Raw genomic sequence first — 115,343 nt, 5'->3', positions numbered from 1 at the left:
GCTGAAGATGACGATAGGATCAGAGAGATGGAGAGAACAAGGGAAGTTATAAGAGATGTAGAAAACGGAGATGTTAATACTTCCGATGACGCACCGTCTCTTGATCAGAGGCTTCAGGCTATGCAAAACGCCGATGCGATGTAAATTATAATATAATAAATAAAGAGGACTAAAGAGCAGTGAACTCTTTAGTCCCTTATTTATGTGAAGGCATTGCAATTGCCATGCCGGTGTACTAACCGGATCTTCGGAATATATCGATCCGGGTGCCGAGTACCGTTTATTTCGATTTAGTGATCGCTTCTTCAGCTTCTTTACAGGTGTAATGGTATTCAATAACCTCATCATTATCAAAGGTGAAGAATAAAACGAATTTATCAAAATCATATTTATAACCGATTCCGTATTCACTTTTAAAAGTCTCATAATTATCGCCGTATGCATTAACTACATCTTCTTTTGGAGTTCCGACTCCGATATTCATAGATGTAACGACGCCTTTTTCTGAAACAGTGATAGATACCGGTGTTTCTTTCTTTTCTATATCAACAGTCTGCATTCCGATCTGATTTGAATCAAAAGAGTAGTAGTGATCTGCAAGATTTGGATCGCTTTGCGGATCGGGGGTTCCGAGTTTTTCAAGCACCTGGTCGGCACTGTCAAGAACCGAAACGGCCTTTTGATTGTAGTAAAATGTCGGATCGTCTTTTTCCATTGAAGTAGTTGTGGAAGTGATAAGCGGAGTTCCCATCGAGGAATAGCTTGATCCTGATTCGGAATTATCCTGAAGTGCTTCCTGAACTGCTTCGACTGTGGATTCATCTACCGTGAAGTCTTCGCTTGAAGCGATGACATCAGCTTCGGTCACGCCACAGCCGGTTAATATGAAAATAAATGCTGCGGTGATCGCAAATGTAGATAATCTTTTCATAATTACTCCTTTTTAGCCTATCTTAATCCCATTCATCAAATTTGGAGGCGGTAGATATGTTTTTGTAATTGATAGTGCATACCTTTCCGTTTTCAAATCCAAATATGATATCAAAACCGTCAAAACTGTAGCTAAGATCGCCGCTCTTGGTTTCTTCGGCTTCTCCATAGGCTGCTGTAACTTCTTCTTTTGTATTTCCTACTTTAATTCCTCTTGATGTGGAGATGCTGTCTGTCTCAACGTCAAGAATATATGGGTATTCGACTCCTTCTTCCTTTAATGCGTTGTAAGTGATCTCATTTTCACCATATATATACATTGATTGTAAGTCTGCGTTAACCGTAAGCTCAGGGTTAAATGCACCAAGGTTTTGCAAGATCCTGTCGTTATCGTTAAGAATGGATACTGTTTTTCCTTTGTAGACGAACTGATCTTCAGTGAGCTCTGAATTGACTTCTCCTGTATCTTCATCGGAGTTGTCATCTGATGTCGTATTTCCCTCATCGGCAGGAGAGGAGTCTGAGCTTTCTGCCTGTGAGGTAGTATCTCCTTCATCACTTGTTGAATCGGGACTGCTTATTGCTGTTGTGGATAGTTCAAGATTAGCAGGATCATGGGCTGTTTCCCCGCAGCCCATGAGCATAAGTATAACTGCCGATGCAATAGTAACGGTCGTTATCTTTTTCATATCTTTATCTCTTTCCTTTTTGTAAGCGTTAATATATAAGCGTTAATTTTGTCTTATGTCAGGTGGTCTTTGGCGCGTTTTTAATTCTGTCATAGTTCGGAGTATTGGTATATTGGATCGATAAGAGTTTTTTATCCTTCGGTGATACTTCGAAAGAAATGCTGTAGCCGTCAAACTCGTAAGTTAAATAATCAGAATTTTCGCTGATTTTTTCAGTGGGTTCTCCGTATGCCGCGATCACGTCATCCTCGGTGCTTTTGTTACTGATGCCCCTTGCGGTTTCAATGTCGCTTGAAGTATTAAGTATGTAAGCAACTAATTCTTCTCCGTCTATTTCAAAGGTATCCAATAATATATCGCCGCGTTTTTTACCATAGTCATATCTCTTGAATGCACCCCCCTTATCAAGATTTGAGCGCTCTTTATTATAATCGCCCAAATTTGCAAGTGATGTCTGGGTATCGTCAAGAATTGAGATGACATTATTGTTGTAGATGAACTGGTCATCGGTAAGCTCTGCTTTTACTTCACCTGCATCGGTAGAAGAGTTGGAGTCATCATAATTTAATGTTGAAGACGGTCCTTCAGCGTTTGTATCCGATCCGATTTCAACCTCTCCGCATCCCATAAGTGCAAGCACCATGGCAGATGAAATAATAATTGTCGATAGTTTTTTCATTTTTCTCTTTCCTAACTTTGTTTCGCTTTTAGTTGTTCTTATAAAAATCTTTTTGAACAGCGATATTGTAATAATAGATATGTACAACCTTACCTTCGTAAATTTGGAAGAATAACTGGAATCCGTCAAAATCGTAGGTTAAGTTTCCGGCTTCATCTTTTTTTGAAGGTTCTCCGTAAGCAGAGGTTACAGCATCAGGTGTGTCCCCGACTTTTATGCCTTTGGAAGTCTGAACCGAATCATTATGCAAAATGATCTCCAAAGGTGCTTCGGTTTCGCCGTTCGTGTAAGTGGTCATATCAACGGTAGCGGAATCATCATCGGCCTTACCAAATGAATAGTACGTAAGGTCTTTATCTTTGAAAATGTATCCGGGGATAGGCTCACCAAGTGCGTCATTTAAAGTTTTAATATCGCTTAGGATCGAAACTTCTTTTCCGTTAAAAGAAAAAGCGTCATCACTAAGATCCGATGCAGACATAACAGATATTTCCTTGGAGGAATCATCATCGGAACTTGAAGGATCGGTCGGTGTTTCAGCCTCCTCGGAAGCCGGTTCAACAGATGAAGTTCCTTTGTAGGATTCATCGATAGATCCGATTTCCTTCTCAGCACATCCCATAACCAGCATAACCATTACGTATGCAATACTTAGTGTCATAGCAATTCTTTTTTTCATTTTTTCTCTCTCCTCATATTGTTTTATTTATTGATTATCATATCTGGCGTTGTTGGCAGTATTGTTAAACCAATATTTCTCTACCTTTTTGTCATCGTCATACTTGAAATTGATTGAATAACCGTCAAGATCGTAGGTGGTAACATGTAGTTTTAATGGTTCTCCTTTGGTGTTCACGACGCCTTCACCATTGTCAACGTCTGTGGGTTCACCGTAAGCTGCTACGACTTCATCCTCTGTACTGCCGATTCCGATATCTTTTGAAGTCTTGATGTCACCTTTCCTAATATCAAGGGTCATCGGAAGCTCCTCGCCGTCAAGTTTTACTGTTGTGTACTCAATTGCTCCTGAAGCAAAAGAGTAGAAGATTGCATGACTTGCATCGGAGGAAGGATCACCGTCCGCGGGTCCCAAAGCATCAACAGCTGCCTGGTAATCATCAAGGATTGAAACCTTCTTGCCGTTAACTTCGATTGAAGCATCATCGGAAGCGGAAGAGTCTTCGGAAGAAACGCTTGATGCTGTGTCTGCATCGGTTGAAGTATCCGCATCGTCTGAGGTATCTGCAGTGTCGGTGGGGTTGCCGGGAGCAACTTCTTCAAAAGAAATCTCGCTTGTAGCGGGAGAGTTTTCAGAAGCTGCCTCTCCGCATCCCATAAGTGCGAGCATCATTGAGGATGCCATTATTATTGCCATAGATGTCTTTGTTTTCATCGGGTCTCCTTTTTATAAGCGTTTATTTTAATGGTTATAAGCGTTATTTCTTATGACCAAGAAACCATATCATGTGTTGCAGAGTTCTCATACATGATCGCATCTACAGTGTCCTTGTTTGAAAGGGGTAAAATTATCTTGTAATTGTCAAACTCGTATTCAATAATCTTGTGGTCACCGGATTCACTCTCCTTAGTCGGCTCACCGTATGCGGCGATAACATCATCTTTGCTGCTTCCGAACTTTATTCCCTTGGGTGTGGGAATTTCGGGATCTTTTATGGTGATCAAAAGAAGATTCTCTTTTCCGTCAATAACCAGGGTAGAAACTTCAATGCAAGCAAGGTGATAGTAATATCTTTTTTCGCCTAAATTCGGATTATCGTCAGCCGAATCTTCATAGGTATCATCGGGAGTACCGAGAGCGTCGATTACTGCCTGCGTATCATCCAGAATAGAGATAACTTTTCCTTTGTAGCTAAAAGAGCTATCGGATGTCGCTGCACTTGTCGTGCCTGATGCAGCCTCGGATGCGTCCGTAGATGCATCGGTGATACTGTCGGCTTCGGATTCGGGTGCCATGACATCTACAGAGATGCCGACATTTACTTCATTTAAATCAGCCCCGTCTGTAGCTTCACCTTCAGATGAACCACAGCCCATAAGTGCGAGCATCATTGCTGATGCCATTAAGATTGCCACTGTCTTTCTTGATTTCATATTTCCTCCTTTTATAAGTGTAAAAGCAAAACTGCCATTCCCTTTAAATAAGAGTTAAGAGCCAATCACTGTACAACTTTTGAGGATGTTTCGACGTTCTCGATTGTGATCCTGTCGACCTTTTCGTCATAGATATCGAATACGATATTGGTATCATCAAAGTTATATTCAATAGCGCTGAAAGTGTCATCGTGCACTTTGTTGGGCTCGCCGTAAGCTGCAATGACTTCTTCTTTGGAACATCCTACGCAGATGTTCTTTGGGGTCAGAATCCCGCATGCGATAACATAAATGCATTTGGGAAGTTCTTCGCCGTCAACTTTATATGTTTCAAGCTCGATCGCATGTGAATCGAAGCTGTATAATGCCTCGTTGGTATATAGGCTTGTCTGTTCGGAATCTTTTTTTCCGAGAGCCTTAAGTGTAGTATCAACATCGTTTAGTACCGAGATCACATTTCCCTTATATAGAAAAGAATCATCGGGAAGGGAAGCGTAAGCGGTAGAAGTATCAGGCTTGATCACGGATTCTGTTGAGGCCTCTGCATTTGCGGCAAGATCAGCTGATATTCCGACTGAAGGCATGTCTGCGAGCCCGGTTGATACACCGGCATCAATACCGGTAGTAGGGCCTGTTGTGTTTTCGGGAGAGGACTCTGATGAGGTTGTTCCGCATCCCATAGCTGTCAGCATAATTGCTGAAACGGTTAATAGTGCTGCAATCCTTGTTCTGTTCATATCTCCCTCCTTTTATAAGCGAAAGTCTTTCCTTTGGTAAACGTTACTTCTTCCCTTTGATAAGCGCTAAGCGCTTAACTAAATGCTGTTTTTGAATGATAATAGCTGTTTGTGTACAGAACCATATCGACTTTTGCTTTTGTATCATCAAATCTAAATGTGATGTTATACGTGTCGAATTGGTATTCTATTGTATATATCAACCCGTCATCTGTTTTGGTGTCGGGATCGCCGTAGGCGCCTGTTATCTCATCCTTGGTACTTCCTACGCCTACATCTCTGGAAGTTTTGATATCGGGTGAAAAGATTCCGATATCTACAGGTGCTTCCTTGCCGTCGATTACATTCGTTGCAAAATCAATCTTTCCGTTATCAAATAAATAGTTTTTGTAATCGCTGCCTGTACTTGATTTATCTGCATCGTAATCCCCGAGATAGCCAAGTGTGATAGCAGCATCATTCAATATTGAAATCTTGTTTCCGTTATATAGGAAAGCATCATCTGTAAGCTCGTGAGTATTATCCGGATCGCTGTCAGATGCTTCTTCAATTTCCGTGGTGTCCTCCTCTGTGGCTGAATTACTGCAGCCTACAATCGTGATCATCATGGCAGATGCTAACAAAAGTGTGGATATAGTTCTTTTTATCATGTCGTTCCTCCCGAAGTAAGCATCTTTCCTTTTACAAGCGTTAAGTGTATTAGTAATGCTAGTACACTTATATCACATTTCGACGTGAGTGTCAATGAATAATTACAAAATAATTAAAAATTAAGAATTTAAAAAATGGGAAAAAGAGGGCAGAGTTAGCCCTTTAAAGAGTAGATTTTATCTGATATTTTTACTTTGAGATATATCTCGGCATACTGGGATGCGGAGACCTCTTCGACGTAATTTTGGATGAAATTTCTGTTAATTCCATTTTTAATAAGAATGTCGGCCGCTTTGTTGTATGCTATGGCTGCCTCAGCCTCAGATGCATACTTGCCAACAACATAGTTGCTTCTTATATGTATAACGGTCTTGTATTTAACAAGTCCTTTTTCGGCAAACTGTCTTACACCGTGGTATCTGTTTAGGATAATGATGTTTTCATAGCGAAGATCGTAAGGATCGTCGTTGGCAAAAAGATAGTCGCGTCCCCTCACGGAGTAGCTCTTTATTCCGTATCTTCCCAGAACTGACAACTGGCTTCCGTAATCGGCAACAAAAAGATGAGAGCCTCGTTTCATTATTTTATGTGATGAATAATAAAAGAGATCCTCTATATCAAACTTATACGCAATGCCGGGAGAAATATAATAAAGAAAGAATTTCTTTTCAAGGTAGATCGGAGTGGATATGTACATGCCCTTGTCTCTGTAATTGATAAGCGTGACGAATTTATCGAAGGGCAGAGCATACTCTTTTTTGTAGGAAGAGATACCGATCTTATCCGATGAAAGTATTTTTAGAGCTTCTTTATAGACCTTGGCTGCCGTTCCTTTTACAGGGAAAGAACCAAGGGAAATGTGTTTGCCTTTATAGGTTATTGATGCTCTGTAGGAAGGGGTTCCGTCCTTAAGTGAGGTAGCGTAAACCCCGAGAGATTTATTTTTTTTCACACAAGAACCTCTTTTATGATATACTTTACGGGAATATTGTATCAATAAAAGAGGAGTAAAAGCAATGGCAAAGGAAGTATTGTATAGTAGCACCAGAGGCGCACAGGGCCGGATTAAGGCTTCTGAAGCGATTCTTAGAGGACTCGCACCGGACGGAGGATTGTATGTTCCGGATCATATACCGCATCTTGAAAAGAGCCTTAGAGAGATCTCAGAGCTCGATTACCAGGGAACAGCTTATGAAGTAATGAAGCTTCTTCTTACGGATTACACTGAGGAAGAGCTTAAGTATTGCATTTCTCATGCATATGATTCCAAGTTCGATACCAAAGAGATAGCACCTATTTCGGAAGCAGACGGCGCATACTACCTTGAGCTTTATCACGGAGCCACAATTGCTTTTAAGGATATGGCACTTTCAATCCTGCCTTATCTCATGACAACTGCAGCTAAGAAGAACAACGCCAAGAACGAGATCGTTATTCTCACGGCTACCAGCGGAGATACAGGAAAGGCTGCACTTGCGGGTTTTGCCGATGTTCCGGGAACAAGGATCATCGTATTTTACCCCAAGCACGGTGTAAGCCCCATTCAGGAACAGCAGATGGTTACTCAGAAGGGTGACAATACCTGCGTTATCGGAATTGAAGGAAACTTTGACGATGCTCAGACAGGAGTTAAGAAGCTCTTTACCGACCCCGAGCTTGCTAAGCAGATGGATGCCAAGGGATTCCAGTTCTCATCTGCAAACTCGATCAATATCGGTCGTCTTGTCCCTCAGATCGTATATTACGTATACTCATACGCTAAGCTCCTTAAAGAGGGCAGGATTGCGGATGATGACAAGATCAACGTTGTAGTTCCCACAGGTAACTTCGGTAACATCCTTGCAGCATACTATGCTAAGAATATGGGCGTGCCGATCGGAAAGCTTATCTGCGCATCCAACTCAAACAAGGTACTTTTCGACTTCTTCCAGACAGGAGAATACGACAGAAATCGTGATTTCGTGCTCACAGCTTCTCCTTCAATGGATATTCTTATCTCATCTAACCTTGAGAGACTTATCTATCACATCTCAGGCGACAGCGCATCCAAGGATGCTGAGTACATGAAGCAGCTCACTGAGACAGGTAAGTATGAAATAACAGATGATATGAGATCTAAACTTGTCGACTTCTTTGGCGGATTCGCTACGGAGGAAGAGACATTTGATACGATCAGAAAGGTATTCGACAAGACAGGATACCTTATGGACACACATACAGCAGTTGCCGCTTCTGTTTACGGCAAGTATGTGAATGAGACGGGAGATAAGACGGTTACTGTAATTGCGTCTACCGCAAGCCCCTTCAAGTTTACAAGAAGCGTCATGAACGCACTTGGAAAGGGCGATGACAGCAAGGATGATTTCGCGCTTGCTGATGAGCTTTCCGCAGTATCGGGCGTTGCCATACCCGATGCGGTTTCATCTATCAGAACAGCCGAGATCAGACACAAAACAGTTGTCGATAAGACGGAAATGGAGAAGGCAGTTAAGAATTTCCTGGGCATGTAAAAAGAAAAGTCGCGAGAATCCGCATATTTATTGCGCGATATTCTCGCGCATACAATAAAATACGGAGGTGCGAATGGAAAACGGAAAGAATATTTACTCAGAAAACACACCGCAGATTATTGAACTTGCTAAACTTTCAGAAGATGCAGATCAGATAGAAAATGAGCTTTTTTACAAATACGATGTCAAAAGAGGTTTAAGAGACCTTAACGGTAAGGGCGTTCTTACCGGTCTTACTCGTATTTCTGAGATAATTGCCAAGGAGGAAGTTGACGGCAAGAGCATTCCCAAGGACGGAGAACTTTACTTTAGAGGATATGACGTAAAAGATCTTATCAATTCAGCTACTGAAGATAAGAGATTTGCTTTTGAGGAGTGCGCGTATCTGCTTCTTTTTGACAAGCTTCCCGATAAAAAGGAGCTTGGTGATTTTAATAAGCTTCTGGGCTTTTACAGATCCCTTCCAACAAGCTTTGTGAGGGATATTATCATGAAGGCTCCCAGTAAGGATATGATGAACACGCTTGCAAGGAGTGTACTTACGCTTTACTCCTATGATGACCTTGCAGATGATACATCACTTCCGAATGTACTTAGGCAGAGCCTGCAGCTTATAAGTCTGTTCCCGCTTTTATCTATCTACGGATATCAGGCTTATAATCACTATCACGAAGGAAACACATTATTTATTCATCCGCCTATTGAGAGCCTTTCTACGGCGGAGACTATATTGCAGCTGCTTAGACCTGACAGCAAGTACACTGAGCTGGAGGCAAGGCTTCTTGATATCTGCCTTGTGCTTCACATGGAGCACGGTGGTGGTAACAATTCATCCTTTACAACTCACGTTGTAAGCTCCAGTATGACGGATACCTATTCCGTTATCGCTGCTGCTATCGGATCTCTCAAAGGTCCCAGACATGGTGGAGCCAATATCAAGGTTGTTCATATGTTTGATGATATTGAGGCCAATGTCAAGGATTGGGAAGATGAAGAGGAACTTTCAGCTTATCTTGACAAGATATTAAATAAACAGGCATTTGATAAGGCAGGTCTTATCTATGGTATAGGTCATGCTATTTATTCCAAGTCTGATCCGAGAGCTCTTATATTAAAGAGCTTTGTTGAGAAGCTTGCGGTAGAGAAGGGCAGGGAAAAAGAGCTTGCGCTGTACGAAGCGGTTGAGAGGCTTGCGCCCAAGATTATCAGCGGAGAGAGAACCATGTACAAGGATGTCAGTGCCAACGTGGATTTCTATTCCGGTTTTGTATACAGGATGCTTGATCTTCCTGAGGAGCTTTATCCCACTATCTTTGCTATGGCGAGAATCGTAGGATGGAGTGCGCACCGAATGGAGGAGCTTGCCAACAACGGCAAGATTATCCGTCCCGCCTACATGGCAATCGAGCCCCGAAAGGACTACGTGCACATGGAGGACAGGTAAGACCGGCAGACAGGCGAACCGCGCCCGATATGGTAGATATCGTTTCGACGGTAGGATAATGGCTTAAAGATACGTACGAAGGACCGGTTTCCTTGCACGTATCTCCAATAACTTAAAGACAGGGAAAATTCTCATTTCACGTTGTTTAAAGAAATCGGATTTTCCCTGTCTTTTCATTGATTAAATTAGAAATCTACTTCTGTATCATAGTAGCAGCACTTGAGGAGTTTTTCCATCTCTTCCTGGCTGGGCTGACGAGGATTGGAGCCTGTGCAGGCATCGAGGATAGCGTTAGCTGCGATGTCGTGGAGTCTCTCAAGGAATACGTTCTCGGGAACAAAGCCCTGCTCAGCGGGAAGTCCGTCTGCTCCGTAGTGAGCGATACAATGAGGAATGTTGAGATCGTCATTCATCTTGCGGAGGTACTCGATAAGAAGCTTAACCTTTTCGTCGTCATTGGAGCCGCCAAGGTGCATGTAATCTGCAATCACGCCGTAGCGCTTCTTAGCTGTGGGATCCTTGGCGTTGAATGCAACAACCTTTGGAAGGTACATAGCATTGGCTGCACCGTGGATGATGTGTGCTCCGAGGTCTGCGAATACAGCACCTGTCTTGTGTGCCATTGAATGAACGATACCAAGGAGTGCATTTGAGAATGCCATTCCGGCAAGACACTGCGCGTTGTGCATAGCATCTCTTGCGTTCATGTCTTCGTTGTAGGACTTAACAAGGTTGCCCATGATCATCTCGATAGCATGAATTGCAAGAGGATCTGTATAGTCACAGTTGGCTGTTGAAACATAAGCCTCAACGGCATGTGTCATAGCGTCCATACCTGTGTGTGCAACGAGCTTCTTAGGCATTGTGTGCGCAAGCTCGGGATCTACGATAGCAACATCGGGTGTGATCTCGAAATCTGCGATAGGGAATTTGATACCCTTCTGATAATCAGTGATGATTGAGAAAGCTGTAACCTCGGTAGCTGTTCCCGATGTAGAAGAAATAGCGCAGAATTTAGCCTTGGTACGGAGCTTGGGAAGTCCGAATACCTTGCACATATCTTCAAATGTTGTCTCGGGATACTCATATTTGATCCACATAGCCTTAGCTGCATCGATAGGTGAGCCACCACCAATAGCTACGATCCAGTCAGGCTGGAATTTCTGCATAGCTTCTGCACCCTTCATAACTGTCTCAACGGAAGGATCTGACTCGATACCCTCAAAGAGTTCTACTTCCATTCCGGCTTCCTTAAGGTAAGCCTCTACTTTCTGCAAGAATCCCCCTCTTTTCATTGAGCCGCCACCTGTGCAGATGATGGCGCGTTTGCCCTCAAAAGTCTTAAGTGCTTCAAGAGCACCTTTTCCGTGATAAACATCTCTGGGCAGTGTAAAACGTGACATAACAAATACCTCCTTCAAAATCTTGTTAAAAAAATAACATTACATACATTATATGTGCACATCCCACAAAACTCAAGCTATTTATTGCTTTTTATTGTGAAATTTCCACCAAAAAATCAACTGAATTTAAGTGCACTTTTCACAGTTATGGAATTATCATCATTGAAAAAAACAAGTTAAATATGATATTTTTAATGATATAAGACATACAACTGATGATGTTGCAAGTAAACGAAATAAGAAGATGCTTTAAAATAATAATAGTGGGAGAATAGACTTGAAAGCAGTTTTGACAAGGGTTTTATCGGCATCGGTAGACATTGACGGTAAGAGAGTGGCAGAGATAGGTAAGGGATTTTTGGTGCTTCTGGGAGTACATGTATCGGATACCGAGGAAAAGGCCAAGAAGATGGCTGATAAAATTTGCGGGTTAAGGATCTTTGAGGATGAGAACGGAAAGATGAACATTAATCCCAAGGACGCAGGGGCTAAGCTCCTTATCGTAAGCCAGTTTACTTTATATGCCGATTGTTCATCAAGAAGACCGGGATTTACGGAAGCTGCGCGTCCCGATCTTGCAATTCCCTTATATGAGCTTGTAATAAAAGAGTGTAGAGATAGGGGCTTTGAAGTAGGAACCGGGGAATTCGGCGCGGATATGAAAGTGACGTCCGAAAATGACGGTCCGGTGACGATTGTATTAGATATTTAGATATATAAAATCCGGCGGGACATAAGTCTCGCCGGATTGTTTATTTATTATAGATTCTTCGCAGCCTGTCGCTTAGAGTGAATACTTCTTTGCGATAAGAGGAGCGACCTTGGATGAACCGATACGGCTGCATCCTGCCTCAGCGTATGCGAGGGCATCCTCGATTGTGCGGATACCGCCGGCAGCCTTGATCTTAACGTCAGGGCCGATGTGCTTTTTAAAGAGCTCGATGTCCTCAAGAGTAGCACCTGCTGATCCAAAGCCTGTTGAAGTCTTGATGTAGTCAGCCTTTACCTCTGTTACGATCTCGCAGAGCTTGATCTTCTCATCCTCTGTAAGATAACATGTCTCGATGATAACCTTAAGAAGCTTGCCTGAGCATGCCTCGCGGATCATTTCAAGCTCTTTTTTAACTTCGTCATATCTGTGATTCTTTACATCGCTTACGTTTACAACGGTATCAATTTCTGATGCGCCGTCTCTGATGGCAACCTTAGCCTCTTCAACCTTGGACTCGGGGCAGCTGTAGCCCAGAGGGAATCCGATTACTGTGCAAAGGTTGAGCTTGTCGCCGTATTTGTCATGAACTCTCTTAAGATATGTGGGAGGGATGCATACGGAAGCTGTTCCGTACTTAACTGCCTCATCGCATAACTCTATAATTCCTTCCCATGTAGCATCTGCCTGTAGAAGTGTGTGATCGATAAGTTTTAAAATATCTTTTTCTTCCACGATAAATTCTCCTTTTTTCGAAAAAATTAAATCTATTCTTTATGTATTTTACCATATTTTTGCCTGCTGTTATATGTGGTAAAATGCTAATTGTATTAATGGTGTTGGGAGGACATTTTTATGTCGTTTATGGACTCGTTTTATGGGGAGAAGAACTTATATGAGATTTCTCATGGATATGTAGTGTTGATCATCATGTATTTTTGCATCCATATTCTTTTGGAGGCAGTATACATAGGCTGCGGATGTACTCCTATGGCCTATATCAACATAATCAGCATATTGATCTATATAGGGATGTTTTTTCTTAATAAGACTGAGCACAAGATAATCGTTGCATGGTGTATATTGTGGGATATATTCACGCATGCTGTTGTTGCGACAGTTTTTATGGGATATAACAGTGGTTATTTCTTTTGGATAATCTCTTTATTTTCAATGTTGTTTGTTTCATTCTATGTTCCTATTACCAATGCATTTGCCAAAGGTATGGCCGTAGTATACGGCACACTTACTATAGTCGCTTTTGTTGCGCTTAAATATTTAGCGGATTATGGTTATCTACCTGATAAGTATGTGCCTTCTCCCGGGGTGTCGGGTGTTTTGTTTGTGGCCAATGCGATAATTGCATCCAGTATAGTAGTTATCCAGCTTATTGTTTATTCACATCATATGAACAGATATAACGCTACTCTCAAGAGGATGAATGATACCGATTACCTGACGGGGCTCTATAACAGGAAATCCATGATAGCTCTTTTTATTAAAGAGGTAGATCGCATGGACAAGGGCGAGAGTGGAGATATCTCAATTGCGATTTTGGATATTGATTTCTTCAAAAAGATAAATGATACTTATGGTCACAACGCCGGAGACGAGATCCTTATTGATCTTGCAGATATATTCAGATCTGAGGGTGAAGGAAAGTACACCGTAGGCCGTTGGGGCGGTGAGGAGTTTGTAATCCTTGGTTCTTACGAGCTTAGCTATGATGATTTCTGCAAAGAGCTTGAAAATCTCAACAAGAAAATAGCCGGAACGGGCTTTATCGCTGACAACAACGAACTTACCGTGACGGTTTCTATAGGTGCGGCTCACTATGAGAGCGGCATGACTATCGTAGATATAGTAAAAAGAGCTGACGACAGGCTTTACGAAGCCAAAGAGACCGGAAGAAACAAAGTTATCACTTGCAAGGAGAATCTTCTGGATTAACCAAAGCATATTATTATTTCAAGGAGTTTTTTTATAAATGTCAGAAAATGAAGTTATTAAGGGAAGGCTTGCGGGCCTTCGCGCAGCAATGAAGGAGAATGGCATTGACTACTACATGATGCCTACATCCGATTTCCACAACTCGGAGTATTCCGCAGACTTCTTCAAGGTAAGAGAGTACTTTTGCGGATTTGACGGATCCAACGGAACGCTTGTCGTAAGCGAAGATGAGGCGGGACTTTGGACTGACGGAAGATATTTCATTCAGGCAGGCAACCAGCTTGCGGGCACAGGCGTTGAGCTCTACAAAATGGGCAACCCCGGAGTTCCCACCATCGAGGAGTATCTTGCAGCCAATATGAATGCTGGCGAGGTTCTCGGCTTTGACGGAAGAGTTGTTTCCGCAGCAATCGGTGAGAGACTCGAAAAGAAGTTAAAAGATAAAAAGATAAGCCTTAAGATCGACAAGGATCTTGCGGAGGATGTCTGGACTGACAGACCGGCGCTTCCCTGTCATGATATCTATGTTTTATCAGATGAGCTCTGCGGAAAGTCTTTTGCGGATAAGCTTGCGGATGTTAGAGCCAAGATGAAAGAGTATGGCGCTGCGTCGCATCTTTTGTCCAAGCTTGATGACATCATGTGGCTCACAAATTTACGTGGAAACGACGTGGAGTGCAATCCCGTTGCGCTCTCATACGCATACATAACAGGCGATATGTTTGCGCTTTTTGTTCAGCCAAAAGAGGTAACCGGCGAGGTTAAGGCATATTGCGACAAAGTCGGAATTGAGCTTAAGGACTATGATGAGGTAATGAAATATGTATCCGAAAGCTCTTTTGACGGAGATCTTTTATACGATAAGAGAAACACGAACTATTTCACTTACAAAACTCTTTGCGAGAAGGCCGCAGCTGCCAAGGTTTCTTTGATCAACAAAAAAGATCCCACGGAGCTTATGAAGGCTGTCAAGAACGAGACTGAGCTTAAGAATATCAGGGAAGTCTATATCAAGGACAGCGCCAAGCTCACAGAGTTTATTTACTGGGTAAAAAAGAATGTGGGTAAGATCCCGATGACCGAGTATTCGGCAGCGATGAAGCTCGACAGCATGAGAGCCGAGATCCCCGGCTTTATTGAACTTTCTTTTCCCACGATAAGTGCTTATAACGCCAACGCCGCAATGGCGCACTATGACGCCACAGAGGATAACTGCGCCGAGGTTAAGCCGCAGGGTATGCTGCTTGTTGATTCGGGCGGAACATACATGGGCGGAACGACCGACGTTACAAGAACCATCGTTGTCGGCGAGATTTCCGATGAGATCAAGAAGCACTACACTGCAACGGTTTCGGGAATGCTTGAGCTTGCAAATGCACGTTTTATGGACGGATGCACCGGAAGAAACGTCGATATCTATGCAAGAAGAGCGCTTTGGGATATCGGAATTGACTACAATCACGGAACAGGACACGGAATCGGTTATATCTTAAATGTTCACGAGGGTCCGCAGGGTATCAGATGGAAATATGTTGAGGGCGCGAGTGAAGCTCTTCTTAAGCCCGGAATGATCGTATCGGATGAGCCCGGAGTTTATATCGAGGGAAGCCACGGAATCCGTATCGAGAACATTGTTGAGGTCGTAAGCCGTCTTGAGAATGAGTTCGGTAAATTCTATGGCTTTGAACATCTTACATACGTTCCGATCGATCTTGAAGCAATCGATACAGAGTTTATGAAACCTGAGGCAAAAGATCTTTTGAACAGATATCATGCGGAAGTTTATAAGAAAATTGAGCCTTTAATTGAGGATCAGGATGTAAAAGCATGGCTTAAAGAGGCCACAAGGGCTATTTAAATGATATAGTCAAAGAAAAATATATCGGCCGGGCCACCGGTTAACTTTATTGCCAAAAACTCTTTTTTATAATTAAATAATTGGCACTTTATAAATGTGAGCGATGTCTAAAAAGTCTGTTAAATACTGGATTTTCGCTTGAAAAATGGATTTCTGTGACTATAATAATAATTAGGAACTACCTAGTAGTTCTCCTGGGGTGTCCGACAACTCCTGTGTAATTTGAACCTACATTTCTTTAAACGGGACTCCTACATTACCATAATAAATGTCACGCCTTCGGCCCTGCGCATGCGCAGACCAGCTATGGGAGAGGAAGACAGGCATCATGGTTGCGGTAACCCACCTGGCGATAGCTAGGAGTCAAATAACAGGAACCGGCATTTTGGGATTTAAAAAGGAAAACGAAAGCAGTCATTAAGTTGACTGCTTTTTCCTTAGCTGTGAGAACAGGTTGAGCGGGGGCTTGTATGAATATTTGGGGTACTCTTTTTTCTTTGATGAGAAATTTTTCTCGCAATATGCAAAAAAAGAATATAGTCTCTTATGCAAGCAGCACCGCCTTTTTTCTTATTGTTTCCCTTATTCCGCTTTTAATTATGATAACCTCGGTCCTTCCGTATACTCCGATCACGGAAGCGGACATGGTGCGCGCTTTTATCAAGATAACGCCCAGCTTTACGGATGAGACGATAATAAGTTTTATAAATGAAGCTTACGGAAGAAGCGACGCTGTTTTTTCCATATCGGCACTTGTTACTCTGTGGACCGGTTCACTTGGAATGCTTGCGCTTATGCGAGGTCTGAATTGTATTTATGATGTTGAGGAGCTTCGTAATGTAATTTATCTAAGAATACTTGCTGCTTTTTATACTGTTGCGATGATCGCAATCGTACTGATGATGCTGCTTTTAATGGTTTTCGGCAACAGAATAGAAGCTTTTATCATAGGATATTATCCGCCGATTGGCGTAATTGTCTCGTTTTTAATTAATTTTAGGTTTATACTGATAATTGGTATAGCTATTTTTCTTTTTGCACTTATGTACACCTACATACCAAGTGCAAGGCTCAGATATGTATATCAGCTTCCGGGCGCGGTTTTCTCCGCGATAGTGTGGTATGCGTTTTCATGGATCTTTTCCATGTATGTCAATTCGACTGACAGCTATTCACTCTACGGAAGTCTGGCAACGCCTGTAATTATGATGTTCTGGCTGTACTTTTGCATATACATATTCCTGATCGGAGCCTTTATCAACAAGTTTTTCCATCCTGCGGTCAAAGTCTTGTATGATGACCATCACAAAAAGGTAGTAAGGAGAAACGTAAAGAAGAAGACAGGTCAGCTAAACAGACACTAGATACTTACGGAGGAAAGAATGAAATTAAATAACAAGTGGTTTAAAAAGAAATGGGTGGCTTACACGATCGCGACATGCTCGGCTGTGATTCTTTATATGATCCTGTCGCATATCACGGGGCTTTTTTCCATTATAAAAAGTTTCTTTAGTTTCATAAGACCTATCATAATCGCCATAGTTATCGCGTATATTTTCGATCCCATGGCCAAGCTTTTGCAGAGTTCGGTCTTTAAGAAGATAAAAAGAGAGAGTACCAAATGGAAGCTGTCGGTTGCGGGAGCGATAATAATCATCCTCACTGCGGTATCGCTTTTGTTCGCGGCACTTATACCTCAGATCGGGGACAGTGTTTCCACTTTTGTATCCAATATCGGAGGATATATCGATTCATCGCAAAAACTTCTGCAAAGCCTAGAAAACGGCGGAGGAAGGCGTATGTTTGGCTTTGATGTCAGCGGACTAGCGGAGTTTGGAGAGAAGATACTTAAAAATATCGGGGATTATTTTTCCAATAACATGGACAGCTTTGTGAGCAGCTCAGTGAATGCCGGTAAGGGCGTGTTTGATACTGTTATTGCTTTCATCCTTGCAATCTATTTTATGATAGATAAAAAGAGGATCATTGACGGATTTGCCAAGATCATGCGACTTATCATGAAGGAAAAGACATTTAAGAATTCCGCGGATCTTGTTGAAAGATGCAACGCTATCCTTATCAGATACATAAGCTTTGATATTATCGACGGTATCATTGTCGGAATTGTAAACTTTATCTATATGCTGATTGCAGGACAGCCTTATTCGGTGCTTATCTCGGTCATTGTTGCGATAACAAATCTCGCGCCGACCTTTGGTCCGATAGTAGGTTGTGCCATAGGATCTTTTATCCTGGTACTTGTTAATCCGTGGTATGCGCTGTGGTTCATTCTCTTTACGATAGTGCTCCAGACGATAGACGGATATATCCTTAAGCCAAGGCTTTTCGGAGAGAGTCTCGGAGTATCGCCTCTCATGATCCTCATCGCGATCATTCTCGGCGGAAGACTCTTCGGAGTTCCCGGAATCCTGCTTGCGATTCCGTTTGCCGCGATCCTAGACTTTGTATTCAAAGATTATGTGTTAAAAAAGCTTGAGGAAAAGCACTCACAGCGGTACAATGGGTAGTATAAGGAGAGGGATAATACTATGGATTTTTTAGATAACGCTGTTACTTTTGCAAAAGATAAGATTGATTTCGTGATGGATAAATGGGATTCTCTCTCGGAAGAGAAGAAGAAACTTTTCATCGGATGCGCGGTTGTAGCGGTTTCCGTCATTGTCGTGTGCGCCATTGCGTACAGTATCGGCAAGTCCCACGGAAGAAGATCTGTTTTTGAAGAAGATTTCTAAGTTTATAGTGGTTTAATTGCGCTCGGAGTGCGTCCGGGCGCTTTTTTATTTATTTGTACCATTCCGAGCCCTTTATTTTAGTGGGTTTTGACGATGCAATTCCTGATGACACTAAACGTTTTTTCGCATATAATAAAGAGGTATTAATCTTTCGAAAGGGGACAGGAGTAATGGTGCAGAAAAAGAAAAGAAATGTTATTGTTGGACAGTCGGGCGGCCCTACGGCAGCAATCAATTCTTCACTTGCCGGTGTGTACAGAACCGCCATCGATCGTGGGTATAACAAGGTTTACGGTATGATCCACGGTGTTCAGGGGCTCATGGAAGGTCGATATGTAGACCTCTCCGATCACATTCAGTCAGGACTTGATATCGAGTTACTTAAGAGAACTCCCTCAGCTTATCTGGGTTCATGCAGATACAAGCTTCCGGAAATCTTTGAAAGCAAAGATATCTACGAAAAGATCTTCGACATTCTCGTAAAATTGGAAATTGACTGCTTTATCTATATCGGCGGTAATGATTCAATGGATACCATCAAGAAATTATCGGATTATGCGATAATCACCGGTTCGGACATCAGATTTGTAGGATGCCCCAAGACCATTGATAACGATCTGGCTTTGACAGACCATACTCCGGGTTATGGTTCCGCAGCCAAGTATATAGGAACTTCCGTAAAAGAGATTATTCGTGACAGCTGGTCACTTGAGACAAGCCACGGACAGGTTATCATCGTTGAAGTAATGGGTAGAAACGCAGGATGGCTCACAGGAGCAACAGCTCTTTCAAAGGGTGAGGATTGCGATGGACCCGATGCTATCTACCTTCCCGAGATTCCTTTTGATCTCGATGCTTTCATTAAAAAGATAAAGAACCTTCTTAAGACCAAGGCTTCTATTGTTGTAGCCGTATCCGAAGGTATCAGGACCAAGGACGGCAAGTATGTAAGCGATATGGACAACTCCGTTGAGTATGTAGATGCTTTCGGACACAAGCAGCTTACAGGTACTGCAAGATATCTTTGTAACGTAGTTTCCGCAGAGTGCGGATGTAAGACAAGAGCTATCGAGCTTTCAACACTTCAAAGAGCAGCAAGTCACTGCGCTTCCCGTGTTGATATTCTTGAAGCCTATGAGGTTGGCGGTGCCGCTATGAAGGCAGCTGACGAGGGCGACAGCGGAAAGATGGTAGTTATCGAGAGACTTTCCGATGATCCTTATCAGGCAGGAACAGAGGTTAAGGATGTTCACAAGATCGCCAACGATGAGCGTACCGTGCCGAGAAATTGGATCAGCAAGGACGGAACATATGTAACCAGCGAGTTTATTACATATGTAAGACCTCTCATCCAAGGTGATGTGGGACCTATCATGGTTGATGGTATTCCGAGACACCTCTACAGGCCGGGCTTCCAGGACATCCTTTGATGAAAGCCTTGTCATTAGGCACTTTTTTGTAAAATTTTTGTTAAAAATGGCGATTTTTCTGCATTTAAGTGTTGTTATGTGCATTTAATAGTGGTAAAATGGGCATTGTAGTAAATAAATTTCTTTTTGGAGGGAAAATTACATGAACAAGACAGAACTTATCGATGCAATTGCTAAGGAAGCAGGTCTTTCAAAGAAGGACGCTGGCGCAGCACTTAACGCATTCACAGACACAGTAACAAAGGAGCTTAAGAAGAAGGGTAAGGTTCAGCTTGTTGGATTCGGTACATTCGAGACAACAAAGAGAGCTGCCAGAACAGGTAAGAATCCTCAGACTGGCGCTGCTATCAAGATCCCTGCATCTGTAGCACCTAAGTTCAAGGCTGGTAAGGCTCTTAAGGATCTTGTAAACAAGAAGTAATTTAATATTATACGGAAAAGAGCGTGTCATGCGACGCGCTCTTTTTTTGTGCAACCGCAAAAGTATTGAAAAATCGTAAAATTTTTATTAAAATTATATTATATTCCTACAATTTTTATATGAGGGTGGATAAGATGAATTTCGAAAAGAGCTTCGAGAACTTTGTTCAGATTCTATCTGAGGAGGAAGTTACTTCTGAAATTACCCCCAGTGCGCTCGCAGACATTTCTAAGGAGTATGCGTTGCGTTCTATAGTGGCGGTTGTTTCGTTCGCTAAAGGGGCGGATGAAGAAGGCGAGCCGGACACGGTTATTTCACTGTTCGGTCCTGTTCCGGAAGGGGAAGCACCTGCTTATTATTTCAAGAATGAAATGGCAGGCAAGAGGATAGTTACATACAATATCTATCTATTGGGGGACAAGAGATGGACAGAAGAGGAGTATAAGAGCTTTTCTGTTATCATTGACATATTATCTTTTCATTTAGAGCGTTATCTTCTAAACGGTATCGTTAAGGAGAGCACGTTTATTCAGTATCTGACCAGGCTTCCGAATGCAGGAGGCTTCCTTGCGTTTGCCGGAAGACTCTTTGAGGAAGAACGCATTCAAGACTACAATTCCTTTTACTTTAATCTTAAGAGCTTTGGCCTTGTAAGCCGCCGTTTCGGTATTACCGAAGGCGACGAGATCATGAAGCGCTACGCCAAGAAACTTCGCGAGTTCTGTGAGCAGGACGAGATCGTGGCTCACCTCGGCGGAGATAACTTTACTGCGCTCATTAAAAAAGACAGAACCAATGATTTCCTGGAGCTTTTGTCCGGAATTGAAGTGTACGGAAATAAGAACGATAAAGAAGAACCTATAACAATATCTGCAGTCGCAGGCGTGTATTCTGTCGATGATTCGTTAAAAGAGCCGGGACAGCTCATTTCCAGAGCCGGAATGGCTTGCAGCTATGCAAAGAATGTTGCCAATAAGCCTTACGTATTTGTAAATAAGGCGATGAGCACCAAGATATACAGGCAGAAACAAATCGAAGAGCGATATGAGGAAGCGCTCCAGAACGACGAATTCAGGATCTATCTGCAACCCAAGGTCGATACCGTAACAGGTGAAATTGTTGGAGCAGAGGCTCTCGCGAGGTGGTTTTGCAACGGAATAGTTCTTTACCCCACTGAATTTGTACCTATTCTTGAGCAAGAGGGACTTGTTGCGACGCTTGATCTCTATGTTCTTAAGAAGGCCTGCGAGTACATCAGAAGCTGGCAGGACAAGGGTATTCCGATCGTTCCGGTTTCCGTTAACTTCTCAAGACGTGACCTTGGTTACAAGCACTTGGCAAAAGAAATCGCGCAAATAATCGACGATTACGGCATTGACAGAAAGTTTATCCAGATAGAGGTTACCGAGACTGCGAGCGAAGATGAGAGAGGCCTAATGACGACCTTCCTTAAAAAGCTCAAAGACATGGACATAAGCACAGCGATCGACGACTTCGGAACGGGCTTCTCTTCACTGTCAACGCTTAGAGATTTCCCAGTTAAGGTCATTAAGATTGACAGATCTTTTATCAGTAATGACAACCTTAATAAGAACGATGAGATCGTACTTAAGAATATCGTAGCCATGGCGAGAGAGCTTGGAATCGATGTTGTAACCGAAGGTGTCGAGAGAACGGAGCAGACTGATTTCCTTAAAGAGGTAGGATGCCACGTCGTTCAGGGCTTTTTATATGACAATCCCATGCCGATGGATGACTTCGAGAAACGACTTGAAAAGAAATATTATGATAACTGAATATATCAGAATCCTAGGGCCTTGTTTTACGCAGGGCCCTTTTTTATTGCAATATCTTACAAAATTGTAAGGTTATCTCTTTGTTCTGTAAGCTAAATTCAAGGTAAACCCAGATAATTCCTGATAATATTGGCATGTTTGTTGTGTGAGATAACACCTGATATAAAACATATTCAAAAAATATCAAAAAAATAAGTGTTGACAATCTAATTTTTATAGACTATTATTTACCTCGTCAGATGTACTACGCCACACATAGTAAAATAAACATAGTAAAATAAACGTAGCAAAAAAGAGCAGAAATAAAGGAAATTACTATGAAGAACTTGGGGAAAAGAATTAAAGACAATTCATTAAATAACTTAAAGAACATGCGCTTATGGGAATTTGGAGCGATGCTACTGTTTATAGTCAATATGGCAGGTATATTTTACTTTAACCTATCAGACCTTAGACTATCGCTCGATCCGGACTTTGCAACAGTCGTTTATCACTTAAAAGAGATCGTGCATAAAGGCACGCTTATACTTCCGAATTGGGTCGCTACAACCAGTATGGAATTTGATTCAACGCTACTGTTTGCAATTCCTTTGTACGCGATCACGAACAATGCCTTTTTGGCAGTTGGTCTCTCCGACCTTTTGATCGTGTTTATATATATAACCGTTATATGGAGCATCCTAAGGGTGCTCCGTGTACGGATAGGAATCAGGTTTTTGACACTTGCCGTTATCATAACGCCATATAACTATGACTGGCTTGATTATTTCAAAATGCTGTTTTTTGCACACGCCAATTACAGCATCAAGGCTCTTATTCCGATCATGCTGGTGCTTTGCCTTATGGCATTTGATGACAAATTTAAGAGTTCTTTTTCCAAATGGAAAAGATATGCTTTTTTGGGCACATACTTATTTTTATTGTTTGTGACAAGCGTTTCCACAGGTGCTTACACATTTGTCTGCGGAGTTGTTCCGATTCTTTTTGTAAGACATTTATCTTTTGTAAAAAAAGGATTCGGGTTAAAAAAGGGGCTGTGGCCGGTAACACCGCTTAGTGCAGTAGTATCATTTGTCGGATTGTATATTCATAAAAAGATATATACAGGAAATTCGCCTGTCACGACGCTTGTAAAGCCCGAAGATTTTTTTGAAAATTTAAGAGAAGTATTTGTAGGCGTATTCCAATCCTTTGGAGTACTTATAAACGGTAATGAGCCTGCATTTTCCAAGCTCGGACTCTTTTACGGCCTTAAGATATTGTTTGTCATAGCATTGTTTATCGCGACGATGGTTGTTACGGTCAAATGGTTCAAGAATAAGAAGAACTACGACTATTACATACTCTTTTTTACGGTAATACTTTTTAATATGGCAGTTCTTATTGTCAGCGATATGAGAGGAAGCAATGATTTCATTCCGTACAGATATCTTTTTATCGGGCTGCCGCTACTTCTTGCGGGAGTCGGGATCATGCTTGACAGGTGCGTTTCAAGGTTTGGTGATAAGAAATTCGTGCCGGTGATGTCGGTTCTTTTGATCGCATTTGCTTATATTCTTGCGGGTAATTTCAAGGAAACCAGCGATAATATGCCGGAGAAAGACTATATCGTAGAGATGACCGAGTATTTCGATACACTTGATGTTGATACAGTATTTATCGCCGATGACAGAGATACCGCGGTCATGTGTAAGGCAGCGGATGACACCAGGAAATACGCCTGCTACGAAAGCAAAGACGAGAGCATATATCTTGAAAGAAATTATTATACTCAGGAAAAAGACTTTGACTATTACGGTGAAAAAAACGTGATAGCAATACCAAATTTTAACAAGCTGACAGATTATGTATCCGAGAATATCGCAAGAGGTTACAGATATGTCGGTGAAACGAGATGGCTTGCATGCTACGTTTCAGATACCAATTATTTTAACTAAATGCTAGAAGGAGAGTAAAAGTGAAAAAGAAAACAATTTCTTTATTATTATCAACTTGTATTATGGCAATAGCTATAACCGGATGCAGTGCTAACGGTGAATTCGGACCGTCCGATGCAGATTCATCGGCTCAAGCAAGTGAGCAGAGCTCAGATACAGCTGCACAAGAAGCTTCAACTGCACAAGAAGGAACAGATGATGCCGGAAAGGGCACAGGAGGAACACCTTGGATAGATTCCGATATAAAAGAAAATGTGACAGCGGATACCAAGACAGATCCTAAGGATGATTTCTGCCTTTATGTAAACAAGGATTGGATCCTTGAAAATAACATTCCCGACGGCTATTCATCATGGAGCCACTACGCTGAGCGCAGCCTCGAAGTAAAGAAGCAGTGCATGGAGCTTTTAAAGGATGCGAGCTTAACGGGGCATGATGCAGAGCTGGTTCAGACATTCAATAAGCTTGTTCTTGACTGGGATAGCAGAAATAAGCTTGGCGTTTCTGAGCTTACAGATAAATACAACAAGATCGCAGAGGCTCAGAGTATCGATGATATCACAGGGCTTATTACAGACAAGGATAATGTCAATGAGTACTATGATTTTGTAAATTACTCGGCGTTTCCGGGGCTTAATGATTCAAAGAAATATATAGTATGGATTGAAAATCCCGGGGTGATCCTCAAAGATTCCGCTGAATACGCAAACAGGACCGAGCTTGGAGATATGTACTATGGCTATAATAAGGATCTTTTTACCTATATGGCACAGAAGTTCGGAATGACTGAAGATGCGGCGGGCAAGTGCTTTGATAAAGCAATAAACCTTGAGACCAAGCTTGCGACCAAGATATATACCTCAAACGATCAGTATTCCGCAGATTTTGTAGAAAAGATCAATAATGAAATGTCATTAAACGATGCTGTTTCCAAGATGAAGAATTTCCCGTTAAAAGATATTTTGACAAGCACGGGCTATGTATATGGCGGAGCATATCTTAATACCAATCCTGATTATCTGGCGCTTCTTGATGAAGTTTACACACAGGAAAATGTAGAGGATATCAAGGCTCTTTTGACAGTGAAATTTGTTTTGGAATATTCAAACATAACAGATAAGGATACCTATGATAAGGTAAACGAGCTTAAGAATACGTATTTTGGAACAACCGGAGCATTAAGCGATGAGGAGATGGCTTACAAATTTGTAAAGGAAGAGCTTCCGGATTCAATGCAGATGGTTTACATCGATAAATACGGCTCTGAAGAAGAAAGACAGAAGATGACTGAGCTTTGTAAGGAAGTAATCGATACCTACAGAGAACTGCTTTCTGAAAATGAGTGGGCTTCTGATGAGGTTAAGAATTATGCGATCGAGAAGCTTGATAAGATAACTATCAACGCAGCATATCCCGATAAATTCAATGATACAAACGGAATTAACATTGACGGATGCACTCTTATTGAGGCCGATGAGAGGATCACGCTTAACAAGATTAATGAGAATAAGAAGCTTATGGGCACAAAAGTCGATAAAGAAAAATGGGCTCAGGATATGTGTGTAACTGATTGCAATGCTTTTTATAATCCTCTTGATAACAGTATCAACATGATCATCGGAATGATGGGTGAACCCTTCTTTTCAAGTGATATGAGTACAGAGGAGCTCTATGCTTCAATCGGAGCTTTCTGGGTAGGACACGAGATCTCTCATGCCTTTGACAGAGACGGTTCTCAGTTCGATGCTGAAGGCAATCTGAAAGACTGGTGGACAGAGGAAGATAAAAAAGAGTTCCAAAGCAGATTGGATAAGATGGATAGTTATCTTGATACTATTGTTGCATTTGGTGATAACCACTTTGTCGGATCAAACATTGACGGTGAGATGGCTGCGGATATAACAGGACTTCAGTGTGCTCTCAGAATGGCATCAAAGGTTGAAGGCTTTGATTACAAGAAATTCTTTACTAAATACGCTCAGATGAATGCAAACATTTCAACATACATCTCGGAGCTTGACATGCTTACTCAGGATCCTCATCCGCTTGATTATTCAAGATGCAACATTCCCGTTCAGCAGTTTGAGGAGTTCTACGAAGCCTTTGATGTAAAAGAAGGCGACAACATGTACCTCGCGCCCGAAGACAGAATTACTGTTTGGTAAAAGAGATTTCGGATAATCCGGAAACATCATAGATACTACTTTTTTTTCGAATTTGCAATGACAACACATGCTGAGCCTGCTACAATGGTATAGTTAGAGGCTTATAAATGCTAAGGAGAGAGAAAAATGAAAAAACAAGTAGTATCTATGCTACTGGCAACATGTATGTTGGCAGTGGCTGTCGCGGGCTGCGGTGCTATCGGTGCACCCCAGGGAGCTACGACGGAAGCATCAGTTCAGGCTGATGCACAGAATGAGAGCTCAGCAGCATCTGAAGCAACATCTGCAGAAGAAGGTACAGTCGAAGCCGAAGCCGGTAAGGGCGCGGGCGGAACACCTTGGATGGATTCCTCTATCAAAGATAACTATACAGCCGATACCCCTACGGATCCTGCGGATGATTTCCATTTCTACGCCAATAAGGACTGGTTCGTCGAGACTGATATTCCCGACGGTTATGGTTCATGGGCTCATTATCATGAGCGAGGCCTTGAAGTTAAGAAGCAGTGCATTGAGCTTTTGAAAGACACGAGCATCAAAGGTCATGATGCAGAACTTGTCCGTAATCTGAATAGTCTTATTCTTGACTGGGACAGCAGAAATAAGCTTGGAATCAGTGAGATCAAGGGAGAATACGACAAGATTGCAGAAGCTGAGAGTATTGATGATATCACCAAGCTTCTCACTGACAAAGAAACAGTCTATGACTACTTTGAATTTATTAATTTCGGAGCTATGCTTGGACTTAACGATCCCGAGACATACTTAGCTTTGGTTGATACCCCGGCACTTACTCTCGGAGATTCCGCCGAATATTCTCAAAGAACAGAAAACGGCGAAAATGTGTATGGCTATAACAAGGATCTTTTTGCTTATATGGCTCAGAAGTATGGAATGAGCGAAGATGAGGCAAACAAGTGCTTTGAAAACGCCATAGACTTTGAGACCAAGCTTGCTTCCAAGATCTATACAACAAATGAGCAATACGCCGAGGACTTTTATGAAAAGGTTAATAACGAAATGACCTTTGATGAAGTCACATCATATTGCAAGAATTTCCCTCTTAAAGACATTCTCACGGCATTGGGATATAAATATGACGGTAAGTATCTTGTGACAACTCCCGACTATTTAACTCATCTTGATGAATTATATACGGATGAAAACCTCGAGGGCATCAAGTCTCTTTTGATCGTAGATGATATTTTGTCATACGCCATGGCACTCGACAAAGATACCTACGATAAGAGAAATGAGATTCGCAGTAAGTACTTTGGAACTTCAGGAGCCGTAAGCGATGAAGAAATGGCTTACAACAATGTACTTAGCTTGCTTCCCGATTCCATGCAGATCGTGTACATCGAGAAGTACGGTTCTGAAGAAGACAAAAAGAAAATGACGGAGCTCTGCCAGGAGGTCATCGACACCTACAGAGAGCTTCTTTCCGAGAACGACTGGGTATCCGAAGAAACCAAGAATTATGCTATCGAAAAGCTTGACAATATAACAATCCACTCTGCATATCCCGATAAATTCAACGATACGTCGGGAATAAACTTTGACGGATGCTCTTTTATCGGAGCGATCAAGGAGATCAATCTTAACAAGGTAAAAGAGAACATCAAGCTCCTCGGCACCAAAGTCGACAAGGAAAAATGGGCAGACGGATTCGCTGTAACTCAGTGTAACGCCTTCTACAATCCTCAGGACAACAGTATTAACATGATCATCGGAATGATGGGCGAGCCCTTCTTCTCAAGTGATATGAGCAAAGAGGAACTCTACGCTTCAATCGCCGGTTGCTGGGTAGGACATGAGGTTTCACACGCTTTTGACAGTAACGGAGCTCAGTTCGACAAAGACGGACAGTTAAGAGATTGGTGGAACAAGGATGATAAAGTAGAATTCCAAAGCCGCATTGAAAAGATGGACAATTACCTCAATTCTCTTGTTGCTTTCGGCGACAACCACGTTGTGGGAGGCAATATCGACACCGAGATGGTAGCCGATATGACTGGACTTCAGTGCGCACTCAGAATGGCTTCCAAGGTTGATAACTTCGATTATAAGAAGTTCTTTATCACCTTCGCTCAGGTGAGAGCCGAGATCTCAACCTACAGCACAGAGCTTAACAGGCTTTTACAGGATCCTCATCCGCTTAACTACTTAAGAACCAACGTATCGGTTCAGCAGTTTGATGAGTTCTACGAAGCCTTTGATGTAAAAGAGGGCGACAACATGTACCTCGCACCCGAGGACAGACTTATCGTCTGGTAAAAAGAAATCAAATAACGAAATAGATGATGAAGACCTTGCAAATATGCAGATTTGCAGGGTCTTTTTCTTTTTGAAAAAATTTGGGAAATAGGGTTGACATACTTCATCTGATGGAGTAATATTTACTTCGTCAGAAGTACTACGGCACACATAGTAAATGCGACGTAGTATATCAGACGTTGTAAAGCGGTCATGGCGTCTGACCGTTATCGTAAACAGAATAACTGAAGATATTAGAGGAGATGAATGAAATGAATTGTTATCTGGAAACAAAGAATCTTAATAAAAGATATGGTTCTTTTGAAGCAGTTAAGAACATGAACGTTCATATATACAAAGGCGACATTTACGGACTTATCGGTCCCAACGGCGCCGGAAAGACAACGCTCATGAAGATGATAATCGGTTTTGCAGGTCCTACAAGTGGCGAGATCATATTAAACAGTGAGAAGAAGGGCGAAGGCGTTATCGGTAATCTTATTGAGAGCCCGGGAATCTACGGACACCTTACAGCCTATGAGAACATGATGCTAAAGGCAAAGGCGCAGGGAGTATACAACAAAGATGAGCTACTCGACATCCTTGACTTTGTCGGACTTTCAAATGTACCTAAGAAGAAAGCCGGTAAGTTTTCACTTGGTATGAAGCAAAGACTCGGAATCGCGCTTGCACTTATAGGTGATCCCGAGATTCTTATTCTCGATGAGCCGACCAACGGCCTCGATCCGCAGGGAATCATCGAAGTAAGAGAGCTTATTCACAGATTAAGAGCTGAGAGAAACATGACCATCATGATCTCAAGCCACATCCTGAGCGAGCTTCAGAAGGTTGCCAACGTATTCGGCATTATCTCAAACGGCGAACTCGTGATGGAAGTTACTTCCGATGAGCTTATGGAGAAGTACAACGGCGATTCGGGCGCGCTCGAAGAGTTCTATCTCGATGTAGTAAGAGGAGGAAAGAAAGTATGTTAAACCTGATAAAGATGAATATCTCAAGGCTTTTTAGAACAAAGGCTTTATATACAACAACGATCATTGAGTTCATTCTCTTTTTCCTTATTACCATGGTAGGAGGAGAAGGAAGCGTAGTTGAAATGGCGGGAGAATTTCTCGGTTCAGGACTTGTTCTTATGCTTGTCGGAATCTTCGCCACCGTTTACAGCGATGAAGAGAGAAAGAGCGGTTTCCTTAAGAACCTCGGATCATCCAAGGGCAGAAAGAGACTTATCTTTGTATCAAAGATTCCCGTGATCTTTCTTTACAATGTGATCCTTTTGATCGCAGGAACCGCAGCCACATTTATCGGAATGGCAGGAAGAGGAGCTGTCATCGGAAATATAGCTTCTTTTGCAGGCTTCCTGCTTTTCGAAACACTCATCGGAACGGCCTTCGGAACAGCATTCCTTGCTATATATGAGGTCGCAAGAGGAAACGTAATGCCTATTATCCTTACGATAATTGCTGCAGGAAACCTTCACGGAACACTCCTTAACCTTGCGGAAGTAAAGATTGCTCAGATGATCCCGGCACTTGCACCCGCGATGGAAGCTCAGATTCTTTCGGGCAATCTCATCGTTTCAAGAGCACAACAGATAAGTGTGACAAATCCTTTTGACCATTTTGCGGTTCTTGTTGTGGCAATTGTGGGCATTGCGGTTTACGCAGTCCTTGGAATGACAGTATTTGAAAAGAGGGATACATTCTAATGAAAACATTTAAAAAGATTATCATAATAGCTCTTTGCGTTATCTTGGGGCTGATCAACATAGCCTTAGATGTAAGAATAGTCGGAAAAGTGATCAATTCAAGAACTCCAAAAGGCGGAATAAATAAGAGCCTTTATGTTGACATAAACGGAACCAAACAGTGGATCAATATCTACGGAAAAGATAAGAACAACCCCGTTCTTTTATATCTTCACGGCGGGCCCGGTTCTGCGACAAGCTATGTAGACTATGAATTTACAAGAAAGTGGTCGGATGTATATACGGTTGTTACCTGGGATCAAAGAGCTGCCGGAAAGAGCTGGTTAAAAAATACAAAAGACACTACGCCTATAAATCTTGACACTATGATGGAAGACGGACTTGAGATGACTGAGTTTTTGAGAAATTCTCTTGGAAAAGACAAGATCTCGATCATAGGACATTCGTGGGGATCTATTTTCGGAGCAAAGCTTGTGCTTGCGCATCCCGAATACTATGACTGTTATATCGGAACAGGAATGACGGTTGATCTGATTGAGAATGAGATAAGATTCTGGGAAGCAGCCAAAGAGTGGGCAAAGGGAAATGAAGAAGATGAACAGCTCATTGAAAAGTGTGCATCGGGAGAAATTCCGAACATGAGTGTTGAATATATCAAAGTAAGAACGGAAATGATGAATAAATACGGATATGGCATGGATTCTGAAAAGAGTGATTATAGTATGATGGCAGCTCTTTTCTTTAATCCCTATTATAACCTTTGGGATGAGATAAAGTGTCTTAAGTTTGCCACAACCCAAGGTGTTGCAGAAACTTATTATGACTGGGATGCAACGGATGAATTCAAAGGCCTTTCCATACTGGATGAAACTGAGTACAAAGTTCCTTATTACAACATAAACGGTGATAAGGACTATCAGGCCAACTTCGAACTTGCTCAGGATTATTTTGACAGTATAAAAGCTCCGAGAAAGAAAATGTTTTTGATGAAGGATATGGCCCATGGACTTATGGAGGTAAGATCGGGCGAATTTTCGGATATAGTTCATGAGATTGCTGCGACGGAGAGCGGTAAGTAATAGAGTTATTGGTTTTATATTGAGGAGTAATTATGAAAAAAGGAATTAAAACAGTTTTTACGGTAATAGGTAAGATCCTATTGATAGTATTGTCATTCGCCATTGTTCTAACATGTGTGGCGATTATATATAACAAGATTCAGTGCAAAAAAGAAGAAAGCTTCTGGATCGATCCTCCGGGACAGATGGTAGAGGTTGACGGGCACAGGATGCATATTTACAGTGAGGGCGAAGGAGATCACACGATTGTATTTCTGTCTGCTTGGGGGGATGTAAGCCCCTATAACAATTTCCTTCCTCTTTGCAGGGAACTCAGCTCTGACGCAAGAGTCGTTATCCTTGAGAGATTCGGGTATGGCCTTAGTGATAGCGTAGATGAAGAGAGAACCTTTGATAAGATCCTCGAAGAGGATAGAGAAGGACTTGTAAAAGCAGGTATTGAAGGACCTTACGTTCTTGTTCCGCATTCGATCAGCGGAGTCGAATCAATTCTCTGGACTCAGAAGTACCCTTCCGAAGTAGAAGGAATTGTGGGAATGGACATTTCCGTTCCTGCCTATAGAGATGAATATGCTACCCAGAAAGTGAGTGAGGATTTCTTGGAAAAAATAATTCAAGAGACCGGGCTTGTTAGGTTCGTGTACGGAAATATTATGGCTAAGTACGGAAAACCGGCAGGTGAAGCAGATAAGATGGAGCTTGCCATAGCTTGCCGACACGGAAACAACAAAAACAAGATAAGTGAGTATGAGCATCTGGTAGAAGCTTTGGATGAGATTGTAAGCATGCCGCTTCCTACTGTGCCAACAATTCAATATATAGCTATGCAGGACAGTGATCCTATATGGGAATCCGGTCATCAGGATTTGGTTGATGCATCGGAAAATGGCAAGCTTATAAAGCTTGACTGCGGCCACTATGTTTATTGGTACGAACAGGACAGAATAGTAAGAGATATCAAAGAGTTTCTTGATTCTCTTTGATGGTGATAATAATTGAACGAGGAGTAAAAAAGTATTATGAGGAAATTTTTAAAGGTACTCATAAATATATTTTTGGTTTTGCTTGCGTGCATCATCTTATTCGTATCCGGCATTTTTGTATACCACAGGATCATGCTAAAGCAGGAGGATAAATACTGGGAAAACACCCCGGGACAGATGGTTGAAGTAGACGGTCACAAAATGCATATCTACAGCACAGGTAGCGGCGATCACACCATAGTTTTTTTGTCCGCGTGGGGAGATTCCAGCCCTTACGCTAATTTCCTTCCTATGGCCGAGGAATTAAGCAAGGACGCAAGAGTCGTTATTCTCGAGAGATTCGGATACGGTTTCAGCGATACCGTAGAAGGAGAAAGAACCTTTGATAAGATCCTTGAGGAGGACAGAGAAGGACTTGAGAAAGCAGGCATTGAGGGCCCCTTCATATTCGTCCCTCATTCAATCTCCGGAGTTGAAGTAGCCCTCTGGGCTCAGAAATATCCTTCTGAAGTTGAAGGAATCGTAGGATTGGATATTGCGGTTCCCTCAATGAGAGAAGTGTATTTAACAGAAGGCTTAGCCGACATGAGTCAGATCCCTAAGGTCAGATTTATGAGAGATTCCGGACTTCTCAGGCTTTTTTACAGGAACCCTGAGAACGAACTTGAAAAGATAAAGTACATCATTGGTTATAGGAATGAGGCCAATAAAAACAAGACAAGTGAATCCGATCATCTGGTGGAAGCTCTTGATGAGATAGTAAGTAAGCCGCTTCCGACAGTGCCTACAGTTCAGGTAATATCAAAGGATACAAGCGACGGTTATCCTGATTGGGAACCCGGACATCAGGTATTTGTCGATGCATCGGAAAGGGGCAAGCTTATCAAGCTAAACTGCGGACATTATGTTTACTTGGAAAATCAGGAAGAAGTAGTAGAGATTATCAGAGAATTTCTTAATTCTCTTTGATGGTGATAATAATTAAACGAGGAGCAAAAAAGTATTATGAGAAAGTTTTTAAGAGTGGTAAGGAACATATTTTTGGTTTTGCTTGCATGCATTATCTTATTTGTATCAGGCGCGTTTGTTTACCACAGAATCAAGCTAAATCAGGAGAAGCAGTACCTAGATAACATTCCCGGACAGATGGTTGAAGTAGACGGCCACAATATGCACGTATATTCGGAAGGCCGGGGCGATCATACCATCGTATTTCTTTCAGGCTGGGCAACTACCAGCCCTTACCAGGACTTCCTTCCTATGGCTAAGGAGTTATCAGGCGAGAATAAGGTAGTTATCATTGAGAAATTCGGATATGGCTATAGCGATGAAGTTCCCGGCGAAAGAGATCTTGACACTGTCCTTGAAAATGACAGAGAAGCTCTTCAGAAACTTGGAATAGAGGGACCTTACGTACTGTGTCCTCATTCATTGGGGGGCCTTGAAAGTATTTCTTGGGCTCAGAAGTATCCCGAAGAAGTAGAAGGTATTGTCGGTATGGACATTTCTGTTCCCGGCTTTAGAGAAGCTTACGTGGCTACGGAGAAAAAGAAAAAATTGGTTTATTCGGGATTCAACATTTTATGTAAGCTTGGAATTATGAGAGTTTTAATGGGTACACCTGAATTCGAAAACGAGGATGATAAGATCAGATATGCCCTCGAACAAAAGGAGGGAATGAACAAGAATTTTATCAGTGAGAATAGCAACATAGTAGAGAGCATTGATGAGATTTTAACCATGCCACTTCCTACAACACCTACCCTTCAGTTTGTTTCCAAACAGACAAATGAAATATCAAACAGAGAATTTCCGGGCACAGACTGGATGGCCGCACACCAGGAGCTTGTGGATGCATCTGTAAACGGAAAGCTTGTAGAGCTCGACTGCGGCCATTATGTATATAAATATGAACAGGACAAGATAGTAAGTGGCATCAAAGAGTTTCTTAAGACTCTTTGATGAGAAGAAATATGGGATAAATTGAGAGGTTTGAACGGTTATGAAAAAGTATTCTTTAATTTTGTTCGCGGTAACAGCAGTTTGCATTATAGTTGGACTTGTATACAACTATAAGAGTTTTGAAGGGATCAAGTATATTAATTCTTCGAAAATGATAAAAGACGAAGTAAACTTTGGTAATGTGGAAGTTAAAGAGGTCAAGATCGATATGGACCACGGCGATATCTCTTTTGCCTACGGACCTGAACTTACAGTTTCTTCCTTGTATCTTAAGGAGGATCTTCCCAAAGTGACTTATGAGAACGGCGTTCTCAGTGTAATACAGAAGATTCCCGTGAGTAATTATGTTAGCGTAAGGCACTCAGAGGATGAATATCTGACCAAGGTAACCATTCCGGAGGGGACAGTCATCAAGAAAATTGAGTCCGTTTCAAACAACTGTGATGCTTATCTTGAAAATATTGACGCTGAGGATGTTACCTTCAAGCAGAGTACCGGTGATGTTGATATTAAGGGATGCAAATTTCAAAATCTGATCGCTGATTGCCAAGACGGAGATTTTTATGTTTCCGGAGAGTTTGCCAATGTTGATATTAAACTTGAAAATGATGATGTCACGCTTTCAGGTAAACTTGATCAAGTCAAGGTCGATGTTATTAACGGCGACATAGAATTAAATACAGAAGGACCAATCGATTTAAACAAGGTTTCAATCAATACTTTAAACGGAAACCTCTACATAAACGGTAAGGAAATCGGCGATTGAGTGTTGAGCCACATGAGTGATTAATGATACCTTAAAATTAGAAAGAGAGGATGAAAGTATGCATAATATGGCTTATACCCTTGATAATATAATTCCGATAACAATGTTTAATAGAGGCCAAGCTGGCAGGATATTCAGTGAGGTTAAAAAAGGTTCGCCCAAGGTTGTGATTAAGAATAACGAGCCAGAAGCTGTCATTATTTCTCCTGATGAATATAAAGAGATCATGGAATTGCTTGAAAATGCAGAACTTATGGAAATGGCTATACAACGCGAGACGAATGATAATGGTGCACGTTTTTCTCAGAATGAAGTAATGGAAGAATTGGGAATATCTCAAGCTGATCTTGATGAGATGGAGGATGTGGAAATTGGCTAAATGGAAGATTGAATATACTTCTGCAGCCAAGAAAGACCTAAAGAAGCAGAAAAAAGAATTAAAAAATCAGTACCACCGACTTAACCGGAGGTACTGATTTTTTTGTATTGTAGATGTAGGTTGGTTGAAAATATATAACTTGTCGTCATTCCATTGCTGAATAGGATTTACTGTCTTATACATTATGCCACCTCAGAATCACAACCGGCTCGGCCGGAGTGAATGAAAAGAGAGACCTGCGATCGCAAGTCTCTCTTTGCTTTTATCATATTGAGTTAATCAACTCTTTTCTGTCCCCAGAAGAAGAGGGCTACTGTACCGGGGCCTGTGTGGCTTCCGATGGTTGTACCAATGTCGAAGATCTTGACTCTGCCCTTAAGCTTGGGGAATTTCTCTTCGATCATATCTGCAACGGCTCTTGCATCCTCGTAGCAGTGGGAGTTTGAAATAAAGCACTCTCCGTCGTAGTCTGCGCCGTTCTCTGCAAGCTCAACCATCTTCTGAACCTGAGCCTTCATAACTGCGTTCTTACCTCTGACTTTGGATCTGACGATAAGCTTACCTTCATGGTCCACGTTAAGAAGAGGGCAGATGCTGAGTACGTTTCCGATAGCACCCGCAGCTTTGGAAACACGACCGTTTCTTACAAGGTATTTGAGGTTTGAAACAAAGAACCAGTGATTGCATGTGAGCTTGTTTTCTTCAGCCCAATTGTATACTTCATCAATGCTCTTGCCGCTGTCACGAAGATCTGCGAGCTTGTCCATGATAAGACCAAAGCCTGCGGAAGCAGCAAGTGAATCTACAACATAAAGCTTTCTGTCCGGATATTTCTCTTCAAGCTGCTGCTTTGCGATCATTGCTGAATTGTATGTTCCCGAGATTCCGGAACTGAGTGTAAGATGAAGAACGTCTTTTCCCTGTGAAAGGAACTGTTCAAAGTATTCGGCATATTCTCCGACGCTGACCTGTGATGTTCTTGTCATCGCTCCGTCAGCCATCATCTGATAGAAAGTATCAAGTGAAATGGATTTACCCAGATCATCGGGATAATCCTTGCCGTCGATCTCAAAATGAAAGCAGATGTACTTGATATCTCTTTTCTCAAAATGTTCAAGTGAAAGGTCTGCGGTAGAGCAGGCACTTAAAATAAAATCGCTCATAATGTCCCCTTTTCAGACGTTTTTTATACTTTTTTTATCATACATTATTATCACTTTTCTATCAAATGTAAATAGTGTGAGAATTGTTCTCAGGTAAACACTGGAATTGTCTGAATTGTCTGAATATAGCAGCACAAGAAAAAAGATGTTTGACAAATGTTCTCAATAATGGTATATTATATTTACAATCACATAGGAGATAAAACCAAAGCAACCAAGGTGGCATAAGCTTCACCGGAAGTGAGCAGCGGTTATCGGAGCGGCTGACATCTACAGCGAGCGTGGCGATGCTTCACAGGAGCCGAGGGATGTCAAGGTGTCGCTTAAGGATGTGATTTATATATATAAAACAGAAAAGAGAGGACAAGCCATTGGAAATACTTAATTAAGGCCGGGTGTTCATTTAGAAAATGGATGCCCGTCTTTTTTTGTGTTTTTTTTGCTTTATGGAGTTTTTGGGGGCGCATTGCTCCTTTTTTTATGCTATAATTTAAAAACTATACTTGATTTACATTACTAGACTTCAAGGATTAGGAGATGTAATAATGGCAACCAACATAATATTTCTTTTTAACAGCGCCATGCTGGGCTTTGGTCTTGCGATGGACGCTTTTTCTGTCTCCTTGGCCAACGGATTCACACATCCGCACATTAAGAGAAGGAGAAGACACGAAATTGCTTTTGTTTATGCGGCGTTCCAGATCATGATGCCGATAATAGGCTGGTTTTTCGTTCATTACGCAGCGGAAATGTTCAACGGATTCAGACCGTTTATACCGTGGATCGCACTGATACTCCTTGCGATAATAGGCGGTAAGATGCTAATAGAGGGCATACGTGAAAAGAAATGTTCTGAAAATCTTTCTTGCGATGAGTGCACAAACACTGAATGTCCCAATCACATGGGAAGCGGTAAATCCAATCTATCCAACAAAGTCCTTATCTTACAAGGAATAGCTACATCTATCGACGCACTCTCGGTAGGCTTTACGATATCATCCTACAAAGTTCCCCAAGTTCTCATATGCGCACTTATTATAGGTATGGTGACACACGTTGTCTGCTATATCGGTCTTAAGCTTGGTATCAAGTTTGGGACTAAGCTTGCCGGAAAGGCAAAGATACTTGGCGGAATCGTGTTGATAGCAATCGGTATCGAGATATTCTTCGGTTAAAAAAATATAAAATAACCAATGTTTTCATTCCCAATATGACTAGCGATTATGATATCATATAAATTACCCGCCGATGAAATGTCTTTTGGCGGACTATCTTAAAAATAATCTTATGATCGGGAGGAAAAGAGGATGGAACAAAAGAAAAACAGTTGGGTGAGTGCGCTTATCATCGGAGTTTGCGTGGTTATAAGCTGCGTGGCTCTTGCATGCGGTCTTTCAAATTTCAGATCCGGAAGCCAGCACATCATCAGTGCTACAGGTAGCGCAAGCGTTGATTTTGACGCAGATCTTATTATCTGGAGAGGTTCTTTCTCAGCAACGGATTATTCATCAAAAGATGCATATGCCACACTTAAGAGCAATGCTTCAGAGGTTAAGAACTATCTTACCGGAAACGGTGTTGCCGAGGATGAGATCGTGTTTAATTCTGTTGATATCAGAAGAACTTACAGAGAGATCTACGATGATGAGGGCAAGTACATTGGATCGGAGCCCGAAGGATACGAGCTTACTCAGAGCGTTGTTGTAACTTCCACTAACATGGACAACGTCGAGAAGATTTCAAGAGACATCTCAAGCCTTCTTGAAAAGGGCGTGGAGTTTACTTCCGATACACCCGAGTATTACTATTCTGATCTCGATGCATTAAAGCTCGATCTTATAGAAAAGGCAACTCAGAACGCCAAAGAGCGTGTAGATATCATGGCTAGGAATTCAGGCGCCAAGATTGGTAAGCTCAAGAACTCCAATCTCGGTGTATTCCAGATCACAGCTCAGAATTCCGGAACAAGCACATATTCATATGACGGTGCGTTCGATACAGGTTCAAGACATAAGACTGCTACCATCACCGTTCATCTTGACTACGATCTTAAGTAATTGATTTTTTATATAGAAAAAATAGTATGAATTATACATATATAGTTGAATGTGCCGACGGTTCTTTGTACTGCGGATGGACCAACGACCTCGAAAAGAGGATAGCGGATCACAATGCGGGCAAGGGGGCCAAATATACCAAAACAAGACTTCCGGTTAAACTCGTATATCATGAGGAGTTTGACACCAAGGAGGAAGCCATGAGCAGAGAATGGCACATCAAGCAGCTAAGACGAGAAGATAAGCTCAAACTAATAAATAAAGGCTAATACGGTAAAACGGTGTGGATACAATCTGTATCCACACCGTTTTTGTTGGTACGTGAACTTACTTTTATGAGGGGGGTACCATGTGGGTTACTCCACATGTAGTATATGGAAAAGCTTTAGTGATGCTCTTCAATTATTATTATACATTACTTAACATATTTGTCAAATATTATTTTGAAAAAATCTCAAAAATTATTCTTTTGTTGTAACAATGTGCTGAAACACCGCGAAATTTGCAAAAAATTGTCAAATATTGTAAAATGCTGTTTGTAACATTTAAAACGCTAAATGAAAAAAGAAAAGGGGAAATATTAAAAATGAAAGCGAAAATTATACCTTTTATATTAGCCATGACAGTGCTTGCCATGACAGCTATGGGTTGCTCGGATACATCAACCGAGACGCCCGCAGTACAGGATGAAGAGAGCACCGCAGCAGTTTCTGCAGAGGCAGAGACTTCCGAAGCTACTATCGAGAGCACTGACAGTGCAACAAAAGAAAATACAACAGAGGCAGCTTCCGATGATAAAGACAGCGTAGCAAAGCCTCTTGCGACAATTACATGTACTTGGGATACTTCCGAGGTAAATTTAACAGAGTGCGATCCCGAAACACCCCTTGAAGGCGGGGCATTTGCTGACCTTGTAATAAGCGGCGGCGGAGCAAACCTTGAAGTCGGTAAGCTCTATGAGCAGCGTGACGGCGATAAAGTCTTATTTGATTCACTCATCACCGAAGAAGGTAACACCAAGAAATATACCTGCAATATCTACTCATGGGATTGCGGCGATATGGATTTCCAGGCAGAGCCCTGCGCTCCCATCAATTCTTTCCCTGATGTGGACGTTGTGATCACACAGGAAGGAAAGGCCGACATTCATAAAACCGGCGAGGACTTAATGGTCTACTCCTACACCGGCACTCACTTCTACGGCCTTTGCTCCGTACGAAACGGCGAAGTCGTTGACTGGGTAATCCCCGAGTGGCTCACCGAAGGAATGAAGAACGTGGAAAGGTAAGTAATCAGCAGACTCAGTTCTTTTGAGTCGTGCTGTACTACTTAGTTCTGGCGAGCGAATGCGAGAGCAGAACTTCCTTTGACGACTTTTGTTTGACTACGTAAAAGAGAACTGCTATTAAAAGAAAAGGTGCTACCGATAGACGGTTAGCTCTCCTTATAAATAGAATTTGGCGAATCCGCCATGCGTCGACATAAGAATGGCCGTTGAAAGACCGTCGACATATTCAATGATATCAGACAAAACTTAAGATTTGCTGTAGATAATTCTTAAGTTTTCTTAAGAAATGGCGCGGATATATTCTGGCAATAGTTAATAAAACCATATAATCTGACGATATAATAAATAGCGACGGAAGCGTGTTTCTCAATGGATTGAATTTCATTGAAAAACGCGCTTTTTCTTTTGAATGAAAGCATTGAAACATTACGATACGGAGGAGCTATATGAATATTAGTCTGAATCTCAAAAAAGAAGATACTCAAAAGATCACAACAGAAATAGAATTGGCGCGGTATATCATGGAAAGAGGAAATGACACGGGAAAAATGTCGGAAGCGGACCGAGCCAAGATAGAAGCCCGTATAAACGCCAAGCTTCAATCAGGGAAAAAGCTTTCACAGGAGGAGATGGAATATTTAAGAAGATACAATCCGATCATGTATGCGCATGCGCTGAGGGTGCAAAGAATGGCTGAAGCTGTTGAAGAGCAGCTAAAGCATGCAAAAAGTAAGGAAGAGGCAGATCGCATTATAACTTCCGCTTTAAATGGCATATCGAAAAACGATCCCGACAGGGAATACATATTTGCCGTGGTAAATAGGGTGGTGACTGAGTTTCATAAGTCGGGAGCATATGATGAGTTACCGAATACCATAGACGAAGATGATAAGAAGAAAAAGAAGAGTGGAGAAGTCTTTTATGATGCGGAAGATGATAAAGACGATGAGTTTGACTTACAAAATTGGAGTCCGCTCACGGAGGTATATGATAGTATGCCTACATTCTCTGTGGAAGCTTGATGCATCATAAGGCTTGACAAAAGTTTTTTTGCCCAATACAATTAGTTGTTGAAATAGAAAATAACAAATGCTATGAAGGTGTGGGCCTCGCCCAAGATGTTATGCGGATTTGCATTACAGAGAATGGAAGTCATCGGCTGGAAGCTTCCTAATGAGAGCATATACGGAACATTCGCACCGGAGCAGCTTGCCTGAAATGATTTCTTTAGTAGGGTGAGACGTACGTCTACGTTACAGATTTAATGAGTGTCCGAGCATTATATATGCCGGGAACTTGGGTGGTACCGCGATAATTCGTCCCTTGTGCTATTTGGCACAAGGGTTTTTATTTACGCAAAAATATGGAGGAAGATTATGATTAGTGAACAGCTCGACAAAATTAGAGAGGAGGCCCTTAAGCAGATACGTGAGTCTGACGGCCTCGACAAACTTAATGAGATCAGAGTCAACATTCTTGGAAAAAAAGGTGAGCTCACAAGCATCCTTAAGAGCATGAAGGACGTTGCTCCCGAGGACAGACCGAAGGTTGGTCAGCTTGTAAATGAGACAAGAGAAGCTATCGAGAAGGTACTTGAAGAGACCAAGAACAAGATGGAAGCTGCAGCACGTGATGCCAAGCTCAAGGCTGAGGTCATCGACGTAACTCTTCCTGCCAAGAAGAATAAAGTCGGTCATCATCACCCCAACACCATCGCTCTTGAAGAGGTAGAAAGAATCTTCACAGGCATGGGTTATGAGGTTGTTGAAGGACCTGAAGTTGAGAAAGACTATTATAACTTCGAAGCGCTCAATATCCCTGCGGATCACCCCGCCAAAGATGAGCAGGATACTTTCTATATTAACGGAGATCTTCTTCTCAGAACTCAGACATCTTCAACACAGGTTCATGAGATGGAGAAGGGCAGAATCCCGATCAAGATGATCGCTCCCGGAAGAGTTTTCCGTGCCGATGAAGTTGATGCGACACATTCACCTTCTTTCCACCAGGTAGAAGGACTTGTTATTGATAAGAACATTACATTTGCAGATCTTAAGGGAACGCTCGCTGAGTTTGCTAAGCAGCTCTTCGGACCCGATACCAAGACAAAGTTCAGACCTCACCACTTCCCTTTCACAGAGCCTTCTGCTGAGATGGATGTAAGCTGCTTTAAGTGCGGCGGTAAGGGATGCCGTTTCTGTAAGGGCGAGGGCTGGATCGAGATTCTCGGTTGCGGTATGGTACATCCTCACGTTCTTGAGATGAGCGGAATCGATCCTAACGAGTACGTTGGATTTGCGTTTGGTGTAGGACTTGAGAGAATCGCGCTTCTCAAATATGAGATCGATGATATGCGACTTCTTTATGAGAATGATATAAGATTTCTTCAGCAATTTTAGTGATATAGGGATTCATGCACATGCATTGCTGTGCTTGCACAATGCATTGCATGTATATGAAGACCGAACAGAAATGAGGAAAAAAGATGTGCGAATGAAATGAGCATATCGATTTCCGAATTTCTGTAGGATTGCGAGAGCGCCGAAGGCGCGAAGCAATCCGTATATCACAGTAGTGTTATATACGATTAGATTTCACTCACAGAACAGGAGAATAAAAATGAACTCATCTAAATCATGGATTAAAGCATATGTACCGGACCTTTCATGCACCGATCAGGAATTCTTCGATGCGATGACACTTTCCGGAACCAAGACAGAAACATACACACCACTTGATAAGAACCTCGAGAAGATCGTGGTTGGTCAGATCAAGACAATCGAGCAGCACCCCGATGCAGATAAGCTCGTTATCTGCCAGGTAGACATCGGAACAGAGATGATCCAGATCGTCACAGGTGCCAAGAATATGAAGGAAGGCGACAAGGTTCCAGTTGTTCTTGACGGCGGACGTGTTGCGGGCGGTCACGACGGAAGCCCCAATCCCGCTGAAGGCATCAAGATCAAAGCCGGTAAGCTCAGAGGCGTTCCCAGTGCAGGTATGATGTGCTCGATCGAAGAGCTCGGTTCAACCAAAGATTTCTATCCCGAAGCTCCCGAGGACGGTCTCTACATCTTCCCCGAGGACACAGAAGTAGGAGCCGATGCTGTTGACGTACTCGGTCTTCACGACACTGTATTTGAATTTGAAGTAACTTCAAACAGAGTTGATTGCTATAGCATTCTTGGTATTGCAAGAGAGGCTGCTGCTACATTTAAGCTTCCTTTCAACGCACCTGCCATCGAAGTTAAAGAAGACGGCGAGGGCAAGACTTCCGATATGATCAGCGTAGAGATCAAGGATACAGATCTTTGCACAAACTACTGCGCAAGAGTCGTAACAGACATAAAGATCGAGCCTTCACCTAAGTGGATGCAGAGAAGACTTTCAAGCGTAGGCATTCGTCCCATCAATAACCTCGTTGATATCACCAACTACGTTATGATGGAGCTTGGTCAGCCCATGCACGCTTACGATCTTAGCACTATCGCAGGTAACAAGATCGTTGTAAAAAGAGCCGCTGACGGCGATACTTTCGTAACTCTCGACGGACAGGAGAGAAAGCTTGATAAAGACGTTCTCATGATCTGCGACGCAGAGAAGGCAGTAGGACTTGCAGGTATCATGGGTGGTGAGAACTCAATGATCACTGACGACGTTAAGACAGTTCTTTTTGAGGCTGCTACATTCAACGGACCCAACATCAGAAAGAGCGCTAAGAGAGTAGGACTTCGTACAGACGCTTCAGGCTTCTTTGAGAAAGGACTTGATCCTGCTAATGCAGAGATCGCGATCAACAGAGCTTGCCAGCTTATAAACGAGCTTGGCTGCGGTAAAGTTGTTCCCGGAATCGTAAAAGAGGGTCTTCCTATCGCACCTCTTAAGAGATTTGCGCTTGAAGCTGACAAGATCAATCAGCTCCTCGGAACAGATATCTCCAAGGAAGACATGATCGCAATCCTTAATAAAGAAGAAGTCGGTTACGATGCTGCAACCGATGAAGTTATCATCCCTTCATTCAGACAGGATCTTAACCAGATGTGCGATATCGCTGAGGAAGTTGCAAGATTCTACGGATATGACAAGATCCCTACAACTCTTCCTAAGAACAGCGCAACAACAGGCGGTATCTCATTCAAGATGAGAGTAGAGAAAAAAGCCAGAGAAGTAGCTCAGTTCTGCGGCTTCTCACAGGGCTATACATATTCATTCGAAAGCCCCAAGGTATTTGATAAGCTTCTTTTACCTGAGGATGCAAAAGAAAGACAGGCTATCAAGATCTCCAATCCTTTGGGAGAAGATTTCTCAATAATGAGAACTATCCCTCTCAACGGCATGCTTACCAGCCTTGCAACCAACTATAACCGCAGAAACAAGGACGTTCGCCTCTATGAAATGGGCAACATCTATGTGGCTAAGTCACTTCCTCTTACAGAGCTTCCTGATGAGAGAATGCAGTTCACACTTGGTTTCTACGGAGACGGTGACTTCTACAGCATGAAGGGCGTTATCGAGGAGCTTCTTGACAGCGTAGGAATGCTCGACAAGGTAGAGTACGATCCCAATGCAGGCAAATCCTTCCTTCATCCCGGAAGACAGGCCAATGTCGTTTATGACGGAGAGGTTATTGGATATTTAGGTGAAGTTCATCCCGTTGTGTGCGATAATTATGATATCGGCACAAGAGTTTATATTGCAGTTATCGATATGCCTCACGTTGTTGAGCATGCTAACTTCGATACGATCTACACAGGAATTGCCAAGTTCCCTGCTGTTACAAGAGACATCTCCATGGTCGTTCCCAAGGAAGTACTTGCGGGCGACATTGAGAAGATGATCCGTCAGCGCGGCGGCAAGAAGCTTGAAGATCTTTCACTCTTTGATATCTACGAGGGTGAGCAGATCAAGGCAGGCTTCAAGTCTATGGCATATTCACTTGTATTCAGAGACAAGGAAAAGACTCTTGAAGACGATGAAGTAAATGCAGCAATGAAGAAGATATTGAACGGCCTCGAGTCACTTAATATCGAACTTCGCTCATAATTATGATTCAACCTGTAAAAGGAAAGGAGCATGGATTAATGAGAAAAAATGTATGGACAACATACAACAAAACTCAGCTTAAAGCATGCGACAGATTTGCTGAGGACTACAAGGAATTCCTTAATAATTCCAAGACAGAAAGAGAAGCCGTTGACACTATCGTTAACGAGATAGAGGCAGCCGGCTACAGAGAGCTCAACACTCTCATCGGTACAAAGACTAAGCTTAAAAAGGGTGATAAAGTATATTGCGTCTGGATGAACAAGAGCATCGTTATGTTCCAGATGGGTTCAGACCCCATGGAGGCAGGACTTAACATCCTCGGAGCACACATCGATTCTCCAAGGCTCGACGTTAAGGTTAATCCTCTTTATGAGGACGGAGGCTACGCTTTTCTTGATACTCACTACTACGGCGGTATCAAGAAGTACCTCTACGTTGCGACACCCCTTGCCATCCACGGCGTACTTGTAAAAAAAGACGGCACGACCGTTCAGCTAAGTGTCGGTGAGGATGAGGACGATCCGGTATTCTTTATCTCGGATCTTTTGATCCATCTTTCAGCCGAGCAGATGAACAAGAAAGCCTCTGCCGTTGTTGAGGGCGAAGTACTTGACCTTATCGTTGGTAACAGACCCTTTATCGTCGACAATGATTCGGAAAAAGAGAAAAAGGCAAGCACTAAATTAACACCCGGCGAGCAGTACGCCGTTAATCATGAAAAAGAGGAAAAGAAAGAATCCGGTAAGCTCTCCGGAGCCGTAAAGCGCGGTATTCTTGCAATCCTCAACGATCTCTACGGAATAGAAGAAGACGACTTTATGTCAGCCGAGCTTGAGATCGTTCCTGCAGGAAAAGCCAGAGATGCGGGCTTTGACAGATCAATGATCATGGGATACGGACATGACGACAGAGTATGCGCATATCCTTCAATGAGAGCCATTCTCGAAGCCAAGAACCTTAAGAGAACGGCTTGCTGTATCCTCGTTGATAAAGAAGAGATCGGAAGCTACGGCGCAACCGGAATGCAGAGCAGATTCTTTGAAAAGGCTGTTGCCGAGGTTATGAATCTCACAAAGGAAGGCTACAACGAGCTTTCATTAAAGAGATGCCTTGCAAACTCCTGCATGCTTTCATCCGATGTATCTGCGGCATTCGATCCTCACTATGCTTCGCAGTTTGAGAAAAAGAACTCGGCATACATGGGAGAGGGTGTTGCGTTTAATAAGTACACCGGATCAAGAGGAAAATACGGTTCAAGTGACGCTAACGCTGAGTATATTGCAGAGATCAGAAAGGTCTTTGATAAAGAAAAGGTCGTATTCCAGTTCGCAGAGCTTGGTAAGGTTGATGCGGGCGGCGGCGGAACGATCGCTTACATGCTTGCCAAATACGGCATGAATGTTATCGATTCCGGAATCTGCGTTCTTAGCATGCATTCACTTTGGGAAGTTATCAGTAAGGCCGACCTATACGAGGCACTTCGCGGATACGTTGCTTTCCTTGAAAACATTGATTTTAGAAATGAGTAATTTGATTTTATGAGTAATAGAGCTGAACTTGGTTTATCAACAGCTGACTATTATTTCGATCTTCCACAGGAGCTTATCGCTCAGGATCCTCTTCAAAAGAGAGATGAGTGTAAGCTCCTTGTTATCGATAAGAAGACGGGTAAGACAGAGCATCACATTTTCAGTGAGATCATTAACTATCTTAATCCCGGTGACTGCCTTGTCCTTAACAACACCAAGGTTATCCCCGCTAGGCTCCTTGGTGAAAAAGAGGGCACGGGCGCAGCTGTTGAGATACTTCTTTTAAAGAGAAAAGAGAATGATGTATGGGAGACTTTGGTTAAACCGGGCAAAAAACTTCGTCCCGGTGCCAGGGTTTCTTTTGGCGGAGGAATCTTAAAGGCTGAGATCCTCGATATCGTTGAGGAAGGAAACAGACTTGTGAAATTCTACTACGACGGTATCTGGGAAGAGGTCCTCGACAGACTCGGCGAGATGCCGCTTCCTCCCTATATCACGCATAAGCTCCAAGATAAGAACATGTACCAGACGGTATATGCTAAGTTTGAGGGCTCCGCTGCGGCTCCTACCGCAGGCCTTCACTTTACGGATGAGCTCCTTCAAAAGATACGCGAAAAAGGCGTTGAGATGGCTTTTGTAACCCTTCACGTCGGTCTTGGTACTTTCAGACCCGTCAAGGTAGAAAACGTCAAAGAGCACCATATGCACACCGAATGGTACCGGGTGACGCAGGAAGCCGCCGATAAGATCAATAAGGCAAAAGAGACAGGCCATAAGGTCATCTGTGTCGGAACAACCAGCTGCAGAACAATAGAGAGCGCTGCCGATGAAAACGGAAGGCTTCGGGAGTGTAGCGGCGACACTTCGATCTTTATCTATCCCGGCTATAAGTTTAAGGTTTTGGATCAGCTTATCACGAACTTCCATTTGCCTGAGTCAACGCTTGTAATGCTTGTTGCCGCACTCGCCGGCCGCGAGAACATCCTCGCCGCATACGAGGAAGCAATCAAAGAAAGATACAGATTCTTTTCTTTTGGCGATGCGTGCTTTATAACGGATCTGTGATAGTGTATAATAAGTCGTGAAAGATTGATTGTATTATTGGAGATTTGTTATGGAAGACAGAAGAAAAAATAAACGCCTGGAGCTTTCGGGAGATATTGTTATAAAAGAGATCACAAGCGGTCCCAAGTCAGATACCGTGGAGATTGAGATTATCGATGCATCTACCGAAGGTATCGGCTTTACAACCGATAAGCAGCTTATGATCGGCGCCAATTATGAGGCGAATCTTACGCTGTGGACCAAAGAAACAGTGCATGTCTTCATCCAGATTGTCCGTGCATGGAAAGAGGGCGATACATACTGCTATGGCGGTATGTTCATCGGTATGCCTGAGGATGTCAAGATGCACATCGGAGTCTACGGAACCGTAGAGGATGCGCTTTCCGAGCTGGAAGAATAATTTAATATGAGTGTTTATGAGGCTTTCCCATGCACTGATGCCCGGGAAAGCCTTTTTTACGCCCCTTCTTAGGTCGCTTCATTTGAATAAGGATAATCATTATGGTAAGCTAGAAAGGTGTGAAAAAAACGACTATTGGAGGCACTGAAATGGATAATACTTTTAAGAAACGACTGACAACTTTTATTGCCGTAGCCTATGGCGTGACATTTTTTATGTATTTAATCATGTTCTTTGGGCTTAGAGCCGGTAAAGATCTTTCGGTATTTCCCAATGCGCAGATGATGTTCCCTGCATGCGGAGTTATACTTGGATTTCTTCTTTTTGGAGATAAGGAGAAAAAGATTCCCAAGGCCGGGTTTATAGTAGTGCTTATCACAGCGCTTGCTATGATAGGAATGTCTATTGCTTCATTGATCGTACCGGTTACTACGATTGAGACACAGGCCGGATCTGTTACAAATATAGATTTGTACAGCCAGTATGTGTTAATGGCAGGAAGCCTTATAGCTTATATCCTTTTTTGGGCATGTGGTAAGGAAAAAAGAAAAAATGTGGGCCTTTCCAGAAACAAAATAGGTATGAGTGCCCTTTTGGTATTTTTGTTTGTGGTTTTATTTATAGTAAGATTGTTGATCTCGGCATACCTTGGTAAGTTTGTATCACCTGACGCAGCCGGTAATCTTCAGGAATTGATCGGTGCACTTACCAATCCACAGACTTATATCAACGCTCTTTCCATACTGTTACTTTTCCCGCTTAGTTTTTTGGCGTTCTGGGGAGAAGAGTATGGATGGAGATATTATTTACAGCCTATTATTCAGAATAAGTTCGGACTTAGACTCGGCGTATTGATACTTGGTGTTGTATGGGGATTGTGGCATTTCGGTCTCGATTTTATGTTCTATACAACCACATCAGGCCCTGTGTATTTGCTCATGCAGGTCATTACATGCATCGGACTTGGAATATTCTTTGGATATGTATTTATGAAGACGAAGAATATATGGGCCATAGCCTTAATGCATTTCATAAACAACAATTACATTGTGGTATTTTCGGGTGGCAACGCAGACGCGATCAAGGATCAGACGGTAACACTTTCTCAGGTGCCGGTTCATCTTATCAGCTTCCTTGTGCTGATTGTATTCATCCTTGCACCTATATATAACCAAAAAAAGAATGAGGAGAACGCTTAAGCGTTCTCCTCAGTTCTTTTCGCGATTACAACAAGTCTGTGAGTAGCTATATAAATTGGAGTGCATGTATAAAGTGTTAGCTGCTCGTCATCGGTAGGATCTAATATCTCGATATCTTCGGGATTAACGACTTTAATCTCGGATACCTTGTATTTATAGGTGGTATCTCTTGTATCTACAAAAATCTCATCACCAACCTCAACTTCATCAAGTCTGTTGAAGTATTTACCAAAGTTATAATTACGATGGCCTGCGATTACGCAGTTACCGACTTCTCCGGGAGAAGCGGTATTTGGTTCGTGACCGAGGGAAGCAGAGAGGGCGCTTTTATTTGTGCCCTCTTTAACCGGCTCCTTGGAATCAATCTTGGGAATTCTTACGACATATAGAATGTCGTCTGTTCCAAATAAAGTGTCATCGCCATCTTCAAGTGATACGGTCTTAAGTCCATCCTCCGACATTTCCTCGGTTTCGGGAATGGGCTGCGCCTCATAGAAAGATGCGAGAGCGCTTTCTTTTTCTCGCGACTGTATTACGTTTATTGATATTGAGGCGATTATCATAAACAGTCCAAATACCAGTAATACCGCGCCTGTAATTCTTAAAAACAATTTCATCTTCTTTTCCTATTATGAGCTTTCTTAGGATTTATCACCAAAAGAACCGTTCCGATTATTACAGCGACTCCTCCGATGATGTAGGATACGAGAGTACCTACAAATCCACCTGTCTTGGCAAGCTTAGCGCCTGCTATGGCTTTTTTTCTGGCTCCCAATACTTCGCCGTTAGGTCCTATAATGTATTCATAATTAGGATCTCCGCCTTCGATGGTCGCTCCGTCTACAACCTCATAGCCTTTTGCTTTGATTTCTTCATCGCTAAGGAGAAGATCATCATATTCTGAGGGAGCTTTAACAATTATCTTGGGCTTATTGCCGTTGTTGGCGTTGGCGTTTGCGGCATTTTTGTTAGCGGCAGCGTTCGTATTTGCATTGGTGTTGGCAGCTGCATTATTTGCGTTTGAATCGGAGTTGTTGTTTCCGCCGTTGTTGTCGTGGTGGTCATCGCTACTGTGGTGCTTATCGGATGATCCGCCTGAGTTCTTGCTGTCCGATCCGTTTGAAGGGCCGCCCGATCCGTTGTCGGAACTATTGCCGTTCTTGTTATCACTGTTGTTGCCTGAGTTGTTGCTTCCCGAATTGTTTCCGTTTTTATTATCGTCTTTATTATCGTCGTCGTTTCCGGGATTCGGTACATCCGGCTCTTGAGCTTTGGTCTTCTTGTTAGTAAAGTTGAGGTTTACTTTATTTGTGTTTGTGACGAATCTAAAGGATTCTTCGTTTACATCATAGCCTTCCGGAGCGGTTACTTCTTTTGCAAAGTAAACTGTATTGGGTTTGAGCTTTCCGATAGATTTAGCCTGTCCGTTAGCCTTGGTAGTAAGTCTCAGTACTTCGTTTTCGTCTTCATCTGTTATTGAGAAAACTGCGCCTTCAAGAGGTGTCTCGTCTTCTTCATCAAGCTTGGTTATGGTAAACACTACTGAGTTGCTTGATGTTCCTGTATTGAAGCTGCTCTTGCTTAATGATACGCCGGAAGCAAGTGTAGCATCTCCGCCAAATCCCTGCATCTGAGCATTGTTTGAAAAATCATTATTTCCCGGATACAAAGGCAAGGCTTTATATTTCAGGATATAGCAGTTGCGGTCTGAATTATCGGGGAGAGTTACTTCGAGCTGAGTCTTTTCTCCACTTCCGCCGGAAGTATTTGTTTTATATCCTGTTGCTTCGATCTCAGCATTGTTTTCATCTTTGGCTACAGTTACGGCGCCTGTATCGGGATTGATGGAACCCATATAAAGCTTAACTGATTCTTCATCAAGCTCGAAGCTTGCACCGAGAGTATCTATGATCTTTACTCCGTTGGGAAGAACCTGCTTGGAGTTGTTGATCACAATTGAGTACTCAGCAGTTTTCTTATCCTTGGTTGCGGCTCCGGTTTTTGTTACCATCGAGTTATTGATGGTCTTTTTTGCCTTATCTGAATTTACCGTTGTTTCGGGATATTCCTTAGTCTTTATCGTAGCATTGTTGGAAATATTGATTGAACTTGCAGCGATATTATCCAAGTATGTGTCATCTTTTACTCTTGCGGTAAAGGTGATTTCTTTTCTTGAATCGTCTTCGCCGGCTTCTGCATCTTCAGGGTAAACTGTTAGGATGCCGTCACTATATGTGTAATAAGGTCTGACACCTGTATCTTTCTGAAGCTCGACGCCGTTCATCTTAATAGGCTTGTCGGTAGCAATAATGAGTTCAAGACCGCTTTCGTTCAATCCGTCTTTGACACTGATCTCAGACATCTGCATCTTGTTGTCATTGGCAACAATTCTGTACTTGAATTCATGGGTCGCATAATTGTATTTTCCAACAATTTCTTTTGTGAGAACTTTACTTTCGCAGGTTTTTTCAACTTCATCAATAACGTTAGCCATTTCTACGGAGTTCATTACTACTTTGTTTTTATATACTTTTTTACTGTTTCCTGAATAGAAATCCATTTCGGATTCTTTAAGCTGTGTAACAACGTAGAATGTTAATGTCTTATTCTTAAGGTCATCCCCGAGAGTAATTACGTATTCGCCGTACTTGTCGATTCCGTCAATCTTGGTATCGGGGTCACCTGCGTATTTATCGGATATATCGTAATCTTCACCTTCAAGGGTGGCATTGGTGATCTCTACAAGCTCCTGTCCTTCGCCGATAACCTCTCGAATATTTACATTGGTAAGAGGCTGTTTACTTGTATTGGCTTCAATTTTCCAAGTGATCTTGTGATTGGCTGCATCGTAATTTGTAAAGTTCTTTACGATACCTGGCTTTCCGATGAGCTTACCGTTTGTCTTTACAAGGTCGCTGTATGTCTTGTGCTCTTCATCACCAAATTCAAACCAAGTCTCGTTTCTCGGAACAGAAGAGTGGTTCTGCTTGAGGTAAGTATCATAGTCCTTCAGTCTGGACTTATAAGTAACGACATATTTGCTCTCGCCTGAAATATCTCCGAGTCTGATAGCAAAATCATATCCGGTTGCGCTGCCGTTATAATCAGCTGTTCCGGGAGTTGTATCAACAGAAGTATCGCTCGTGATATCAGATCCGTCTTTGGTGACTTCGATAGAATCGGTTATAAGCTTCATGTCAGTCTTGGAATCAGACTTGAACTTATCGTAAAGCACGAAGTTGCTAAAGTCATAACCCATATTATCAAGAGTGATCGTCCAGGATAATATGGCGTCGTCGCCGTCGCGCTCTATTGTTTCGGATGCTGTCTTGCTAAGCTTCATCTTATCTTTAAGCGGCGGATCAACGATAATGGGACCGGGATCTTCGGGCTTTTCATTCTCTTTGATCTTAACCTTGACCGGTGTATCGTTATTGGGGAGCTCGATAGAGTATTCCTCATTATCGCCGATTTGGTCATCGTCAAGCTTACATGCGATACCAAAAGTAACATTAGTAAGGTGCTCGCCTTCACTTTCATTTGTTACTTCAAGCAAGACGTTTCCTTCCTCGTCCAAAGTAACTACTCCAAGTGGATCGGAGAGATTATCGATATCCATTGTTATATTTTTTTCGTAGTCAGTCAGTATTTTTGGGAATTTGGGCAGAATGATCTTATCGCCCTTTTTGATATAGTTGTCGTTTCCGTCTTCGGCATCGTCGCCGTAGTTAAGGTAGAGCTCATTAAGTGTGTATTTGAGCTCAAATTGATCGCCTAAGGAGATTACATCCCCACTTTCCAAAGGCTCCCCTTCCTTGTAGAGCTCGACAAGTTCTACAATGTCTTTGACTTCCCCCTCGCCTTCTTCAGCAAGTGCACCTATCGGGAGTGAGAGGACTCCGATGCACAGAAAAAGGCACAATAAGAGTGCTTTTAAAGTTTTTTTCATACTTTGCCTCCAAAATAATATAAATTATTTCATATTAAATGTATCAAACAGATATTGTAAAATAGTGAAGATTGTGTGTCTATTTTGTGTTCATTTGGTTACCAAACACAAAATATAGTATTTTTTTGACCTGATTGTCGAGTCATCCTTGCCTAGAGTGCTTATTTTTTATACAATTATGTAGTGCGAGTGCACACGTGGCCTTGAATTTATGATCTGCAATAAGCATTTTGACTGTATTATGAGGTGAGAACATGAGGATAACAGTAGTAGGTACGGGATATGTAGGACTTTCCAATTCCGTACTTTTATCACAATATAACGATGTTACCGCGGTGGACATTGTCCCTGAGAAGGTTGATATGATCAACAAGAGACAGTCGCCCATAGTCGATAAAGAGATAGAAGAGTATCTTAAGAAGGATTCGCTCAGGCTTCGTGCGACAACGGACGCGATAAGTGCGTATGAAAACGCCGAATTTATCATTGTTTCGACGCCCACCAATTACGATGAGAAACTTAACTACTTTGATACGTCTTCTGTAAGAAGTGTTGTCGAGCAGGCTAGGAAAGTGAATCCCGACGCTTATATCATAATCAAATCCACGATTCCGGTTGGATATACTTCGGATCTTATGGATGAATATGAGACGGATCACATTCTCTTTTCACCTGAGTTTTTAAGAGAGGGAAAGGCGCTTTATGACAACCTTTATCCATCGAGAATAATCGTAGGTTACAATACGGATTCCGAGGAAGCTGAGGAGAAGGCGCACATTTTCACCGATCTTCTTAAGCAGGGCGCTCTTAAAAAAGACATTCCGACACTGTTTATGAACACGACAGAGGCTGAGTCGGTCAAGCTCTTTGCCAATACGTATCTGGCACTTAGGGTTTCGTTTTTTAACGAGCTTGATACTTATGCAGAGGTCAGAGGTCTCAATACCAAGAATATAATCGACGGCGTATGCCTTGATCCGAGAATAGGAGACTTCTACAACAATCCTTCATTTGGCTACGGCGGTTATTGCCTTCCCAAGGATACCAAGCAGCTTCTTGCCAATTATGAGGATGTTCCCAATAACCTCATCACGGCTATCGTTGATGCCAACAGGACGAGAAAAGATTATATCGCCGACAGGATCTGGGCACTTCAGCCCAAGAAGGTTGGTGTATACAGGCTCACGATGAAGGCGGGTTCCGATAACTTCAGACAGTCCGCGATTCAGGGCATTATGAAAAGAATTAAATCAAGAGGCATAGAGTGTGTGGTATATGAGCCGACGCTCAAGGAAGACAGCTTCTTTAATTCCAAGGTTATAAACGATCTTAATGAGTTCAAAAAAGAGTGTGATTTTATAATCGCCAACAGACTCACACCCGAGCTTTCGGATGTGGTAGACAAGGTCTATACGAGAGATCTTTTCGGAAACGAGTAAATACAGATAATTAAAAACAAAGGGTCAAAAGCTTCTGCTTTTGGCCCTTTATAATTGATGAGATATTTAATCAAGCTGTTCTTTTATGAAATCCTTAGCCTCTTTTCCATCTGAAAATGAGACCGCTTTCTTAAACGGATTGGATCCGTAATTGGATAGATCTTCAACGTATCCGATGGCTAGTTTGCAATCCTTCAAACCGTAGATATAAGATTCGGTGCTGTTATTTTGCAGGATTATATTTTTTTGCGGTACGTATTCATATGAGTCTTTTTGATGATGCCAATTCATAAATTGATATACATAGCCATCCTTGAATGTACAAACGGAGAAATTGTTTCCTCTTTCACCTGTGGCCATGAGAAGTTCCGGGATGTCATCATCATCAATTTTGATAAGATCATATCTGTTTGTTCTTGCAGATAGTGTTTCATAAAATCCTATGATGGCTTTATAGCCTTCTTTATAAGATTCGAATTCTCCGTTTATCTGCCCGTTGGAATAGTAATCGCTTACATCGTCTGCGCTAAATCCCCTATTAAGATATTGTGTTGCGTCAGTGATCGCGGGATAAGCAACAAAGCTGGTTCCTTCGTAATCATCAATGGGATCGTAAACCGCTGCATCACCTACAAAGAGCCATGACATTTCTTCACGATCTTTCGTTCCTGTAAAAATAATATCGGTATATCCGTCAAAGTTAACATCACAAGCTTTGAATCCGGTTATCGTGTCGGGTGTATTTATTGCATCGTGTGAAAACAAAGAAGCATAGCTGTCTGTGTGGTAATAGTATGAATAAGTAATATCAAATGCTTTGTCTGCGGGGAGGATGATAGTGCATGTATCATCACTTTCGTTAACATCAAATGTGATAGCGTATTCTTTGGGAATATCTCTTGACCAATCCAAAGATACTGACTTATTTATGTCTGCTTCAATATCAATACTTTCATAGGAAGTATGATCGGTTTCAGGGTCTTCGTCCGAAGCTGATTCGGAAGCTGAAGCGGATTCGGATGAAGAAGCTATCGAAGCTTGCGATTTTGAATTTTTATCCTGTGATATTCCATGCTTGGCAAAAAGATACCCGGAGGCGAAAATGATCACGCCTCCGATCATAATAAGAAATGAAGCGATTGGAATAATAATTCCCAATCGCTTTTTGTTTAGACTTTTGTTTGACAATTTAAATTATCCTCCTGTCCTTTAATAAGCGTTTTATGATTATAAATTCCCCAATTTATAATAACGATCTAAGATCGCTGAAAAATGTGGGATATGAGATATCCACGCATTTATCGTCTGTAATTATTGTTTCGCCTTCTGCGCCGAGGGCCGCGATAGCAAAGCTCATCGCAAGTCTGTGATCGCTGTGAGAATCAATCTCGGCACCTGTTAAAGGCTTTCCGCCGCGGATAATCATTCCGTCATCGGTTGCCGTAACGTCACATCCCATCGCTTTTAAGTTATCTACAACCGAGTCGATTCGATTGGATTCTTTTACCTTGAGCTCTGCAGCATCTTTGATGATCGTTGTGCAATCGGCTGTAGCTGCAAGAACCGCTACAACGGGTAGTTCATCAATCATTGTCGGGATATCTGCGCCGCCGATAACGAATTCTTTGTTTTCATCGCCATGGAGCTTGCTGTATTTAACAAGGATGTCGGCGCGCTTTTCGCTTGAATCATCTTCGTTTAAAAGAGTGATATCGGCGCCCATTCGCTTTAAGACATTTATGATGCCGGCTCTTGTCTCGTTAACTCCGACGTTCTTGATAAGAAGCTCGGAGCCGGGAACCATGAGCGCTGCCGCGATAAAGAAAGCAGCGGAAGATATGTCGCCGGGAACGTTTATGTCTATTGCTTTGAGTGGCTGCCCGGGATTAAGGACAGCTGCGGCTTTGCCGTCTTCGTATGTTTCATTGTGAATATCCGCACCGAAAGCTTTAAGCATGATCTCGGTGTGGTTTCTTGAAAGAGCGGGCTCTATAACTGTTGTCGCAGAATCTGCGTAGAGGCCTGCGAGTATTATCGCTGATTTAACCTGTGCGGAAGCAACGGGGCTGTTGTAAGTGATTCCGTGGAGCTTCTTTCCGCCTGTGATATGGAGAGGCGCGCAGTCATTGTCTTTTACTGAAACTATATCGGCGCCCATTTCGGATAAGGGTGTGATGACTCTTTTCATCGGACGCTTTTCTATCGAAGCATCACCTGTGATATCTGTGTCAAAAGACTGAGCGGAGAGTATTCCGGAGATCAGTCTTGTAGTCGTTCCGCTGTTGCCGGTATAAAGAAGTGAATCCGGCGCGGTCAGACCGTTTATACCTTTACCGTGAACATATATCGTCGGAACTCCGGTCATATGATTGTTCTTTTTCTCAATCTCGATCCCAAGCTTTCTGAAGCAATCAATCGTCGAGAGGCAGTCTGCGCTCTCAAGGAAGCCGGTGATCGTTGTGGTTCCTTCGGCAAGAGCACCGAACATGATGCTTCTGTGAGAAATGGATTTATCTCCGGGAACCGTTATTTTGCCTTTTATCGGTGATGTAGCTTTGCTAAGTGATATCATCTTTTTTCCTCAGGTGATTTATTTCTTGTATACGTTGTAGCCCTTGTCTGCGAGTATCTCGATGGATTTTTCCAAGCTTGCGTTATCGTGAAGTTCGATCTTAAGCGTTCCGCGCTCATACTCTCTGTTGTGAACGATGCCGATGTTCTTGATGTTGATCTTGTTCTCGGAAAGAAGGAGAGCAACGCTTGCAAGGCAGCCGGGCTGGTCGTCGATCTCAACGTTGATGCTGTGTACCTTCTGGATCGGTCCGCTTGAAGTCTCGATAAATGATTCTCTGTATTCTCTTGCGGATGAAAAGAAATCAAATATCTTATCAGTCTCTTTTTCGTCGATGGCAAGCTTGATCTCATACAATGAATCAATGTATTTGCCAAGAAGCTCTGAGATGTTGTCTGCGTTGGTAGTGCAGATCTGTTGCCACATAACGGGTGAAGATGAGGAGATACGCGTGATGTCCTTGAATCCGCCCGCGGCGATGGTCTTCATGAGCTGATCTTCCGAATCGTTGTCTTTTACCAGGTTGACGAGCGAAGCGGAGATGACGTGCGGAACGTGGCTTATTGCCGCTGTGATGTAGTCGTGTCTGTTGTGGTCGACTACAAGCGGGATCGCGCCGATCATCTTGACGAGATCATAATATTTATCAAGTCTTTCTTTTTCCGTAGACTCTGTTGTTGTGAGGATGTAATAAGCGTTTTCCAAAAGAGATGACTTGGAGTTGCCAAAGCCGATTCTCTCGGTACCTGCCATCGGGTGTCCGCCGATGAACTGGGATTCAAGTGAAAGCTCTTTTATCTTCTCATGGATCCCTGTCTTGACGCTGCCGATATCCGTGAGCGTCGTCTTCTTATCAAGGAAGGGCAAGAGCTTGTCGATGTTGTCGTTGTTGCACTCGACGGGTGCGCAAAGGAAGATGTAGTCGCAGTCCGAAAATTCTTGACCGATCTCGTAAAGGGGCAGGTCTACAATCTTTTGCTCATATGCCTTGTCTACGGTCTCCTTGTGAGGAGTGTAGGCTATGATGCGTGATGTTGGCTGCTTTTCTTTTATTGCGCGGGCTATCGAGCCGCCTATAAGTCCAAGGCCGATAAAGCCGTAGGTTTCATTGTTCATGTAAAAAAATCTCCTAAGTAATATACGCCTTTATTTGAAGGCGAAAAAAATCGTAAGTAGTGAATTACACTATAACACTTTAATGTACGAAAATCAAATGCATAAAGGCTTGAATGCTATGTGAGAACGTTGTGCAAAATCACCTATAACTCTTGTTTTGGTACAGTATCTTTAGTAAAATATCATTATAAGTTTTTGGGGGACTTGTATCATATCTCATACATATTACCCAAAATGAAGCGACTGGAGGACAAGATATGAACGTTTACACAACAGACAAGATCAGAAACGTTGTACTGCTTGGGCACGGCGGTGCCGGCAAGACAAGCTTGGCTGAATCAATGGCTTATCTTGCAGGTATTACATCTAGGATCGGTAAAGTGGAAGATGGAAACACTCTCAGCGATTTTGATAAGGAAGAGCAGAAGAGACATATTTCTATCAGCACATCAACAATTCCCATGGAATGGGATGGACACAAGATCAATGTCCTGGATACTCCCGGTTTCTTTGATTTTGTCGGTGAAGTAGAGGAGGCTATAAGCGTTGCCGACGCGGCGATCATCGTAGTTTCCGGCAAGGCAGGAATAGAGGTAGGTACAGAAAAAGCGTGGGAGCTTTGCGAGAAGTATAAGATTCCCCGCATGATATTCGTAGCAGATATGGATATCGATGATGTTTCATACAGACAGGTCGTACAGGATATGACCGATAAGTATGGAAAAAAGATTGCGCCTTTCAATTTACCTATTCGTGAGAACGAGAAGTTCGTCGGATACGTAAATGTTATTCAGGAGAAGGGCTTTAGATGGCAGGGTAAGGAAGTTGTTGAATGCGACGTTCCCGAGTACAACCAAGCCAACCTTAAGATCTGCCGTGACACTCTTTTAGAGGCTGTTGCAGAGACATCCGAAGAGTTCATGGACAGATATTTTAACGGAGACACTTTCTCAGAATCGGAGATAAGAGCGGCTGTCCGCACCAACGTATGTGACGGCAGCATCGTTCCCATCGAGATGGGTTCAAGTACTCTTTGTCAGGGTATTTACACTCTTATGGATGATATCGTTAAGTATATGCCAAGTCCCGAGAATCGTAAGATGGCGGGCATCAACACCAATACCAACGAGATCTTCGAAGCTGACTTTGATTTCTCAAAACCCAAAACAGCTTTTGTATTTAAGACAATGATTGATCCTTTCATCGGTAAGTATTCACTTATCAAGGTTAGATCGGGTATCTTAAAGCCCGACGACGTAATGTTCGTTGCCGGAAAAGATACTGAGGTTAAGATTGGTAAGCTCTATATTCTTCAGGGAAATAAAACTTCCGAAGTACCTGAGCTCCATGCGGGCGATCTCGGCGCACTTCAAAAGCTCGATGTAGCTACGGGCGATACGCTTTCAACCAAGGCTACTCCCGTTCAGTACGCTAAGATGGATATTTCTCAGCCTTACACGGTTATGAGATACCACGCTCAGAACAAGCAGGATATCGATAAGATCGCACAGTCACTTGCCAAGATCGCGGCTGAGGATCAGACGATCAGGGTTGTAAATGACGCCGAGAACAGACAGACTCTTTTGTACGGCATGGGTGACATGCACCTCGATGTTGTTAAGAGTAAGCTTGAGAATATCTATAAGGTAAACATCGATCTTACCAAGCCTAAGGTTGCGTTCAGAGAGACGATCAGAAAGAATTCTGACGTTGAGTACAAATATAAGAAGCAGACAGGTGGTCACGGTCAGTACGGACACGTTAAGATGCGCTTTGCTCCTTCGGGAGATCCGACAACTGCATATACCTTCGATCAGGAGGTTGTAGGCGGAGCGGTTCCCAAGAACTTCTTCCCTGCAGTTGAAAAGGGTATCGCAGAGTCTGTTCTTAGAGGACCTCTTGCAGCTTATCCCGTTGTGGGCGTTAAGGCTACACTTTATGACGGATCGTATCATCCTGTTGATTCGTCCGAGATGGCGTTCAAGGTTGCGGCTTCCAATGCCTTCAAGAAGGGCTTCATGGATGCAACTCCCGTTCTTCTCGAGCCCATCGTATCTCTCAAGGTTACGGTTCCTGACAGCTATACAGGCGACGTAATGGGCGACCTTAACAAGAGAAGAGGAAGAGTGCTCGGAATGAATCCTACCGCAGCAGGCAAGCAGATCATCGAGGCTGAGGTTCCTCAGATGGAGCTCTACGGATACTGCACACAGCTTCGTTCAATGACGGGCGGCAGCGGCGAGTTCGAGTATGAGTTCAACAGATATGAGCAGGCTCCTTCGGATGTTCAGGCAAAAGAGGTAGAGGCAAGAGCAGACAAGGTTGCAGCTGCAAATTCGGAAGAGTAATAAGTATAGAAAGATTATTTGGCCGGGAGCTTGTGATGAGCTCCCGGCTTTCTTTTTTTGGAAAAAGAGCTTGCATTAATTGTTAGCAAGCGCTAACATGTTTTTGTTGAGAAATGTTTACACTTATAGCTATAACTTCTTTTGGAGGAAATGAAACATGGGACTACTTAAAAAGGTTTTTGTACAGACACGTAAACCCGAAGGTGTTTTGGGGAAGATGATGGTTAGTGGTATGAATAAGGGACATGCGAAAGTTGCTGACTGGGGACTTTCACATCTTCAGACAATAGCTCCTTCTGAAATGCTTGAGGTTGGATGCGGCGGCGGTAGAAATGCCCGCGCGCTTATGAAAAAGTATCCTTCCGCTAAGATGACTGCTATCGACTATTCCGATACATCGGTTGCGACAACTAAAGCTTACAATGCGGATATGATAGAAAAAGGCAGATGCGAGGTAAGACACGGCGATGTGTCCGCACTTGATCTTGAAAGCGATAAGTACGATCTTGCAACTGCTTTTGAGACAATATATTTCTGGCCGGGACTTGAGAAGTGTTTTAGCAATGTTGCCAGAGTCCTTAAACCGGGCGGAACCTTCATGATCGTCAATGAATCCGACGGAACCGACAAGGCATCTTCTTATTATGAGAGTATGATAGAAGGCATGAAATGCCACAAGGCAGAGGATATCGTTAACGCCCTTAAGAGCGCAGGATTTTCTTCCGTTAAGACGGACGTTCACGCATCAAAGCCTTGGATCACGGTTCTTGCGAAGAAGTGATGTTTGTAAATGCTTCAAGCTCGCAGTTTTGCTGGAGGTTGCTCCAGAAATCTTTGAGCGGTGTTTTGCGGAGTTGTGAAATAAGCCCGCAATTGAGAGCGCCGTGGGCAACGACGAGAATTGTCTTTCCGGCGTTCATATCGGGAATAAGGACTTCTTCTATAAAGGAAGAGGTCCTTTCTTTTAATGATTCAAAAGATTCAGAGCCTCTGATCGGCACGTATTCTTCCGGATGCCTGAATAGGTTGCTCAAAGGGAAATTCGGGTCTTTAAAATAACCGCGGACGCCTTCGTATTCGCCGAAGCACATCTCTTTTAACCTATCATCTGTTATGATTGGGATATCTCTTCCTTCCAATATTAATTCAGCAGTCTCTTTTGCCCTAAGTAAGGGAGAAGAGTAGCAGACATCAAACTTGATATCGGAATATCTTATCCCGGCGGCTTTCGCCATCTCTTTTCCGTTTTCATTTAATGGTATATCGGTGTGACCCTGGAGTCTTTCTTCTTTATTCCAGTCGGTCTGCCCGTGTCTTGTTATATATAGCATTTTTTTCTCCGTTTCAGTTTTGAGTAAAACGCAAATATTAAAAAAAGTCAAGAAAAACTAGATAAATACTGACCTTGACACTCATGGTATGATTGTATACAATTATACGCGATGACCATTTTAGTATTTAGTGAGGAGTTTATTCATGAGTGAGACTAGTGCATTTCAGAACAGGCCGGTGACCATGAACGACAAGAATAACTTGCTTCAGATCGAGGAGCACATGTATATTCTTGACGATGTTCAAAAACCAAACGTTTTCAGAAATATGTTTCCCTATGAGGAAGTTCCCAAGATTCCATTTAATGATAGGATTGTTCCACATAATATGCCCAAGGATATCTGGATCACAGATACGACTTTCCGTGACGGACAGCAGTCAAGGGCTCCTTATACAACCAAGCAGATAGTCGACATCTTCGACATGCTTCACGAGCTTGGCGGCCCCAACGGTATGATCAGACAGAGCGAGTTCTTTTTATACAGTAAGAGCGATCGCGACGCGGTCTACAAATGTATGGAGAGAGGCTACAAGTTCCCTGAGGTTACGAGCTGGATCCGCGCAAGCGAGGATGATTTTAAGCTGGTAAAAGAGATTGGGATGAAGGAGACGGGTATTCTTGTATCTTGTTCCGATTATCATATTTTCTTAAAGCTTAAGATGACAAGAAGACAGGCGCTCGATCATTATCTTAGCATCGTCAGAGCTTGTCTTGAGGAAGGAATCAGCCCCAGATGCCATCTTGAGGACATAACAAGAGCCGATATTTACGGCTTCGTTGTTCCTTTCTGCGTAGAACTTATGAAGTTAAAAGAAGAGTACGGAATTCCAGTTAAGATCCGTGCTTGCGATACAATGGGCTACGGAGTTAACTTCTCCGGTGCCGTTATTCCCAGAAGTGTTCAGGGTATCATCTATGCGATCAACACCAACGCGGGTGTTCCCAGTGAGCTTATCGAGTGGCACGGTCACAACGATTTCTACAAGGCCGTTACCAACTCAACAACGGCTTGGCTCTACGGCTGTTCATCCGTTAACACATCTCTCTTCGGAATCGGAGAGAGAACGGGTAACACACCTCTTGAGGCTATGGTATTTGAGTATGCACAGCTCAAGGGTACGCTCGACGGCATGAACACACAGGTTATTACAGACCTTGCCGAGTACTATGAGAAGGAAGTAGGCTTTACCGTTCCTGCAAACACACCTTTTGTTGGCAAGAACTTCAACGTTACAAGAGCGGGTATCCACGCTGACGGACTTCTTAAGAACGAGGAGATCTACAACATCTTCGATACGGAGAAGTTCCTAAGAAGACCTCCTGTAAGCGCCGTTTCAAACACATCCGGACTTGCAGGCATTGCTCACTGGATCAACATACATTACAAGCTTCGCGATGAGCATGCTCTTTCCAAGTCATCACCTCTTGTTACCAAGATAAAAGAGTGGGTTGATAAGGAGTACGCAGGTGGACGAGTTACAGTTATGACTGATGCCGAGCTTATTTCCGAGATCAAAAAAGTCGGCAAAGAACTTGGAATAGTTGTTAAAGAGGGTGAGATTGTCTCATCTTCCAAATAAAGGGGAACATTATGGATAATCAAGACTTAAAACAGGAAGTAACCGATAAGTATTCACTTAGAGGCAGAGTTTTCCATCGTATCAGAGAAGATATCCTTAACGGCAAATACAAGGATCACGAAGAACTTAAGGAAGTTGCGATCGGACAGGAGCTCGGCGTCAGCAGAACTCCCGTAAGAGAAGCGTTCAGACAGCTTGAGCTCGAGGGACTTATTCAGATCATTCCCAACAGAGGCGCATACGTTACGGGCATCAAGGTCAAGGATATCGAGGATATCTATATGATCAGATCCAAGCTCGAGGGACTCTGCGCAAGATGGGCTTGTGAGAATATCTCAAAAGAACAGCTCGAGGAGATGGAAGAGAACATCTACCTCGCTGAGTTCCATGCGGCCAGAGGTCATATGGAGCAGATGGCTGAGCTCGACAACAGATTTCACAATATTTTATACGAGTCATGTAATTCCAAGATGCTTGAGCATCTTTTGAAGGACTATCATCAGTACGTTTGGAGAGTTAGACAAAAGACTCTTTCCAGCAGCAGAGGCGCTGTTTCCAACGTTGAGCACAAATTTATCATGGAGGCCATTAAGGAGAATAATCCCGACAAGGCCGAAGAGCTTGCCAATCAGCACATGATAAATGCTTATGAGAATATGGTTGAGAAGGGACTTCTTGCCATGTTTGAGTAATGGCGGATAGCCCTTTTACAGGCACATGCGATATATACACAACATCTTTTGAAAGGACAGATTTAATGAGTAAGATTCAGATGACAACACCCATCGTTGAGATGGACGGCGACGAGATGACCAGAGTACTGTGGCAGATGATCAAGGATAAGCTTATTTTACCCAGTATCGACCTTAAGAGCGAGTATTACGATCTCGGACTTAAGCACAGAGACGAGACAGACGATCAGGTAACCGTAGACAGCGCCAATGCAACACTTAAGTATGGTGTAGCCGTTAAGTGCGCTACCATTACTCCCAACAATGAGCGTGTTGAGGAATACAATCTCAAGAAGATGTGGAAGAGCCCCAACGGTACTATCAGAGCAATCCTTGACGGAACAGTTTTCCGTACACCCATCATGGTAAAAGGAATCGAGCCCAACGTAAGAACATGGGTAGAGCCCATCACACTTGCAAGACACGCATACGGCGATGTTTACAAGAACGTTGAGATCAGAGTTCCCGGAGCAGGTAAGGCAGAGCTTGTATTTACCGCTGAGGACGGAACTGTTACCAAGGAAACCATCTTTGATTTCAAGGAGCCCGGTATCATTCAGGGTGTTCATAATAAAGATGCTTCGATCAGAAGCTTTGCAAGAGCTTGCTTTAAATATGCTCTCGCCGAGAAAAAAGAGCTTTGGCTCGGAACCAAGGATACCATCAGTAAGACATACGACAGAAGATTCAGAGAGATCTTTGAGGAAGTATTTGAAAACGAATTCAAGGCTGATTTCGAAAAGGCGGGAATCACATATTTCTACACACTTATCGATGACGCCGTTGCCCGTGTAATGAAGTCTAAGGGCGGATTTATCTGGGCTTGCAAGAACTACGACGGAGACGTTATGAGTGACATGGTTTCTTCCGCGTTCGGTTCACTTGCGATGATGACTTCTGTTCTTGTATCTCCCACAGGAGTTTACGAGTATGAGGCAGCTCACGGAACCGTTCAGAGACACTATTACAAGTATCTCAAGGGAGAGCCTACATCAACCAACCCTGTTGCAACTATCTTTGCTTGGACAGGCGCTCTTCGTAAGAGAGGCGAGCTCGACGGAATAAAAGAGCTTATGGACTGGGCTGACAAGATGGAGAAGGCAACTCTTTCAGTTATCGAGTCAGGCCGCATGACAGGCGATCTTGCACTTATCACATCTCTTCCGAATCCCGTAAAACTCGGAAGTGAAGAGTTCCTTGATGCTATCGCTGAAGAATATGCAAAAATGTAATTAATAACACGCCCTCATCATCAAACGGTAACACGCGTTATTGTTGAAGATGGGGGCGTGTTCTGATATACTATACTCTGGTTGAATATTCATGGGGGAAATGTTTTTTATTCAAAATGGCGTACGATAAAGGTGGGAGAAAAAGTGAAAAGGTACTGTACAACAGGCGTATCCGAAGGTTTCGCAAATTCATTCTGATAACCGTCGCCGCCGCTTGTCTTATTCCCACTTTAATCTGCATTATTTTATCCATAAGATTCGACAGACTTAAGACTGATTACAATCAGACCAAGGCTGATCTTGACTGGTACAGAGAGCGCTTTGGCGATGAGATGGAAATCTTGGCCGAGGAGAGTGAGGATAAGAACTCGCCCGGAGCCTTTGGGGAGAATCCCGATATCGATTATACGGATGTCGATGTTATCGGAGCTCAGAATCCCGAAGATATCGAGGGTACCAGATATGTGTATCTTACTTTTGATGACGGCCCGAGTGTCTATACCGAGGAGATACTTGATATCTTAAAGGAGAAAGACGTTAAGGCTACATTCTTTGTATGCGGCAAGCCTAAATATGAGGACAGCTACAAGAGAATAGTTGATGAGGGTCATACCTTGGGTATGCATTCCTACAGTCATAAGTACAGTGATATATATGCTTCACCCGAAGCTTTCCATGATGATCTTAAGAAGCTTAGAGTTTTTTTGTATGAGAATACCGACACTATGTCCAAGTATTACAGATTCCCGGGCGGAAGCTCCAATAATGTCAGTAAGGCTGATATGAACGAGCTTGTCGGAATACTTGATAACGAGGACATTACGTTTTTTGACTGGAATGTTTCCGCCGGAGATGATAAAGCGGGCGCCACCAAGGACGTTATTTGTGCTAATATAGTAAATAACATACCTAAGTTTAAACATTGCATTGTTCTTATGCATGACGCAGCGGATAAGAAGGCCACGGTAGAGGCACTTCCCGAGATAATCGATGCAATAAACGGTATGGAAGACACAGTGATGGTTCCGATAACAGATGATACGTTACCGGTTCAACATATCAAAAACAACTAAAACAAACTACTAGTAAGGGGAGGATATCAGGATGGGATTTTTTTCTGAGCTAAAGAGCGATCTGTCCCAGGCGGTTAACACTCTTATGCCGGATGACAAGCTCGAAGGGGCAAACGGTCTTGATAAAGACAAAGCAGCTGAGGAAACGGTTAAGGTGAGTGAGGTCGATATCGACAGCATGCTTAATCGCCTTGATGACATCAAGCTTGAGGACATCACAAACGAAGAGACTAACAAAGAAGAGGAAGCTACTTCTGAAGTTAGTACCGAGGAGGTAGTAACTCCCGAGGAAGAGAGCACTGTGAACGAAAGCGAAAGCTCTTTTGCGGAAGCTTCCGAGGAAAAAGAAGCTGAAACGACAGTATTCAATGAGATCGAGGAACTTACTGAGGAACTCGAAGATAAGATAGAAGAGGAGACTCAGGCCGAGATAGCAAACGAAGAGCCCAAGAGCGCTCTCGAAGCTATCAACAACGAACACATTGATGAGTACATTGCCAAGAGCAATGAAACTGATAAATCTAATAATGATGGGGGAAATGAAACTATGGAATTTGAACAGCAGACACCAACCGATGAAATCGCTAACATCACCGAAGGAATGGTCATCAACGGTGACCTTCAGACAACAGGTTCTCTTGATCTTGTAGGTAAGATCGTAGGTAACGTTAAGGCTCTCGGTAAGCTCAATGTTACAGGTGAGATCCAGGGTGATTCAGATGCGGCTGAGATCTATGCAGAGGCAGCAAGGATCACAGGTGAGGTAAGAAGTAAGGGAAGCGTCAAGGTAGGACAGAGCACTGTTATAGTAGGTAACATCTTTGGTTCAAGCGCAGTTATCGCAGGAGCCGTTAAGGGTGATATCGACGTACACGGACCTGTAGTTCTTGATACAACAGCAATCGTTATGGGTAACATCAAGTCCCAGTCTGTACAGATCAACAACGGTGCGGTTATCGAGGGTATGTGCTCACAGGCATACGCTGACGTTAATCCTTCAGAGTTCTTCGAGGGACTTAAGAATAAATAATTACAGACATACATGGAGATATTATGAGAATACTATTGAAACTCAGCGGCGAAGCGCTGGCAGGAGACAAGAAGACAGGCTTTGATGAAGCAACTGTCAGAAAGGTGGCTCTTCAGGTTAAGCAGCTTGTGGACAACGGAACCGAAGTAGGTATCGTTATCGGCGGCGGTAACTTCTGGAGAGGCAGGACCAGCGAGAATATCGACCGCGTTAAGGCCGACCAGATTGGCATGCTGGCTACTATCATGAACTGCATTTACGTTTCCGAGATTTTCAGAAGCGTAGGCATGATGACCAATATACTCACACCTTTTGAGTGCGGTTCATTCACTAAACTATTTTCAAAGGACAGAGCCAACAAGTATTTTGCCAAAGGTATGGTTGTATTCTTTGCAGGCGGTACCGGACATCCGTATTTCTCAACAGACACCGGTGTTGTCCTCAGAGCTATCGAGGTTGAGGCCGATTGCATTCTTTTGGCTAAGGCTATTGACGGAGTCTATGATTCAGATCCGGCTACAAATCCCAACGCCAAGAGATACACAGAGATCTCTATTGATGATGTTGTAGCAGGCAACCTTCAGGTTGTTGATATGACCGCTTCGATACTTGCAAGAGACAACAAGGTTCCTATGAGGGTATTCGCCCTTCAGGAAGAGAACAGTATCGTCAATGCTTGCAGCGGAAGCTTTAACGGCACTACAGTTACTGTTTGATAGATTACAAATTTAGGAGGCATCGGTATGAACGATAAGATTAAAGAATACGCAGATAAGATGCAGAAATCTTTCGACTTTTTGAAGGAGGAGCTTGCTTCTATCCGTGCAGGAAGAGCCAATCCCCATGTACTTGATAAGATTAAGGTAGATTATTACGGAACACCCACACCTCTTCAGCAGGTTGGTAATGTTTCCGTTCCCGAGGCACGTATTATCCAGATCGCACCTTGGGATAAGACACTTATTAAAGATATTGAGAAAGCGATCCTTACATCCGATCTTGGTATTACACCTGCCAATGACGGTAATGTTATCAGACTTGTTTTCCCCGAGCTCACAGAGGAGCGCAGAAAACAGCTCGCAAAAGACATCCGTAAGAAGGGTGAGGATGCCAAGGTTGCTGTCAGAAACGTAAGACGTGACGGCAACGACGCTCTTAAGAAGCTCAAGGGCGGAGATATTTCCGAGGATGAGATCAATGATCTTAACGATGAGCTTCAGAAGGTTACAGACAAGTATATCAAGGACATTGATGCTGCTGTAGAAGATAAGAACAAAGAGATCATGACAGTTTGATCATACGGAAATAGGATTTTTACAATGGAAACACAAGAATTAATGAATGTACCCGAGCATGTGGCCATCATTCTTGACGGTAACGGCAGATGGGCCAAAGAAAAAGGAATGCCCAGAAACTACGGACACATGCAGGGAGCCAAGGCGGTAGAGGATATTCTTGTTGATGCAAGAGATCTCGGTATCAAGTACCTTACCGTCTATGCTTTTTCAACAGAAAATTGGAGCCGTCCCGAGGCTGAGGTTTCAGCCCTCATGACGATCCTTCGAAATTACTTAAAGACAAGTATCAAGAAATCCATGAAGAACAATGTTCGTTGCCGAGTTATCGGTGACAGATCCGCTCTTTCGGAGGATATTCAGAAGGCTATCGCAGAGCTAGAGGAAGCAACTGCGGGCAATACCGGGCTCACATTTACGATCGCGATCAATTACGGAAGCAGGGATGAGATCACCCGCAGCGTCAAGAAGATCGCAGCTAAGGTTGAGAGCGGAGAGCTCAAGGCAGATGACATAACCGAGGAGCTGATAGCCAAGAACCTTGATACTGACTTTTTGCCGGACCCCGATCTTTTGATCAGGACGTGCAATGAGCAGCGAGTTTCCAACTTCTTATTGTGGCAGCTTGCATACACGGAGTTTTATTACACCCCGATCGCATGGCCCGACTTTAACAAGGCTGAGCTTGTTAAGGCGATAGAAGCTTACGGCGGAAGAAATCGTAAGTTTGGCGGTCTTAAGAAGGATCAGATCTAAGCACTATCGGAAACTGAAAAAAGGCTGGTTAAAAGAGTTGAAGACTAGAGTTATAAGCGGAATATTTATATTTCTTATTCTCGCGGGAGTGCTTATTCCCGGAGGATACCTGCTTGCGGGAGTGCTGTTTGCGGTATCGTTTATCAGTTTTTATGAACTGGTAAGAGCACTCGGCATACATGAAGAAGGAAAGAATTTCAATGCATTGGAATTATGCGGATACGCATCGATCATCGTACATTACGTTCAGATGATCCTTGTTAGGGATTACAGATATTATATCTTTTCCCTGATGTTTGCATTTTTCCTCATCATGGTATGTTACGTCGTAAACTTCCCCAAGTTTAAGTCTATACAGGCCATAGCTACTTTTTTCTGTTTCGTATATGCACCCGTTAATATGTCGTTCGTATATCTTTTGAGAATACGTGCGTTTGGTAAATATCTTGCTTGGATTCCTTTCATAGCGTGGGTTTGCGACACATGTGCATATTTTGCCGGAAGAGCATTCGGCAAGCACAAGCTGGCACCGCTTCTTTCGCCAAAGAAGACTATAGAAGGTGCGATAGGCGGTATCATTGGAAGTGTTTTGGTCGGTGCGCTTATCGGTTATATCATTTACGTAAGAGAGAATTATAAGGTCGATGTAATTTGGGTTATGGCCATCATTACTTTTGCGGGCAGCATCATTGCTCAGCTTGGTGATCTATTGGCTTCAGGTATTAAGAGAGACCATAATATAAAAGATTACGGCAAACTGATTCCGGGACATGGCGGAATTATGGACCGTTTTGACAGTGTGATATTTGTGATACCTTGCATATATTTCTTGGCAGCGGTTCTAACAAGGCGTTTTTAAGGCTTTAGAAAATTTTTTGCACCGGAGAATAAACTTCGGTGCTGATTTTATATAATAGGAAAATCCATCGGATTTCCCGGTAGATTGCATTAGGAGTTGAAATGAGAAATATCGTTTTACTTGGTTCCACGGGTTCTATCGGAACACAGACACTTGATGTTGTTAGAAACAATTCTTCCGAGCTTAAGGTCATCGGCCTTGCAGCCAACAGGAAGGTAGAAGAAGTAGAGGAGCAGGTTAGGGAGTTTAAGCCTAAGTATGCCTGCATGTTTGATGAGAATGCGGCAAAAGATCTTGCCGACAGGATCAAAGATACGGATACGAAAGTTTACAGCGGTATGGACGGGCTTTTGGAGATCGTAGCGGTTCCCGAAGCCGATACCGTTCTTACGGCGGTTGTAGGTATGATCGGAATCAGACCGACTATCCGCGCTATAGAATCCGGCAAGGACATTGCACTTGCCAATAAAGAGACGCTTGTTTGCGCGGGACATATAATCATGCCTCTTGCAAAAGAAAAGAATGTTAAGATCCTTCCCGTTGACAGTGAGCACAGTGCGATCTTCCAGTCACTTAACGGTGAACCTAAAGATAAGGTTGAAAAGATTCTTCTCACAGCCAGCGGCGGACCTTTCAGAGGAAAGAAGAAAGAAGAACTTAAGGACATGACGGCTGCGGATGCGCTTAAGCACCCCAACTGGGATATGGGCCCGAAGGTTACGATTGATTCTTCAACGCTTGTAAATAAGGGACTTGAGGTTATGGAAGCAAGATGGCTCTTCGATGTAAGCCTCGATAATATTCAGGTTTTGATACATCCTCAGAGCATCGTTCACAGTGCTGTTCAGTACTGCGACGGAGCGGTTATTGCTCAGCTCGGTGTTCCCGATATGAAGCTTCCGATTCAGTATGCTCTGTTCTATCCTGACAGAAGACCTATGAGTGAAAAGAGACTTGACCTTTTTGAACTTTACAGTCTGACATTTGAAAAGCCTGACACGGATACGTTTAGAGGACTAAAGCTCGCTTTCGATTCGGCTTATGCCGGAGGCAGTATGCCGACTGTATTTAACGCGGCCAATGAGATGGCGGTAAAGAGATTCTTAAAGGGCGATATCAAGTATCTTGAGATCTATGACATGATACAGGAGGCTATGGAGCATCATAACAAGATAGATAATCCCACGGTTTCACAGATTCTTGAAGCAGAGAAGGATATCTATGAGTTCCTGGGAAATAAATACAACATATAAGGGGAAATTATGGCAATCAGCATTATCATCTTTTTTATAATATTCGGAATACTTGTAACAACGCATGAATTCGGACACTATATCATAGCCAAGACAGGCGGCATAAGAGTTAAAGAATTCTTTGTCGGAATGGGACCGACTATATGGAAAAAGCAAAAAGGAGAGACTTTATACAGTATCAAACTTCTTCCAATCGGCGGAGCGTGTGTGTTTGACGGAATGGATCCTGTCGCTGAAGAAAGAGAGAACTATGATGAGAGATCTTTTTTGAATGCTCCCGTATGGAGAAGAATAGCGACACTGTTTGCCGGACCATTCGCAAACTTTATAATCGCATACATACTTGCGGTTGTACTTGTCAGCTTTTCGGTGTGGGATTTTCCTGTGATAGATAAGTTTACTGAGGATTCTGCCGCAGTTGAGGCGGGACTTCAAGCCGGAGATAAGATAATAAGTGTTGACGGTGAAAAAGTTTATATGGCTGCAGAGGTCACTCTTATTTCTCAGTTTGCGGAAGGCTCACCCATGGACATCGTGTATGAGAGGGACGGACAGCAGTTCAGTACAACTCTTTATCCTAAGTTCAGCGAAAAAGATCATCGTTATTACATGGGAGTATATCTGGGAGAGTTTAAAAACATAAAAGGTATTCAGACTCTTAAATATGCCTGGTATGAAATGAGATATAATTTCAAGGCAACTTACAGAAGTCTTGCGCTTCTTGTTCAAGGTAAGCTCAAGGCTGATGACGTTTCGGGACCTGTCGGAATGGTAAAGATTGTCGATGATGTTTACGAGGAGACGAAGCCTTACGGCATCTCTTCAGTTCTTTTGACAATGCTTGGTCTTACCGTTTTGTTGTCGGTCAACCTCGGAGTGATGAATCTGTTACCCTTCCCTGCGCTTGACGGAGGAAGGCTTGTGTTCCAGTTTATAGAGGTTATTTTCGGTAAGCCTGTTCCGCCTGAGAAGGAAGGCTATGTGCACATGTTTGGTATGATCCTGCTGATGGGACTTATGATATTTGTGCTGTTTAATGATATTACAAAGTTTACAAGGTAATTTGGAAGTGCGCATGACGCCGCTTCCATGATAAGGAGTACTTATGACGTACAGAGACAATACCAAGGTTATTAAGATCGGAAACAAGGTTATCGGCGGCGGTAACCCGATCATGATACAGTCTATGACCAATACGCCCACAGAGGATGTTGCTGCTACTGTAGCGCAGATTAAGAGGCTTGAAGCTGCAGGCTGCGATATTATCAGATGCACGGTGCCTACACAGGAAGCTGCGCTCGCGGTAAAAGAGATAAAGAAGCAGATTACTATACCGCTTGTAGCGGACATTCATTTTGATTATAAGATGGCTATCGCAGCTATGGAGAACGGAGCCGACAAGATCAGGATCAATCCCGGCAACATCGGTTCTACGGAGCGTATTGCTGCAGTTGTTTCCTGTGCAAAAGAAAGAAATATACCTATAAGAGTCGGTGTTAACAGCGGTTCTCTTGAGAGAAATCTCGTTGAAAAATACGGCGGGGTAACAGCGCAGGGGCTTGTAGAGAGCGCACTTGATAAGATCGGCATCATAGAAGATCTCGGATACGACAACATGGTCGTAAGTATCAAGTCATCAAACGTTATGCTCTGCGTTAAAGCTCACGAGCTACTTGCAGAGAAGTGTAAGTATCCTCTTCATGTAGGTATTACCGAAGCAGGAACAGTCTGGGGCGGTAATATCAAATCGTCCGTAGGACTTGGAATCATCTTAAATGAAGGAATAGGAGATACTATCAGAGTTTCTCTTTCGGGAGATCCGATCGAGGAGATTAAGACAGCCAAGGCAATCCTTAGAACCCTTGATATCAGAAAGGGCGGTATTGAGGTTGTATCTTGCCCTACATGCGGAAGAACCAAGATAGATCTCATAGACCTTGCCAACAAGACAGAGACTCTTGTTCAGAATTATCCCGATCTCAATATCAAAGTGGCTGTTATGGGATGCGCCGTTAACGGCCCCGGAGAAGCCAAAGAGGCTGATATCGGAATTGCCGGAGGAACCGGCGAAGGTCTTCTTATAAAACACGGGGAAGTGGTTAAGAAGGTCAAGGAAGACGAGCTTTTAAATGTATTAAAAGAAGAGCTCGACAATTGGAAGTGATACACTTCTTTTGAGAGGTGCTTTAGGGTATGTCAAAAAAGTTTTTTGAGGTTTTCCCTGCACTTAAGCTGGACGCCAAGACCAAAGAGATAATGGAACAGACTGAAGTCACCAAGGTGTCCACGACAAGGAAGCAGGATTTTATACGAATATATATTTCGAGTAACAATCTTATTGATAAGTCAGACATCATTAAGAGTGAGACGAGTATCAAGAAGCAGCTTTTCGGAAGTCACGATGTTAACATCAAGATTTACGAGAAGTTTAGCTTGTCTGCGCAGTACACACCTAAGAATCTGTTAGAACTTTACAAGGACAGCATTGAGCTTGAGCTTAAAGACTATGACCATATGGAGTATAGTCTTTTTCGTTCGGCTTCTTTTTTGTACCCTGATGAAGGAAACGTTACTCTGCAGCTTGAAGACAGCGTTGTAAGCAGGAAGAAGGCGCCCGATCTTATTCGCATTCTTGATAAGATCATGAATGAAAGATGCGGACTTTCCGTGGACATTCAGCCTGAATTTATAGAGGTTGAAAAGAGCAACGATGAACCCGATTACTCTGCAGAATCGGCCAAGATGGCCAAGAAGCTCGAAGAAGCTGAGCTTAAATCAGAGGAAAAGAAAAAAGAGAAGGAAGAAAAAGAAGCAGCTAAGCCGGAAGAGAAGAAAAGTGCCGGTGCTGCGGCAGGTTCTGTTTCAGCTTCCAAAGTGCCTGTTTCGGGCGGCTTCGGAAAAGGTAAATTCGCCGGAAGAAAAGGTGACTTCGGTGCCTTTAAGAGAAGCGACAATCCTGATGTTATTTTCGGAAGAGACTTTGACGAGGAGACAATGAAACTTGAAGATCTTGTCGGAGAGCTCGGAGAAGTTGTTATTCACGGTAAGATCACTGCTTTTGACAAAAGAGATATCAGAAACGAAAAGAGTATTCTTATATTTGACGTTACTGATTTTACGGATTCCATCACGGTCAAGATGTTCGTTAAGACCGAGGATGTTCCCGAGATAACCAAGGACATCAAGCCCGGAGTCTTTGTTAAGGTTAAGGGAATCGCGGCTGTGGATAAATTCGACCACGAGCTTTCGATTCAGTCTGTTGCGGGAGTTAAGAAGATCCCGGACTTTACATCCAAGCGAGTTGACAGGGCTGAGGTTAAGAGAGTAGAGCTTCACTGCCATACCAAGATGAGCGATATGGACGGTGTTTCCGAGGTAAAAGATATCGTTAAGCAGGCCTACAAGTGGGGGATGCCCGGTATCGCGATCACGGACCACGGCGTTGTTCAGGCACTTACGGATGCCAACCACGTATGGGAGTCTCTTTATGACGATGAGAAAAAGAGAAGAAAAGAAGCGGGAGAGCCGCCTATCGAGAGACAGGATTTCTTTAAACTGATCCTCGGAGTGGAGGCTTATCTTGTTGACGACCTTAAAGAAATTGTCGTAAATGACAAGGGACAGCCGCTTGATAATACGACCTTTGTCGTATTTGATATTGAGACGACAGGTTTTTCACCTATTAAAAATAAGATAATTGAGATCGGTGCGGTTAAGATCGTGAACGGCGAGATTATTGACAGATTCTCGGAGTTTATAAATCCCGAGGTGCCGATCCCGTTTAGGATCACACAGCTTACAAGCATCACGGATGACATGGTCATCGATGCGCCTACAAGAGAGGTTATAATTCCTAAATTCGTTGAGTTCTGTAAGGATGCCGTTCTTGTCGGACACAACGTAGGCTTTGATATCAGCTTTATCAATCAGAACTGCAAAGAGCTTAATATCGATGTTGATTACACGACGGTCGATACGCTCTGGCTTTCAAGATATTTCTTCCCGCTTCAGGCAAAGCATACGCTTGATGCGGTTGCAAAGACACTTAACGTTGTACTTGGTCATCATCACAGAGCGGTTGATGATGCCGAGTGTACTGCGCTTATTTTTAATAAGTTCATACCTATGCTTCAGGAGCAGAAGGCGGTTACACTTACCGATGTAAATATTCTCGGCAAGCCCACCAAGGAGATGATCCGTCATCTTCGCCCAAACCACTGCATTATCCTTGCTAAGAACACTCTCGGAAGGGTCAATCTCTATACCCTTGTGAGTGAATCTCACGTTGACTATTTCAGGAGATTCCCGCTTATTCCAAAGAGTGAGCTGCTTAAGCACAGAGAGGGACTCATCATAGGAAGCGCTTGCTGCGCGGGTGAGCTTTACGGCGCTGTTGTTGAGGGAAGACCGCCCGAAGAGATAGCAAGACTTGTAGATTTCTATGACTACCTTGAGATTCAGCCTGTTGCAAATAATCATTTCATGGTTGAATCCGACAGATATGAAGACATTAACTCGGATGATGACATCAGAGAGATAAATAAAGAGATAGTAAGACTTGGCGAACAGTTTAACAAACCTGTTGTCGCTACTTGTGATGCGCATTTCCTTAATCCCGAGGATGAGATCTACCGTACGATCATCATGGTTGGAAAAGGTATGAACGACGAGGAGGAGTCACCTCTTTATCTTAGAACGACCGATGAGATGATGGCTGAGTTCGATTATCTCGGAGGAGACAAGGCAAATGAGATCGTAATAGAAAATACACGTAAGATCCTTGATATGTGTGACAGTATCTCGCCCGTTCGTCCCGATAAGTGTGCGCCTGTCATCGAAAACAGTGATGAGATCCTTACCAAGATCTGCTACGACAAGGCACATGAGATATATGGAGATAATCTTCCCGAGATAGTGCAGGAGCGTCTTGAAAGAGAGCTTAACTCCATTATCAAGAACGGTTTCGCCGTTATGTATATCATTGCGCAGAAGCTCGTTTGGAAGTCCAATGAGGACGGATATCTGGTAGGTTCCAGAGGTTCCGTAGGTTCGTCGTTCGTCGCATTCACTTCGGGTATTACCGAGGTTAATTCGCTGAGCCCGCATTACGTGTGTCCTCACTGCAAATACAGTGATTTCGATTCTGAAGAAGTACTTAAATACGGCGGTAATTCAGGCTGCGACATGCCCGATAAGCGCTGCCCCAAGTGCGGAACCATGATGAATAAGGACGGTTTTGATATTCCTTTCGAGACCTTCCTTGGATTTAAAGGAGACAAGGAGCCTGATATCGACCTTAACTTCTCGGGTGAGTATCAGTCTAAAGCTCATAAGTATACGGAAGTTATCTTTGGTTACGGACAGACCTTCAGAGCCGGAACCATAGCTTCTCTTGCGGATAAGACCGCATTTGGTTTCGTAAAGAAATACTTCGATCAGATCGGTTCAAGCAAAAGAAAATGTGAGATAAACAGAATCGTTCAGGGTTGTACGGGTATCAGAAGAGGTACCGGTCAGCACCCGGGTGGAATTATCGTTCTTCCCGTGGGAGAGGACATCAACTCTTTTTGCCCGGTTCAGCATCCCGCCAACGATATGACAACGGCTACAATCACGACACATTACGACTATCACTCGATCGATCACAACCTGCTTAAGCTCGATATCCTGGGACACGATGATCCGACCATGATCAGATTCCTTCAGGATTGTACGGGCCTTGATCCTAAGCTTGTGCCGCTCGATGATAAGAATGTTATGAGTCTTTTCATGAATACGACTGCGCTCGGAGTTACTCCCGAGCAGCTTGGCGGTACGAAGCTCGGATGTCTCGGACTTCCCGAGTTTGGTACAGACTTCGCTATGCAGATGGTTATCGATGCCAAGCCCACATCATTGTCCCATCTTATAAGGATCTCAGGTCTTTCACACGGTACGGACGTATGGCTCGGCAACGCTCAGACTCTCATTCAGGAAGGCAAGGCAACCATCGATACCTGTATCTGCTGTCGTGACGATATCATGATCTATCTTATTCAGAAGGGCATGGATAAGTCTCTTTCGTTCAAGACCATGGAGTCTGTACGTAAAGGTAAAGGACTTAAGCCCGAGATGGAAGAAGCCATGATCGCAGCGGGAGTTCCGGATTGGTACATCTGGTCCTGTAAAAAGATAAAGTACATGTTCCCTAAGGCTCACGCCGCAGCTTACGTTATGATGGCTTGGCGTATAGCTTATTTCAAGGTTTATGTACCGCAGGCATTCTATGCCGCATGGTTCAGTATCAGAGCCAAGGCGTTTAACTATGAGCACATGTGCCAGGGTGAGAATCACCTTCATGCCATTATGAAAGAGTACAACAGTAAAAAAGATGAGCTTACCAATGCACAGCAGGCAGAGTACGGCGATATGAGACTTGTTGAGGAGATGTACGAGAGAGGAATCGAATTCCTTCCCATCGATATCTTCAAGGTTAAGTCAAGGGATTTCCAGGTTATCGGCGATAAGATCATGCCTTCGCTTACAAGTATCGACGGCATGGGTGAAAAAGCCGCAGACCAAATTGTGGAAGCCGCCAAAGACGGCCCGTTCCTTTCCAAGGACGACTTCAAGCAGCGCACCAAGTGCCCTCAGGCCGTTATCGACAAGATGGCTGACATGGGACTTCTCGGTGATATACCCGATTCCAACCAGATCAGTATCTTTGACTTTATGAAAGCTTAAATTATAATAAATCAGGCACCATCCATGCGGATGGTGCCTGTTGTTATATGCCAAGCAATTTGTCAGAGTAACGTTTTCTTCCTATTTCACCGAAGTTTAAATCCTTTTTTCTGAAATCGTATATCAGAAGTCCCGGTGCGTTTCTTTCATGTTCCTCGATTACAGTTCCGGATGCATCTACAAAACAAGTGGGTGCTGTTTGATATGGAGAGATAGCGTTAACTGATAAAAACGGAGTTACATTCTCAACAGCACGTGTGATCAAATGGCTTTTGATCACGTCATATCGTTTGGCATCATCATTGTCTGATACATCATTGAATAAAACTATGTTGAGGTCTGTCCGGCTCTTGTAGAGCTCTCTGAAGTATTCCGGAAAGCGGATCTCATAACATATTCTTACACCGATCTTATATTCACCAATCTCAAATATGCCTTGTTCGGAACCTGCGGAGAAATTCTCTTCATCCCAGCCATATAGAGCTCTTTTACCATACCGGCAAATTGGTTCTGATGGTGCCAATAAATATGCTCTGTTATAATAAGCTTCATCATAAGCCACAGAACCAATAAGTATTCGTATTTTGTATCGTTCGGATATTTCTTGTAATTCAAGAATGGCTTTATTTATGGCTTCTATATCAACATCGCTAGATTTACCTATATCCCTAGGGGGATATCCTGATAGAGCGCATTCAGGAAATGCTATAAGATCAGCATGAGCAGAGGCTGCCTGACTAACGGCGGATCTTATGATGTTCATGTTTTGACTTATGTTGCCGGTAACTGCGAATTGATAGGCAGCTAATCTCATATAAATTCCCCCTTATCAACAAATCTGATCTTCTTTTCTTATAATGTACCGCACTCTATAATATAAATAAAGTGCGTAATATAGCACATAAATCCACAGCTAAAAGATTTTTGGAAAATTTTTAGAAAAATTTGAAAAAAGTACTTGCATTATTCTTATCCATGAGATAATATAAACAAGTCGCCGCGATACAGCGGTTGACACAAGCAAGTAAGCCTCGTTGGTCAAGCGGTTAAGACGCTGCCCTCTCACGGCAGAATCAGCGGTTCGATTCCGCTACGAGGTATTTGACTGTTTGTAACAGCCCAACCCTAAACCAGACTTCATATGAGTCTGGATTTTTTTTACCCATTTTGGAAATAAAGGATTTTAACGGCTGTTATGTTCATAATTAATTAAATCTACTGTTTACAAATACAAAAACACACGTTATAATATTACGCAGAAGTGGACTTTCGCGAGTCCACTTTTTGTGTGTCATGATATTGAAGTTATAAATCAAAAAGCAATAAACAATAAGGAGAAAAGATGGCACGTAAGAATGACATTGAGAAGAAGACTGAAGATCTTCTTACCCCAATCGCTGAAGCAAACGGCGTCAGCATTTACGATGTGGAATATGTCAAGGAAGCGGGTGAATGGTACCTTCGCTGTTATATCGACAAAGAGGGCGGCGTTGATATCAACGACTGCGTCAATGTTAACAGAGCGCTTTCCGATGCACTTGATGTAGACGATTTCATCGAGGAGGCTTATACCTTAGAGGTCAGCAGTCCCGGACTTGGACGTCAGCTCAAGAAAGACAGACATTTTCAGAACAGCATAGGTATGGACGTAGAACTCAAGCTTTTTAAGCCCAGAGATGGTGTTAAGGAGTTTGCCGGTACACTTAAGAGTTTTGACGACACTTCGGTTACCGTAACTATAAATGACAATGATGAGACTTTTATAAGAAAAGAGATATCAGTTATTAAGCTTGCTCTTGATTTTTAATCTGAGCGGAAAAAGGAGATTACGATGAGTAAAGAATTAATGGATGCCCTTGACCTTTTGGAGAAGGAGAAGAACATCAGCAAGGATTCTCTGTTCGATGCGATCGAGAATTCACTTATCACAGCCTGCAAGAACAATTTCGGAAAGGCTGAGAACATCAAAGTTGAAGTTGACAGAGACAACTGTGATTTCAAGTGCTATGCAGAGAAGACGGTTGTTGAGACTGCAGATGATGTTATGGATCCCATGCTTGAGATTTCACTTGATGATGCCAAGAAGATCAGCAAGAAGAGCAAGGTTGGAGATGTTGTAAACGTATCACTCAACTCCAAGGAGTTCGGACGTATCGCAACTCAGAATGCGAAGAACGTTATCCTTCAGAAGATTCGAGAGGAAGAGCGCGGTGCGATCTACAACGAGTATTTTGAAAAAGAGCATGACATTGTAACAGGTGTCATTCAGAGATATATCGGTAAGAACATCAGCATCAACCTCGGACGCGCAGATGCAATCCTCAATGAGAACGAGCAGGTTGAGGCTGAGGCTAAGTCAGGCTTCTACAGACCTACATCTCGTATCAGAGTGTATGTGCTTGAGGTTAAGAACGGTTCCAAGGGACCCAGAATCCTTGTTTCAAGAACACATCCCGATCTCGTTAAGAGACTTTTCGAGCAGGAAGTTGCCGAGATTCAGGACGGAACTGTTGAGATCAAGAGCATTGCAAGAGAAGCAGGCAGCCGTACCAAGATCGCTGTTTACTCACACAACCCCAACGTTGATGCAGTTGGTGCATGCGTAGGTGTTAACGGAGCAAGAGTTAATCTTATCGTTGATGAGCTTAACGGCGAGAAGATCGACGTTATCAACTGGGATGAGAACCCCGGTAACCTTATACAGAATGCTCTTTCACCTGCTAAGATCGTTGCGGTATTCGCAGATCCCGATGAGAAGAGCGCCAAGGTAGTCGTTCCCGATTATCAGCTTTCACTTGCTATCGGTAAGGAAGGACAGAATGCTCGTCTTGCAGCAAGACTTACAGGATATAAGATCGACATCAAGAGCGAGACTCAGGCTAAGGATGCTCCCGGATTCCGTATGGAAGACTATCTTGATGATGAAGATTACGATGATGAGGATTATGAAGGCGAGTACGAGGAAGAGGAGATCGAAGAGATCGATGAGACTTCTGAGGATGCCGACGTAGAGGAATAAGATGCAAAAAAAGATTCCAACAAGAAAATGTGTCGGATGCGGCGAAATGAAGGATAAAAGAGAACTCGTAAGAGTTATCAAGACTCCCGAGGATGAGATCCTTCTCGATACGACAGGAAGAGCGAACGGAAGAGGTGCTTATATCTGCAACAACATTGATTGCTTTAAAAAGGCACTTAAGAACAAAGGACTTGAACGTTCACTCAAGGCACAGATTCCCGAAGATGTACTTGATAAGTTAAGTAAAGAGTTTGGAGAGTAAATTGGATTCTAATTCAAAAAAAGTTTATTCCATGTTGGGGCTTTGCATGAGAGCGGGTAAGCTTAAGAGCGGCGAATTATCGGTTCTTGAAGCTGTTCGCGCTAAAAAAGCCCATGTAGTTATAGTCAGTGATGACGCTTCCGAAAATACCAAGAAGCAATTCGCTGATAAGTGTAGTTATTATAAGGTGCCCATTGTTTTTTTTGGAGACAAGGAGAGCCTGGGACACGCAATAGGTAAGGGTGTTCGAACAAGCCTGGTAGTCACTGACGAAGGGCTGGCGAAGTCGCTTTTAAAGAACTTACTCTTAGAAGATCAGTTTGGAGGAAATGTGAATGGCAAAAATTAAGATATCTGACCTTGCGGTGGAGCTTGGATGCGAAGGAAAAGAGCTGATAAGCTACGCTCAGGAGAATGGAATAGAGGCGAAGCGTTCGAACAGTTCTATCGAAGAGTCCGATGCTGATAAGATAAGAAAGCATTTTAAGGGCAAAAAGACAACCGCAGAGGCACCCAAGAAAGAAGCTAAACCTGCCAAGGAGGCTGCTGAGGTCAAGGCTGTAGAGAAGGAAGTAAAAGAATCTAATGCGGAAGCTGCCAAGGCATCTGCAGAGGACGCTCCCAAGAAAAAGAAGAAGATCATCATGGTTACCAATGCAGGTAATTCCAAGATGGGCGGCTTCAACGGACAGGGAGGAAACTCTGGCAACCAGAGACCTCGTGACAACAGACAGGACAGAGGCGGAAACAACAGACGCGGAACATTCGCTCAGTCACAGAATGTTTATCATCCTATCAAGCCTTTGACAGCGCCTTCACAGCTTGACAGCTATGATAACGCATATAACAAGACTCAGCCCGCTGCTAAGCCCGCTCCTGCCAAGAAGGAAGCACCTGCAGCACCTGCACCCAAGCAGGCACCTGTTAAGGAGAATGTGGCAAAAGAAACACCTCAGAACAGAGATGTTTCAAGAGAGAGAACACAGGCTCCCGACAGAAACAGAGACAACAGAAATAATCGTCAGGGCGCACAGGGAAATGCACCCAGAGGCGACAGAAATAATTTCCAGAACAGACAGGGCGGCCAGAGCGGCGGCTTCCGCAGAGATGACAACAGAAACGGCGGAGCAGGTCAGAACGGCGGAAAGTTCGGTCAGAGAAATGACAATAAGTTCGGCGGCGGAAACAAGTTCGACAAGGGCGGAAGAGGCAACTTTGCAGATGCTCCTTCAGCTAAGGAAGGACAGGGCCGCAGAGACGAAGAAAGAAGAAGACTCGGTCAGGAGAAGGATAAGAGAAACAAGAAGGATCTTGCTTACGAGCAGGAAGAGATGATGCCGAGAAGTAAGAGAGTCGGCAGATTCATCAAGCCTGAGGTTAAGAAGGTTGAAGAACCCGAAGAGCAAATCAAGGTTATCTCTATTCCCGAGAAGGTTTCTATTAAGGAACTTGCCGAGAAGATGAAGATGCAGCCTTCAGTTATCATCAAGAAGCTCTTTATGGCAGGACAGGTTTCTACCGTTAATACAGAGCTTACTTATGAAGAGGCTGAGAATATCGCTATCGAATACGACATCATCTGCGAGAAGGAGATTCCCGTTGATATCATCGAAGAACTCCTTAAAGAGGATGAGGATGCACCCGAAACACTTAAGAAGAGACCTCCTGTTGTCTGCGTAATGGGTCACGTTGACCATGGTAAGACATCACTTCTTGACGCTATCCGTAAGACAAGCGTTACAGATCGTGAGGCAGGCGGTATCACACAGAGAATCGGTGCTTATACAGTATCTGTAAATGACCAGAAGATCACATTCCTTGATACTCCCGGTCACGAAGCGTTCACAGCAATGCGTATGCGTGGTGCTACATCAACAGATATCGCTGTTCTTGTAGTTGCTGCCGATGACGGTGTAATGCCTCAGACAATCGAGGCTATCAACCATGCCAAGGCTGCAGAGGTTGAGATCATCGTTGCGGTTAACAAGATTGATAAGCCCAATGCCAATATAGATAAGGTTAAGCAGGAGATGACCGAATACGGCCTTATCTCTACAGATTGGGGCGGAACAACAGAGTTCGTTCCCGTATCCGCTAAGTCAGGTGAAGGTATCGAGACACTTCTTGAGACCATCATTCTTACAGCAGATATCCTTGAGCTCAAGGCTAACCCCGACAGAGAAGCAAGAGGACTTGTCCTTGAGGCAAGACTTGATAAGGGTCGTGGTCCTGTAGCAAACGTACTTGTTCAGAAGGGTACACTCCATGTCGGAGACTTCATTTCTGCAGGTGCAAGCTCAGGTAAGGTTAGAGCGATGGTTGACGATAAGGGTAACAAGCTTAAGGAAGCACGTCCTTCACAGCCTGTTGAGATCCTCGGACTTTCCGATGTTCCCAACGCAGGTGAGGTATTCCTCGGACATGAGACAGATAAGCAGGCTAAGCAGTATGCCAACACTTATCTCCAGCAGCATAAGAAAGACCTTATCGAAGAGACCAAGGCTAAGATGTCACTTGACGATCTTTATTCCAAAATTGAGGAAGGAAGACTTCAGGAACTCAACATCATTATCAAAGCCGACGTTCAGGGTAGCGTAGAGGCCCTCAAGCAGAGCCTTCTTAAGCTTTCCAACGAAGAGGTTGTTGTTAAGGTTATTCACGGTGGAGTTGGTGCGATCACAGAGTCTGATGTTACTCTTGCCGCAGCTTCTAACGCAGTTATTATCGGTTTCGATGTTCGTCCCGATGCTACAGCTAAGAGCATGGCAGAGCACGAAGGCGTTGAGATCAAGCTTTATAAGGTTATTTACCAGGCAATCGAGGAGATTGAGTTTGCCATGAAGGGTATGCTCGCTCCCATCTATGAGGAGAGAGTTACCGGACATGCCGAAGTTCGTCAGATCTTCAAGGCTTCCAAGGTTGGTAACATCGCAGGTTCCTTCGTTAAGGACGGTGTTATCAAGAAAGACTCCAAAGTTAGGATCACAAGAGACGGTGAGCAGATCTTCGAAGGTGATCTTGCTTCCCTTAAGAGATTCAAGGATGACGCCAAGGAAGTTAAGGAAGGCTTCGAGTGCGGTCTTGTATTTGACGGATTCGACCAGATTCACGAAGGTGATATGGTAGAGGCATACGAGATGGTTGAGGTTCCTCGTACATAAGTGATATAGGGACTAGAAGGCATAGATTGCTGTGCCGGCACAATGTAATCCGTATATCGCGGAAAGAATAATATATGAGAAAAAACAGCAATAAGAATAAAAGAATAAACGGAGAAGTCATGAAGGTCATTTCAGAGGCTATCCGTTACAGTAAAGATCCCAGGATCAGCCCCATGACATCCGTTATGGATGTCGAGGTTGCTCCGGATCTTAAAACCTGCAAAGTATGGGTTACAGTCATGGGTAATGACGAGGACAGAGAGCGTACTTTGGAGGGACTTAAGAGTGCTGCGGGATACGTTCGCAGCACTCTTGCAAAAGAGCTTAACATGAGATATACACCCGAGATCAGATTCATCATGGACGACTCCATTGAGTATGCGATCGATATGTCAAAGAAGATTGATGAGATAGCTGCCAAGGATAACGAGGCCAGAAAGGCCCGCGGAGAAGAGAATGAAGATTGATGAGTTAATGAACGAAGTAAGCACAGTCGGGATCGGCGGACATATCCGTCCCGACGGAGACTGCGTAGGATCGTGTCTTTCGATGTATCTTTATATCAAGAAGAACTACCCTGATGTAAAGGCGACTGTTTTTCTTGAGAAGATACCTCCTGAGCTTATGTTTATAAAGGACGCAGAGCTTGTTAACAGCGACTTTTCTACAGACGTAGAGTCTTTTGACTTATTTATCGCACTTGATTGCGGCAAAGAAAGACTCGGAGATGCCGAGAAGTTTTTTGACAATGCTAAGCGCACGGTAAATATCGATCATCATGTAAGCAATGAGGGAACCGGAGATGTAAATTACATAGTCCCCACCGCAAGCAGCGCATGCGAGCTTGTTTATGATGTGATAGATACGAACAAGATCGATGAGGATATCGCCAAAGCGATCTACACCGGAATGGTAACTGATACCGGCGTTTTCAAATATTCCAACACATCACCCAAGACCATGAAGGTTGCGGCAGAGCTTATTTCTTACGGCTTTGATTTCGGAAGCCTTATAGATCATGTTTTTTATGAAAAGACATATCTTCAGAATCAGATACTTGGAAGAGCGCTCCTTGAGAGCATGCTCGTACTTGACGGAAGATGTATTGTTTCCGTTATTTCCAAGCAGACAATGGATTTTTACGGGGCATCAAGCAATGACCTTGACGGTATCGTAAGCCAGATGCTTCTTACTATCGGCGTTGATTGCTCGCTCTTTATGTATGAGATATCACCGCTTGAATATAAGGTAAGTCTACGTAGTAACGGCGCGGTTGACGTTGCCAAGATAGCCGGACTATTTGGCGGCGGCGGACATACACGAGCTGCGGGATGCACAGTCAACGGCACATGCCATGATGTTATCAACAATATAGTTAAGTATATCCATCATCAGATGGAAGCATAAAACGAATTTAAGGGTACCCATATAGTCAGTATTTGGGTACCTTTTTAAGAAAGAGCGTATGAATAATTACAACGGACTCATAAATATATATAAGGAACCTGGATTTACGTCCAACGATGTTGTGGCCAAGCTTCGCGGAATTTTAAGGCAAAAGAAAATAGGCCACACCGGAACTCTTGATCCCGATGCCGTCGGGGTTCTTGTGGTGTGCCTCGGAACGGGTACCAAGCTTGTTGAGATGCTCACAGACCACGATAAAGAATATATCGCAGTGTGCAGACTGGGCGTTGTTACGGATACTCAGGATATGTCGGGTAACGTTCTTGAGACAAGCGAAGTTAACGTGACAAGAGAAGAGCTTCACGAAGCGGCAAGAGCTTTTGTGGGAGACTATGATCAGATCCCACCTATGTATTCTGCGATAAAACAGGGCGGTAAGAAGCTATATGAGCTTGCTAGAGAGGGAATCGAAGTAGAGAGAAAACCACGCCATGTACACATCGGCGCGATCACGATCCTGGATGATTCTCATCTTGAGAAAGAACACTTTTTTACCATGGAAGTTAAATGCTCCAAGGGTACATATATAAGAACGCTTTGCCACGATATCGGTCAGAGACTTGGATGCGGAGCGGCGATGCAGCATCTTACAAGAACCAAAGTCGGTGCATTCGGACTTGAGGATGCGATCACTCTCACGCAGGTTGAGGAATTTAGAGACGCAGGAACGCTTGGTGAGATGATAAAGTCCCCCGAGTATATTTTCAGAGACCTTGATAAGATCCATGTCAAAGACAGTGCAAGAAAGCTTCTTGAAAACGGCAACAGTTTCAGGAAGGACAACATCCTCAGCGAAGATCCCGCGGACGTTAACGACACGGAATTTGAAGAGAGTATGTTTGTCGATAAAGACACGGTCAGAGTTTATTCCGAGGACGATACCTTTTTTGGTATATACAAATACAACGAGAAAACAAGACAGTTTGACGTTGTGAAATTTTTCTATGAAGGTTAATGATGCGAATAATCAGTAAGCACGAAGAATTTAATATAAAAGACAAAACGGCGATCGCGATAGGTAAGTTCGATGGCATACACCTTGGGCACAGAGAACTTTTATCAAGGATTGTCGATAAAAAGAAGGACGGTCTTAAGAGCGTTATCTTTACCTTTGATCCGTCGCCCGAAGAGTTTTTTATGGGAAAAAAGATGCCTCAGCTTTTTACACGTGATGAGAAGAGAAGGGCTTTTGAAAAGCTGGGAATAGACATTCTGGTTGAGTTTCCTCTTAATGAAGTAACCGCAGCTACGCACCCCGAAGACTTTGTAAGACGTATTTTGGTAAAAGAGCTTGGAGCAAAATTTATCGCTGCTGGATCGGATGTTTCTTTTGGCGACAAAGGAAAAGGCGACAGCGCGCTTCTTGAGAGCCTTAAGGATGAGCTTGATTATGAGCTTTGCATCATCGATAAGGTTCAGGTCGACGGAGAGGAAGTAAGCTCAACAAGAGTCAGGAACGCCGTTGCCGACGGGGAGATGCTTCTTACAGAGAGGCTTCTTGGCGATAAGTACAGCGTAAGCGGAACGGTACAGCAGGGTAACCGCATAGGCAGAACCATCGGAGTTCCCACGGTAAACATTCATCCCGAGATGTACAAGCTTCTTCCGCCTTACGGAGTTTACAGCAGCATAGTCGTTATCGACGGCGCTGAGTATAAAGGAATGACCAACATCGGAAGAAAGCCGACTATTTCCGAAAAAGAGCGTGTCGGCGTCGAGACATATATCTATGACTTTGATGAAGATGTTTACGGCAAGTTCATAGAAGTAAGGCTCGGAGCCTTCGTAAGACCCGAGATGAAATTTGAGAGCATCGATGCGCTTAAAGCCCAGATAAAAAGGGATTTGGACGCTGCGAATATATAGTGTGGCGAATACCTTAATATTTCTTTACACGTTTGAATTAATGTGCTAGAATTAGTAAGTTGTTGGGAGACTGACAACTGTTACAGAACTACCGTTACTGACGGATGCGGATACTCCAACCCGTTCTCGGTAATCGGCGGATTCAAGTTTATTGTTTTTATAAGGAGAAAGAAATGATTTCAAAAGAGAAAAAGTCAGAAGTTATCAGCAAGTTTGCAAGAAAGGCCGGAGATACAGGTTCACCGGAGGTTCAGGTAGCTATCCTTACTGAGAGAATTCAGGAGCTCAATGCTCACCTTCAGCAGAACCCTAAGGACAACCACTCAAGAAGAGGTCTTCTTAAGCTCGTAGGTCAGAGACGTAGACTTCTCGGATACCTTAAGAATAAGGATATCGAAGCTTATCGTAAGCTTATCGCAGACCTTGGTCTTAGAAAGTAATCTGATTAAAAAGGCGGGATGAGGCTGACTAAAGTCAGTCTATTCCGTCTTTACTTTTTTTCTAAAGGTTTCTATATGATATGCGGATTCAAAGTTGTAGCAAAGTGCGTGGTGAACATGCGGCACGCTTTTTGCTATAACCTTGAAGACTGTATATCATATAAGTTTATATGATGAAAGGATGAATAATATGGTAAAGACTTACACAATGGAACTTGCCGGACGTACTCTTAAGGTTGAGATCGGCAAGGTCGGAAAACAGGCTAACGGATGTGCATTCATGCAGTATGGTGATACAACGGTTCTTTGTACAGCAACTGCTTCAGCAAAACCCAGAGACGGAATTGATTTCTTCCCGCTCAGCGTTGAGTACAGCGAGAAGTTCTACGCAGTGGGCAAGTTCCCCGGCGGATATAACAAGAGAGAGGGTAAGCCCTCTGAGAACGCGATTCTTACAAGCCGCGTTATCGACAGACCTATGCGTCCTCTTTTCCCCAAGGATTACAGAAATGACGTAACTATCGAGACTATGGTAATGGCAGTTGATCCTCAGTGTCGTCCCGAGCTCGTTGCTATGCTTGGTGCTTCAGTATCTGTTTCAATCTCAGATATTCCTTTTGACGGCCCTTGCGCTATGACACAGATGGGTATGATCGACGGTGAGCTCATCGTTAACCCTACTCAGGAGCAGTGGAACACAGGTGACCTCAAGCTTACAGTTGCATCTGTAGGACAGAAGGTTATCATGATCGAGGCAGGTGCCAACGAGGTTCCCGAGGAGAAGATGAAGGAAGCCATCTATAAGGCTCACGAAGTTAACCTTCAGATTATCGAGTTCTTCAAGGGTATCGTAGCTGAGGTTGGTAAGGCTAAGCACGAGTACACAAGCTGCGCAGTTCCCGAAGAGCTCTTTGCAGCCATCAAGGAAGTTGTTCCTCCGGAAGAGATGGAGAAGGCAGTCTTCACAGATGACAAGCAGACAAGAGAGAACAATATCGCAGAGATCACAGACAGACTCACAGAGAAATTTGCAGAGAACGAAGAGTGGCTTGCAATTCTCGGTGAAGCTATATATCAGTATGAGAAGAAGACAGTTCGTAAGATGATCCTCAAAGATCACAAGAGACCTGACGGACGTGATATCAAGCAGATCAGACCTCTTTCAGCAGAAGTTGATCTTATTCCCAGAGTACACGGAAGTGCTATGTTCACTCGTGGACAGACACAGATCTGTGACGTTACAACTCTTGCACCTCTTTCAGAGGCTCAGAAGGTTGAGGGAATGGATGCTTTCGCTCAGGACAAGAGATATGTACATCACTACAACTTCCCTGCATACTCAGTAGGTGAGACCAAGGTTTCAAGAGGCCCCGGACGTCGTGAGATCGGTCACGGAGCACTCGCTGAGAGAGCACTTCTTCCTGTACTTCCCAGCGTTGAGGAGTTCCCTTATGCTATCCGCTGCGTATCAGAGACATTTGAGTCTAACGGATCAACATCAATGGCTTCAACATGCGCATCATGTATGTCACTTATGGCTGCAGGTGTTCCCATCAAGAAGATGGTTGCAGGTATCAGCTGCGGTCTTGTAACAGGCGATACAGACGATGATTTCATCGTTCTTACAGATATCCAGGGTCTTGAGGACTTCTTCGGAGACATGGACTTCAAGGTAACAGGAACAAAAGACGGTATCACAGCTATCCAGATGGATATCAAGATTCACGGTCTTACAAAGCCTATCGTTGAGACAGCTATCGAGCAGTGCCGTGAGGCTAGATTCTTCATCATGGACGAGTGCATGAGCAAGGCAATTGCAGAGCCTCGTAAGGAAGTTAATCAGTACGCTCCCAAGATCGTATCTGTTCAGATCGATCCCGAGAAGATCGGTGACGTTGTTGGTCAGAGAGGTAAGACAATCAACGAGATCATCGCTCGTACAGGCGTTAAGATCGATATCACAGATGACGGTAAGGTTTCAGTTTGCGGCGAGGATCAGGAGATGCTCCAGAAGGCTGTAGACATGGTAAACATCATCGTTACAGACTTTGAGAAGGGTCAGACTTTCACAGGTAAGGTTGTAAGCATCAAGGAGTTCGGTGCATTCGTTGAGTTCGCTCCCGGCAAAGAGGGAATGGTTCACATCAGCAAGATCTCCAAGGAGAGAATCGATCGCGTAGAGGATGTTCTTACACTTGGCGATACAGTTAAGGTTGTATGCCTTGGCAAGGACAAGATGGGCAGAATCAGCTTCTCAATCAAGGACGCACAGTAATCACCTGACGAGGTTTTCTCGACTCTGGTGTACTACTTAGTTCTGGCAAGCACGAAGTGCGAGAGCAGAACTTCCTTGTATAATAATTTTAAAAATAAAGGGGCCGGCGTGTTTTTGCATACCGGCCTCATACTTAGTTAAGGACAATAAAATGAGTAACACAAAAGAGACAATAAACGAGATAAATAAGAGGCGAACCTTCGCCATCATTTCCCACCCCGATGCAGGTAAGACAACACTTACCGAGAAGTTCCTTCTCTACGGAGGAGCGATCAATATGGCGGGAAGCGTTAAAGGTAAGGCTACGGCAAGACATGCGGTATCCGACTGGATGGAGATTGAGAAGCAGCGTGGTATTTCCGTTACTTCTTCGGTTCTTCAGTTTAACTATGAGGATTGCTGCATCAATATTCTTGATACTCCGGGTCACCAGGATTTCTCTGAGGATACCTACAGAACACTTATGGCTGCGGATTCTGCTGTCATGGTAATTGACGCAAGTAAGGGCGTTGAGGCACAGACAAGAAAGCTTTTCAAAGTCTGCGCAATGAGCCATATTCCGATATTTACCTTTATCAACAAGCTTGATAGAGATGCAATGGATACATTCGATCTTCTTGATGATATCGAGAATAACCTTGGTATCGCCACATGCCCTATGAACTGGCCTATCGGTTCAGGTAAGAACTTTAAGGGAATCTACGACAGAAGAGAAGGACATATTGTTACTTTCTCAGAGACTCAGAAGGGAACCAAAGAGGGAAAAGAAACTTTTATAACCCTCGACGATAAGGCTGCTATAGACAGCGAGATCGGTGCAGAAGCATATGAAAAGCTTCAGGGCGAAATAGAGCTTCTTGACGGAGCCGGAGCTGAGTACGACCTTGATAAGGTTCGTGCGGGTGAACTTACACCTGTATTCTTCGGATCTGCTCTTCAGAACTTTGGTGTTGAGCTTTTCCTTCACCATTTCCTTAAAATGGCGACTCCTCCCACAGGAAGAACATCGGCCGACGGTGAGAAGGTCGATCCTCTTGAGAGAGATTTCACGGCATTTGTATTCAAGATTCAGGCCAACATGAACAAGGCTCACAGAGACAGAGTTGCGTTTATGAGAATCTGTTCCGGAAGATATGATGCCGATAAGGAAGTTAAGCATGTTCAGAGCGGCAAAGTTATGAGACTTTCACAACCTCAGCAGCTTATGGCCGATGAGCGTAAGATCTTAAGTGAGGCTTACGCAGGTGATATAATGGGTGTATTCGATCCCGGTATTTTCGCGATCGGAGATACCGTCTGCATGCCCAAGGACAATGTTGTATATGAGGGAATACCTACATTCGCGCCCGAACACTTTGCGAGAGTACGTCAGGTAGATACCATGAAGCGTAAGCAGTTTGTAAAGGGTATCACACAGATTGCGCAGGAAGGTGCCATTCAGATATTCCAGGAGTACAATACCGGACTTGAGGAGATCATCGTTGGCGTTGTAGGTGTACTGCAGTTTGATGTCTTGAAGTTTAGACTTCAGAACGAGTACAATGTAGATATTATATTGGAGAATCTTCCTTACGAATATATCAGATGGGTTGATAACGAAGACGTTGATATGGCTTCACTTGTCGGAACTTCTGATATGAAGAAGATCAAAGATATGCATGACAGACCACTTCTTTTGTTTATTAACGAGTGGAGTGTGGGTATGACAATGGAGAGAAATAAGGGGCTTATTCTCTCAGAGTTTAAAAAGAACTAAGATAAGGTAAAGGGTTATGATCAAAGGAAAGAGAAAAATCGCGCTTATAATGACGCTTACATTGATAGCGCTGTCAGGTTGTTCTTCAAAGGGGCTTGATAATTATCTGGAGACGCTTGGGTTAAAAGATTCTGAGTACAACGATACTTCAACCGAGGCTTCTGTCGGAGTTTCAGGTGTGGATTCCTATGTAACTTCAAGTGATAGCACGGAAGAAGCATCTTATCATGTAGTGGAAAAAGACGATGTTGTTGCTCCCACGGAGGGGGCGTCCGAACATGTCGAGAAGTACACCGAATCAGGCATAGAGACTTTATATAAAAAGCTTACCGGCGCCGAAGAAAAGGAAATGAAGGAAGCCAGGCTTGCCATCGGATTAACTGACGAGAACATCGCCAAGATGAAAAAAGAGCAGGACGGCAAGTATTATTACGACAGGCTTACAGAAGCCGGTAAGACCATTTATGTTGAAGTGCTTACGATCCTCAACAATGAGGCGGAAAACATAGCTCTTTCATCTGTTATTAACGATGATGCCATTGAACTTGTTTTTTCATACGTAATGAACGATCATCCGGAGATTTTCTGGGTAAACGGATATAAGTTCACCAAGCATTCAATTGCGAATGAGGTCAAAAAAGTGACCTTCCAGGGAGATTATATCTATGAAAAGGCAGAGGTTGAGAGCCGTAAGAGCAAGATCAACGAATATGTAAATGAATGTCTTGCCAATGCCCCCTCATCGGATGATGATTACTATGCGATCAAGTATGTTTATGATTACATAATAGAGCATACCGAGTATGTATCGGGAGCTCCGGATAATCAGAATATCTGCTCGGTATTTATCACAGGAAAAAGTGTATGTAACGGTTATGCCAAGGCAACACAGTATCTTCTTGAAAAGCTTGGCATAGAATGCATTTTTGCTGAAGGTACGGTACGTACCATGAATAATGAGCGCGGCAAGCATGCCTGGAACCTGGTAAAATCCAATGATAAATATTACTATGTAGATACCACATGGGGTGATTCATCCTATCAGGTGGGTTCGGGATCCAGCCTTGTTAATGACAGCAAGATGCTTGAGATCAATTATGACTATCTTTGCGTAACCACCAAAGATATCATGCAGACTCATACACTTTCCGATATCATACGCATGCCTGAATGTAACAGTCTCGAAGATAATTACTATGTCAGAGAAGATGAGTATTTCAAGACGGATGATATCTCGCTTGTGAAAGATCTTTTTGACAGAAGATACAAGGACGGAAGTGACAATGTCACCATCAAGTGTGCGGATAGGCAGGTATTTGATTCGCTTAAAAAGCAGCTTATAGATGACAGTAAAGTGTTTGATTATATGGACAGCGAGAAAAATACGGTGTCATACACGGTATTTGAGGATTCCGGGACCATTATCTTTTGGCTGTGATCATGTATTATCAAGCTTAGAATTATGATATACTTGAATAAGATTTTATACATACAGAGGTGAATAATATGGGAAAAGAAATTGCAGAGGTTGGATCGGTTAAGATTGCGGACGACGTAGTGGCAAGAATAGCAGCTCTTGCAGCTCTCGAAGTCGACGGAGTATCTGCAATGGCCGGTAATTATACAAGCGATGTTCTTGAAAAGGTAAGTCGCAAGAATCTTGCAAAGGGCGCAAAGGTACTTGTCGGACAGGCTGAGGTCAAGGTTGATCTGGCACTTATGATGGCTTACGGCTATAACATTCCCGCAACCTGCCAGCAGGCTCAGACAAGAGTTAAGACAGCCGTTGAGAACATGACAGGCCTTGAGGTTACTGATGTTAACATCAGGATCGCAGGCATTACAATGCCTAAGGCATAAATAGCAGCTAAGGCGAAAGAAACAGAAGTAGGGAAAATATGATGAACAGAAGCTTATTGAGAGAGCAGGTTTTCAAGCTGCTCTTTCGTGTTGAATTCAATTCAAAAGAAGAGATGCCGGAGCAGGAGGAGCTTTTTACCTCAGCGGTAGATAATGATTTTTCAACCGCGGATGCTGACTACATCAGAGATAAATATGAGAAGATAGCCGAGAAACTTGATGATATCGACAAGGCTATCAATGACAAGACCAAGGGTTGGGATACTGCACGTATGGCCAAGGTTGATCTTACGATCATCAGACTTGCCGTATATGAGATACAGTATGACGAGACGGTTCCGACAGGAGTTGCCATCAACGAGGCTGTTGAACTTGCCAAGAAATTCGGACAAGATGGTTCACCTGCCTTTGTAAACGGAGTGTTAGCTAAATTTGCGGAGTGAGTATACAGTCACACAGGTTAATTCCTATATTAAGAATATGTTTACTCAGGACTTTCTCCTTAAATCGATAACGATAAAGGGAGAAGTAAGTAATTGTAAGTACCACTCTTCCGGACACATTTATTTTACGTTAAAGGATCGGGGTGGTGCTATTTCTTGCGTCATGTTTAGGGGCGACCGCGATAAGGGCGGCCTTAGATTTGATATGAAGGAAGGCCAGCAGGTCAAGGCATCGGGCACCGTCGATGTATACGAAAGAGACGGCAAATATCAGCTTTATGCAAGAAAGATAGAGCTTGACGGTGAGGGAGCTCTTTTTGAAAAGTTTGAAGAGTTAAAGAAAAAGCTGGCGGAATCCGGAATGTTTGACGGTGGTTATAAGCAGCCGATTCCACGATATATAAAGACTCTTGGCATAGTTACCGCTCCCACGGGCGCGGCCGTGCGGGATATAATCAATGTTTCGACCCGCAGAAATCCACATATTCAGATAATTCTTTATCCTGCCATAGTTCAGGGTGACCGGGCTGCCGAGAGTATTGTCAAAGGAATACAGACTTTGTCCGGTACTGACGTAGACGTTATCATAGTCGGACGTGGCGGAGGTTCTATAGAAGATTTATGGGCTTTCAATGAAGAAATAGTGGCGCAGGCCATTTTTGACTGCCCTGTTCCGATCATTTCAGCAGTTGGACATGAAACCGATATAACGATCGCGGATTATGTAGCGGACAGAAGAGCACCTACGCCTTCTGCGGCTGCGGAGCTTGCGGTATATGAATACGACAGATTTATTCAGGATCTTGAAGATTATTCTTATACCCTGCATAAATGCATCGACAGAAAGCTACATGCGGCTAAGCTCCTTTGTGACGGATATGCCAAGTCGCTGAGACTTTTAAGCCCTATGGGCAAGATAAAGGACAGGCTCCTTAGAATGGATCAGTACGAGGATGCTCTTTCCAATCTTATGAAGAACAAGCTACAGGCTACAAGACACAGATTTATGATAGATACCGAGAGGCTTAAAGGTCTTTCACCTTTGGACAGACTCCTTGGAGGATATTCTTACGTTGCCGACAAAAAGGGCAAGAACATCCGCAGCATAAAAGGTATCAAGAAAGGCGACGAACTGTCTGTATATGTAAGCGACGGTATTATCAGTACCATAGTTGACGATACGTCCAAAGAAAAATGGGAGTAAGATATGGCGACCAAGAAGGAAAAAGAAGAAAAGCAGAAGCTCTCAGTTGAAGAAGCTTTTGCCAAGATAGAAGAAAAAATAGAGGCTCTTGAGAGCGATGATATTTCCTTAGAAGATTCTTTTAAAGAGTATCAGGAGGGAATGAAGCTTTTAAAGAGCTGTCATGATATGATAGAACAAGTGGAACAAAAAGTTCAGAAGATTGCCGAGGACGGCAGTCTGGAGGATTTTGAATAATTATGGGCGATACAGGTTTTGAGGCAGAACTTAAACAGAGAGTGGAATATATAGAGGGTGTTCTTAAGTCCGGGCTTCCCAAGGAGGAAGGCTATGCAAAGACCGTTATCGAGGCTATGAATTACAGCCTTATGGCGGGCGGCAAGAGACTTAGACCCATGATGATGCTGGAAACATATAGGCTTTTTGCGGGTGATTCCGCTGATGACGCGGTTATTCATCCGTTTATGACGGCTATGGAGATGATCCATACGTATTCACTGGTTCACGACGATCTTCCGGCTATGGACAACGATGAGTACAGAAGAGGAAGAAAGACGACACACGCTGTATACGGCGCGGGAATGGCGACGCTTGCGGGTGACGGACTTCTTAATCTTGCATATGAGACCGCGATTTCAGGTGCGGCGCTTGGGGCAAAGCTTTCCGAATATGATGGTGAGACTAAGAACAGATATCTTGCGGCGCTTAAGGTTCTTTCAACCAAGGCCGGAATCTACGGAATGGTAGGCGGACAGTGCGCGGATATCATGGCTGAGAACACCGATATCACGGACAAGGACGAGCTCTCTACGCTCCTTCGCTATATTGATGACAACAAGACGGGAGCTCTAATCGAGAGCAGTCTTATGATAGGCGCGATTCTCGGAGGTGCGAGTGCATCTCAGGTTAAGGCCATTGAGAAGGCAGGAAACAACGTCGGAGTTGCATTCCAGATTCAGGATGATATTCTTGATATCGTAGGAAACCTCGAAGAGCTGGGCAAGCCGATCGGTTCAGATGAGAAGAATCAGAAGACGACATATGTCAGTCTCTATGGCATGGAAGCTGCTAAAGATAAGGTAAAAGAGCTTTCGGATGAAGCTTCGGATATATTAAAAGAGCTTGGATTTAAAGATTCGTTTTTGGATAAGCTTTTCCAATACTTGATATACAGAAGGAAATGACATGTTACTAGATCAGATAAAAGATACGGGTGATATAAAGAAGATACCCCAGTCAAAATATCATATTCTTGCGCAGGAGATAAGAGAATTCCTCATAGATAAGATATCTGTGACAGGAGGTCATCTTGCGTCCAATCTGGGTGCCGTTGAGCTTACAATGGCTCTTCACCTTGCACTTAACCTTCCCAAGGATAAGATCATATGGGACGTTGGACACCAGGCATATACACATAAGATCCTTACCGGAAGAAAAGATAAATTCGATACACTTCGTCAGTTTGGCGGCCTTTCGGGCTTCCCAAAAAGATGCGAGTCAGACACTGACTGTTTTGACACGGGACACAGCTCCAATTCTATCTCAGCGGGACTTGGTATGGTAAAGGCCAGAGATCTTGCCGGAGACGACTATGCCGTTGTATCCGTTATAGGTGACGGTTCTCTTACGGGCGGTCTTGCTTACGAAGCGCTCAACAACGCTTCCAAGCTTGATACCAATTTCATCATTATCTTAAATGATAATGAGATGTCCATCTCGGAGAGTGTCGGAGGTATGAGAAAGTACCTCAACAACGTTCGTACCGCGCAGGGATACCTTACTCTCAAAGAGGATGTTTTTGCTCAGGTCGGAAATAACCACAAGGTTGTTGAGAGCATCAGAAGAGCCAAGAACTCTTTTAAACAGCTCTTTATCCCCGGAATGGTATTTGAGAACCTCGGTATCACATATCTGGGACCTGTTGACGGTCATGATACGGTGAGCCTTGAAAAGACTATCAAAGAGGCCAGAAAAGTCAAAAAGGCCGTTATGATACATGTAATGACCAAGAAGGGTAAGGGCTATGAGCCTGCGGAAAGACATCCCGCAAGATTCCACGGAACGGAACCTTTTATCGTAGAGAACGGACTTCCCAGGAACCCGAGAACAACTTCCAATTATCAGGATATCTTCAGTACCGTTATGTGCAAGCTCGGAGCAAGAGATGACAAGGTCGTTGCGATCACGGCTGCGATGGCTGACGGAACGGGACTTAAGAGATTCAGAAATATTTATCCCGATAGATTTATTGATGCGGGAATAGCGGAGGAACACGCTGTTTCTTTTGCCGCGGGAATGGCTGCAGGCGGATACAGACCTGTGTTTGCCGTTTATTCATCATTCCTTCAAAGGGCGTATGACCAGATCCTTGAGGATGTTTGTCTTCAGAATCTCCCTGTCGTATTTGCGATCGACAGAGCAGGTCTTGTAGGAAGCGACGGCGAGACGCATCAGGGAATATTTGATGTATCGTTTTTATCATCAATGCCAAACATGCATATAATGGCGCCTAAGAATAAATGGGAGCTTTCGGATATGCTTAAATATGCGGTCAACTTTGACGGACCTACTGCCGTGAGATATCCAAGGGGCAATGCGTACGACGGCCTTAAGGAATTCCGCGCGCCTATCGAGATGGGCAAATGCGAGCCTATCTATGAGGAGAAAGATATCTGTCTTCTTGCCGTCGGATGTATGGTCAAGATCGGTGAAGAGGTCAGAGAGATACTTAAGAATAACGGACTTAACTGCTCGCTTATAAATGCGAGATTTGTAAAGCCGATAGACACCGATTATATTCACACTGCTTCAGCATCGCACAGACTTCTTGTAACAATGGAAGAGAATGTCTTGAGCGGCGGCTACGGAGAGAAGGTTCGCGACTACGTTGACGAAAACAGGCTTGATGTCGGAGTTCTTAATATTGCGATCCCCGATCAGTTTGTAACTCACGGAAGCGTAGACAGACTCCGCAAGGAGCTCAGAATAGATGCACAGTCCATTGCTGAGAGAATAATGCAGGAGATACACAGATAATTTATGGCAAAGGCTAAAGAAAGGCTTGATGTCTTACTTGTAAACAGAGGATTGGCTCCTTCAAGAGAAAAGGCCAAGACTCTCATAATGGCGGGAGATGTTTTTGTAAACGGACAGAGAGAAGATAAGCCCGGAACAACTTTTGAAGAAGCCAAGATAACATCTTTGGAAGTAAGGGGCGATACGCTTCCTTATGTGAGCAGAGGCGGACTTAAGCTTGAAAAAGCTGTAAACAATTTCGGCATTTCTCTCGAAGGAAAAGTGTGCATGGATATCGGAGCTTCCACAGGAGGCTTTACCGACTGCATGCTGCAGAACAAGGCTTCAAAGGTCTATTCCGTCGATGTGGGACACGGACAGCTTGATTGGAAGCTTAGAAGCGATGACAGAGTTGTCTGCTTGGAAAAGACCAATTTCAGATATATGGTAAGAGATGATATTGATGACGATCTGGATTTTGCATCCTGCGATGTTTCTTTTATCTCACTTACCAAGATACTTCTCCCCGCAAGGAGACTTCTTAAGGACAACGCACAGATGGTATGTCTTATTAAGCCTCAGTTTGAAGCGGGCAAGGATAAGGTTGGGAAAAAAGGTGTAGTCAGAGATCCCAAGGTTCATGAAGAGGTTGTGCACAGGATAATTGATTTTGTTCACATCGCGGGCTTTGAAGTTCTTCATCTTGATTTTTCTCCGATAAAGGGACCTGAGGGAAATATCGAGTACCTCGTACATATCGAGAAGAATCCCGAGTACAACGAGAAGGTTTCGCAGCTGTCGGAAGCCGATGGCGAAAAGATATTAAGGGAAACGGTAGAAGCCGAAAACGGTTATTCACATGAGCCCGATATGGAGAAGCTTATTAAAGAAACTGTAGACAAGGCACACGGCAATTTGGATTAAGCTATTGTGGGGGAGCCATGGAAAAGTTTTGTATAGTCACAAATAAAACTAAGGATAAAAACCTTGAGATTACAGGTTATATCATTAAATATCTTGAAGGTCACGGCAAAACCTGTACTATTGCGCAGACTACGGGAAAGCCGTCGGAAGGTACGATAGGAAGAGATTTTATGAGCTCAATTCCTGAGGATTCCGATTGTTGCATAGTTCTCGGAGGCGACGGTACGATGCTTGAAGCCGCTAGGAGTCTTGCTTTTCTTGATATTCCCATAATCGGTGTTAACTTAGGAACAATGGGATATCTTGCCGAGGTTGAAAAGAGCGGTATCGATGAAGCACTTGTAAAGCTTCTGTCGGGAGAGTACGAGACAGAAGACAGAATGATGCTTCACGGCAGCATAAACGGTAAGAAGGATTATGCGCTGAACGATATCGTAATAACCAGAGCATCTACTATTCAGGCTATTAACTATAATATTTATATTAACGATCTTCTTTTGTGTGAGTATCACGCAGACGGAATCATTATTTCAACTCCGACGGGATCTACCGGCTATAACATGTCTGCCGGCGGTCCGATTGTTGAGCCGTCAGCGAATATGATCCTGCTCACACCCATATGTCCGCATACGCTCAATTCAAGAAGCATGGTGCTTCCTGCAGATGCGAAAGTATCCATCGAGCTGACGGACAGCTTTAAGAATAGGAACAGCAAGGTGGTCGCTGCGTATGACGGCGGCGGTATCATCGACATGAAAGTCGGTGACAGGATAGATATCAGGAAATCCAAGAAGACTACCAAGATATTAAAACTCAACAGAGTGAGCTTTTTGGAAGTTCTAAGTAAGAAATTCAGTATGTGACGACAGCTCTTTTGGCGGAAAGGATAATCCGAAAAATGAAGAATAAAAGACATGATAAGATCATCGAGATCATCGCATCACACGTTGTAGAGACTCAGGATCAGCTTGCCATGTATTTAAGACAGGCGGGCTTTGACGTTACTCAGGCGACCATTTCAAGAGATATAAGAAAGATGAAGCTTACCAAGCAGGTTACCGAGGACGGAAGACAGAAGTACGTTTATACAACAGCCGATTCGAGTGCTATGCAGGAGAAGTATGTAAGCGTCCTCAAGGCAGGCTTTGTCAGCATGGATGTTGCGCAGAATATTCTTGTTATCAAGACCGTGTCCGGTATGGCGATGGCTCTCGCGACAGCGATCGATGCGCTCAAGTTCAAAGAGATCGTTGGATGTATCGCAGGCGATGACACCATTATGATCGCGATAAAGACCAATGAAGATGCTCAGAAGGTCATGGATACTTTACATGACATGATGCAAGAATAAGTGGGGAAATATGCTATATAGTTTACACGTTAAAAATCTGGCTCTAATAAAAGAGCAGGAGATAGAGTTTTCGAAGGGGCTTAATATACTTACAGGTGAGACCGGTGCAGGTAAATCAGTGGTTTTGGGCTCTGTTAATCTTGCGCTCGGAGCCAAGGCGGATGCTTCTCTTATAAGGACCGGAGAAGAGTCTGCGCTTGTAGAGCTGGTATTCGGGATCGAAAGCGATGTTCAGAGAAACGTATTAAAAGAGATGGACATCCCTGTGGAAGATGATGAGACGATCGTCATTCAGAGAAAGATAATGCAGGGAAGAAGCATTTCCAAGGTTTGCGGAGAGACGGTTACGGCAAGGCAGCTCAAAGAGATTGCAAATGCCTTTATCAATATTCACGGACAGAACGACAATCAGGAGCTTCTTAAGAAAAAGAAGCATCTCGAGATTCTCGACGATTACTGTGCGGACAAGACACAGGCTCTTTTTACCGAGTTAAAAGAAAAGTATGCGGATATGAAAAAGCTCGAGGAAGAGCTTGAAAATACGGATATAGACGAGGCTTCAAGGCTTAGGGAACAGGAGCTTTTGGAGTATGAGATAAAAGAGATCACGGACGCGGAGGTCGTTCTCGGAGAGGATGACGAGCTTGAGGGAAGCTATCGCAAGATGGTGAACTCTCAGAAGATTTCGGGTGCCGCCAACATGGCTTTGGCAATGACGGGTTCCGGAGAGTCCGAGGACAGCGCGGCTGATCTTGTGAGCAGGGCTGTTAGAGAGCTTTCGTCAGTTTCTTCGTATGACGATGAGCTTGAGGACGTCGTGTCACAGATTTCCGATGTTGAGAATCTTTTGACTGATTTTAATCGCAGTCTTTCTGCGTATATATCGGGACTTGAGTTTGACGATGAGAAGTTTAGGACCTGCGAGGACAGGCTTAATATACTGAATCACCTTAAGGATAAGTACGGCGGAAGCTTGGAAGCAGTTCTTAAATACCTTGATGAGAAGACGGAAAAGCTTGATGCGCTAAACGACCTTGATGCGCACAGAGCTGCTCTTAAGAAGAATCTGGAAGAGAGAAAAGAGCAGGTTACAGAGCTTTGCAAGAAGATTTCGGATATAAGAAAAGAGTCGGCAAAAGAGCTTGAGAAGAAGCTAATTGCTGCGCTTATAGATCTTAATTTCCTTGATGTTAAGTTTGAGATTCAGATAGATTATGATGAGAATATGATATCGAGCAGGGGCTGTGATGATGTGAGATTCATGATATCAACGAACCCCGGCGAGAGTCTTAGGGCACTTGATGATATCGCAAGCGGCGGTGAGCTTTCAAGAATTATGCTCGCGCTTAAGACTGTTGTTGCAGACAAGGACGATATCAGCACGCTTATCTTTGATGAGATTGATGCGGGTATCAGCGGCAAGACGGCGTGGATGGTCGCAGGTAAGCTCGGCGAGCTGTCTTGTGATCACCAGATCATTTGCATTACGCATCTTGCGCAGATCGCGGCGATGGCCGATTCTCATTACATGATCGAGAAAGGTCTTTCTGACGGAAGAACCGTTACAAGTATTTATAAGCTTGACGGTGAGCAGTCGGAGAGAGAAATAGCTAGACTCCTTGGCGGCGAAGAGATCACCGAGGCTTCACTTACAAACGCACGAGAACTTATAGAAAAGGCAAAGAGATGACAATTGACAATGACGATCTTATAAACAGCATAATGGCGTCACTTGGAAGGATAGATGCGATAAAGCTCGAGGACATTCCGAACATCGATCTTTATATGGATCAGCTTACGACGTTCATGGATGAGAGGCTCAAGAAGGCAACTCGTCATCCGGGCGAAGACAAGATCCTTACGAAGACGATGATCAACAACTATGCCAAGAACGATCTTTTACCTCCTCCCGTAAGGAAGAAGTATTCCAAGGATCACCTTATACTCCTCATCTTTATCTTTTACCTTAAAAATATCCTGTCGATAAATGACATTCAGACTCTGCTTGAGCCTTTAAAGAACAGGTTCCATCACAGCGACGACGAGCTTAACTTAAGTAAGATCTATGAGCTTGCGTATGAGCTTCAAAAAGAGGAGCTTGAGCCTTGTATCGACGATCTTAAGAAGAAGTACGAGAAGTCGCTTACGACATTTGAGGATGACAATCTTTCGGATGAAGAGAAAAAGAAGATGCAGATGTTTTCTTTTATCACTCTTTTATCCTACGACGTTTATGTCAAAAAGCTCCTCATAGAGAAGATCCTCGACAATATCACGGGCGCCGGGGATAATGCGGCTAAGGACAAGAAAAAAGAAAAGCCCGCGAAAGATAAGAAGAAATAACGAAGGAAATACAATATAAATGGGAATATACGATACACTTAATTCGCAGCAAAAAAAGGCGGTACTGCAGACGGAAGGACCGGTTCTGATACTTGCGGGAGCAGGCTCGGGAAAGACTAGGGTTCTTACGCACAGGATTGCTTATCTTATTGATGAGTGCGGAGTTAATCCATGGAACATCATGGCCATCACGTTCACCAATAAGGCGGCCGGCGAGATGAGGGAGAGAGTAGACAAGATAGTGGGCTTTGGCGCCGAGAGTATCTGGGTTTCGACTTTCCACTCAAGCTGCGTAAAGATTCTTAGAAGATACGCAGACAGGCTCGGATACGGCACCAATTTTACAATTTACGATACCGACGACTCCAAGAGTCTTATGAAAGATATATGCAAAAAATATCAGCTGGAGACCACACAGCTTAAGCTTCGCAGCATTATGGGAAGCATCTCGAGATGTAAGGATAATCTGGTAACTCCCGAAGAGTATGCATTAAATACGCAGAATGATTTTATCAAACTCAAGATTTCCAAGGCATATACTGAATATCAGCTAGCGCTTAAAAAGAACAACGCGATGGATTTTGACGATCTTATCTTTAAGACCGTTGAGCTTTTTAAGTCCAATCCCGATGTGCTTGATAACTATCAGGAGCGCTTTAGATATATCATGGTCGATGAGTATCAGGATACCAACAATGCGCAGTTCGAGCTTATAAGACTTCTTGCCGATAAGTACAGAAACCTTTGCGTTGTAGGTGACGACGACCAGAGTATCTACAGATTCAGAGGCGCCAATATCAGGAATATTCTAGATTTTGAAAAGGTGTACCAAGAGGCGACCGTCATCAAGCTTGAGCAGAACTATCGCTCGACGCAGCAGATTCTTGATGCGGCCAACGCCGTTATAAGAAATAACTACGGAAGAAAAGACAAAGCTCTTTGGACGGATGAAAAAGACGGCGAGATCGTGCGCCTTAAGCAGTTTGACACTGCCTATGACGAGGCTACTTTTATTGCCGATGACATCGGAAAGCTTATGAGAAACGGTAAGCTTCGTTACAGCGAGACGGCTGTTTTGTACAGAACCAATGCGCAGTCACGTCTTTTGGAAGAGAAGTTTGTCCTTAACGGAATCCCTTACGATATCGTAGGCGGAACCAATTTCTATTCAAGAAAAGAGATAAAAGATCTTTTGGCTTATCTTAAGACTATCGACAACGGTCTTGATGATGTTGCGGTTAAAAGAATCATCAACGTGCCAAGACGCGGTATCGGAGCTACTACAATTGAGCATGTTCAGAGCTATGCCGATGAGAGACAGATAAGCTTTTACGATGCGATGTGCGAGGCAGATCAGATCGTTGCGGTTAACAGAAGCGCGTCCAAGCTCACTGATTTCGTTACGATGATCAGGGCGTTCAGGACTAAGATGAAGAGCTATTCTCTTGAAGAGCTCCTCAAGGATGTCCTTGATGTTACGGGATATATGGAGTATCTTAGATCACTTGATGACGATACCGATGAAGAGAGTAACGACAGAGCCGCTAACGTGGATGAACTTATTTCCAAGATCGCTGCTTATGAGGAAAACGAAGAGATCGAGCAGCCCACTCTTTCAGGCTTCCTTGAAGAGGTTGCGCTTGTATCGGATATAGACAGGATCGGAGAGGACAATGAAAAGGTTCTTCTCATGACCATACACAGTGCCAAGGGACTTGAGTTTGAGCATGTTTACATTGCAGGAATGGAGGAGGGAGTTTTCCCTTCATATATGACACTCGGTAACGAGGATTCGGACCCCGAGGGTGTTGAAGAGGAGAGACGACTTGCTTACGTTGCGATAACAAGAGCGAAGAAGAATCTTACCCTCACTGCCGCAAGGCGTCGTATGGTGCGCGGGGAGACTCAGTATAACAGGCTCAGCAGGTTCATAACGGAGATTCCGAGGAATCTTTTGGATGAGTCCAATGTTTCGACTTCACCGTCATTCCTTTTTGACGACGGCGAGACCATTGATGAGTACGAGAGCGTTGAGGATACGTTTGGATATTCAGGAATCAAGCCTTCTTATGCTAAGAGCATCAAGAAAGGGACAAGTTCAGGTTCAAGCTACAACAGATCTGAGTTATCGAATACCTACAAACTCAAGGCTACTCCCAAGCCCGTGAAGAAGATTCCAAGGGCGGTTCCTTCCGAAAAGCCTTATATTGCGGGCGTTGCCAAGACACATGCAAGAGGAAGCCTTGCGGGACTATCCAAGGGCATGCCTCAGGTGGCTCAAAAGCCCGATTATGTAGTAGGAGACAAGGTTAGCCACGTTAAATACGGCATCGGAACAGTAACGGACCTTCAGGAAGGACCAAGAGACTACAAGGTTACCGTAATGTTCGATGAAGTCGGACAGAAGGTCATGTATGCAGCTTTTGCCAAATTGCAGAAGGTGTGAATACAAATTCTTTTTATAAGTTTCAGAAAAAATTAAGAGTAAGTTCTTTTGCTTGAAATACAAGTGGTTACTTATGTGCTATACTGTAAATATCAATTGTGGAGTAAGAAAGGGGTTATCTATGGAAGTAAAGAACAAGATTGACGACTTAATACAGATGACTAGATTAAATGAACTTCTTGATAAGAGAGATGCAGAAAATGCCAAGAAGCCTTCCAACATAATCCTCTGGGTTTTGGCGATTCTTGGTTGCATTTCAGCGGTTGCAATAATCGCTTACCTCGTATATCAATACATGACACCGGCATACGAGGATGATTTTTATGACGATGATTTCGACGACTTCGAGGACGACTTTGAAGACGAAGATTTCATTAGAGAAAGTTAAGTTGACAGCGTGAAGAAGAAAGAAATAATAACAGGAACAGTAAAAAGGGTGGAATTCCCTAATAAAGGAATAATGGAAACTTCTGAAGGGAAGGTCGTCGTTAAAGGCGTTCTTCCCGATCAGAAGATATCAGTCCAGATTCAGAAGGTGCGCAAGGACAAAGCCGAAGGAAGACTTGTTGAAGTCCTTGAGGAAGCACCTGATTCTATCGAAAGCCCCTGCATTCATTTTGGTAAATGCGGAGGCTGTAGTTATCTTACAATGCCTTATGTAAAGGAACTCGGTCTCAAAGAGCAGCAGGTCAGAAGTCTTCTTAAGCCTGCGATCGACAGACAGGCTACTAAATTTACATGGGAAGGTATCAAGACAAGCCCCGTTAAATTTGCATACAGAAATAAGATGGAGTTTACCTTTGGCGATGAAGTCATGGGAGGACCCCTTGCTCTTGGTATGCACAAAAAGGGCAGCTTTTATGACATTGTGACAGTTAGCGGATGCAGGATCGTCGATACCGATTATCAGGCTATCCTTTCAGCCACGCTCGATTATTTTGCTCCTCTGTATGAGGAAAAAGAGATCTCTTTTTACCACAGGATGAAGCAGCAAGGATACCTGCGCCATCTTCTCGTACGTAGAGCTGTAAAGACAGGCGAGATACTTGTTGATCTCGTTACGACAACTCAGGAAGAGCACGACCTTACTGGGTTCAAGAATGCGTTGTTGTCATTGTCGCTTAACGGTAGGATTGTGGGCATTCTTCATACCAAGAATGATTCTCTTGCCGACGCCGTAATTGACGAAGGCACGGAGATTCTCTTCGGACAGGACTATTTCTTTGAATACTTGCTCGGACTTCGGTTCAAGATCAATCCGTTCTCGTTCTTCCAGACCAATAGCCTTAGCGCAGAGGTTCTGTATCAGACCGTCCGCGGCTATATAAGGAGCCTTTTTGATCAAAAGAAGATTAGAGAAGACGGCGTGATCTACGACCTGTATTCCGGAACCGGCACAATCGCGCAGCTCCTTGCGCCTGTCGCCAACAAGATCATCGGAGTCGAGATTGTCGAAGAAGCCGTTGAAGCCGCCAAGGACAACGCCAAGCTTAACGGCCTCGATAACTGCGAGTTCATCGCCGGCGACGTCCTTAAGGTGCTTGATGAAATCGAAGAAAAGCCCGACATGATCATCTTGGATCCGCCCAGGGACGGCATAAATCCCAAGGCTCTTACCAAGATCATCGGCTACGGCGTTCCATACATGATCTACGTCTCCTGCAAGCCCACCAGCCTTGCTCGCGACCTCGAGATCCTTCAGGAAAACGGCTACGCCATGACCAGAGCCGTTGCCGTAGATCAGTTCCCCTGGACAAGTCATGTTGAAACCGTGGTTCTCTTGACAAAGACAAGCGTCAGCGCAGGCTGAGTCTAGAGAACACGAGTTGTTCCGGCTCGCACGAAGTGCGAGAGCGGAACTTCCTTGTAAAAAACAACGGTCCATGCGAACCGCTGAGACGCTCACTATCATATTTGCAATCTGTTTCTTATGCAGACTGCTACTATTCTACAATTCATAAATTAGGCAGTGGAATATCCATTCTGGTCACTGCTGAGATTCCAACAAAAACGTAATTAAACAAGTTTTACTGCTACTATCGCCATTCATAGCATAGTGGCAGTTGAATTTACAAAGTGAATACTGCCACTATTTTTGATTTGCAAAAAGTAGCAGTCGCAATTTTGTGGGGGATTCTGCTACTATCATCGTTTTGCTTAAAGTAGCAGTTCATTATAGGAAAACTGTACTGCCACCTTTTCGGAATTCTAGATAGTAGCAGTAAGACGTGTGGAAAACAAACTGCCACTATTACAAATAACAAGATAGTGGCAGAAGACTAATTACAAAACGAACTGCCACTATCGCAATATTTCTGATAGTAGCAGATCAAATAAAAATAATCATATAAAAAACAAATAGGAGAATTAAAAAAGAAATGATAGGTTTACAGAAATACTTAACTGAAGAAGCGGAAAGACTTAGAAAGATAAAGCAAGTAGTAGATAAAAGGCTTATAAACACTCCGGAAGGAAATCTTAGGATTACTACATCCGGAAAGCACGCACAGTACATGCATTGCATGAAAGATAATGGTATCTATAAGAAGCAAGGCAAATACTTAAAGAAAGAGGATATATCTCTTGTTAAAGCACTTGCTCAAAAAACCTATGATCAGAAAATAAAAAGACTTGTTGAGAAGAGATTAAAACAAATCCAAACAATTATTACGGATTATAGCGATAATGAGATAGAGAACATCTATATCAAGATGATTTCCACAAGACAAAATTTGGTGAATCCTGTAGAAAAAACATGGGATCAAGTGGTTTCCGATTGGAAATCAATTCCGTATTTGGAAAAAGAGTTTAGAGAAGGAACACCTGAAATTTATACCAAGAAAGGTGAAAGAGTCAGGTCCAAATCAGAGAAACTAATTGCTGATACATTCTACGACATGGGCATCGAGTATAAGTACGAATGTCCGCTCAAACTCAAGGGATACGGAACAGTCTATCCCGATTTCACAATACTAAGTAAAAAGACAGGAAAAGAAATCTACTGGGAGCACGACGGTAGGATGGATGATCCGCAATATTCGGAACAAGCAGTAAAGAAGATTAATTCCTATATTTCTAATGGAATATTTCCCGGATACAGATTGATACTTACTTTTGAGACTACAAAGGTGGTTCTTAATGATAGGATCATCAAAATAATGATTGATAATTATTTGATGTAAAGATTACAATGATAAAATATTATGAGAAAAAATTTTAAGAAGACTATTATTGAGGCCGTAATGCGAAAAGAACACAGAGATCCCGATTATTCAGATATAATAGGTAAACTCGTCAATTGTAAGATGGATCGCCCGCTCGGAAGTACGCATCCTAGATTTCCCCAAATGGTGTACCCTGTTAACTATGGGTATGTTGAAGGGATATTTGCTGGAGACGGAGCAGAGCAGGATATTTATCTGTTGGGTATTAATGAGCCCGTTGAAGAGTATTTCGGGCGTGTTGTTGCGGTATATCACAGGCTAAATGATAATGAAGATAAATGGATCGTTGTTCCTGATGGATATGAGATTACGGAAAAAGAAATCTTGGATCAAATATCATTTCAGGAGCGATTCTTTGAGGGGGAACTCTATATGTAAAGGACCACTCCCCCGTCCCCAGGACCATTTATGGGAAATAGGAGGAAAGTACATGGAAGTATTATTGAATGAAATTGAACTTAAGGATAATGTACTGTCTGCAGAAGACTTCATAAAAATGCGTATTATCAATGGCTTCGCAGAGGTTCCGATTGAACATGCAGCGAAGGCCCTAAAAAATGGTCAGATAAATGTTTCGGTAATTTATCGGGGAGAACTGATCGGTATGGGCAGAATGGTCGGGGATGGAGCCATGTATTGGTATCTCCAGGAAATAATGGTTTTGCCTGAATATCAGAAGATGGGAATAGGAACTCTGATTGTGAATCATCTTATTGATTATGCAAAAAGGAATTCTCTAACCGGTACCTTTACTACTATCGGTGGTGTTTCTGCCAAGGGAAAAGAAGGCGAACCTATAAAGATATGAAATAATAAAAAAGTAAAATCTACCTGCAACATTTTTCTCCGATTGAATGTGTACTAGATGTAATGAGTTATACATATTCAATTTTCGTAAGAATAAAAGGAGAGATTAACAATGAAAAAAGTATTCAAAATGGTAGTATCCACAGCTATGTGCGCAATCTTATTATGCGCTTGCGGCTATTCAGCGAGCACACAGAGCTCGCCTACAGGCAAGATAAGCACAAAGATTGAAAACAATAAGGTCACATTGAACCATACAGAATATGAATTTCCGGAAGGGTATAAATTTGAAGATCTTGCACTTTCAAATCCCGTTGGAATATCACGTGTAAAGGTGACTGATTCCGATGGACAGATAGTTGGTATATGTTCTGACGGAATGTACACTGAGAACATTACCAAGGAGAACATGATCGATGCTGCAAATACAGTATTTATGGAGGTTCATAACATAGATACTCCTTTGAATCTTTCTGAAGATATGTTTGTTGATGGCAAGAACGTAGAAGTATTGGTTATTAGCCTGGATGACGGAACTGCAGTTTTTGTCGGACAGCTTGGCACTCCCAATTTTGCATATATTACCATGGGGAATGCTGACTCCGAATCAGTAATGCAGGGTTATGTAGAGCAGGCAATACTTAAGCTCGGCGGCCAGGAAGATTACGACACTATTTGCGGTTAAAACTAAAAGAGCAGAGAAAAATATAATATGCGAAGAGGGCAGTGATTATTTCATCAAGTATGTTGAAGTTCACAACTCTTCGCATTCGTTTGATGATCCTGCAGTACGTTATTGGTATCGGAGTGTACCATCAGTTGAGAAAAAAATATTGATCCAATTTTTAAAAGGGCGGCATCGGAAGTGGATTTTTGTGTCGTCTTTTTAGTTGACATCAGATTTCCGTAAGTGTATATTGAGTACATTATTTAGCGAGGAAATGATAATGAACAATTTATTATTTAACAGCTTAAGACGCAGACAGAGAAGACATAAGTTCTTGTGATCAATGCAGATGTATCGCATGGTTGCAAGAACGTATGTCTTGTTGCCATGCGGTTGCTGTTAATAAGTAATATAGGCAGAACCGTAATGGATTTAGCAAATAAACTAAATCACTTGCGGTTCTTTTTTTATCCAAAAATATGAAAGGGAATGAAGCGAATGAAAGATGATGTAAGTAAAGTAGTTGCAAATGTAATTGGCAGTATGAATGAATCTCAAATACAAGAATTATTTGAGACACCACCTGATAGTTCTATGGGGGATCTCGCGATACCTTGTTTTCAGTTTGCGAAGATAATGCATAAAAATCCTGCTGTTATAGCTGAAGAAATCAAAGACGTACTGGAAGAACATAAAAATGAGTTTGGGATAGACCATCTTGAAGCAAACGGTGCTTATTGCAATCTGTTTTTTGATCGGGAAAAATACGTAAAGACTGTTTTGACATCAATAGAGCAGGACAATTTTGGAGTGGAAAAAACCGGTGCCGGGAAAACAATCTGCATAGATTATTCATCACCTAACATTGCAAAGAATTTTCATGTAGGACACCTTCGGACAACAGTTATAGGCAACTCGTTATATAAGATATTTGATAAGCTCGGTTACAATATCGTTCGTATCAATCACTTGGGAGATTGGGGAACTCAGTTCGGAAAGCTGATCGTTGCTTATAAGAAGTGGAGTAGTAAGGAAGCGGTTGAAGAAAAGGGTATAGAGGAACTTCTTGATATCTATGTTAAATTCAATAATGAGGCCAAGGAGCATCCTGAATTAATGGATGAAGCACGTAGCTGGTTTGTGAAGATGGAAGAGGGAGATGAGGATGCGCTGGCTATTTGGGAATGGTTTAAAGAAATCAGCATGATTGAGTTTGAGCGTGTGTATAAAATGCTTGGAATGGAATTTGACTCATATACCGGTGAGAGCTTTTATCGTGAAAAAGTCCCGGCTCTTGCTGTAAGTCTCAAAGAGAAAGGGCTACTGATTGAAAGCCAGGGCGCCAACGTAATAGACCTTTCAGAATATGATATGCCGCCCTGTATGATAACCAAGAAAGATGGAAGTTCAATTTACCATTCACGTGATATCGCTGCAGTTCTTTATCGAAAAGAAAAATATGATTTTGAAAAATGTCTGTATGTAACAGGGCTCGAGCAAACACTTCATTTTAAGCAGGTCTTTAAAGCAATAGAGCTGATGGGTAATGAATGGTATGGAAATCTTGTCCACATCCCTTATGGACTTGTCAGTCTTGAAGGTGAGAAGCTATCAACAAGGACAGGAAATATCATTTACGCTGAAGATATTTTGAATGAAGCAGTTAAGCGCGCAAAGCAACTTATAGAGGAAAAAAATCCCGGCTTAAGCGATAAGGATAATGTAGCTAAGCAAGTTGGTATCGGAGCCGTTATCTTTCATGATCTATTTAATCAGCGCATCAAGAATATTGATTTTTCATGGGATGCGGTACTTAGTTTTGAAGGAACCACCGGACCTTATGTTCAATATACGAATGCTCGTGCAGGAAGCATTCTTCGCAAATATGGAAAAAAGCTTGATGTTGACGGCATATGCTATGCTTCGCTTACAGACGATGTTTCATATGAACTGATCAAAACACTCACTGGTTATGAAAAGGCTGTAAAGAGTGCAGCTATGCGCTATGAACCTTCAGTTATAGCTCGTTTTCTTGTTTCATTGAGTACAGCGTTTAATAAGTTCTATCAGGAGTGCAAGATACTTAAAGAAGAAAATGAGAGTACTAAAGTTTCAAGGCTGTATCTGGTTCAGACTGTACAGAAGATCATTATTGAGGGTTGTAGCCTTTTAGGAATACAATGTCCGGAAGAGATGTGATCAGTGGGTAGAATCCTATATCCTCACTGATTGCAGGTATGTTATGATGTGTAAGTGGGAATCCACCTCGGTTGCATAATACATCAGCTCTTAAGAAAAGCGAGACAACTATGATCATAGAGACAGAAAGATTATTCTTACGTGAAATGAATATGGATGACTTTGATGCATTGTATGCTGTCCTTGCTGACCCGGATATTATGCAGCACTATCCTTATACTTTTGATGAGGAACGCGTCAGAAATTGGATCGAGCGAAACATGAATCGTTATAAGGAAAATGGCTTTGGGCTGTGGGCAGTGTGTTTGAAAGAAACCGGAGAAATGATCGGTGACTGCGGACTGACATTGCAGAACATTGATGGAAAGATGCTTCCTGAGATTGGCTATCACATCCGCAAGGATTGCCAACGTAAAGGATATGCTAAGGAAGCGGCAAGTGCGGTGCGCGATTGGGCTTTTGAGAATACCGATTATCCTTCGCTGTATTCTTACTGCAAGTATACCAACGAGGCCTCATATAAGACCGCAGAAGCAATAGGAATGCACTTTGATAAGGAGTATCCTGACGAGGCTAATAAGATCACACATGTATCAGTGATCCATAAATTCAATAAATAAAACAAGTCATGTTTGATATTAGACAAAAGAGGAAGTGAAAAATGAATTTTGTTTTTGTTGCGCTTGGAGGCGCACTTGGAGCAGTAGCAAGATATGCAATCAGTTTGATACCGGTAAAAGGGCAGTTTCCGATACTTACTTTGGTGACTAATATTCTGGGTGCGATCATTATAGGTTTTATCGTTGGATTAACAGATAAAAGAGCTGACGTATCGCCCAATACAGTGCTCTTTTGGAAGACAGGTGTATGTGGCGGATTTACAACATTTTCAACGTTTTCACTTGAAGCATATAAGCTCTTTGAAAACAAGGCATATATGCTTGGAGGAGTATATACGGCGCTGAGCGTTTTCTTTTGCCTTTTTGGGGTTTTCTTGGGAAAGAAGATCGCAACAGTTATAGGATGATATATTATGAACACAATACTAACTCAATTCGTAGACAGATCAAAAGACATTTTAAAAGAAAACCTGGTAGGAGTATACCTGCACGGTTCTGCCGTTATGGGATGCTACAATCCCAAGAAGAGCGATCTCGATCTCATCATTGTTGTAAACGGTGAGATGTCTGATAGCGAGAAAAAAGCTTTCGTGGACATGGTCGTTGAGCTAAATGAAAACGGACCGGCAAAAGGCATAGAGATGAGTGTCGTAAAGAGAGAGGTGTGTAAGCCCTTTGTTTATCCGACACCGTTTGAACTGCACTTTTCGGTGATGCATCTTGTATGGTACAAGGACAATCCGGATGACTACATTCAGAAGATGAACGGAGAAGATTCCGATCTTGCGGCTCATTTTACCATCATCAAGAAAAGGGGCAAGTGCCTTTACGGCGATCCGATAGATGAGGTTTTCGGTGAAGTTCCGAGCGCCGACTACATGGATTCCATCAAGGATGATATCGCGGAAGCCGAGGATGACATCGTGGACAATACGATGTACATAACGCTCAATCTGGCGAGAGTTTTGGCATACAAAAAAGATGATCTCGTCCTCTCCAAAAAAGAGGGCGGCGAGTGGGCTCTTAACGCGGTCCCCCAGGAATATCACGATCAGATAAAAGAAGCTATGCGTGAATATGAAACCGGAGAAAACGCTTCTTACGACACAGAGCTTGCCAAACGCTATGCAAGATACATGTTAAACGCAATCATTTGAGACTGACAGAAGGGAAAGGGGAAAAATATGGCATCATGGATGGTACACTTAAGGATCACGGACGCTCTTTTGGATAGGTTAAAAGAGCTTGATGAGACCGCGTTTGTTATCGGAAACATCGCACCTGACAGCGGAGTTCCGAATGAGGACTGGTCTGTATTTACACCGTCAAAAAATATTTCTCATTTTAAAGGGGATTCAAAGGACAGGACATATGTCGGCGTAGATGAATTTGCCGATCGCTATTTTACGGATGAAAAGATAAGGAAATACAATAAGCGTGAGTATTCATTTTTCCTTGGCTACTACACACATCTTTTGACTGACAGAGAGTGGACCTATATGACTCACGCAGAAGGCGTTAACGAGGAAAATGCACGCAAGGAAAACATGTCTCTGATTGATTTCATCTGGAAGAATAAAGCGGACTGGTATGATCTTGATTTCTTATATCTTGAAGAGCACCCCGATTT

Annotated in this window: 106 protein-coding genes, 1 tRNA gene and 1 other RNA gene (2 of these 108 only partly in view); 89 read left to right on the top strand and 19 right to left on the bottom strand. The window is 43.2% G+C overall.

What is annotated here, in order from left to right; genetic code table 11:
- Window positions 1-144, top strand: partial view of a hypothetical protein gene (locus D6856_RS02065; RefSeq protein ID WP_120685527.1) — the end only. 672 nt of this gene lie to the left of the window's left edge; the window shows 144 of its 816 coding nt (coding positions 673-816); its start codon lies off the left edge, out of view; its stop codon occupies window positions 142-144.
- 136 nt (window positions 145-280) lie between these two features.
- Here D6856_RS02065 and D6856_RS02060 read toward each other — a convergent pair whose 3' ends face one another.
- The 9 genes from D6856_RS02060 to D6856_RS02020 form a co-directional block, all read right to left on the bottom strand.
- Window positions 281-931 carry a hypothetical protein gene (locus D6856_RS02060; RefSeq protein ID WP_120685526.1) on the bottom strand — a complete coding sequence of 217 codons (651 nt, stop codon included), beginning with the start codon at window positions 929-931 and terminating at the stop codon, window positions 281-283.
- 22 nt (window positions 932-953) lie between these two features.
- Entirely contained in the window at window positions 954-1,619 is a 666-nt protein-coding gene (locus tag D6856_RS02055) for a hypothetical protein (protein WP_120685525.1), read from the bottom strand.
- A 58-nt stretch (window positions 1,620-1,677) separates the two neighbouring features.
- Complete coding sequence (locus D6856_RS02050; protein WP_120685524.1) at window positions 1,678-2,298, bottom strand: hypothetical protein; 621 nt, start codon at window positions 2,296-2,298, stop codon at window positions 1,678-1,680.
- 28 nt (window positions 2,299-2,326) lie between these two features.
- Complete coding sequence (locus D6856_RS02045) at window positions 2,327-2,977, bottom strand: hypothetical protein (protein ID WP_120685523.1); 651 nt, start codon at window positions 2,975-2,977, stop codon at window positions 2,327-2,329.
- A gap of 27 nt (window positions 2,978-3,004) precedes the next feature.
- On the bottom strand, window positions 3,005-3,691 hold the full coding sequence (locus tag D6856_RS02040) for a hypothetical protein (protein WP_120685522.1): 687 nt from the start codon (window positions 3,689-3,691) through the stop codon (window positions 3,005-3,007).
- Window positions 3,692-3,741: 50 nt separating this feature from the next.
- Entirely contained in the window at window positions 3,742-4,410 is a 669-nt protein-coding gene (locus D6856_RS02035; RefSeq protein WP_120685521.1) for a hypothetical protein, read from the bottom strand.
- Window positions 4,411-4,475: 65 nt separating this feature from the next.
- Window positions 4,476-5,147 carry a hypothetical protein gene (locus tag D6856_RS02030; RefSeq protein WP_120685520.1) on the bottom strand — a complete coding sequence of 224 codons (672 nt, stop codon included), beginning with the start codon at window positions 5,145-5,147 and terminating at the stop codon, window positions 4,476-4,478.
- 74 nt (window positions 5,148-5,221) lie between these two features.
- Window positions 5,222-5,797: a hypothetical protein gene (locus D6856_RS02025; RefSeq protein WP_120685519.1), complete on the bottom strand. Its 576-nt coding sequence runs from the start codon at window positions 5,795-5,797 to the stop codon at window positions 5,222-5,224.
- 155 nt (window positions 5,798-5,952) lie between these two features.
- A complete protein-coding gene (locus D6856_RS02020) occupies window positions 5,953-6,750 on the bottom strand; it encodes a hypothetical protein (RefSeq protein ID WP_092250882.1) in 798 nt (265 codons plus the stop codon).
- 64 nt (window positions 6,751-6,814) lie between these two features.
- On the opposite strand from D6856_RS02020, the gene thrC reads away from it, so the two are divergent.
- A complete protein-coding gene (gene thrC / locus D6856_RS02015) occupies window positions 6,815-8,308 on the top strand; it encodes a threonine synthase (protein ID WP_120685518.1) in 1,494 nt (497 codons plus the stop codon).
- A 73-nt stretch (window positions 8,309-8,381) separates the two neighbouring features.
- A complete protein-coding gene (locus D6856_RS02010) occupies window positions 8,382-9,752 on the top strand; it encodes a citrate/2-methylcitrate synthase (protein WP_120685517.1) in 1,371 nt (456 codons plus the stop codon).
- Between the two features lie 185 nt (window positions 9,753-9,937).
- Here D6856_RS02010 and D6856_RS02005 read toward each other — a convergent pair whose 3' ends face one another.
- Window positions 9,938-11,155: an iron-containing alcohol dehydrogenase gene (locus tag D6856_RS02005; RefSeq protein WP_120685516.1), complete on the bottom strand. Its 1,218-nt coding sequence runs from the start codon at window positions 11,153-11,155 to the stop codon at window positions 9,938-9,940.
- 277 nt (window positions 11,156-11,432) lie between these two features.
- Here D6856_RS02005 and dtd point away from each other — a divergent pair, with 277 nt between their 5' ends.
- On the top strand, window positions 11,433-11,867 hold the full coding sequence (gene dtd / locus D6856_RS02000) for a D-aminoacyl-tRNA deacylase (protein ID WP_120685515.1): 435 nt from the start codon (window positions 11,433-11,435) through the stop codon (window positions 11,865-11,867).
- 72 nt (window positions 11,868-11,939) lie between these two features.
- On the opposite strand, the gene deoC is transcribed toward dtd, so the two are convergent.
- Window positions 11,940-12,599 (bottom strand): deoxyribose-phosphate aldolase, encoded by a 660-nt coding sequence (deoC, locus tag D6856_RS01995; RefSeq protein WP_120685514.1) that lies wholly within the window; start codon window positions 12,597-12,599, stop codon window positions 11,940-11,942.
- A gap of 120 nt (window positions 12,600-12,719) precedes the next feature.
- Between deoC and D6856_RS01990 the strand changes: the two genes are divergently transcribed.
- The 20 genes from D6856_RS01990 to D6856_RS01895 all read left to right on the top strand — a co-directional run bounded on the left by D6856_RS01990 (window position 12,720) and on the right by D6856_RS01895 (window position 35,328).
- The gene (locus D6856_RS01990) at window positions 12,720-13,814 is read left to right on the top strand and encodes a GGDEF domain-containing protein (RefSeq protein ID WP_120685513.1); all 1,095 of its coding nucleotides are present in this window, start codon (window positions 12,720-12,722) and stop codon (window positions 13,812-13,814) included.
- A gap of 37 nt (window positions 13,815-13,851) precedes the next feature.
- Entirely contained in the window at window positions 13,852-15,672 is a 1,821-nt protein-coding gene (locus D6856_RS01985) for an aminopeptidase P family protein (protein WP_120685512.1), read from the top strand.
- Window positions 15,673-15,860: 188 nt separating this feature from the next.
- Window positions 15,861-16,068, top strand: a non-coding RNA gene (gene ssrS / locus D6856_RS01980) — 6S RNA.
- A gap of 74 nt (window positions 16,069-16,142) precedes the next feature.
- Window positions 16,143-17,036, top strand: a complete 894-nt coding sequence (locus D6856_RS01975; protein WP_330543888.1) for a YihY/virulence factor BrkB family protein — start codon at window positions 16,143-16,145, stop codon at window positions 17,034-17,036.
- 18 nt (window positions 17,037-17,054) lie between these two features.
- Window positions 17,055-18,200, top strand: a complete 1,146-nt coding sequence (locus tag D6856_RS01970) for an AI-2E family transporter (protein WP_120685511.1) — start codon at window positions 17,055-17,057, stop codon at window positions 18,198-18,200.
- A gap of 21 nt (window positions 18,201-18,221) precedes the next feature.
- Window positions 18,222-18,425, top strand: a complete 204-nt coding sequence (locus D6856_RS01965; protein WP_120685510.1) for a hypothetical protein — start codon at window positions 18,222-18,224, stop codon at window positions 18,423-18,425.
- Window positions 18,426-18,595: 170 nt separating this feature from the next.
- Entirely contained in the window at window positions 18,596-19,855 is a 1,260-nt protein-coding gene (locus D6856_RS01960; protein WP_092250237.1) for a 6-phosphofructokinase, read from the top strand.
- A gap of 142 nt (window positions 19,856-19,997) precedes the next feature.
- Window positions 19,998-20,276, top strand: coding sequence for an HU family DNA-binding protein (locus tag D6856_RS01955; RefSeq protein ID WP_092250234.1), 279 nt, complete (start codon window positions 19,998-20,000; stop codon window positions 20,274-20,276).
- A gap of 134 nt (window positions 20,277-20,410) precedes the next feature.
- A complete protein-coding gene (locus tag D6856_RS01950; protein ID WP_158588795.1) occupies window positions 20,411-22,072 on the top strand; it encodes a putative bifunctional diguanylate cyclase/phosphodiesterase in 1,662 nt (553 codons plus the stop codon).
- A gap of 317 nt (window positions 22,073-22,389) precedes the next feature.
- Window positions 22,390-24,009 (top strand): hypothetical protein, encoded by a 1,620-nt coding sequence (locus D6856_RS01945; RefSeq protein WP_120685508.1) that lies wholly within the window; start codon window positions 22,390-22,392, stop codon window positions 24,007-24,009.
- Window positions 24,010-24,029: 20 nt separating this feature from the next.
- Window positions 24,030-26,174, top strand: a complete 2,145-nt coding sequence (locus D6856_RS01940; protein ID WP_120685507.1) for a M13 family metallopeptidase — start codon at window positions 24,030-24,032, stop codon at window positions 26,172-26,174.
- 126 nt (window positions 26,175-26,300) lie between these two features.
- Window positions 26,301-28,451, top strand: a complete 2,151-nt coding sequence (locus tag D6856_RS01935) for a M13-type metalloendopeptidase (RefSeq protein ID WP_120685506.1) — start codon at window positions 26,301-26,303, stop codon at window positions 28,449-28,451.
- Window positions 28,452-28,702: 251 nt separating this feature from the next.
- Window positions 28,703-29,425 carry an ABC transporter ATP-binding protein gene (locus D6856_RS01930; protein ID WP_120685505.1) on the top strand — a complete coding sequence of 241 codons (723 nt, stop codon included), beginning with the start codon at window positions 28,703-28,705 and terminating at the stop codon, window positions 29,423-29,425.
- Window positions 29,419-30,159 (top strand): ABC transporter permease, encoded by a 741-nt coding sequence (locus D6856_RS01925; RefSeq protein ID WP_120685504.1) that lies wholly within the window; start codon window positions 29,419-29,421, stop codon window positions 30,157-30,159. Before D6856_RS01930 ends, D6856_RS01925 begins: the two co-directional genes overlap by 7 nt.
- The gene (locus tag D6856_RS01920; protein WP_120685503.1) at window positions 30,159-31,238 is read left to right on the top strand and encodes an alpha/beta hydrolase; all 1,080 of its coding nucleotides are present in this window, start codon (window positions 30,159-30,161) and stop codon (window positions 31,236-31,238) included. Before D6856_RS01925 ends, D6856_RS01920 begins: the two co-directional genes overlap by 1 nt.
- A 32-nt stretch (window positions 31,239-31,270) precedes the next feature.
- Window positions 31,271-32,221, top strand: a complete 951-nt coding sequence (locus D6856_RS01915; protein ID WP_120685502.1) for an alpha/beta fold hydrolase — start codon at window positions 31,271-31,273, stop codon at window positions 32,219-32,221.
- Between the two features lie 36 nt (window positions 32,222-32,257).
- The gene (locus D6856_RS01910) at window positions 32,258-33,190 is read left to right on the top strand and encodes an alpha/beta fold hydrolase (protein ID WP_120685501.1); all 933 of its coding nucleotides are present in this window, start codon (window positions 32,258-32,260) and stop codon (window positions 33,188-33,190) included.
- A 36-nt stretch (window positions 33,191-33,226) separates the two neighbouring features.
- The gene (locus tag D6856_RS01905; RefSeq protein ID WP_120685500.1) at window positions 33,227-34,183 is read left to right on the top strand and encodes an alpha/beta fold hydrolase; all 957 of its coding nucleotides are present in this window, start codon (window positions 33,227-33,229) and stop codon (window positions 34,181-34,183) included.
- A 40-nt stretch (window positions 34,184-34,223) separates the two neighbouring features.
- Complete coding sequence (locus D6856_RS01900) at window positions 34,224-34,949, top strand: DUF4097 family beta strand repeat-containing protein (RefSeq protein ID WP_120685499.1); 726 nt, start codon at window positions 34,224-34,226, stop codon at window positions 34,947-34,949.
- A gap of 58 nt (window positions 34,950-35,007) precedes the next feature.
- Entirely contained in the window at window positions 35,008-35,328 is a 321-nt protein-coding gene (locus D6856_RS01895) for a type II toxin-antitoxin system Phd/YefM family antitoxin (protein WP_120685498.1), read from the top strand.
- A 275-nt stretch (window positions 35,329-35,603) separates the two neighbouring features.
- Here D6856_RS01895 and D6856_RS01890 read toward each other — a convergent pair whose 3' ends face one another.
- Entirely contained in the window at window positions 35,604-36,491 is an 888-nt protein-coding gene (locus tag D6856_RS01890; protein WP_120685497.1) for a DegV family protein, read from the bottom strand.
- A gap of 545 nt (window positions 36,492-37,036) precedes the next feature.
- Between D6856_RS01890 and D6856_RS01885 the strand changes: the two genes are divergently transcribed.
- The 12 genes from D6856_RS01885 (at window position 37,037) to D6856_RS01835 (ending at window position 49,075) form a co-directional block, all read left to right on the top strand.
- Window positions 37,037-37,666, top strand: coding sequence for a manganese efflux pump MntP (locus D6856_RS01885; RefSeq protein WP_120685496.1), 630 nt, complete (start codon window positions 37,037-37,039; stop codon window positions 37,664-37,666).
- 132 nt (window positions 37,667-37,798) lie between these two features.
- The gene (locus D6856_RS01880) at window positions 37,799-38,548 is read left to right on the top strand and encodes an SIMPL domain-containing protein (RefSeq protein ID WP_092250194.1); all 750 of its coding nucleotides are present in this window, start codon (window positions 37,799-37,801) and stop codon (window positions 38,546-38,548) included.
- Window positions 38,549-38,574: 26 nt separating this feature from the next.
- Window positions 38,575-38,817, top strand: a complete 243-nt coding sequence (locus D6856_RS01875; protein WP_092250191.1) for a GIY-YIG nuclease family protein — start codon at window positions 38,575-38,577, stop codon at window positions 38,815-38,817.
- A 317-nt stretch (window positions 38,818-39,134) separates the two neighbouring features.
- On the top strand, window positions 39,135-39,836 hold the full coding sequence (locus D6856_RS01870) for a hypothetical protein (protein WP_120685495.1): 702 nt from the start codon (window positions 39,135-39,137) through the stop codon (window positions 39,834-39,836).
- A gap of 446 nt (window positions 39,837-40,282) precedes the next feature.
- On the top strand, window positions 40,283-40,858 hold the full coding sequence (locus D6856_RS01865; protein WP_120685494.1) for a hypothetical protein: 576 nt from the start codon (window positions 40,283-40,285) through the stop codon (window positions 40,856-40,858).
- Window positions 40,859-40,930: 72 nt separating this feature from the next.
- Window positions 40,931-41,053 (top strand): hypothetical protein, encoded by a 123-nt coding sequence (locus D6856_RS15420; RefSeq protein WP_256372399.1) that lies wholly within the window; start codon window positions 40,931-40,933, stop codon window positions 41,051-41,053.
- Between the two features lie 159 nt (window positions 41,054-41,212).
- Window positions 41,213-42,235 carry a phenylalanine--tRNA ligase subunit alpha gene (gene pheS / locus D6856_RS01860; RefSeq protein ID WP_330543886.1) on the top strand — a complete coding sequence of 341 codons (1,023 nt, stop codon included), beginning with the start codon at window positions 41,213-41,215 and terminating at the stop codon, window positions 42,233-42,235.
- A gap of 220 nt (window positions 42,236-42,455) precedes the next feature.
- On the top strand, window positions 42,456-44,879 hold the full coding sequence (pheT, locus tag D6856_RS01855) for a phenylalanine--tRNA ligase subunit beta (protein ID WP_120685493.1): 2,424 nt from the start codon (window positions 42,456-42,458) through the stop codon (window positions 44,877-44,879).
- Window positions 44,880-44,917: 38 nt separating this feature from the next.
- Window positions 44,918-46,411, top strand: a complete 1,494-nt coding sequence (locus D6856_RS01850; protein WP_243113989.1) for an aminopeptidase — start codon at window positions 44,918-44,920, stop codon at window positions 46,409-46,411.
- A 9-nt stretch (window positions 46,412-46,420) separates the two neighbouring features.
- Window positions 46,421-47,476: a tRNA preQ1(34) S-adenosylmethionine ribosyltransferase-isomerase QueA gene (queA, locus tag D6856_RS01845; RefSeq protein WP_120685491.1), complete on the top strand. Its 1,056-nt coding sequence runs from the start codon at window positions 46,421-46,423 to the stop codon at window positions 47,474-47,476.
- 49 nt (window positions 47,477-47,525) lie between these two features.
- Window positions 47,526-47,876, top strand: a complete 351-nt coding sequence (locus D6856_RS01840) for a PilZ domain-containing protein (protein WP_120685490.1) — start codon at window positions 47,526-47,528, stop codon at window positions 47,874-47,876.
- Window positions 47,877-48,025: 149 nt separating this feature from the next.
- Window positions 48,026-49,075: a CPBP family intramembrane glutamic endopeptidase gene (locus D6856_RS01835; protein ID WP_120685489.1), complete on the top strand. Its 1,050-nt coding sequence runs from the start codon at window positions 48,026-48,028 to the stop codon at window positions 49,073-49,075.
- Here D6856_RS01835 and D6856_RS01830 read toward each other — a convergent pair.
- Both D6856_RS01830 and D6856_RS01825 read right to left on the bottom strand, forming a co-directional pair.
- The gene (locus D6856_RS01830) at window positions 49,072-49,692 is read right to left on the bottom strand and encodes a class D sortase (protein ID WP_120685488.1); all 621 of its coding nucleotides are present in this window, start codon (window positions 49,690-49,692) and stop codon (window positions 49,072-49,074) included. The genes D6856_RS01835 and D6856_RS01830 overlap by 4 nt on opposite strands.
- Window positions 49,689-53,024 (bottom strand): prealbumin-like fold domain-containing protein, encoded by a 3,336-nt coding sequence (locus D6856_RS01825; RefSeq protein WP_120685487.1) that lies wholly within the window; start codon window positions 53,022-53,024, stop codon window positions 49,689-49,691. The genes D6856_RS01830 and D6856_RS01825 overlap by 4 nt, the downstream gene beginning before the upstream one ends.
- 254 nt (window positions 53,025-53,278) lie before the next feature.
- Between D6856_RS01825 and D6856_RS01820 the strand changes: the two genes are divergently transcribed.
- The gene (locus D6856_RS01820) at window positions 53,279-54,463 is read left to right on the top strand and encodes a nucleotide sugar dehydrogenase (protein WP_120685486.1); all 1,185 of its coding nucleotides are present in this window, start codon (window positions 53,279-53,281) and stop codon (window positions 54,461-54,463) included.
- Between the two features lie 66 nt (window positions 54,464-54,529).
- On the opposite strand, the gene D6856_RS01815 is transcribed toward D6856_RS01820, so the two are convergent.
- The 3 genes from D6856_RS01815 to D6856_RS01805 are packed head-to-tail and all read right to left on the bottom strand — an operon-like array spanning window position 54,530 to window position 58,151.
- Window positions 54,530-55,651 carry a hypothetical protein gene (locus D6856_RS01815; RefSeq protein WP_120685485.1) on the bottom strand — a complete coding sequence of 374 codons (1,122 nt, stop codon included), beginning with the start codon at window positions 55,649-55,651 and terminating at the stop codon, window positions 54,530-54,532.
- A 55-nt stretch (window positions 55,652-55,706) separates the two neighbouring features.
- Window positions 55,707-57,035 (bottom strand): 3-phosphoshikimate 1-carboxyvinyltransferase, encoded by a 1,329-nt coding sequence (aroA, locus tag D6856_RS01810; RefSeq protein ID WP_120685484.1) that lies wholly within the window; start codon window positions 57,033-57,035, stop codon window positions 55,707-55,709.
- Window positions 57,036-57,053: 18 nt separating this feature from the next.
- Window positions 57,054-58,151 (bottom strand): prephenate dehydrogenase/arogenate dehydrogenase family protein, encoded by a 1,098-nt coding sequence (locus D6856_RS01805; protein ID WP_120685483.1) that lies wholly within the window; start codon window positions 58,149-58,151, stop codon window positions 57,054-57,056.
- A 257-nt stretch (window positions 58,152-58,408) separates the two neighbouring features.
- Between D6856_RS01805 and D6856_RS01800 the strand changes: the two genes are divergently transcribed.
- On the top strand, window positions 58,409-60,499 hold the full coding sequence (locus D6856_RS01800) for an elongation factor G (protein ID WP_120685482.1): 2,091 nt from the start codon (window positions 58,409-58,411) through the stop codon (window positions 60,497-60,499).
- Window positions 60,500-60,656: 157 nt separating this feature from the next.
- Complete coding sequence (locus D6856_RS01795) at window positions 60,657-61,280, top strand: class I SAM-dependent methyltransferase (protein ID WP_120685481.1); 624 nt, start codon at window positions 60,657-60,659, stop codon at window positions 61,278-61,280.
- Here D6856_RS01795 and D6856_RS01790 read toward each other — a convergent pair.
- On the bottom strand, window positions 61,258-61,830 hold the full coding sequence (locus D6856_RS01790; protein ID WP_120685480.1) for a histidine phosphatase family protein: 573 nt from the start codon (window positions 61,828-61,830) through the stop codon (window positions 61,258-61,260). The two genes, D6856_RS01795 and D6856_RS01790, sit on opposite strands and share 23 nt — an antisense overlap.
- Before the next feature lie 145 nt (window positions 61,831-61,975).
- Here D6856_RS01790 and D6856_RS01785 point away from each other — a divergent pair, with 145 nt between their 5' ends.
- The 13 genes from D6856_RS01785 (at window position 61,976) to D6856_RS01725 (ending at window position 78,364) form a co-directional block, all read left to right on the top strand.
- Window positions 61,976-63,412, top strand: a complete 1,437-nt coding sequence (locus D6856_RS01785; RefSeq protein WP_120685479.1) for a 2-isopropylmalate synthase — start codon at window positions 61,976-61,978, stop codon at window positions 63,410-63,412.
- An 11-nt stretch (window positions 63,413-63,423) separates the two neighbouring features.
- Entirely contained in the window at window positions 63,424-64,104 is a 681-nt protein-coding gene (locus D6856_RS01780) for a GntR family transcriptional regulator (RefSeq protein ID WP_120685478.1), read from the top strand.
- Window positions 64,105-64,169: 65 nt separating this feature from the next.
- Window positions 64,170-65,375, top strand: coding sequence for an NADP-dependent isocitrate dehydrogenase (locus D6856_RS01775; RefSeq protein ID WP_092248346.1), 1,206 nt, complete (start codon window positions 64,170-64,172; stop codon window positions 65,373-65,375).
- A gap of 116 nt (window positions 65,376-65,491) precedes the next feature.
- On the top strand, window positions 65,492-66,448 hold the full coding sequence (locus tag D6856_RS01770; protein WP_120685477.1) for a polysaccharide deacetylase family protein: 957 nt from the start codon (window positions 65,492-65,494) through the stop codon (window positions 66,446-66,448).
- Window positions 66,449-66,479: 31 nt separating this feature from the next.
- The gene (locus D6856_RS01765) at window positions 66,480-67,478 is read left to right on the top strand and encodes a polymer-forming cytoskeletal protein (protein WP_092248352.1); all 999 of its coding nucleotides are present in this window, start codon (window positions 66,480-66,482) and stop codon (window positions 67,476-67,478) included.
- 20 nt (window positions 67,479-67,498) lie between these two features.
- On the top strand, window positions 67,499-68,194 hold the full coding sequence (gene pyrH, locus D6856_RS01760) for a UMP kinase (protein WP_092248356.1): 696 nt from the start codon (window positions 67,499-67,501) through the stop codon (window positions 68,192-68,194).
- A 27-nt stretch (window positions 68,195-68,221) separates the two neighbouring features.
- Window positions 68,222-68,773: a ribosome recycling factor gene (frr, locus tag D6856_RS01755; protein WP_092248359.1), complete on the top strand. Its 552-nt coding sequence runs from the start codon at window positions 68,222-68,224 to the stop codon at window positions 68,771-68,773.
- A gap of 24 nt (window positions 68,774-68,797) precedes the next feature.
- Entirely contained in the window at window positions 68,798-69,529 is a 732-nt protein-coding gene (locus D6856_RS01750) for an isoprenyl transferase (RefSeq protein WP_092248362.1), read from the top strand.
- A 37-nt stretch (window positions 69,530-69,566) separates the two neighbouring features.
- Window positions 69,567-70,388 (top strand): phosphatidate cytidylyltransferase, encoded by an 822-nt coding sequence (locus D6856_RS01745; protein WP_092248365.1) that lies wholly within the window; start codon window positions 69,567-69,569, stop codon window positions 70,386-70,388.
- 101 nt (window positions 70,389-70,489) lie between these two features.
- Window positions 70,490-71,641 carry a 1-deoxy-D-xylulose-5-phosphate reductoisomerase gene (locus D6856_RS01740; protein WP_092248369.1) on the top strand — a complete coding sequence of 384 codons (1,152 nt, stop codon included), beginning with the start codon at window positions 70,490-70,492 and terminating at the stop codon, window positions 71,639-71,641.
- A gap of 9 nt (window positions 71,642-71,650) precedes the next feature.
- Window positions 71,651-72,703, top strand: coding sequence for an RIP metalloprotease RseP (rseP, locus tag D6856_RS01735; protein WP_120685476.1), 1,053 nt, complete (start codon window positions 71,651-71,653; stop codon window positions 72,701-72,703).
- A 43-nt stretch (window positions 72,704-72,746) separates the two neighbouring features.
- Window positions 72,747-73,805, top strand: coding sequence for a flavodoxin-dependent (E)-4-hydroxy-3-methylbut-2-enyl-diphosphate synthase (ispG, locus tag D6856_RS01730; protein WP_092248375.1), 1,059 nt, complete (start codon window positions 72,747-72,749; stop codon window positions 73,803-73,805).
- Between the two features lie 29 nt (window positions 73,806-73,834).
- A complete protein-coding gene (locus D6856_RS01725) occupies window positions 73,835-78,364 on the top strand; it encodes a PolC-type DNA polymerase III (RefSeq protein ID WP_120685475.1) in 4,530 nt (1,509 codons plus the stop codon).
- 43 nt (window positions 78,365-78,407) lie between these two features.
- On the opposite strand, the gene D6856_RS01720 is transcribed toward D6856_RS01725, so the two are convergent.
- Window positions 78,408-79,178, bottom strand: coding sequence for a carbon-nitrogen hydrolase family protein (locus D6856_RS01720; RefSeq protein ID WP_120685474.1), 771 nt, complete (start codon window positions 79,176-79,178; stop codon window positions 78,408-78,410).
- Window positions 79,179-79,392: 214 nt separating this feature from the next.
- Between D6856_RS01720 and D6856_RS01715 the strand changes: the two genes are divergently transcribed.
- The 37 genes from D6856_RS01715 to D6856_RS01535 form a co-directional block, all read left to right on the top strand.
- Window positions 79,393-79,464, top strand: a tRNA-Glu gene (locus tag D6856_RS01715).
- A gap of 242 nt (window positions 79,465-79,706) precedes the next feature.
- Window positions 79,707-80,171 (top strand): ribosome maturation factor RimP, encoded by a 465-nt coding sequence (gene rimP / locus D6856_RS01710; RefSeq protein WP_120685473.1) that lies wholly within the window; start codon window positions 79,707-79,709, stop codon window positions 80,169-80,171.
- 24 nt (window positions 80,172-80,195) lie between these two features.
- Window positions 80,196-81,383: a transcription termination factor NusA gene (gene nusA, locus D6856_RS01705; protein WP_092248383.1), complete on the top strand. Its 1,188-nt coding sequence runs from the start codon at window positions 80,196-80,198 to the stop codon at window positions 81,381-81,383.
- Between the two features lies 1 nt (window position 81,384).
- Window positions 81,385-81,645 carry an RNase P modulator RnpM gene (gene rnpM / locus D6856_RS01700; RefSeq protein ID WP_120685472.1) on the top strand — a complete coding sequence of 87 codons (261 nt, stop codon included), beginning with the start codon at window positions 81,385-81,387 and terminating at the stop codon, window positions 81,643-81,645.
- A 1-nt stretch (window position 81,646) separates the two neighbouring features.
- Complete coding sequence (locus D6856_RS01695) at window positions 81,647-81,994, top strand: L7Ae/L30e/S12e/Gadd45 family ribosomal protein (RefSeq protein WP_256372420.1); 348 nt, start codon at window positions 81,647-81,649, stop codon at window positions 81,992-81,994.
- On the top strand, window positions 81,981-84,806 hold the full coding sequence (infB, locus tag D6856_RS01690; RefSeq protein WP_120685471.1) for a translation initiation factor IF-2: 2,826 nt from the start codon (window positions 81,981-81,983) through the stop codon (window positions 84,804-84,806). Before D6856_RS01695 ends, infB begins: the two co-directional genes overlap by 14 nt.
- Before the next feature lie 74 nt (window positions 84,807-84,880).
- Window positions 84,881-85,273: a 30S ribosome-binding factor RbfA gene (rbfA, locus tag D6856_RS01685; RefSeq protein WP_120685470.1), complete on the top strand. Its 393-nt coding sequence runs from the start codon at window positions 84,881-84,883 to the stop codon at window positions 85,271-85,273.
- Entirely contained in the window at window positions 85,263-86,213 is a 951-nt protein-coding gene (locus D6856_RS01680) for a DHH family phosphoesterase (protein WP_120685469.1), read from the top strand. Before rbfA ends, D6856_RS01680 begins: the two co-directional genes overlap by 11 nt.
- Window positions 86,214-86,271: 58 nt before the next feature.
- Entirely contained in the window at window positions 86,272-87,228 is a 957-nt protein-coding gene (gene truB / locus D6856_RS01675) for a tRNA pseudouridine(55) synthase TruB (RefSeq protein ID WP_120685468.1), read from the top strand.
- A 2-nt stretch (window positions 87,229-87,230) separates the two neighbouring features.
- Window positions 87,231-88,139, top strand: coding sequence for a bifunctional riboflavin kinase/FAD synthetase (locus tag D6856_RS01670; protein WP_120685467.1), 909 nt, complete (start codon window positions 87,231-87,233; stop codon window positions 88,137-88,139).
- 173 nt (window positions 88,140-88,312) lie between these two features.
- Entirely contained in the window at window positions 88,313-88,579 is a 267-nt protein-coding gene (gene rpsO / locus D6856_RS01665) for a 30S ribosomal protein S15 (protein ID WP_092248407.1), read from the top strand.
- A 190-nt stretch (window positions 88,580-88,769) separates the two neighbouring features.
- Complete coding sequence (locus tag D6856_RS01660) at window positions 88,770-90,854, top strand: polyribonucleotide nucleotidyltransferase (protein ID WP_120685466.1); 2,085 nt, start codon at window positions 88,770-88,772, stop codon at window positions 90,852-90,854.
- 151 nt (window positions 90,855-91,005) lie between these two features.
- Window positions 91,006-92,610, top strand: a complete 1,605-nt coding sequence (locus D6856_RS01655) for a peptide chain release factor 3 (RefSeq protein WP_092248413.1) — start codon at window positions 91,006-91,008, stop codon at window positions 92,608-92,610.
- A 16-nt stretch (window positions 92,611-92,626) separates the two neighbouring features.
- Complete coding sequence (locus D6856_RS01650) at window positions 92,627-94,048, top strand: transglutaminase domain-containing protein (protein WP_120685465.1); 1,422 nt, start codon at window positions 92,627-92,629, stop codon at window positions 94,046-94,048.
- 68 nt (window positions 94,049-94,116) lie between these two features.
- Entirely contained in the window at window positions 94,117-94,470 is a 354-nt protein-coding gene (locus D6856_RS01645) for an Asp23/Gls24 family envelope stress response protein (protein ID WP_092248419.1), read from the top strand.
- A gap of 41 nt (window positions 94,471-94,511) precedes the next feature.
- Window positions 94,512-94,913, top strand: coding sequence for a transcription antitermination factor NusB (gene nusB / locus D6856_RS01640; RefSeq protein WP_092248472.1), 402 nt, complete (start codon window positions 94,512-94,514; stop codon window positions 94,911-94,913).
- The gene (gene xseA, locus D6856_RS01635; protein WP_120685464.1) at window positions 94,903-96,117 is read left to right on the top strand and encodes an exodeoxyribonuclease VII large subunit; all 1,215 of its coding nucleotides are present in this window, start codon (window positions 94,903-94,905) and stop codon (window positions 96,115-96,117) included. Before nusB ends, xseA begins: the two co-directional genes overlap by 11 nt.
- Before the next feature lie 3 nt (window positions 96,118-96,120).
- Entirely contained in the window at window positions 96,121-96,354 is a 234-nt protein-coding gene (gene xseB, locus D6856_RS01630; RefSeq protein WP_092248425.1) for an exodeoxyribonuclease VII small subunit, read from the top strand.
- A 2-nt stretch (window positions 96,355-96,356) separates the two neighbouring features.
- A complete protein-coding gene (locus D6856_RS01625; RefSeq protein WP_120685463.1) occupies window positions 96,357-97,301 on the top strand; it encodes a polyprenyl synthetase family protein in 945 nt (314 codons plus the stop codon).
- 1 nt (window position 97,302) lies between these two features.
- A complete protein-coding gene (dxs, locus tag D6856_RS01620) occupies window positions 97,303-99,153 on the top strand; it encodes a 1-deoxy-D-xylulose-5-phosphate synthase (protein ID WP_092248431.1) in 1,851 nt (616 codons plus the stop codon).
- Window positions 99,154-99,156: 3 nt separating this feature from the next.
- Complete coding sequence (locus D6856_RS01615; RefSeq protein WP_120685462.1) at window positions 99,157-100,056, top strand: TlyA family RNA methyltransferase; 900 nt, start codon at window positions 99,157-99,159, stop codon at window positions 100,054-100,056.
- Between the two features lie 17 nt (window positions 100,057-100,073).
- A complete protein-coding gene (locus D6856_RS01610) occupies window positions 100,074-100,919 on the top strand; it encodes an NAD(+)/NADH kinase (protein ID WP_120685461.1) in 846 nt (281 codons plus the stop codon).
- Window positions 100,920-100,954: 35 nt separating this feature from the next.
- The gene (locus tag D6856_RS01605) at window positions 100,955-101,407 is read left to right on the top strand and encodes an arginine repressor (RefSeq protein ID WP_120685955.1); all 453 of its coding nucleotides are present in this window, start codon (window positions 100,955-100,957) and stop codon (window positions 101,405-101,407) included.
- A 10-nt stretch (window positions 101,408-101,417) separates the two neighbouring features.
- Window positions 101,418-103,097 carry a DNA repair protein RecN gene (gene recN, locus D6856_RS01600; RefSeq protein WP_120685460.1) on the top strand — a complete coding sequence of 560 codons (1,680 nt, stop codon included), beginning with the start codon at window positions 101,418-101,420 and terminating at the stop codon, window positions 103,095-103,097.
- Window positions 103,094-103,750: a DUF1836 domain-containing protein gene (locus D6856_RS01595; RefSeq protein WP_120685459.1), complete on the top strand. Its 657-nt coding sequence runs from the start codon at window positions 103,094-103,096 to the stop codon at window positions 103,748-103,750. The genes recN and D6856_RS01595 overlap by 4 nt, the downstream gene beginning before the upstream one ends.
- Before the next feature lie 19 nt (window positions 103,751-103,769).
- Complete coding sequence (locus tag D6856_RS01590) at window positions 103,770-106,196, top strand: ATP-dependent helicase (protein ID WP_120685458.1); 2,427 nt, start codon at window positions 103,770-103,772, stop codon at window positions 106,194-106,196.
- A 121-nt stretch (window positions 106,197-106,317) separates the two neighbouring features.
- Window positions 106,318-106,584, top strand: coding sequence for a DUF4366 domain-containing protein (locus D6856_RS01585; RefSeq protein ID WP_092248451.1), 267 nt, complete (start codon window positions 106,318-106,320; stop codon window positions 106,582-106,584).
- 9 nt (window positions 106,585-106,593) lie between these two features.
- Window positions 106,594-108,006, top strand: coding sequence for a 23S rRNA (uracil(1939)-C(5))-methyltransferase RlmD (gene rlmD, locus D6856_RS01580; RefSeq protein ID WP_120685457.1), 1,413 nt, complete (start codon window positions 106,594-106,596; stop codon window positions 108,004-108,006).
- 568 nt (window positions 108,007-108,574) lie between these two features.
- Complete coding sequence (locus D6856_RS01575) at window positions 108,575-109,378, top strand: hypothetical protein (protein WP_120685456.1); 804 nt, start codon at window positions 108,575-108,577, stop codon at window positions 109,376-109,378.
- Between the two features lie 21 nt (window positions 109,379-109,399).
- On the top strand, window positions 109,400-109,798 hold the full coding sequence (locus D6856_RS01570; protein WP_330541884.1) for a hypothetical protein: 399 nt from the start codon (window positions 109,400-109,402) through the stop codon (window positions 109,796-109,798).
- A gap of 52 nt (window positions 109,799-109,850) precedes the next feature.
- Window positions 109,851-110,228, top strand: a complete 378-nt coding sequence (locus D6856_RS01565) for a GNAT family N-acetyltransferase (RefSeq protein WP_158588792.1) — start codon at window positions 109,851-109,853, stop codon at window positions 110,226-110,228.
- Window positions 110,229-110,339: 111 nt separating this feature from the next.
- Window positions 110,340-110,912, top strand: coding sequence for a hypothetical protein (locus D6856_RS01560; RefSeq protein WP_120685454.1), 573 nt, complete (start codon window positions 110,340-110,342; stop codon window positions 110,910-110,912).
- Between the two features lie 480 nt (window positions 110,913-111,392).
- Window positions 111,393-113,093 carry an arginine--tRNA ligase gene (gene argS, locus D6856_RS01555; protein ID WP_120685453.1) on the top strand — a complete coding sequence of 567 codons (1,701 nt, stop codon included), beginning with the start codon at window positions 111,393-111,395 and terminating at the stop codon, window positions 113,091-113,093.
- A 110-nt stretch (window positions 113,094-113,203) separates the two neighbouring features.
- Window positions 113,204-113,713 carry a GNAT family N-acetyltransferase gene (locus D6856_RS01550; protein WP_120657484.1) on the top strand — a complete coding sequence of 170 codons (510 nt, stop codon included), beginning with the start codon at window positions 113,204-113,206 and terminating at the stop codon, window positions 113,711-113,713.
- Between the two features lie 41 nt (window positions 113,714-113,754).
- Window positions 113,755-114,120, top strand: coding sequence for a fluoride efflux transporter CrcB (gene crcB / locus D6856_RS01545; RefSeq protein ID WP_120685452.1), 366 nt, complete (start codon window positions 113,755-113,757; stop codon window positions 114,118-114,120).
- A gap of 6 nt (window positions 114,121-114,126) precedes the next feature.
- Entirely contained in the window at window positions 114,127-114,870 is a 744-nt protein-coding gene (locus D6856_RS01540; protein ID WP_120685451.1) for an aminoglycoside adenylyltransferase domain-containing protein, read from the top strand.
- Between the two features lie 27 nt (window positions 114,871-114,897).
- On the top strand, window positions 114,898-115,343 hold the 5' portion of the coding sequence (locus D6856_RS01535) for a zinc dependent phospholipase C family protein (protein WP_120685450.1). Its footprint extends 259 nt past the window's final position; the window shows 446 of its 705 coding nt (coding positions 1-446); it begins with the start codon at window positions 114,898-114,900; its stop codon lies off the right edge, out of view.

The sequence above is a fragment of the Butyrivibrio sp. XB500-5 genome, assembly GCF_003625505.1.
Classification (GTDB): Bacteria; Bacillota; Clostridia; order Lachnospirales; family Lachnospiraceae; genus Butyrivibrio.
This window is presented reverse-complemented; position numbering and strand designations above follow the sequence as displayed.

Coding starts and splice junctions, on each gene's coding strand:
- D6856_RS02060 (WP_120685526.1), bottom strand. CDS start 931: ATGAAAAGATTATCTACATTTGCGATCACCGCAGCATTTATTTTCATA.
- D6856_RS02055 (WP_120685525.1), bottom strand. CDS start 1,619: ATGAAAAAGATAACGACCGTTACTATTGCATCGGCAGTTATACTTATG.
- D6856_RS02050 (WP_120685524.1), bottom strand. CDS start 2,298: ATGAAAAAACTATCGACAATTATTATTTCATCTGCCATGGTGCTTGCA.
- D6856_RS02045 (WP_120685523.1), bottom strand. CDS start 2,977: ATGAAAAAAAGAATTGCTATGACACTAAGTATTGCATACGTAATGGTT.
- D6856_RS02040 (WP_120685522.1), bottom strand. CDS start 3,691: ATGAAAACAAAGACATCTATGGCAATAATAATGGCATCCTCAATGATG.
- D6856_RS02035 (WP_120685521.1), bottom strand. CDS start 4,410: ATGAAATCAAGAAAGACAGTGGCAATCTTAATGGCATCAGCAATGATG.
- D6856_RS02030 (WP_120685520.1), bottom strand. CDS start 5,147: ATGAACAGAACAAGGATTGCAGCACTATTAACCGTTTCAGCAATTATG.
- D6856_RS02025 (WP_120685519.1), bottom strand. CDS start 5,797: ATGATAAAAAGAACTATATCCACACTTTTGTTAGCATCTGCCATGATG.
- thrC (WP_120685518.1), top strand. CDS start 6,815: ATGGCAAAGGAAGTATTGTATAGTAGCACCAGAGGCGCACAGGGCCGG.
- D6856_RS02010 (WP_120685517.1), top strand. CDS start 8,382: ATGGAAAACGGAAAGAATATTTACTCAGAAAACACACCGCAGATTATT.
- D6856_RS02005 (WP_120685516.1), bottom strand. CDS start 11,155: ATGTCACGTTTTACACTGCCCAGAGATGTTTATCACGGAAAAGGTGCT.
- D6856_RS01990 (WP_120685513.1), top strand. CDS start 12,720: ATGTCGTTTATGGACTCGTTTTATGGGGAGAAGAACTTATATGAGATT.
- D6856_RS01985 (WP_120685512.1), top strand. CDS start 13,852: ATGTCAGAAAATGAAGTTATTAAGGGAAGGCTTGCGGGCCTTCGCGCA.
- D6856_RS01975 (WP_330543888.1), top strand. CDS start 16,143: ATGAATATTTGGGGTACTCTTTTTTCTTTGATGAGAAATTTTTCTCGC.
- D6856_RS01970 (WP_120685511.1), top strand. CDS start 17,055: ATGAAATTAAATAACAAGTGGTTTAAAAAGAAATGGGTGGCTTACACG.
- D6856_RS01965 (WP_120685510.1), top strand. CDS start 18,222: ATGGATTTTTTAGATAACGCTGTTACTTTTGCAAAAGATAAGATTGAT.
- D6856_RS01960 (WP_092250237.1), top strand. CDS start 18,596: ATGGTGCAGAAAAAGAAAAGAAATGTTATTGTTGGACAGTCGGGCGGC.
- D6856_RS01955 (WP_092250234.1), top strand. CDS start 19,998: ATGAACAAGACAGAACTTATCGATGCAATTGCTAAGGAAGCAGGTCTT.
- D6856_RS01950 (WP_158588795.1), top strand. CDS start 20,411: ATGAATTTCGAAAAGAGCTTCGAGAACTTTGTTCAGATTCTATCTGAG.
- D6856_RS01945 (WP_120685508.1), top strand. CDS start 22,390: ATGAAGAACTTGGGGAAAAGAATTAAAGACAATTCATTAAATAACTTA.
- D6856_RS01935 (WP_120685506.1), top strand. CDS start 26,301: ATGAAAAAACAAGTAGTATCTATGCTACTGGCAACATGTATGTTGGCA.
- D6856_RS01930 (WP_120685505.1), top strand. CDS start 28,703: ATGAATTGTTATCTGGAAACAAAGAATCTTAATAAAAGATATGGTTCT.
- D6856_RS01925 (WP_120685504.1), top strand. CDS start 29,419: ATGTTAAACCTGATAAAGATGAATATCTCAAGGCTTTTTAGAACAAAG.
- D6856_RS01920 (WP_120685503.1), top strand. CDS start 30,159: ATGAAAACATTTAAAAAGATTATCATAATAGCTCTTTGCGTTATCTTG.
- D6856_RS01915 (WP_120685502.1), top strand. CDS start 31,271: ATGAAAAAAGGAATTAAAACAGTTTTTACGGTAATAGGTAAGATCCTA.
- D6856_RS01910 (WP_120685501.1), top strand. CDS start 32,258: ATGAGGAAATTTTTAAAGGTACTCATAAATATATTTTTGGTTTTGCTT.
- D6856_RS01905 (WP_120685500.1), top strand. CDS start 33,227: ATGAGAAAGTTTTTAAGAGTGGTAAGGAACATATTTTTGGTTTTGCTT.
- D6856_RS01900 (WP_120685499.1), top strand. CDS start 34,224: ATGAAAAAGTATTCTTTAATTTTGTTCGCGGTAACAGCAGTTTGCATT.
- D6856_RS01895 (WP_120685498.1), top strand. CDS start 35,008: ATGCATAATATGGCTTATACCCTTGATAATATAATTCCGATAACAATG.
- D6856_RS01890 (WP_120685497.1), bottom strand. CDS start 36,491: ATGAGCGATTTTATTTTAAGTGCCTGCTCTACCGCAGACCTTTCACTT.
- D6856_RS01885 (WP_120685496.1), top strand. CDS start 37,037: ATGGCAACCAACATAATATTTCTTTTTAACAGCGCCATGCTGGGCTTT.
- D6856_RS01880 (WP_092250194.1), top strand. CDS start 37,799: ATGGAACAAAAGAAAAACAGTTGGGTGAGTGCGCTTATCATCGGAGTT.
- D6856_RS01875 (WP_092250191.1), top strand. CDS start 38,575: ATGAATTATACATATATAGTTGAATGTGCCGACGGTTCTTTGTACTGC.
- D6856_RS01870 (WP_120685495.1), top strand. CDS start 39,135: ATGAAAGCGAAAATTATACCTTTTATATTAGCCATGACAGTGCTTGCC.
- D6856_RS01865 (WP_120685494.1), top strand. CDS start 40,283: ATGAATATTAGTCTGAATCTCAAAAAAGAAGATACTCAAAAGATCACA.
- D6856_RS15420 (WP_256372399.1), top strand. CDS start 40,931: ATGAAGGTGTGGGCCTCGCCCAAGATGTTATGCGGATTTGCATTACAG.
- pheS (WP_330543886.1), top strand. CDS start 41,213: ATGATTAGTGAACAGCTCGACAAAATTAGAGAGGAGGCCCTTAAGCAG.
- pheT (WP_120685493.1), top strand. CDS start 42,456: ATGAACTCATCTAAATCATGGATTAAAGCATATGTACCGGACCTTTCA.
- D6856_RS01850 (WP_243113989.1), top strand. CDS start 44,918: ATGAGAAAAAATGTATGGACAACATACAACAAAACTCAGCTTAAAGCA.
- queA (WP_120685491.1), top strand. CDS start 46,421: ATGAGTAATAGAGCTGAACTTGGTTTATCAACAGCTGACTATTATTTC.
- D6856_RS01840 (WP_120685490.1), top strand. CDS start 47,526: ATGGAAGACAGAAGAAAAAATAAACGCCTGGAGCTTTCGGGAGATATT.
- D6856_RS01835 (WP_120685489.1), top strand. CDS start 48,026: ATGGATAATACTTTTAAGAAACGACTGACAACTTTTATTGCCGTAGCC.
- D6856_RS01830 (WP_120685488.1), bottom strand. CDS start 49,692: ATGAAATTGTTTTTAAGAATTACAGGCGCGGTATTACTGGTATTTGGA.
- D6856_RS01825 (WP_120685487.1), bottom strand. CDS start 53,024: ATGAAAAAAACTTTAAAAGCACTCTTATTGTGCCTTTTTCTGTGCATC.
- D6856_RS01820 (WP_120685486.1), top strand. CDS start 53,279: ATGAGGATAACAGTAGTAGGTACGGGATATGTAGGACTTTCCAATTCC.
- aroA (WP_120685484.1), bottom strand. CDS start 57,035: ATGATATCACTTAGCAAAGCTACATCACCGATAAAAGGCAAAATAACG.
- D6856_RS01805 (WP_120685483.1), bottom strand. CDS start 58,151: ATGAACAATGAAACCTACGGCTTTATCGGCCTTGGACTTATAGGCGGC.
- D6856_RS01800 (WP_120685482.1), top strand. CDS start 58,409: ATGAACGTTTACACAACAGACAAGATCAGAAACGTTGTACTGCTTGGG.
- D6856_RS01795 (WP_120685481.1), top strand. CDS start 60,657: ATGGGACTACTTAAAAAGGTTTTTGTACAGACACGTAAACCCGAAGGT.
- D6856_RS01790 (WP_120685480.1), bottom strand. CDS start 61,830: ATGCTATATATAACAAGACACGGGCAGACCGACTGGAATAAAGAAGAA.
- D6856_RS01785 (WP_120685479.1), top strand. CDS start 61,976: ATGAGTGAGACTAGTGCATTTCAGAACAGGCCGGTGACCATGAACGAC.
- D6856_RS01780 (WP_120685478.1), top strand. CDS start 63,424: ATGGATAATCAAGACTTAAAACAGGAAGTAACCGATAAGTATTCACTT.
- D6856_RS01775 (WP_092248346.1), top strand. CDS start 64,170: ATGAGTAAGATTCAGATGACAACACCCATCGTTGAGATGGACGGCGAC.
- D6856_RS01770 (WP_120685477.1), top strand. CDS start 65,492: ATGGCGTACGATAAAGGTGGGAGAAAAAGTGAAAAGGTACTGTACAAC.
- D6856_RS01765 (WP_092248352.1), top strand. CDS start 66,480: ATGGGATTTTTTTCTGAGCTAAAGAGCGATCTGTCCCAGGCGGTTAAC.
- frr (WP_092248359.1), top strand. CDS start 68,222: ATGAACGATAAGATTAAAGAATACGCAGATAAGATGCAGAAATCTTTC.
- D6856_RS01750 (WP_092248362.1), top strand. CDS start 68,798: ATGGAAACACAAGAATTAATGAATGTACCCGAGCATGTGGCCATCATT.
- D6856_RS01740 (WP_092248369.1), top strand. CDS start 70,490: ATGAGAAATATCGTTTTACTTGGTTCCACGGGTTCTATCGGAACACAG.
- rseP (WP_120685476.1), top strand. CDS start 71,651: ATGGCAATCAGCATTATCATCTTTTTTATAATATTCGGAATACTTGTA.
- ispG (WP_092248375.1), top strand. CDS start 72,747: ATGACGTACAGAGACAATACCAAGGTTATTAAGATCGGAAACAAGGTT.
- D6856_RS01725 (WP_120685475.1), top strand. CDS start 73,835: ATGTCAAAAAAGTTTTTTGAGGTTTTCCCTGCACTTAAGCTGGACGCC.
- D6856_RS01720 (WP_120685474.1), bottom strand. CDS start 79,178: ATGAGATTAGCTGCCTATCAATTCGCAGTTACCGGCAACATAAGTCAA.
- rimP (WP_120685473.1), top strand. CDS start 79,707: ATGGCACGTAAGAATGACATTGAGAAGAAGACTGAAGATCTTCTTACC.
- nusA (WP_092248383.1), top strand. CDS start 80,196: ATGAGTAAAGAATTAATGGATGCCCTTGACCTTTTGGAGAAGGAGAAG.
- rnpM (WP_120685472.1), top strand. CDS start 81,385: ATGCAAAAAAAGATTCCAACAAGAAAATGTGTCGGATGCGGCGAAATG.
- infB (WP_120685471.1), top strand. CDS start 81,981: ATGGCAAAAATTAAGATATCTGACCTTGCGGTGGAGCTTGGATGCGAA.
- rbfA (WP_120685470.1), top strand. CDS start 84,881: ATGAGAAAAAACAGCAATAAGAATAAAAGAATAAACGGAGAAGTCATG.
- D6856_RS01680 (WP_120685469.1), top strand. CDS start 85,263: ATGAAGATTGATGAGTTAATGAACGAAGTAAGCACAGTCGGGATCGGC.
- truB (WP_120685468.1), top strand. CDS start 86,272: ATGAATAATTACAACGGACTCATAAATATATATAAGGAACCTGGATTT.
- D6856_RS01670 (WP_120685467.1), top strand. CDS start 87,231: ATGCGAATAATCAGTAAGCACGAAGAATTTAATATAAAAGACAAAACG.
- rpsO (WP_092248407.1), top strand. CDS start 88,313: ATGATTTCAAAAGAGAAAAAGTCAGAAGTTATCAGCAAGTTTGCAAGA.
- D6856_RS01660 (WP_120685466.1), top strand. CDS start 88,770: ATGGTAAAGACTTACACAATGGAACTTGCCGGACGTACTCTTAAGGTT.
- D6856_RS01655 (WP_092248413.1), top strand. CDS start 91,006: ATGAGTAACACAAAAGAGACAATAAACGAGATAAATAAGAGGCGAACC.
- D6856_RS01650 (WP_120685465.1), top strand. CDS start 92,627: ATGATCAAAGGAAAGAGAAAAATCGCGCTTATAATGACGCTTACATTG.
- D6856_RS01645 (WP_092248419.1), top strand. CDS start 94,117: ATGGGAAAAGAAATTGCAGAGGTTGGATCGGTTAAGATTGCGGACGAC.
- nusB (WP_092248472.1), top strand. CDS start 94,512: ATGAACAGAAGCTTATTGAGAGAGCAGGTTTTCAAGCTGCTCTTTCGT.
- xseB (WP_092248425.1), top strand. CDS start 96,121: ATGGCGACCAAGAAGGAAAAAGAAGAAAAGCAGAAGCTCTCAGTTGAA.
- D6856_RS01625 (WP_120685463.1), top strand. CDS start 96,357: ATGGGCGATACAGGTTTTGAGGCAGAACTTAAACAGAGAGTGGAATAT.
- dxs (WP_092248431.1), top strand. CDS start 97,303: ATGTTACTAGATCAGATAAAAGATACGGGTGATATAAAGAAGATACCC.
- D6856_RS01615 (WP_120685462.1), top strand. CDS start 99,157: ATGGCAAAGGCTAAAGAAAGGCTTGATGTCTTACTTGTAAACAGAGGA.
- D6856_RS01610 (WP_120685461.1), top strand. CDS start 100,074: ATGGAAAAGTTTTGTATAGTCACAAATAAAACTAAGGATAAAAACCTT.
- D6856_RS01605 (WP_120685955.1), top strand. CDS start 100,955: ATGAAGAATAAAAGACATGATAAGATCATCGAGATCATCGCATCACAC.
- recN (WP_120685460.1), top strand. CDS start 101,418: ATGCTATATAGTTTACACGTTAAAAATCTGGCTCTAATAAAAGAGCAG.
- D6856_RS01595 (WP_120685459.1), top strand. CDS start 103,094: ATGACAATTGACAATGACGATCTTATAAACAGCATAATGGCGTCACTT.
- D6856_RS01590 (WP_120685458.1), top strand. CDS start 103,770: ATGGGAATATACGATACACTTAATTCGCAGCAAAAAAAGGCGGTACTG.
- D6856_RS01585 (WP_092248451.1), top strand. CDS start 106,318: ATGGAAGTAAAGAACAAGATTGACGACTTAATACAGATGACTAGATTA.
- D6856_RS01575 (WP_120685456.1), top strand. CDS start 108,575: ATGATAGGTTTACAGAAATACTTAACTGAAGAAGCGGAAAGACTTAGA.
- D6856_RS01570 (WP_330541884.1), top strand. CDS start 109,400: ATGAGAAAAAATTTTAAGAAGACTATTATTGAGGCCGTAATGCGAAAA.
- D6856_RS01565 (WP_158588792.1), top strand. CDS start 109,851: ATGGAAGTATTATTGAATGAAATTGAACTTAAGGATAATGTACTGTCT.
- D6856_RS01560 (WP_120685454.1), top strand. CDS start 110,340: ATGAAAAAAGTATTCAAAATGGTAGTATCCACAGCTATGTGCGCAATC.
- argS (WP_120685453.1), top strand. CDS start 111,393: ATGAAAGATGATGTAAGTAAAGTAGTTGCAAATGTAATTGGCAGTATG.
- D6856_RS01550 (WP_120657484.1), top strand. CDS start 113,204: ATGATCATAGAGACAGAAAGATTATTCTTACGTGAAATGAATATGGAT.
- crcB (WP_120685452.1), top strand. CDS start 113,755: ATGAATTTTGTTTTTGTTGCGCTTGGAGGCGCACTTGGAGCAGTAGCA.
- D6856_RS01540 (WP_120685451.1), top strand. CDS start 114,127: ATGAACACAATACTAACTCAATTCGTAGACAGATCAAAAGACATTTTA.